Raw genomic sequence first — 89,580 nt, forward strand, 5'->3', positions numbered from 1 at the left:
GCAGGTTTGGCTCCACCAGACAATTGTTCAAGGATATCATAAGGGGATAATGTTTCATATTGCTGAATAAGACGTTCTTCATCTGTTTTTGGCTCTTTTGATGCCATTTCCCGATGTTGCAATGGCTGGGTTCGTTGACTAAGAGCAGGTAACGATTGACCTTGCTTAAATTGGTAGTCATCTCGTACCGCTTTTCTTAACAATTCAATGTCAATCTCACCTGTATGCAAAAAGGCTGATTGAATAATTCGACTCATATCAAGTGGATCTAATTTGTAAACAAAAGCGAGTTTCTCTACCGTATCAATAGCCTCTTTCGTAAAGGCTTCTTTTGAAATGATGACATCTGATAAATATTGAAACAAAAGATCAAAATCAAACGTTTCTCTAAGTGTTGGCACTTGCCCATCAGATCGTCCATCCCAAACACGATGTTCTGGTATTGTTTCAATATCAGTCGATTGATAATCTTTATGGCCTTTGAATTTTGATTCGAAAACATCATTAAATTTGGCTGTTACATCTTTATACGATTCATCAAGCGAGTTCTCATGGCTAAACATTTTTTTTAATCGTGCATAGTCTCGTCCACCAACACGATTGTATAAGTAAATATTTAATAATCCATCAGTAAAAAACACATGAGGAGAAAGTGGTGGTTGTAATTCATATATAAAAGATACGTTTTCCTCTGTTTTCTTGTGCGTTTTTAATAAACCTATGGCTTCTAGTTTTTTTCTTTCCTCTAGAATGGTGTCGAGAGGTAAATTTAACTCTGTCATGAGATGATGGTGGGTTAAGACATCTGTAGAAAACGATGCTTCATCAACTTCATGCCAGAGTGTCGTATATAAACAGCTTGCTCCTATTCCAATCAACGGTTGATAGAGCCGGGTGATAATTTTCTGATCATAGAAATGGAGTATACCATTAATTTGCACAGTATATTGATCTCCGGGAAGCACCTCTTTCCATGATTGCTGCTGCATTTTCTATCACCTCAAGTAAAAATTTCACTCGCCTTTTTTGGCATTCTTCAGTAATTCATTCAATTCATCCATAAAAACATTGATGTCTTTAAATTGACGATAGACAGAGGCAAAACGGACATAAGCCACATCATCGACTTTAGCTAACTCATTCATCACTAGCTCTCCAATGTCATGACTATGAATCTCTGAGATTCCTTGCCTGCGCAATTGTTTTTCAACGCGTTGAACAATGGATTCTAATTTTTCTAGTGAGACAGGCCTTTTTTCACAAGCTTTGATTAATCCTCGAAGCATTTTGTCACGATTAAATGTTTCACGATTGTCGCCTTTTTTGATAACAATCAATGGTATTTCTTCAATTGTTTCAAAAGTAGTGAAACGGTACTGACAAGTTTCACATTCACGTCTTCTTCTGATCGATCGTCCATCACTCACCGGTCTCGAGTCAAGGACTTTTGTTCCTATACCTTTACAATTTGGACATCGCATGTCATTCACCTCGCTAGCTCCATTTTATTTTAAGAGGTTGTCCAAAAAGGCACCTCCATCATGATGGTGGATCTTGGACTGCTAAGTATCTGCATCTATATCACAAGAAAGAATATAACACTTCAATAAGCTGATCGTATAGAAAGGTGGAACTAAATCTGAGATTTTATAAGCCATTCCAACCTATTCTATGATTTCTCTGAAATCCTCTCGGGCGGTATGACTGCCCGTTAATCGGGACCTCGGAAAATAGTACGAATCAATAGGTTCAACCAAGGACCATTTATAGTGTATATTATACTTTTTTATTGGTACAAAGAAAACAACCTCTATTAGTGCGTGTTCAAGAAGGTGACAAATTAAAAAAGAGAGGTACCAGGTGCCGGTACCTCTTAAGTTTTCTCTAAATTAATCTTTAATGGGAACCACTTCTTTATTTGTAAAGAGGACTGGACCATGTTCTCCAGTGAACTCTGTTTTTTCGGACACTTTTGCATTAAGGACTTCTGCAATATTTTCAGTCGATACTTTAGGATCAATCTGATCATTGCATGAATAAATATCAATGCTTGCATAGCCATGCTTAGGAATACTATGAATCGTCACATGTGATTCAGAAAAGATAACAACACCACTAATGCCTTCGGGGACAAACTTGTGAAAAACAATCTTACGAATTTCAGCTTCAGTATCTTTTACCGTATCAAGTATAAGCCCTTTAATAAGCTCTAGATCGTTCAATTTTTCTTCGTCGCAACCCCAAAGTTCTGATATAATATGACGTCCCGTTCTATCCATGATAAAATCCCTTTCAAACCTAAACTTAAGAATATGTTAAGGAAAAACACACTTAGTAAAATCAAACTCAACTCTTTTGTTAATTATAACAAACCACATTATACCATACCGTATGTTCTAAGTATCTAAAGAATCCTCCATAATTTCAACACATCATGGACTTGTTTTTGGGTTTCTTCTCTTGATCCTGAGTTATCAATAATGTAATCACTCATGGCTTTTTTTTGGAAGAGAGGAAGTTGAGACGTGATCCGACTTTTTGCTTCCTCTAAAGTTAAATGATTTCTTTCCATCAGACGTTTTGTTTGTAGATCATCATTAACGTACACGAGTAGAATTTTATCTACTAGATGTGTTAATTTACTTTCAAAAAGCAAAGGAATATCGAGTACAACTGATTTTTGATGAGACTCTTCATATTGTTTCACTTTTCTCATCATAGTTTCACCAATCTTTGGGTGAATCATCTGATTGAGTGTTTCACGTTTTTCTTTGTTGTTAAAAATCATATCCCCTAGTTTTTTTCGATTTAAATTACCATCTGGTAAAATTAAATCTTCACCAAATGTTTCAATAATTTGGCAGAATACAGGTTCACCAGGCTCTACAACCTGACGGGCAATTTTATCAGCATCGACAATAGGAATATGATAATTTGAAATCATCTTAGCCACGGTACTTTTTCCGCTTGCAATGCCCCCCGTTAATCCGATCTTTAACATATTCACCTATCTCCCTGACAGTTAGGGCAGAAGTGCGTTCCTCTTCCCCCTACTTTTATTTTTTGAATTAAAGTACCACAACACGGACAAGGTTGGTCACCTCGACCGTACACGGCCAGTCTGTCTTGAAAGGTTCCTTTTGTTCCTTGACTATTGACATAGGTTCGAATCGTGCTGCCACCTAGGGTTATTGCTTTCGTTAGTATATCAACGATTGATTGATGCAAGTCGTTAATTTTTTCACTTGATAGCTTTGAGGCAGCTATTGTAGGATGAATCTTCGCTTGAAAGAGCACCTCATCTACATAGATGTTCCCTAACCCAACGACAATACTTTGATCAAGTAACACTTGTTTTATCGTTCGATTCGTCCGCTGACATTTTTCAAAAAGAAATTGAGGGGTGAACTCTGGATCGAATGGTTCAAGTCCAAGTTGTGAAAGAGGCTTATTTCTTTCTTCTTCACCCTTTTTAAAAAGATGCATCGTCCCAAATTTCCGAACATCTAAGTAATGTAACGCCGTATTGTCGTTAAAAATAAAAATCACATGGGTATGTTTATTTAAAGGTTCATCCGCTTGATATAAACGATATTTACCTTCCATACGAAGGTGAGAGACAAGAACGATCTCATCGAGATGAAAAATGAGAAACTTGCCCCGCCTTTCGACTTGATGAATCGTTTGACCGCTTAAAAGACGCACGAATTCGGTTGTGTTTGTTGGCTTTTTAATTATGTTAGGCCACAAAACCTTCACATCTTGTATGGTTTTTCCTTTAATTAACTCATTAAGAGTTCTTTTAACATTCTCAACTTCTGGTAGTTCTGGCAAATTCATTTTCTTCCTTTCAGCATGTCTTACTTTGCATCGTACCAAGTAGGCCCATAAGCATACTCAACCTTCAATGGGACATCGAGTTTCACTGCATTCTCCATAACATCAGGAACGATACGTTTAAGTTTATCAATTTCATCTTCTGGAGCCTCAAAAATTAATTCATCATGAACTTGCAGCAACATGTTCGTTGTTAACTGTTCCTCAGCTAGTCGTTCGGACATTTGAACCATGGCTTGTTTTATAATATCTGCAGCCGTTCCTTGGATTGGCGTATTCATGGCTGTTCTTTCTGCAAAGCTGCGACGATTAAAGTTTCGACTTCTAATATCAGGCAAATAGCGTCGCCTTTGTAATAAGGTAGTCACAAAGCCATCTTCTTTTGCCTTCTTTACAACGTCTTCCATATATTTTTTTACACCTGGAAAACTATCTAAATACGCTTCAATGAATTGACCAGCTTCTTTTCTTGTTATACCAAGACTTTGTGATAAGCCGTAGTCACTGATACCATAGACAATTCCAAAATTAACAGCTTTTGCATGACGTCTCATTAGACTTGTCACATCTTCCTCTTTCACGCCGAAAACATCCATGGCTGTCTTCGTGTGAATATCCATCCCATTTTCAAAGGCTTTAATAAGCTGTTCATCCTGCGCAATATGAGCCAACACTCGTAATTCAATTTGAGAGTAATCTGCCGAGAAAATGACCCAGTCTTCTTTAGATGGAAGAAAAGCTTTTCGAATCTTCCGTCCTTCTTCTAATCGAATCGGTATATTTTGCAGATTGGGATCAATTGAACTCAGCCGCCCCGTTTGCGTCAATGTTTGATTAAATCTTGTATGAATCCGTCCTGTTTTCGGATGAATAACCTTAAGTAATCCCTCAATGTAGGTTGACTTCAATTTACCAAGTTGACGATAGTCTAATAATTTAGGAATCATTTCATGTTGTGGTGCTAATTTTTCTAAGACATCGGCTGACGTCGAATAGCCTGTTTTTGTTTTTTTAATAACAGGAAGTTGCAATTTTTCAAATAAGATTTCACCCAATTGTTTTGGTGAATTTAAATTAAAGGTTGTACCAGCCAGCTCATAGATATTGTGTTCAATCTCTGTTAACTTACGAGATAATTCTTCTCCCATTTGTTCAAGTGTATCTTGACTTGTTTTGACACCCATTCGTTCCATCTCAGCAAGAACTAAAGATAACGGTAATTCAAGTTCATTAAAGAGCGATGTTTGTTGATTTATATCTAATTTCTTTTGAAGAAGGGGAAGTAATTCTAAACAAGCTCTTGCTTTTCTTGCAAGATGCTCACCTAACTCTTCATCACCAGATATTCTATGTTTAGCTCCTTTTCCATAAAAGGCGTCGTCAGAATAAACATAAGACAGGTTATGTCTATTCGAGATAGCGGCTAAATCGTCATTGGTTTCAGAAGGGTCAATGAGGTAAGAAGCAAGTTGAATATCAAACATAATCCCCTTTAAATGAACTTCTCGCCAGCTTAAAGCAACAGTATCTTCCTTGCCGTCAAAAACAACTTTCTCTGTCTTCTCGTCTTCAAGCCAAGATCGAAACACTTCAGACGATAGAGCTGTTTTGATAGGAATAAAATAAGAACCCGTTTTATTTGATAATCCAATCCCATGAATATCACCGTAATGATAATTCGAATCTGTGACTTCAACAATTAAAGAACTCGGAGATTCAAGGTGATCTTCCGTTATTTCACTTAAAGTTTCAAATTCAAAGGCCTCATCTTGAGCGTTTTGATCGATTGTTTCTTCAGCTCCAATTCGATCCAACAACGAATGAAACTCCAATTCTTTAAATAGATGAATCAACTCACTCGTTACTTCGAATGTATACTGGCACTCTTCTAGAGAAAGGGTAACAGGAGCCTCGCGATCAATGGTCGCTAATTTCTTACTCATCAACGCTTGCTCATGATGATCAATTAACTTTTCTTTCAGTTTTTTACCAGAAACGTCATCAATTGATTCATAAACCCCTTCGATCGTACCAAACTGTTTTAATAATTTAATCGCTGTTTTCTCTCCGACTCCTGGGACGCCAGGGATATTATCAGATGAGTCCCCCATTAAACCTTTTAAGTCAATGATTCTTCCAGGATCTATACCATACCGTTCTTGCACATCAGAAGGTTTATAATTTTCGACGTCTGAGATGCCTTTCCGGATCAAAGCAATCTCAACTTGATCATTGGCTAGTTGAAGAAAATCTTTATCCCCTGTGACGACTTTAACATCCCACGTTGCTTGTCCAGCCTTTGCTGCTAAAGTACCAATGATGTCATCAGCTTCATAGTTTTCAACTTGATAATGTTTGATACCAAATTTGGTTAATAGTTCCAAAATAAGCGGAAATTGCTCTGATAATTCCGGAGGAGTTTTTTGACGTCCTCCTTTATATTCGGTATACGTCTCATGGCGAAACGTTTTCTTTCCTGCGTCAAAAGCGACAAGGACATGCGTTGGTTTCTCTGTTTCAAGAATCTTCATCAGCATAGTAGCAAAGCCATATATTGCGTTCGTATAGATTCCTTTATCTGTATTCAATAGTGGCAAGGCAAAAAAGGCACGAAAAGCCACATTATTTCCATCAATAAGTATTAATTTATTTTTCAACATCATCTCTCCTTTGTGAAATGTAAATCATCTACTCTCATCGTAAATGATCCATGATCTCTATCTAATGACCCAGAAACTTAAACTTATTTTATTCATCTATTTGCTCTCTTCTCATTTTAGACTATCTTGTCTCTTTAAGCCAACTTGTGAAATCATCACGAAAAAGACCTCACCCTATAAAAAGAGATGAGGTTCTATTTCACTATTCATCTTTTGCTTTTTTGAATGAGATGGTAAATGTGGTTCCTTGACCTAATTCACTATCTATTTCAATATGTCCTTCATGGACTTCGACAAGATGCTTAACAATAGCTAGTCCAAGACCTGTTCCCCCAAGGTCACGGCTACGTGCCTTATCAACCCGATAAAAGCGTTCAAATATCCTTGGAAAATGTTTCTTGTCAATGCCAATACCTGTATCTGAAATGATTAATTTCACATGACGTTCATCATTTTTCAAAGAAACCGTAACTTTTCCTTTTGCTGGGGTGTAAGCAATGGCGTTTGTGATTAAATTGATCATAATTTGACGTATACGATAAGGATCACCCAATGCAAAACAAGGTTCTGATGTATGGCTGGTTAAAACGATATTTTTTTGAAAAGCTTTATCAGCGAGAATAAGCATAACATCCTCAACAATAAGATTTAAATTGACCTTTTGCCAATTAATCACAAAATGATCTTTTTCAATTTTTGATAGATCAAGAAGATCACTGATCAAACTTTGTAGTCTTTTACTTTCTTTTAAAATAATGTGCAAAAATTGTTCTTCTAACGTTTTATTTTCTTTTGCTCCATCAAGCAAGGTTTCGGTAAAACCAATAACTGACGTAATGGGTGTTTTTAATTCATGAGAGACGTTAGCGACAAAGTCTTTACGCATATTTTCAAGTTTCTTTAATTCTGTTATGTCATGAAATACGACGACGATACCGCTTGGGTTGCCATTATCTAAAATGGGCGCACATGAAACATCAAAATGCTTTCTTTCAATATGGATAGGGATCATCATTTGTTTAGATTGCCGTTTCCCATATTTAAAAACAGATTGAATCAATTCATTCACTTCTTCATATGGAATGACCTTATCGTAATTTGACCGTTTCCAATGGGTTGTATTCAATTTGAATGTTTGTTTGAACGTTCGATTAATATGACTTATTTTTTGGTTTCCATCAATAAAAAGCAGCCCGCTTCCAATGTTCTCAATCAACGTCGACATCCGACCTTTTTGATACATATAGGATTTAGACATAATGTCCATCTCATTGATAAGCATATTGGTGACATGATTTAATTTTGAGATGTCTTCCATCTTCGCATCACTAGATAGTCGTTCGTTAAAACGACCCTGCAGCATGTTCTCAATTAGACGAGTAACTTGTCTAATCGGATGAATGTACTGTTTACGTGTTCGATGTAAAAGAATAAAAAAACCGATCCCAATGGAAAAAATAAGGAGATATAAAACTTCAACCCCTTTCATCTTAATTAATGGGGCCGTTAAAACAATCGTCCCTATCCGCTCGCCGTTTTCTTTTAATGGTTTGAGATAAATCATTCGTTGGTCTCTAATAACCGTTCTAGTCGACTCTGGGAGCTTTTCAATGGGTTGCTGTTGAGTTGTATTTGTATAAATAACCCGGTGGTTAACGTCGTACAACGTTAAATCGTTATCCAATTGTTTTAATATGCTTTGAAGTCGATCGACATGTTGAATCGTAAGTTGCGCATCTTTTTTCTCAATCAAAGTCTGAATAAAATCGATTTTCTCGTTCAATTGCACACGTTCTTTTGCTCGGTTCGACGCTTGGATGACTTCATTTAATATGTATATAAGAAACATAAGACTCAACACAGTACATATATAGCCTATAACAAGGGCTATTTTATTTTTTCGGTTCATCAAGTTTATATCCTAATCCTCTCACCGTTTTTATATAAATGGGTTTTCGTGGTGATATTTCAATCTTTTCTCTCAAATGACTGACATGTACATCCACAATTCGCGTATCACCAGCAAATTCATAGTTCCAAACAGCATTTAGTAATTGTTCACGTGTTAAAACACGTCCTTTATTTTGTACTAAATAGAGAAGTAATTCAAACTCCTTAGGTGTTAAAATCATCTCTTCACCTTTAAATAAGGCCTCATAGTTATTTGGATAAACGGTAATGTCCCCAACTGTAATGACCTCTTGCAGCGTTTGGTCTGCTTGAATTGATCGACGTAATATGGCTTTTACTCTAGCGATGACTTCTCGTGGACTAAATGGTTTCGTCATGTAATCATCAGCTCCAAGTTCTAAGCCAAGAATGGTATCTAATTCATCGTCTCTCGCTGTTAACATTAATATTGGCACCATGATTTGCTGTTGTCTTAATTGTTTACAAACGTCCATTCCATCCATTTCAGGTAGCATTAAATCTAAAATCACGAGATCTAATTTTTCTGAAGTGACCTTTTCAATAGCATCAAGGCCATTATTGGCACTAATTACTTCATAACCTGCTTTTTCCAAGTTAAATGTTAGAAGTGTTACGATTGAAGGTTCGTCGTCAACAACAAGAATTTTCTTACCCATTATGTCTTCCCCCTTAACTGATAGCATCTTATTATATCCTTCTCTTATTTTATCAAAGAATGATCTTAACAAATGAGAAGTTTTTAATTCATAATAATCTATTACCTACTCAACCATAGTGACACACTTCTCTAAAAAGTGCGTGTTCAAAAAGGTGACAAACGAAAAGGGTTACTGGCTAAGACCGGAATGTAGATTTTTACTACATGAGGACCGGAAAAACGAGTGGGCGCCGAGATTCGCAGCTAATCATTTGGTGACTTTTTGAACAACCTCTAAAAGAAAACTTGCCTATTGGCAAGTTTTAAGATAAGCATTTGTATTTTTATGATTAATGAGCCAAAATCTGCCTTGACGACATATATGCTTACCCAAATCGCCCTGAGATATAATCTTCCGTTCTTTTTTCGGCAGGATGAGAAAACATTTGGCTTGTATCGCCGTATTCAACCAGTTCACCTTGGTAGAAGAAGGCCGTTTTATCTGCAATACGCGCCGCTTGCTGCATATTATGTGTCACAATAACAATGGTATATTCTTCTTTTAGCTTTAGCAATAATTCTTCAATTTTACTACTTGATACAGGATCTAATGCACTGGATGGTTCATCTAATAAAAGGACTTTTGGTTTTAATGCAAGAGCTCTTGCTATGCATAAACGTTGTTGTTGACCGCCTGATAACGACAGTGCTGATTTATCTAATCGATCTTTTACTTCATCCCATAATGCCGCTTTACGAAGACAATCCTCCGCTATGTCTTTCAATTTCTTTTTATCACGGATTCCAGAGAACTTTAATGAAAGGACAAGATTTTCATAAATCGATTTTGGGAAGGGATTTGGTCTTTGAAAGACCATACCAATTTCCTTTCTCAATTGAACAACATCCACTTTCGACGTAAGAAGGTTGATTCCACCATAAAGAATTTCGCCTTCACTTCGTGCCCCATGAATCAAGTCATTCATTCGATTGATAGTTCTTAGAAAAGTGGACTTACCACATCCAGAAGGGCCAATAAGGGCTGTAATGGATTTTTCTTCAATAGGCATATTGATATGTTTAACCGCATGATGATCACCATAGTAAATATTGAGGTCTTTTACTTCAAGAACAGGAGATGCTTTTTTCATATTTTGATGAGACTCCTCTACATTTTGCTTAATATATACTTGATTCATCGTGATTCCTCCTTATGCTTTCCCTGTTAATTTTCGATCAATGAATTTACCAACAATTCGTGCGAATAAATTAAATCCTAGTACACAGAGAACGAGTACGGCTGATGATCCATTGGCAATAGTTTGAATATCGGGCGTAATTCCCGCAGTGTTGACTTGCCAAATATGAACGGATAAGGTTTCCGCTGATCGAAATGGATTTAAAGGCGACGTCATACTCATTGGATTCCAGTTAGAAAAGTCGAGGTTTGGCGTTGATAATCCTGCCGTAAACAAAAGGGCTGCGGATTCACCAAAAACACGTCCAGCAGATAAAATAATACCTGTTAATATACCAGGAAAAGCAGCTGGTACGACAATTGTTTTTATCGTATGCCACTGAGTGACTCCTAAGGCGAGACCACCTTCTCTAAGTTCTCTTGGAACGGATTGCAGAGCATCTTCCGTCACTCTTACGATCACTGGTAAGTTAAATACGGTTAGCGCCAGCGCACCCGACAAAATCGAATATTGCCAGCCAAAATAATTAACAAAGATAAGAAGGCCAAACATCCCAACGACAATAGAAGGTAAAGAAGCGAGAACTTCAACACAAGAACGAATAAAATGCGTCAATTTATTTGGTTTTGCATATTCTGAAAGATATATTCCCCCGCACAACCCTAATGGGACTGTAAAGAGCATGGTCGCAAAAAGAATATAGAATGAGTTCCAAAGTTGATTTTTAATTCCGCCTCCAGCTTGAAAAGAGCTAGAGTCTTTTGTTAAAAAGGATAACGATATGGCTGATAAACCGTGGTATAAAATGTAGCCTAATAATGCTGCTAGTGTTGCAGTCATCACGAGAGCACATAAGACAATGACTGACAGTGCTATTCGATTTGTAATTTTGCTCGTCATGAGACCTGCCCCCTTCTAGAAATAAAACGTATGAGTAAGATAAATCCATAGGAAATAATAAGCAAGATCAAACCTAACGACCAAAGGACGTCATTTAGTACGCTACCTGCCGTTGAATGGCCCATACTAAGGGTGATGATCGTTGTTAATGTAGCTGATGGATCTGATATCGCATTAGGTAAATTACGCGCATTTCCGATGACCATTTGGACTGCTAATGCTTCGCCAAAAGCCCTTGCCATACCTAGAACGATGGCTGTAATTAATGTTGACTTAGCCGCAGGAAGTACAACACGATAAATCGTTTGCCATTTTGTTGCTCCCAGTGCGTAGGAAGCGCTGCGTAGGTCATTACTTACAGCTCGCACAGCATCGGCTGAAATACTTGTAATTGTAGGCAAGATCATGACCCCAACAACAAGTGCCCCGGAAAGTAAACTAAAGCCGCTTCCACCAACGTGATCACGCATAAAAGGAACGATAACAGATAATCCAATAAATCCATATACAACCGATGGGATACCAACCAGAATTTCGATAACCGGCTGTAAGACTTTTTGACCCCATTTTGGTGCTAGCTCGGTCATGAATAACGCACTTCCGATAGCGAAAGGAGCTGCGAGCATCGCTGCTAAAATAGTAACCATTAATGAACCAAAAATAAACGGCAATGCACCATAAGAAGGATTTTCTGCCCGGTCAGGATACCATTCTGTCCCCGTTATAAAGTCAATCACATTAATATGATCGACCACAAATGAACGTAAACCTTGAACCGTTAAGAACAATGTGATGGCGATGACACTTAAGATCACAAAAATAGCACTACCATAGATCCATATCTTCCCACGCCATTCACTATTTCTATTAAAAATTGAAGTCCATTTCTTATTATTTTGTATTAAAGATCGTCCTTCATTATTTGGACTAGACGGCATCTGAACAACAACTGATTTATTTTCCATTTTCACACCCCTTTTACCCTAAATATTTCATATATCACAGAGACGAAACATTTTAAATCATGGACACTAACATTCCCTCAAGTTGGCAACCTATCAGTCAATCACGATACAGACAGTTTCCCCCACCATGACTTTTTATATTTTTAAGTACCTTAGTGAGGGGGTTATGTCCATTCTCGGTAAAAAGACCAATCCCCTATGCGGGGAACTTTGGCCTTTTCGACTAAGACATATGCCGATTATTTATTTGTTAGTTTACCTTCAGCATTGCGTTCAACCTGCATTTTAGTGACGCTGAGGTATCCTTGTGCAGGAACGATATTCGATTGTACTGGATCTGCCATCATATAATCGATGAAGGCTTTAACCAATGGCTTTGGATCACCTTTTGTATACATATGTTCATAGGCCCAAACAGGGAACTTGCCGCTGGCTACGTTATCTTCAGTCGCATCCGTTCCATCAATGGCTAATTTAACGATAGAATCATCATTGAAATAAGATAGTGCAAGATAACCGATAGCGCCTGGTGTTTCATTTACAATCTTCTTAACTGTGTTGGAAGAGTCTTGTGTAATTCCTTCTGCAGGTGTTTGTTTATCTAATGCAAATTCGTCAAAAGTAGCTCTCGTACCTGATCCATCAGGACGATTTACAAGCGTAATTTTCACGTTTTTCCCACCGACTTCAGACCAATTCTTTACTTTTCCTGTAAACACTTTGATCAAATCTTCTTTTGATAATTTCTTAATTCCTGCCTCTTTATTTACAGCAGCAGTCATACCAACTACAGCTACTTTATAATCTTTTAATTGACTTGCATCAATATTACTTTTACTTTCAGCAAAAACATCCGACATACCGATGTCAAAGTTTCCATTAGATACTTCACTTAGTCCTGCGCCACTTCCTCCGCCTTGAACTTCAATTTGTACTTTAGGATGTTCCTTCATAAACTCCGCGGCAGCTGCTGCAGCTAATGGTTGCAGGGCTGTTGATCCACCAATCACGATTTTACCAGATAACTCTTCTTTATTATTACCATTGCTAGACTGACCTGATGACGACGTATCCTTCGATCCACAAGCACTTAAGATTAAAGATAATACTAGAATTGCTGTTAATGCGATCCACTTTTTCTGTTTCATCAAGAATGTCCCCATTTCTCTGTGTGTTATTTGTTGTTTTATTTTCCTTATACTCTTACTATAAAGGGGAATCGTTAATGGCGTTTAAATGGTATGTAAATGTTTTGTAAAGATCTTAGTTCCTATGAGTAAAGCATGATTTTATGTAAAAGTGCGTGTTCAAAAAGGTGACAAACGAAAAGGGTTACTGGCTAAGTACGCTGAACATCCTGCAAGAAACGCCAGTACTAGCCCGTCCTGGGCGTCGGAAGGCTAAGAGCGGCGCAGTTTCCCGAGGACCGGCATTCCTCGCGTTGTGGTAGCTTCAGGCGCCCGCCACAGGACGTGAGCGATTTTAGCCAGCGATCCTCTTGTATTCACTACATGAGGACCGGAAAAACAAACGGGCGCCGAGATTCGTAGCTTATCATTTGGTGATTTTTTGAACAACCTCTAAAAAAGGATATTGATATAAAGACTTAAGCCTTTAATCAATATCCTTTTCTATCAATTATTTTATCTTTATGATGACAAGTTTTTTTACAGATGTTCAATTAACCTATCTGCAAAGGCTGAACAGCTGACTTCCTTTGCATCATCCATAATTTGCGCAAAGTCAATGGTAACGACTTTTGATAAAATCGTTTTCTCGATCGCCTTAGTTATTTTTTCTGCAGCCTCATACCATTTCAGCTGTTCTAACATCATGACTCCTGAAAGTAATAATGAAGAAGGATTTGCTTTATTTTGGCCTGCTAGATTAGGAGCCGTACCATGTGTCGCTTCAAAAATAGCATGTCCCGTTTCAAAGTTCATATTTGCACCAGGAGATATTCCGATTCCGCCAACTTGAGCAGCAAGTGCATCTGAAATATAATCCCCGTTTAAGTTCAATGTCGCGACAACATCATAAGCTTCCGGCTGTATCAGGATTTGTTGTAAGAAATTATCCGCAATAACATCTTTAACAATTAATTTACCTTGTGATTCGGCTGCTCGTAAAGCCTGATTTGCTTTATCTGTACCTGCATCTTTTACAATGGTTTCATACTGCCTCATTGTAAAAACTCTGTCACCAAATAGATTTTCAGCAACTTCATATCCCCACGTTTTAAAGGCACCTTCAGTAAACTTCATAATATTACCTTTATGTACTAGGGTCACACTCTTTCTATTTTCTAAAAGAGCATATTCAATCGCTGCTCGAACAAGTCTAGACGTTCCTTCTTCAGAAACAGGTTTAACGCCAATCCCCGATGAACCTGGAAAACGTATTTTAGACGTTTGCAAGTCATTTTGCAAAAATGAAATCAATCGTTTTGCTTCTTCGGAGTCTTTTGGAAATTCAATCCCTGCATAAATATCTTCCGTATTTTCTCTAAAAATCACCATGTCAACTTTCTCAGGTGCTTTAACCGGTGATGGTACGCCTTTAAAGTAACGTACAGGGCGAAGGCAAGTAAATAAATCGAGTTCTTGACGAAGCGCAACATTTAATGAACGAATTCCACCGCCAATAGGCGTCGCAAGAGGGCCTTTGATCGCCACTAAGTATTCTCGAACAGCTTCTAACGTTTCCTTTGGCAACCATTCACCCGTTTTATCATAAGCCTTTTGACCAGCGTAGACTTCTTTCCAGATGATTTTCTTTTCACCATGATAAACTTTTTCAATGGCTGCATCTATCACACGTGATGCCGCAGCCCAAACATCTGACCCTACTCCATCTCCTTCAATAAAAGGAATAATAGGAAATTTGGGAACCTGAAGTTCCCCATTTTTAAACTGAATATGTTCACCATTTGTCACCTTTATCAATCTCCTTTCGAGGATAGCCTGATTAATGCTATTGATCTAAATGATATCTGCTCTTTTTCTCTCATCTAGAGGAATGTAAGTCACTTGTTCTGCACCAACGTATTGTGCACGTGGTCTGATCAAGCGGTTATTATGATATTGTTCAAAAATATGAGCAATCCATCCAGCCGTTCGACTCACTGCAAAGATGGGCGTAAACAAATCATTTTCTATGCCTAAACAATGATACACACTTGCCGAGTAAAAATCGACATTGGGAAGAAGTCCTTTCTTCTCACGTAAACTATCTGCTAGTTTAATAGAAATATCATACCACTTGGGTTCATTTTTTAATCGAGTTAGCTGATAGGACATATCTTTCAAATGTTTCGCTCGCGGATCTCCATTTTTATAAACACGATGACCGAAGCCCATTATTTTTTGTTTTTCTTTCAATGCTCGATCGACATAAGCTTCAACACGATCCACCGAGCCGATTTCTTCTAACATTTTCATGACACGCCCATTTGCACCGCCATGTAATGAACCTTTTAATGCCCCGATGGCTGCGGTAATTCCCGAATAAACATCGGATAAAGTTGCCACGCACACTCTGGCAGTAAATGTAGAGGCATTTAATTCATGGTCAGCATGAAGAACTAAAGCTCGGTTAAATGCATTCTCTTCAATTTCAGACGGTAATTTACCGTTTAGCATATATAAGAAGTTAGCTGCAAAACTTAAATCGTGACGAGGGGCAATAGGTTCCCTGCCTTGTCTTACTCTCCCTAAACCAGCGACAATGGTTGATATTTTAGCCTGCAATCTCAGGGCCTTAGCCATATTTGCTTCTTCATCCATTTCATCCTCGTGAGCATCAAATATACCAAGTGTCGATACTGCGCTACGTATAATAGACATAGGATGGGCATCTATTGGATAAGCTTTCAATTGACGGAACATTTCAGAAGGGACATCCACGTGATCATTTAATTCCTGTTTCAAAGCCATTAATTCATCTTTTAATGGTAGTCGACCATACCAAAGCAAATAAATAATTTCTTCAAATGAAGAATTTTCCGCCAATTCATCAATATTATAACCTCTATACCTTAATGTATCATTAGTAATTGAGCAAATACTTGATTTGGTGGCTACAACACCTTCTAATCCTCTTGTTTTCATCATCATCTTCAACTCCCCCATGCTTTTCATTCTTTTTAGTACGATTGCTTAACGAAAATAGCCGTTTTTAATAAAAAGCTAAGATAAAGGATGTGTTGGTAACCTTCATTGTTTGATTCATTCGTGTTTATATGTTTTCACAAACCTTTAAAACGTTTAAATTAGAGATAAAATTTAACAATCATGTTAATCCCAATCAGTGAGGTTCATCTTCATCTACCACTGATTGTTAGTAATTGGGATAAATAGTAATAAACTACGATCTATTACATAGAGTGCTCAATTCCATTACATGGAGTATATTAATTAATTATAAACGTTAAAGTTCGATTTGTGAAATTTTTTTGAAAACATTTTATTGATAAATAAAATCAGGTTTTATAGAAAACATCTATTTTACAATTAAATAGGCATATTTTATTTTTTTTAAACTACATTTTAGATAAAGCAGTACCTATAAGAATGAGTCCAATTATTCCAATTTTCATTTTGGTTTGGCTTGAAGGAGGGCAAGCATGCATTCAAACAAAATAAATCCATTGATCAAATTTGCAGCTATCGGAATGCGAGCCCTTTTTATTTTGATTATTTTTATATGTATTGGTTTACTTTTCTTAGTCTTTACTAAATTTGCCTATCCATTTATTATTGCTTTTGTTTTATCATTTTTGTTGAATCCAATGGTGTCTTTTTTTGAGAGGAAGGTGAGATGTCCTAGAGGATTAGCTACATTAATGGTTCTTATTTTAATGTTCGGAGTCATGACTTGCCTTATCATATTGTTTACCTTTCAAGTGATGAGTGGCCTAACGTATTTAAATCATATGCTGCCCACACATATAAAACTATTAATTCAATCGATTCAAGATCTCTTCTTTTTACATATTTTACCCATTTGGGAAAGAACAACACATTATTATCAAGCCCTTTCTCAATCACAGCAATTGGCAATTGAACATAATATTCAACTTATTAGTCAAAAAAGTGCCTTAACCATCGCTGATATAGGGACTAAGTTAATCAACGGTTTAGGGCACTTCATCATTTCATTGCCTAGTATATTAGCAACTGCGATGATTATCTTTCTTGCTACTTTTTTCATATCAAAAGACTGGCATCGTTTTGCACGTTATGTTCATCTCATTTCGACACCTAAAATTGATCATCATATAATTAAAATATATGCGGAGCTTAAAGACGCTCTAATCGGTTTTATACGAGCCCAATGCATCCTTATATCAATTACAGCTGTCATTGTCTTTATTGGTCTTTTTGCTCTTCATGTCGAACATGCCTTTTCAATCTCCTTAATGATTGGGATCATCGATCTTATCCCATATTTGGGGACTAGTTTTATTTTCATACCTTGGATTTTCTATTGTTTCTTAACCGGAGACTATTCATTAAGTATCGGACTTTGTCTCTTATTTGCCATTGTGATTATTCAAAGACAGGTAATGGAACCAAAAGTGATATCGGATGCGATTGGAATAGATCCACTTGCAACCTTAATCTCACTTTTTATTGGTTTTCAGCTTTTTGGCTTTCTTGGGCTTATTCTTGGTCCGGTAACGGTGGTTATTGTTAAATCACTTATTACGACGCATGTGATAAGAGATATTTGGAATTATATTATTGGATATGAAAATGATCCTTATAAATAACTTCGCCCTCTAATATCGTCGATAAAAGCTAAAACGTTCACGAAGCCACCTAGCTAATTTTCGCTTGATGACCGTTCGCGATGTAGGAAATAACATAAAGAACGCAAGCAGATCGGATAAAAATCCCGGCATAATTAACAAAAGACCCCCGAGAATCATAAATAGACCATCGAATAAAGAATCACTTGGAACATGCCGTTCATGAATTTGTTGCTGAAAGGAGCGAAAAACTTGTATTCCTTTACGTTTAATGAGCCAAATTCCGAACAGAAAAGAAGCAACGAGTAAAAGTAAAGTATATAAAAAGCCAATGGCATGGCTAATGTATATAACCAGAATGATATCACAAATAGGCAATAGAAAAAGAAGCAGAAGCCATCTTTTTAGCGTCATCATCTTAATCCTTCATCGTTTGAAGTAGTTTTTCATGCAATTCAGGTGATCTTTTTTTTATCATAATAGGTTTAAGATTCTTGTCAGTCCAACAATGCGAGGTTGAACCGTGTACAAGAATGGTTTCATCTTCCTTTCGATAAGCAACATATTCAAAAGTCATTCGAACACCATTGTACTCTTTGATCTTCGTTTCCACGATCACTCGGTCGTCATATTTTGCTGGAGAGCGGTATTGACAATCGACGTGTAACACGGGAAGCATAAAACCCATGTCTTCGAGACCTTTATATGTTTGTCCAATAATGTAGATGAAATCTGTTCTTGCAACTTCAAAATAATTAATGTAATTGCTGTGGTGAACAATACCCATTTGATCAGTTTCACTATATCTAACCGTAATTTCCGTTTTTGATGAGGACACGGCAAACACCATCCAATAAAAAATTTAAGGGAAGATGCAAAAAGCATCCTCCCTTAACTATAGCATGAGTACCCACAAATGTTAAAGATCTGGGATCATACGTTTTTGATTTTATAAATTAGTTGTTGCTTCCAACTACGTGAACTTGCATTAAGTTCGTTGTACCTGGTTTTGATACTGGTACACCAGCAGAAATGACGATAACGTCTCCTTCTTTAACTAAACCAGATTCAAGAGCTTTTTTCTCAGCAATTTGAAGCATATCATCTGTTGTTTCAGTTGGTTCAGACAATACTGGTAACACACCGAAAGCAAGAGAAAGCTTTTTAGCAACATGTTCATCGCTAGTTACGGCAATAATTGGTGCCGCGGGACGATATCTTGAAACAACACGAGCTGTATGTCCACTAACAGTAGATGTGACAATAGCTGCTACATTAAGTTTTAGAGCAGTATGTGCGACAGCTTGACCAATGGCATCCGTAACGGTTGTTTCACTTTCTTTACTTAATCGATTAAGCATCGCAGCGTAGTCTAGGCCAGTTTCTGTTTTTTCAGCAATATTTTTCATTGTTGTAACAGCTTCTACAGGCCAGTCACCGGCAGCTGTTTCACCAGAGAGCATAATAGCATCTGTTCCATCAAAGATCGCGTTAGCTACGTCACTTGCTTCGGCACGAGTTGGACGAGGGTTGCGTTGCATTGAATCTAACATTTGAGTTGCTGTAATAACTGGTTTTCCTAAAGCATTACATTTTTTGATCATATCTTTTTGAACCAATGGTACATCTTCTGGTGGAATCTCAACACCAAGGTCACCACGAGCAACCATTAAGCCATCAGATACTTCAAGAATCGCGTCGAGGTTATCCACACCTTCTTGGTTTTCAATTTTAGGTAAGATATGGATGTGTTCAGCATTTTGCTCTTTAAGGAGGTTACGAATGTCTAGAACATCAGAAGGACGACGTACAAAAGAAGCGGCAATAAATTCAATACCTTCGCCGATACCGAAAATAATGTCATTTGCATCTTTTTCAGTAATACCTGGAAGGTTTACGCTAACGTTAGGTACGTTAACCCCTTTTTTACTTTTGAGGACTCCTGTGTTTAATACAGTTGTATAGATTTCAGAGTCACTCTTACCTGTAACTTCAAGTTCAACAAGACCATCATCTAAAAGAATTTTTGATCCTACATTTACATCATTAACAAGGTCTGTGTATGTAACAGAGAATTTTTCTTTCGTTCCTAACACAGGTTCCATTGATACAGTTACGTTAGTTCCTTTTTCAAGAAGAACTTCTTTTGTAGCCATGTCACCGGTGCGGATTTCTGGACCTTTTGTATCAAGTAGTAAAGCAACGTCTTTACCAGTGATTTTAATTGCTTCACGGATATTTTCAATTCTTGCACGGTGTTCGTCATGGTCACCATGGGAGAAATTTAAACGTGCTACGTTCATTCCTGCATTAATTAATTCAACAAGTTTATCTACGCTTTCACTAGCTGGTCCAATCGTACAAACTATTTTTGTTTTTTTCATGTTATAAAAACCTCCGTTAATTAAATAGATAATTCTTTTGCTAGAGAGATCATATCTTTGCAGATCTCATGCTTTTTGGTAAGTACATCAAGTATATCATGGTGTACAATTTTATTGTCTTGAATACCAACCATACGTCCTTGTTGGCCTTCAATCAATAATTCCACTGCTTTTGCGCCTAATCGGCTTGCAAGCACTCGATCAAATGCTGAAGGTGTACCACCACGTTGAATATGACCAAGTACCGTCACACGTGTATCAATGTCTGTCTTTTCTTTGATTGCAGCGGCAACTTCACTAGCTGAACCTACACCTTCTGCAACAATGATGATACTGTGTTCTTTACCACGGTTTTTGCCTTGCCTGATGCGGTTGACAACATCATCAATGGTACTTGTGTCTTCTGGAATGAGGATGCTTTCGGCACCGTCAGCAACACCTGACCATAATGCAATATCTCCAGCATTTCTTCCCATAACTTCGATAATAAATTGACGGTCATGTGATGTAGCTGTATCACGAATTTTATCAATAGCATCAATAACCGTATTAAGCGCTGTATCAAAACCGATTGTCCAATCTGTTCCTGGAATATCGTTATCAATCGTTCCTGGAATACCGATAGTAGGGAAACCAAGTTCTGTTAATTTAACTGCGCCATGGAAAGAACCATCCCCTCCAATGACCACGAGACCTTCTATTCCATACTTTTCAAGTTGTTTGATCGCTTTAGCGCGTCCTTCTTCAGTTTTAAATTCTTCACAACGAGCCGTATAAAGAATTGTACCTCCGCGGTGAATGATATCTCCAACTGAACCAACTTCAAGTTTCTCGATATGGCCATCAATAAGGCCTCTATACCCTTGGTAAATACCGTATACTTCTAGACCATGAAAAATAGCTTTTCTTACAACCGCTCGAACAGCTGCGTTCATTCCAGGTGAATCGCCGCCACTCGTTAAAACACCAATTTTTTTCATTTTTATCACCCCAGGAGTTATTATAATCAGACAGAATACCCCATGTTTTTACTTACTCATTCTATCATTCCCAAAAAAAAGCTAAACAATCTAGATCTACCCTAAATTGGCTTTTATTAATTACTCGCTTAAGATGTCATCCTTAACAAGAGAATAATCACCAATGGCACGATACTTCTCTAGTCTCCGATGAACCAATTCGTCACCCTTCAGTTGAATAAGTGATGATAGTGCATCTTTAAGGTATTCATCAATAATATTGGCTTGAGTTTTGGGATCATGATGTGCACCACCTAAAACTTCTGGAATCACTTTATCTACAATACCAAACTCTTTTAAGTCTGGCGCTGTAATTTTCATCGTTTGTGCAGCTCGTTCTGCTTGACTTGCATCTTTCCATAAAAGTGCAGCTGCACTTTCAGGAGAAATAACAGAGTACCATGAGTTCTCTAGCATTAGAATTTGATCGCCAACACCAATCGCAAGTGCTCCACCACTTGCGCCCTCACCAATCACGATACAGACGATGGGAACTTTAAGTCCAGCCATTTCAAGTAAGTTTCTTGCAATAGCTTCGCCTTGTCCACGTTCTTCAGCCGTTTTCCCAGGAAACGCACCTTTTGTATCAATGAATGTAACGATAGGACGATTGAATTTCTCGGCTTGTTTCATCAAACGTAAGGCTTTTCGGTAACCTTCTGGCTGTGGCATACCAAAGTTTCTTTTTAGATTCTCTTTAGTATCACGACCACGCTGCTCACCGATGATCGTCACAGGAAGTCCTCGATATCTAGCAATGCCACCAACAATAGCCGTATCATCGCCATATAATCGATCACCATGACATTCGATAAAGTCTGTAAAAAGAAAAGAAATATAATCAAGTGTAGTTGGACGTTCCATGTGTCTCGCGATTTGTACACGATCCCAAGGTGTCATACGACTATACGTGTCTTTTTCTACCTCGTCGAGACGTTTCTTTAAATGATTTAATTCATCAGTCAGGTCAATCCCTTTTTCATCCATAAATTGATTAAGTTCTTTTATTTTTGCCTTTAATTCATTGATTGGCTTTTCAAATTCTAATCCCGGTGCCACTGTTCATCACCTCCTTTAGTGTGAATCGATAGAACAGTTGCTAAGGTTTCTTTCATTTTGCTTCGTGGAATGACCTTATCTAGTTGCCCATGCTCTAAAAGAAACTCTGCTTTCTGAAAATCATCCGGTAACTCTTCACGAATCGTTTGTTCAATAATTCTTCTACCAGCAAATCCAATTAAAGCACCAGGTTCAGCAAAGTTATAATCACCCAATGAGGCAAAACTAGCTGTGACACCACCTGTTGTCGGGTGTGTCATATAAGAAATGAATAATCCACCAGCATTGCTAAATTGTTTGAGAACAGCGCTCGTTTTAGCCATTTGCATGAGACTAAGGATGCCTTCCTGCATACGTGCTCCTCCGGATGCGGAGAAAATAATGATTGGGAGACCGTGATCCTTTGCGTATTCAATCGCTCTTGTAATTTTCTCTCCGACAACTGACCCCATACTCCCCATCCTGAAGTTTGAGTCCATAATAGCAATAGCCGTGTCATATCCCTCTATTTTCCCTTTTCCCGTTACCACCGCTTCATTAAGCCCCGATTTTTTCTTATCTTTCTCTAATTTTTCTAGATAATTTGGAAAATCGAGTGGGTTCTTTGAGATTAAGTCTTGATCGAAAGGAATGAATGATTCTGGATCAAGAAGCATCTCAATTCTTTCAAAAGCACTCACGGGATAATGATAACCACATGATTGACAAACATATAAATATTTTTGAAGCTCTTTGGCATACATAATTTTTTTACAACTTGGGCATTTCTTCATAATGCCTTCAGGTACGCCGATTTTTGATTTAGTGGAGGGAACGGTTGCGTACTTTTTCTTTTTTATAAAAAAGTCCTTTAACAAATAGATACACCCTCTAATCTTTTAAAATAATCGTTTTTTTGCCTCATAACAAACATTTCTATCTCTATTTTGCAAGACTTTGTCATGAGATCATCCAATTCACTTGTCCTGTGAAATCAGAACAAAGCTTGAAGACATGGCCCTGTTAAAGTGTCTGCCTTTTTCTTTTTGATTATCTATATGTAAAGGAGGTGTACATACGAATAAAAAAGAGACAACAATGAAATAGGCATAACATGACCATAACATAAATAGAAAGGAAATAATCTATAAATATGAAAACAACCCTTACTAAACTACACTATTATATCAGAAGATAAAATTTAAATAAAAGGCTTATATGGATTTAATAATTACATTTTTATGACCAATGATATTTTTTAACTTGTTTAGGGTTGACTTTTCGATATTTAGACGATATTGATCGGGTAGTTGAACTGTTTTTCCTGATCGACCATAGTGAATAATAACAGGATGAGCGCCAGGATGCAATTGTAATACGTCATGTAAGTGCTTTAATATTGAATTTTTTTCGTGTTCCTTATCAATCCGAATAAAAACACGAGCCACACGTGATTGCATATATTGTTCTAGATCCATCATTTGCTTCACAATGAGCTTTTTTTCATGTTGACCGATTTCTAGTGTGCCTTTTACAAATAGAAGTTGGCCATTTTGGATGAAGCGGGTATTTTCTTCGTGAACGTTTGGAAAACAAATCGCTTCCAACTGACCCGTTTCATCGCTTAATGTTAAAAAAGACATCATTTGTCCTTTTTTTGTTCGTATGCACTTGTTTTTTTCGATTACTGCACCTAAAACTACCGATGTTCCATTGGTCTGACTTTTGACCCAATCAATGGTTTTCATTTGTTTCGATAATTGCCATCGAAAAGGCTCGATCGGATGAGCTGAGACAAATATCCCTAAGGCTTCTTTTTCATATTCAATTTTTTCACGTTCAGAAAGTGGAGGAACTTGTATATACTCTGGTTCCACTTCATCCATTTCAAATGATACTTGATCCACATTTGTATGGGTGTATTTTTCCGAATAGTGCATGGCATTCTCAAGTGTAGCTAATAGAATGGCTCGATCAATACCAAATTCATCCATTGCTCCAGCAAATATGAGAGATTCAATGGCTTTTCGATTCACTCTTGTTAATGAGACGCGCCTGCAAAAGTCAAATAAACTTTTGAAAGGTCCTTTTTTTCTACTCATGAGAATATCTTGAACCACCTTGTTACCCACGCCTTTGACAAGTCCTAAACCAAAGCGAATCCCTTTTTCTGTCCAAGTAAAGTAAGCTCCACTATGATTAATAGAAGGTGGAAAGAAAACCATTCCCTTTCGTTTTGCTTCATTTATCGCATTATGACATTTATCCTGATCATGATGCACGCTAGATAAGTGGGCCGTTATAAACGCTTTGGGATAATGGACTTTTAAATAAGCCATTCGATAGGCAATCAGACTATAAGCAACTGCATGACTGCGGTTAAATCCATAGTCAGCAAATCGTACAATCAGGTCATAAACAGACTCTGAAAGCTGTTTTGTATAACCATTCTTTTGACAGCCCAAGATAAAGGATTGTTTTTGTTCATCTAGAATGTGTCTCTTCTTCTTTGAAACGGCTCTTCTCAAAATATCGGCTTGTCCTAATGAATACCCAGCCATAACATTCGCAATGCTCATAATTTGCTCTTGATAAACAATCACGCCGTAGGTCATTTTTAAAATAGGTGCCAAATCAGGATGAGGATATTGGACCGCTTTCTTTCCATGCTTACAATCAATGTAAACTTGTGTACTATTCATTGGTCCTGGTCGATATAAGGCATTAACAGCGACAATATCTTCGAAAGTATTAGGAAGAAGACGTTTTAACACCGCTCGCATACCATCCGATTCAAGTTGAAATACTCCTGTTGTATCTCCTTCTGAAAGCATTTTAAACGTATCACTATCGTCCATTGGGATTGTTGAAAGATCAATCTTTTGACCTGTATGATCTTGAATTAAAGCTAAAACGTCTTGTATCAACGTTAAATTCCTTAGCCCTAAAAAATCGATTTTTAACAAACCAAGTTCTTCAAGATTCTCCATTGGAAATTGGGTAATCATCACATCATCATGCCCTGGCTGAGTCGGCACCAATGTTTTTAATGGTTTTTCGCTTATAACCACTCCAGCGGCATGAATAGATGAATGTCTTGGAACCCCTTCAACCTTTTGGGATAAAGTCAAAAGATACTCTATCTCTTTGGATTGTTTAATAAGTTGCCTGAGCTCTGCGGATTCCTCAATGGCTCTTTGAAGCGTTATGCCAGGTCTTGATGGAATACTTTTAGCTACTTTATTCATGGTCATGCCATCAATATCCAGGACTTTACCAACATCACGTATGGCTGCTTTAGCAGCCAGAGTACCGAATGTAATAATTTGTGCAACATGGTCCGAGCCATATTTTTGACTAACATAAGAGATCATCTTATCCCGTTCTCGATCTGGAAAATCGATATCAATATCCGGCATCGTGACACGTTCAGGATTCAGAAATCGTTCAAAAAGAAGTTGATATTTAATTGGATCAACATCTGTAATATGCAACAAATAGGCGACTAAGGATCCTGCAGCAGATCCTCTACCAGGTCCTGGCTCTATTTCATTTTTTCTGGCATAAGCAAGTAAGTCCCAAACAATTAAAAAGTAATCATCAAAGCCCATATCATGAATAATAGCGAGTTCTTTTTCCAAACGTGATTGAATTTCATCCGTTAAACGGCTATATCTTTTCGCAAGTCCACGCATACATAGTTTTCTTAATAAGGAGCTCGCATCATCTGCACCTTCGATTTTATATTTAGGAAGCTGAAGAGCATCAAAGTCAAACTTGACTTGACATTGGAAAGCAATCTCCTCTGTTCGATCTATGGCCTCTGGGTAACTTGTGAAAATCTGTTTCATTTCGTTTGGAGATTTGAAATAATACTCCGTTGATTTATGTTTTTTGACGAAATTTTGAATTTTACTCCCTGTTCGTATACACGTCAAACAGTCATAAGCCTTTGCATCCGCTTTATCAAGATAATGAACGTCATTTGTCGCGACAAGCGAAATATGAAATGACTTACTGTAATTGAGATACTCAAGCATCATCTCTCTTTCAAAAGCTTCACCATGATTTTGAACTTCAAGATAAAAATCTTTTTGAAAGGTTCGATGAAGCCACGTTACGGCTTCCATAGCCTCTTCTTTTCTTCCCTGAATCAAATATGAACCAATTAGGCCACTTGTTCCAGAAGACAACACAATTAATCCATCAGAATAAGTCTCTAATTCAGTACGCTTTAGGCGTTTAACTGATTTTTGTTGAATAATTGAACTTATTTCAACTAAGTTTCGATAGCCTTGTTGATTTTTAGCCAACAGCACGATGGAATAGTCTTCTGGCCAATCTTCTCTTCTTTTTGGCACGTCATGTTCAACTTCCATATAGACTTCTATTCCAATAACAGGATGAATGTCATTTTCAAGGCATGCTTTATAGAACGGAATGGTCCCATAGAGGGTTTGTTTATCCGTTAAAGCAAGGGCCTTATAACCCATTGTTTTTGCTCGTTCAACCAACGATCTCATACGGCATGTACTATCTAACAAACTATATTCACTGTGAACATGCAGATGTACAAAAGTCATTTTATTTCCTCCTTTCCTTGTTTATAATACGTGTTCAAAAAGGTGGCAAATGAAAAGGGTTACTGGCTAAGTACGCTGGCATCCTGCAAGAAACGCCAGTACTAGCCCGTCCTGGGCGTCGGAGGCTAAGAGCGTCCGCAGTTCCTTAGGACCGGCTTTCCATAGGATGTGGTAGCTTCAGGCGCCCGCCACAGGACGTGAGCGATTTTAGCCAGCGACCCTCTTAAATCCACGACATGAGGACCGGAAAAACGAGCAGGCGCCGAGATTCGTAGCTTATCATTTGGGTGACTTTTTGAACAACCTCTTATAAAGACACCGATTCCTCGTTGTAAATCCGTCATACCTAAGAGGTCTCGTCCATATGATGTAAATAGGACATTCTGTCTCTAAAACGCCATATTTAAGGAGTGATAGGTATGGACTTTCGGATGTTTGCAACGACAGCCATTATGAATTTCTTTATTGCTTTTGGTGTTATTATTGGCGGCTGTATTGTTGGAGGAATTGGTGCTTTTTTTGTAAGTAGTCCCGCTTTCTCTGAAATGAACCGACTGGCAGCTAACATGAAAATTTGGGCTGTCGTCACAGCCATCGGTGGCACTTTTGATACAATCGAGAATCTTGAGAAAGGTTTCTTAGATGGCTCTCCTATTGAAGTTGTTAAACATTTGTTATTAATCGCTTCAGCCATGACCGGTGCCCATACGGCAAGCATTATCATTCATTGGATGACACAGGAATAACTTCATGAGACTACCACCATACTATCGCATGCCCAGTTGGCAAAGATTTTTAGCGGGAATTATCGTAGGAACGATGATTGGTTTTTCTTTCTTTATTCTCCTTTTTGGAATGGCGCAAGAGAGGCAAATACAAAAGATCTACGAACAAGAGACAAAGATAAAAACACTTCAAGCCCATAAAAAAACACTCTTAGAAGAACAAGACCAAAAGAATGATCTACTTGAAAAGAAAGTTACCATTCAAGATATTAAAGTCACCATAGAGAATTCAAAAATCGAAAAAATTTTACGTTACGATTTAGAAGAGCAAATGACGAGGGACTTACGTTCATTAATCAATAATGATATTGAGTCCGTTGCTATAAATAAAGAACTTATCTATAACACCATTGAAAAAAGAACATATACAACCGATCGGATGGATTATCAATTTAAAATCCAAACTCTCGTCATTTTCTCAACTCTTGAAGTCAATGTAAGAATAGTTCACATTGATGAAAAAGCACGTTAATTTATAGTGAGTGTTCAAAAAGGTGGCAAATTAGAAGCAAGAAGATCAAGGCGGCGCTGTTTTGAGGACCGGAATGTAGGTTTTTACTACATGAGGACCGGAAAAACAAGCCAACGCCGAGATTCGCAGCTTATCATTTGGTGACTTTTTGAACAACCTCTTATAGTAATTTGTTTAAATCTTGCATTAAAGAATCGGCCTCTTTCCAAGAATAAACCGTTGCACCGGATGCCAAAGGATGGCCTCCACCGTGGTATTTTTCTGCAATAGTATTAATTTTGGGTCCTTTTGAACGGAGGCGTGCTCGGATTTGATCATCTTCTTGAACGAACACAACCCAAACCTTCAGATTTTCAACATCGGAGAAGGCACTCACTAACTGTGAGGCTTCTTGTGAGTTTACTTGAAATGAATCTAGTACTTCACGTGTTAATCGAATGGATCCGAGTCCTGAGTCATTTAGATCAAAATGTTGGAGTACATAACCTTTTAGATGCATAAGAGCTAAGCTCGATTTATATAACGATTCATAGAGATTTTGCCGACTAAAAGGTTTCGCAACTAATTGAGATACAATGTGAAACGTTTCTGGCGTCGCATTTGGAAAAAGAAAGCGTCCAGTATCACCAATGATTCCAGCATATAAAAGTCTAGCCGCTTCCACAGACAATGTGAGTTCAGGTTTTTTCAAATAGATACTTGCAATCATTTCACTAACTGAACTTGCCGTTGTATCCACCCATTGAATATCTCCATATTGATCAACGACAGGATGGTGATCTATTTTAATTAACTTCTGCCCGAGGTGATATCGGTTATCACTTACTCGGTCTTGATTGGCTGTATCACAAACAATGACGAGCGCATTTTGATAAATGCTGTCATCAATGATGTCCATACGGTTTAAAAACATTAATGATGGAACTTCCTCCCCTACAACAAAAACCTTCTTCTCAGGAAAGTTATCTTTAATGAATAACTGAAGTCCACCTTGTGAGCCAAGTGCATCCGGGTCAGGTCTGATATGCCGGTGAATAATAATGGTTTCATACTCTTTTATACAAGCTAAAATGTCTTCGATCATGTGTTCTCTCCTCATCTAATAGCTAGAATTAAGTTGCTTACGTTCCCCATCGACCGTTACGCTCATGATTAGGCTATTTAATGCCCATCTGTTTTTCATGAATGCATTTGTTAATGTGGGATAAATTGGACACTGAGCATCGCTTTACCACAAAGTGTATCATGCACATAAACGCCTATATCGATTTTACTGTTTCGTCGTGTTAGATCTAATATGTTCGGTTTAATATGTATCTTTTGATCAATTTGAATCGGTTTAAATAAATAAAGAGAGACATTTTCAATCGCAAGATCTCCCTTTCGGTGACGCGACATTTCTCTTCGTCCTACTGTAGTGACAATCGATGTTAGAATGCCATAGGATAGAGTACCTAATAGATCCGTCATTTGAGGTGTCACAACACATTCATAGAAAGATTGGTGTGAATCACTTTCGATAATTCGTGATGCAATATGATCATCTATTGTTTCACCGACTTGTGGTTGACGTTGGGCGGTTTGTATAGCCTTTAGAACATCTTGCTGAGTGATAATACCGAGAAGATGTTTGTTAGCATCAACAATAGGTAAACATTTGATATCTTCCCATATCATCATATGTGCCGCGGAAGTCACAGTCATCGATGGGCTAGCTGTAATTGGTTGTTTGATCATGACATCTTTGATCAGGCTGCTTTCATCATGATCTAATCCATCATTAGTCGTTATAATACCCACTACTTTTAGATCCTGATTGACGACAGGATAACGTTGGTGTGATGTTTTATGATTTAAGATGATCCAGTCTTTAACTTTATCCGTTTCATAAAGATAGGAAGTATGGGATAAAGGAGTTAATATATCTTCAACATGCATGATTTCTTTTTTTATGAGTCGATCATCTATCGCCCGATTAATCATCGTTGCTACCGTAAAAGTATCATAAGATGTTGATATAACCGGCAAGTTCAATTCATTGGCCATTTTTTTAATTTCTGATGACGTATCGAACCCCCCTGTAATAAGCATGGAGGCACCGCTATTTAATGCATATTGATGAACATTTTCTCGATTTCCGATGATTAAAAGATCACCTGCTTCAACGTATCTAAGCATCGCGTCCAACTGCATGGCACCTATGATAAAGCGATTAAGTGTCTTTGATAAGCCTCCCTCGCCGCCTAAAACAGTGCCGTCCACAATATTGACAACTTCTGAATAGGTTAGCACGTCGAATTTACGGTTTTCTTTATTTTCTATTCTAACCGTACCAACACGTTCAATCGTACTTACATATCCTTGGTGCTCTGCTTCTTTAATGGCTCGATAAGCAGTGCCCTCACTAACATGCAATTGGGCTGCAATTTGACGGACGGAAATTTTTTCTCCACTTTTTAAATTAATAATATACTGAATAATTTGTTCTTGTTTTGTCGGCATTGTTTCACCACCATTCTCTATACAATGGTTATTTTTAGATTAGTTGAGGAATAAGACTTTCTTATCAAACACGATGTACTGTAAGATGATGCCATGAGTTATCATTCATGATGATTTTAACAGGGTCGCGATACCATTTATCAATACCTATTTTATTATCCTAAGTATATTATAACAAGTCAAACTAGCTTTCCGTACACATCATATTTCATCTATGTTAAAGTTAATCTATGTTCAACTATAATTTAACCTTTAAGTGCGTGTTCAAAAAGGTGGCAAATTAGAAGCAAGAAGATCAAGGCGGCGCAGTTTTGAGGACCGGAATGTAGGTTTTTACTACATGAGAACCGGAAAAACAAGCCAACGCCGAGATTCGTAGCTTATCATTTGGTGACTTTTTGAACAACCTCTTTAAGAGAATAGAAAGAAAGTGTTACTGCCCTTTTATATCGATTACATACTGATAATCATGATTTTGATTAAGACCTTAATTTCTTTTGAATCAACCGATGTAAAACCGTTAAAAACTTTTTTCCCATTAAAACGTCATTAGGAGTGATACCATGAATACACGTTTGGTAAAAATTCAAGAATGGCTTAAAGCCAATCATGCTACATTTACGTTTATCTCCGATCCTACAAATGTGTTCTATTTAACGAAATTCAAATGTGATCCACATGAACGATTTCTTGGTTTATTTGTATTTCCAGATGACACGCCATTTCTCGTCTGCCCTGAACTCGAGGTTATAAGAGCGTCTGAATCAGGTTTTGAATATGAAATCATTGGTTACCAAGATCATGAAGACCCGTGGATTTTTGTGAAAAAACAGTTGGAAAATAAGCATAAGACAAGTGAGACTGTTGCTATCGAAACATCCACTCTACCGTATCAAAAAGCATTAAAACTAAAAGAGTATCATGGTTCCTATACATTTACATCCATTGAACCTATCATTAATGCCTTAAGAAATAGGAAAGATGAAGAAGAATTAGAAGCCATGAAAAAAGCTGGAGAGATGGCTGACTATGCTGTAAAAGTTGGTATTGATGCTATCAAAAAAGGGAGAACTGAGCAAGCAATTGTAGCAGAAATTGAATACGAACTGACCAAAAGAGGATATTCGGAGATGGCGTTTGACACAATGGTTTTAACCGGAGAAAAAACAGCCCTTCCACATGGCACCCCGGGAACACGCCAAATTAAAGAAGGTGATTTTATCCTTTTTGACTTAGGTGTCATTGTCGATGGCTATTGTTCAGATATCACACGAACAGTTGCTTATAAACATGCCTCAGATGCACAGATTGATATTTACAATACCGTTCTTAAGGCAGAGAAAGCAGCTATTGATGCTTGTCAAATCGATTTCCGTATTGGAGATCTTGATAAAATCGCCCGGCAAATTATCTCAGATAAAGGTTATGGTAACTATTTCACTCATCGTCTGGGACACGGATTAGGCTTAGGTGCACACGAAGCTCCTTCGATGAGTATGAATAACGATAATAAATTAACAAAGGGTATGGTCTTTACCATTGAACCAGGCATTTATATTCCCAATATCGGCGGTGTTCGTATTGAAGATGACATTTATATTAGCGAAGACGGTCCTTTATCGTTAACAAGCTTTCCAAAAGAGTTAATCATTGTCCCTTAATATTTAACCAAAAGGTTAACCCCTAAATCAGAAAAGATTTAGGGGTTAGTTTTTAATTCATATTTCATACGATTGAGTACTTACAACATCATGAAATATACAAATTATAAAAAAGTCTATGACCTCTATTTTGAACTTTCACAACTGAAGTCACGAGTGTTCCCGGCTGGTCGAAAAAATAAGGACATGTTGATTATTTAAACTCATTTTGATACATGCTAAAAACGAGCCAAAAATGGTGAATATTATATTATTTGATGTTTTACCGTACCATTAGATAGCATGACTAGGGCTTGATTCTAAAAGTTCTTTTGCATCTTTATAATCTAAACCATGTGCTTCAGCAACAGCTTTAAATGTGACATACCCATCTAGTGTGTTAATCCCTTTCAACAACGCTTCATCTTCTAAGCACGCTTTTGCATAGCCTTTATTGGCAATTTGAATGGCATATGGCACCGTACAATTTGTTAAACCAAGAGTAGACGTCCTTGGAACCGCACCTGGCATGTTAGCAACAGCATAATGAACAACACCATGTTTGACATAAGTTGGATCATCATGAGTCGTAATTTTATCCGTTGTTTCAAAAATCCCGCCTTGGTCAATAGCAACATCAATTATGACTGAACCATCTTTCATTGATTTAATCATATCTTCTGTAACAAGCTTAGGAGCTTTAGCACCTGGAATGAGTACAGCACCTACAACAAGATCAGCTTCAGAAACCGCTTCTGCTAGATTATAAGGGTTAGAGATAAGCGTATTAATATTATGACCAAAAATATCATCCAATTGACGTAAGCGTTCTGGATTCAAATCTAAAATGGTCACATCAGCACCTAGACCAATGGCAACTTTTGCTGCATTCGTTCCCACGTGGCCACCACCAACAATAACCACTTTCCCTCTACTTACACCAGGTATGCCACCAAGTAAAATACCTTTTCCACCATGTGGTTGCTCAAGGAATTGCGCACCAATTTGAGTGGCCATTCTACCAGCTACTTCACTCATTGGCACTAATAATGGAAGGACTCCATTTGATAATTGAACGGTTTCGTAAGCAATACCAACGACCTTGTTGTCGGTCAAGGCTTTAGTTAATGCAGGTTCTGGTGCCAAATGTAAATAAGTGAACAAAATAAGACCTTCATGGAAATATCCATATTCTTCAGGAAGTGGTTCTTTTACTTTCATCACCATATCTACAGACCAAGCTTCTTCTGTTGTAACAACTTTTGCACCAGCCACAGTATATTGATCATCCGAAAAACCAGATCCTACTCCCGCTGATTTTTCAACAAAAACTTGATGTCCCGCATGGACTAAGTTTGCGACACCCGCTGGTGTGATAGCAACACGGTTTTCGTTGTTTTTAATCTCCTTTGGAATACCTACTAGCATAACTAAATTCCTCCCTAAAAATGATTATTAGTCGTTCAAAAAGGCATAGAACTAATGCAGCAGTGAAGAGTCCATTGAATAGATGAATGAGTTTACGATGCATTCTGCCTATGGCGGACCTTTGATTTTCTGTAACATAGCGAAGGCACTTTTCGAACCCGTACATATAATAATAGTATCTTATGAAAACGTTAATAGATTGTGCGGTAACATTCTTATCATTTTATGTTACTTATTCTCACACGAATCTATATGTCTATTATATAGTATTAAAATCATCTGAAAAGATCAAATATTGATGTAAGCGTTTGTCATTTTGGCTTTTTTCAAATTTGTCATATTTGAAAAAAAGAAAAAACCTTCATCGGGAATTTTACGTTATTCTATGTAAATGGAAAGTGTTGATGAAATCGTCTTTGACTCATTCGTTTTAAGCGATATTATGCGAATTAACCTGTAAATTAATATAATTTTTATAAATAAAAACAAAGGGAGTTAAATCCCTTTGTTTTTTAAACTTATCCTATTTTTTCTTGTTCTAATCGAGCTTTTACCTTACTATGGTGAACACCATATGTGTAGTACACCACTAAACCAATCGCTAACCAAATAATAAAACGAATCCATGTACCAAGAGGCAATTCAATCATCAAGAGTAAGCATGACACCATACCAACAATAGGGATAAAAGGTACAAGAGGTGTTTTAAATTTACGTGGTAAATTGGGTTGTTGAACTCGCAGCACAATAATGGACGCACAAATTAAGAAAAAGGCTGACAACGTTCCAATGTTAACCATTTCAGATATGACACCTAGCGGAAATAGTCCTGCTAACGTACCCGATACAAGACCTACTATTAACGTTGTTCGGTGTGGAGTTTTATATTTTGCATGTAATTTTGAAAAATAAGCTGGTAGTAAACCGTCACGACTCATTGAAAACCAAATACGTGATGCACCAAGTAAAAACGAAAAGATAACAGACGTAATACCAACTACCGCACTAATGGCGATGATAAAACCAATCCAAGGCAAGTTAGCAACTTTAAAGGCATCCGCTACAGGCGCTGCTGACCCTAAGACACTTAAAGGAACCATCCCTGTAATGACTAATGTTACACAAACATACAAAATGAGCGCAATGACTAACGAAATCATCACAGCAAGTGGCAGATCTCGTCTAGGATTTTTTGCTTCTTCAGCTGCAGTCGTTAACGTGTCATAACCAAATACGGCAAAGAAGACAATCGAAGCACCGGTCATAACACCACCAAATCCATGAGGCATAAATGGATGCCAGTTCGCTTTGTTAATAAAAAAGGAACCTGCAATAATAATAAGCAAAATAGCTGCAATTTTAATAATAACAAGCCAAGTATTGAATTTCGCAGCCATCTTCATACCACCGGATAATAGAATCGCCATACCCATGCTTACAATAAACGCAAGTACATTGAAAACATGACCATCTCCTGTCCCCATGGCTCCTTGTGCCCAAACAGGTAAATGAATCCCAAATACATCTAATATTGATCCAAAGTAGCCTGCCCAACCTATGGCAACAACAGAAACAACAAGGGTATACTCGAGCAAAATGTCCCATCCTATAAACCAAGCAAAAAATTCACCTAATACCGCATAACTATATGTATAGGCACTTCCTGCTACAGGAATTAATCCTGAAAATTCTGCATAGCAAAGTGCTGCTGCTGCACTACAAAGACCAGCAATAATAAATGACAACGCAACTCCCGGTCCGGCATAATCATGGGCCACTTGTCCTGTTAGCACAAAGACACCAACACCAATGATCCCTCCTAAACCGATGGCCACTAACTGCCACAAACTAAGAGTTTTTTTCATTTGATTTGTCTTTACATTAGCTTGCATTCTTTTTATTGATTTTTTTCTTTTAAACATGTCATCCCCCAATATAAAAAATAATAAAAGTACGACCAGACATAATTTAACCGTTTTAGATTCTTCTTAATTAGAAAATTCTAGCTAATAAATCACATCCCTTGCTACTTCAATAAGTGATAAAAAGGATTTCGATATTGGCTTAGCAATATAGTAAAAAGTATACTTTTCGATTGGTGGTATTTTTTCACACTTAATGGTAAATTAAATTAAACGAACTTTTAGTGGTCGTCATCTTTAATTTAGGCTTCTTTGATTTTACTGACTGTTCATTAGGAGAAAATAACCATACCTTGTCCTCAATACACGAAATAAAGTAGCGTGTTTATTATTCACTCTTTATAGACGAAGTTGAATTGCAAAAACTCTCGGGTAAGCCCATAATATGTATAAATTGAATAGAAATTTAATGGCGTTTCATGTGGATAAATGATTCCTTTTGTCATGCGGAGAAAAAAAGAGGCAATACTTTCTTTCAAAAAAACCACTTTGTCAGATAACTACTTTGCCCTATGACGTTTTTGGCATTTTGAATACACGTTATAATTAAGGCAAAAGCATTTTATACATAGCTACGAAGCAATTCTTAAAATAATGGCTAATTTAACTTATTAACAATTTCACCTAACCTCTTCCCGATTAAAATAAATGGATAAAGACGGTTTATACCTCCCATTAGAATTAAGGTATTAAGCCACTACACTTCTATGCTTGCACCAATAAAAACTAGAGTGAATGGTTCTTCTTTGTACTAGGTTACAGGATAGGAGCAATTTATGCAAACCATACCCGTATTTTTCTATACCCCATTGCAACAAATTTAAAACATAACTTATAGAAATTTTACGTGTTTTTTTGCTAATAAAAATTTTGTATTAGAGAGGTTGTTCAAAAAGACACAAATGATAAGCAACGAATCTCGGCGACCGCTTGTTTTTCCGGTCCTCATGTAGCGGATACAAGAGGATCTCTAGCTAAAACCGCTCACATCCTGTGGCTGGCGCCTAAAGCTACCACAACGCGAGGAATGCCGGTCCTAAGAAACTGCGCCACTCTTAGCCTTCCGACAACACCCAGGACGGGCAAGTAACTGGCGTTTCTTGCAGGATGCCAGCGTACTTAGCCAGTAACCCTTTTCATTTGTCACCTTTTTGAACACGCACTTTAGATAAAAAAAATGATCCAACACAAATGTTTGGATCATTTCTTATTAACTATCGACTCTTTCTGAAATTCGTATCGTATCTCTGGCAATCATGACTTCCTCATTCGTTGGGATGACCAAAACCTTCACTTTTGACTCTGGTGTACTGATGATTGTTTCTCCAGAAACCTTTCGATTGCGTTCATTGTCTAAAGCAACACCCATCCATTTAAGACCGTCAGTCACATTTTCCCTAATATGGTAACTATTTTCACCGATACCTGCCGTAAAAATAATAGCATCTACACCTTGCATTTTTGCAACATATGATCCAATATATTTTTGAATTCTCTCAACAAATATGGATAGTGCAAGTTTAGCACGTTCATGTCCTTTGACCATCTCGGATTCAATATCTCTTAAATCACTCGAAAATCCCGATAATCCAAGTAATCCACTTTTCTTATTTAAAACATTAACAACTTCACTCGCATTTTGTCCTGTTTTTTCCATTATATAGGGAATTAATGCAGGATCAATATCGCCAGATCGTGTACCCATAGTCAATCCCGCAAGCGGCGTGAATCCCATTGAAGTGTCATACGATTTACCACCTTTAATAGCCGTGATACTTGCACCATTTCCAAGATGACAAGAAATAAGTTTCAAGTCTTCAATAGGTTGATTTAATATCTCAGCCGCTTTAATTGACACATATTGATGCGAAGTTCCATGAAACCCGTATTTTCGAATACTATAATTTTCGTAGTATTCATAAGGAAGACTATAGAGATACGATTCTTTAGGCATCGATTGATGAAAGGCTGTATCGAACACAACGACAGAAGGGACATGTGGTAAAATTTGTTGAAAGGCCCGAATACCAACCAAGTTTGCTGGATTATGTAATGGCGCGAGTTCTGACAAGTCTTCAATTTTCTTTAGAACATCTTCAGTCACTAAAGCAGAGTCATTAAAAGCCTCTCCCCCATGAACAACACGATGCCCAATACCACCTATTTCCGTTAATGATTGCACCACTCCTCGATCTATCAGATAATCTAAGAGTATACGTACCGCATCACTATGATCGAAAATAGACGTTGTTTCTTCCCATTTTTCTCCTTTATAAGTCATAGAAAAAGTGGATTGAGGAAGACCTATTCGTTCAAAAGATCCCTTTGCAATGACCTGTTCTTTAGGCATATCAAGAAGTTGAAATTTTAATGATGAGCTTCCAGCATTAATGGCAATAATTTTAGCCATGCTCTAACACCCCTTCACTTATCACCTGTTTAGTTATGGAATAAGAATCCATAAACCCTTCTCTTATTTTATAGCGGCAATAATATAAAGACAATTTTTATTTATAGTGTGTGTTCAAAAAGATGACAAATTAGAAGCAAGAAGATCAAGGCGGCGCCGTTTTGAGGACCGGAAAAACAAGCGGGCACCGAGAATTCGCAGCTTATCATTTGGTGACTTTTTGAACAACCTCTTATAAATTTACATCAGATACGTCCCAGTAAACGTACTCACACGTATACCTTCCTTAAGTAACTGTTAAATAGACTTGATATCTTGAATAGAGCAATAAGACCCCCACCTTTGGCTTAAAAAATTTAATTAAGTGAAGGTGGGGGATGCTATCGAAAAAGTTAAATTATCATGAACACGATCAATAGGGATGAAGTAGCCCAATCAATGAGATTTCACTTTATTTTAACATAGCTTCAGATCAAGATAAATGCTCATCAAACCAATGATTAATTTTTGCTATCATACCAGCCATTTGTTCTTTCTTTGAAAATGAAGGTAACTGAACGAGCAGCATCTCCTTAGGCGGCTCGATCGAATCATCTAATTTCTGCATAATTAAAATGCTTTTTTCATGCTTTGGATCACTAAATAATTCACTTGGTAATTGCAACAAACCTAAAATAACAGCATTTTTTTTAATAAATTGATGAAATACATGGTCTTTGTCTTGCTTGAATAAGTCATTTGGAACCATGTAAACAAGGTAACCCGCTGGTTTAGTATAGTTTAGGCCTTGCTCAATAAACATGTAATGACTGAATGACTTTTCATTTATATTTCCTAATTCGAATGTTTGACTCACCAACTCATCAGGATATACTCCAACAGGCACATCACAAATTGTCACATCAACAGGGTCAATATATAGCGGTTTTAGTGCATCTTGATGATAGAATTGAATGTCTTTTTGTTGAAGATTCGCATTTGTATAGGCTAACTTAACTAATAGATCATCAATTTCTATACCGCTAGCTTTTAAGCTGTCTAAATGAAGTTGGTTCATGACACCCGTTAATAGATTTCCTGTTCCTACAGCGGGATCTAAGAGGGAAACAGAAGAAGTTGAAATTAATTTAGATACCAAATAACCTAGAAAAAGCACTAAACTATCAGGTGTCATTTGATGTGTAGTCTGTGTTCCTGATTTCATTCCTTTTAAAGTGGCAAGCTGATAAGCTCTTCGGCTATCTTCTGCAGTCATTCCTTCTTGAAAATACGCCTCATATAATGGCAAAAGTTTGTCCTTTAGCTGTTTTTGTTTCACTGTATCTTCAAGTATATTTTCTCCAGTTAGACAAAGAGCCTCAAGAAACGTCACATTTTCGCTTTCTTCAATAAGTAATGATGATTCATTTAATATCGTAAATAAATGATTAACAATCGACTTTTGCAAAAAAAATATCCTCCGATCAGACATTCCAATGGCTTTTAACTCATGGTGATTAGATAAGGTTCAGGTTCCTCATAGGGACTTTCCCCACATAAAAAATTTACTCTTATTTCGCCTCTTTTGCAGCTTGAAGTGCAGCATCGTAGTTTGGATGATTTGTGACTTCACTAACATATTCAGCATAGACAATCTGATTCGAACTATCAACCACAAATACGGCGCGAGCTAATAAACGAAGTTCTTTTATCACTAATCCATAAGCTTGGCCAAATGATAGATCCCGATGATCAGATAATGTAATGGCATGTTCAAGTCCAGCTGCACCGCACCAACGTTTTTGGGCAAATGGTAAGTCTACACTAATGGTTAGAACGCTGGCACCATTTATTTTCCCAACTTCTTCATTAAATCGTCGTGTTTGAGCATCACATACCCCGGTATCCAAAGAAGGGACACTACTAATAATCCGAACGCCTGAATAGTCTTCTAGTTTTTTTTCATTAAGATCATTGTCTAAAACAGTAAAAGAAGGAGCTTTATCTCCAACAACTCGTTCATGACCTTCTAAAGTAACAGGATTTCCACCAAACGTTATTTTTGTCATTTAAAAACACTCCTTATTTATTAAGTTTTAATGAATAGCAATACATTCGGCCCTACGCTTTATTTTTTCTATAGTGACCAAGTAAAATAAATACATAGCTCTGTCCGTATACGATACCTATGTATTAAAAAGTTTAAACTAAAAAAGCTACCTTACGTCTATCATAGCTTTCTTAGTATTAGATGGCAAATCAATTGATTCTTAGCTGAGTCCCAATTTCTTTAATTAACGTAAAACAGTTAACCGAGTTGGTTAACTGTAATAATCATTTTGATCTGAATCCATTTTCTTAGGTTTCATGTTAGGGCGTGCTTGCGGCATTTGTTTCCCAGATGATTTGTTTTTGCTACTCTCTAGAATTTTTTGGATTTTATCAACCGTTTGGGGTGCCAATTCCAGTATTTTTTCGTAAAGATGCGTATTATTATCTAAATGAATGGTTTTAACCCCTTGCATACCGACAATCAGGAAAGCAATCGGTGTAATGGATACACCGCCGCCACTTCCACCGCCAAAAGGCAAGCCAGATTTTTGTTGCTCTTCATATGATGATGAACTGGCGTTATTTGATTCTTGACCGAAATCACTACCACCAGCCGCAAAACCAAATCCAACCTTTGATACGGTTAAAATGATGCTTCCATCGGGAGTTTGAATTGGATCACCGATAATCGTATTGACGTCAATCATTTCTTTTAAATTTTCCATGGCTGTTTTCATTAATCCTTGAATAGGGTGTTCTGTCACGACGAAATCCGCCTCCCTTTCCTATACTTGGACAACTTATAGGCTGTCACAATAGCTTTTCCTAGCTTAAATGAAAATATGCAAATCACTTCGCTTGAAAATATGTTTTTGGTATAGTCTGGGGAAATATGCAACGATGGCGGATAATTGAGCAACTGCTTGGCATAATGACTTATTATCCCTTTTATTGTCCATGCTAAACCACAGTATGTAGCTGTAACCGCCGCATCTCCAAATCCTAGAATTGTATTCCAGTTTAACTTATTGATATGTATGGTTTTTTCTAATAACTTGTATTGAGGTGATTTTTTAATTTGCGGTATAGACAGTTCCTGCTTTGACAGAAAATCCTCTAAATGGGATAGATTAAATGACGGTTCTTGACTCGTCACAAAAGGATCAAGGAGGTCTTCAATATTTGAAATATGTCGTTCAAAGTGAAACAATTTTTTATGTAATATGGTGATATGAAAATGAACGCCTATTCCTTTTGGGCTTAAATAGGCTTTTAATTCAGCTTTAACAGACCAAAAAAGAAGCAACAATATAAAAAGAACGAAGATTCCTAATAAACATAGGCCCAGATAAAGGAAGTACACCACCATCACATCAACCGCCTTCACCTCAACAGTATAACCTGTAAAGTTTAAAAATAAACGGAGAAATCATGTGTGATTTCCCCGCTTACTCACAATTATTTTTCTTTGCGCCTAGCGAATTGACTTTTTTCATGATGACGTTTCTCAAGGACTTGTAAGATACGATCAAGTCCGACACCTTGCTCTCTAAGCATCACGAATACATGGTAAAATAAATCTGCTGTTTCCCATTCGAGTTCGCTAATATCTCGGTTTTTTGCAGCTATAATGACTTCAGACGCTTCTTCCCCAACTTTTTTTAGAATTTTATCTATCCCTTTTTCAAAAAGATAGGTCGTATAGGCACCTTCTGGACGTTCTACTTCCCTTATCGCAATGACACGTTCGAGTTCTTCTAAAACGGCAAATCGGTTATGAGATGCTTCCTCAGTTTCATTTTTCACACCAGAGAAACAGCTATATTCACCCGTGTGACAGGCCGGTCCACTTGGATTTACTCTGACTAGTAATGCGTCCTTATCGCAATCAAACGTTATGTCCACAATATCTTGTGTATTGCCACTTGTTTCTCCCTTATGCCAAAGTTCTTGACGTGATCGACTAAAAAACCAAGTCTGTTTTGTCTCTATACTTTTTTGCAGTGAGGTTTTATTCATATAAGCAAGAGTTAATACTTCTTTACTTTGAGCATCTTGTATAATAGCAGGAATTAATCCGTTTTCGTCATATTTAAGCTTTTCTATATCCATCTGACATGAACCCCTTTTTGTTTGCAGTAAGCTTTAACCTTCCCTACTGTTGTTTCTTTATAGTGGAACATTGATGCAGCTAAAGCGGCATCAGCCTGTGCTTGAGTAAAGACTTGATAAAAATCATCTAATGATCCAGCTCCTCCTGAAGCGATGACTGGAACTGACACTGCCTGACTTACTTTTTGTGTTAAATCGAGCCGAAAACCTTTTTTCTCGCCATCTGAATCCATACTTGTTAATAAAATTTCCCCGGCACCTAATCGAACAACCTCTTTTGCCCATTCAATCGCATCAAGAGATGTTTTTTCATGACCACCGTGAGTATAGACAATATAACGATTTGTTTCAGGATCATATTTTGCGTCGATCGCACATACGATGCACTGACTTCCAAAAAAGTCTGCTCCTTCTTTAATGAGCTGAGGATTGAGTACCGCGGATGTATTTAAAGAAATTTTATCGGCGCCTGCCCGTAAAATACGTTTTATATCTTCAAGAGATTTGATCCCTCCGCCAACCGTAAAAGGGATATGTAATGTAGAGGCCACTTTTTTGACAATGTCAACCATCGTATCTCTACCTTCACGTGAGGCAGAAATATCTAGAAATACGAGCTCGTCCGCACCTTCATCATTATAATGCTTTGCGAGTTCGACTGGATCTCCAGCATCTACTAAATTTAGAAACTGAACCCCCTTTACAACTCGTCCCTCTTTGACGTCCAAGCAAGGAATAATTCGTTTAGTTAGCAACGTGCTCCACCACCTTTAGCGCCTCAGATAAATCAATCGCATTCGTGTATAATGCTTTACCAATAATCGCCCCGGAGATGCCTTGTGATGATTTGGCCGCCAATGTTTCTACATCTTGAAGTGAAGACACTCCACCAGATGCTACGACTTGGCACCCGCTCTCCTTTGCGAGTGTTTCAATTTCATCTACGTTAGGACCTTTCATGGCTCCATCACGTGAAATATCCGTATAAATAATTCTCTTTGCACCCGATTTGACTAATTCTTTCGCCAAATCCACAGCTTTAATATTCGAAACTTCAAGCCATCCCTCAACAGCCACTCTACCCTGTTTGGCATCTATTCCGATCGTAATATTTTCCGGATATTTTTTCAGCGCTTCTTTAACAAAATTAGGGTCAGAAATCGCGCTGCTACCCAAAATCACTTGTTTAACGCCATGTGAAAGATACGCTTCTACTGTTTGTAGATCCCGGATACCCCCGCCTACTTCGACGGATAGAGGGACTTCTTTTGTGATAGCATAAATCCAGTCATGATTGACAGGCTTTCCGGTCTTTGCACCATCAAGGTCTACGAGATGAATCCAAGAAGCTCCCGCTTTATAGAACGATTTGGCCATTGCAACGGGCGAATCAGAATAAACGGTTTCTTGATTAAAATCGCCTTGAAAGAGACGAACACATTTTCCATTTTTTAAATCAATCGCAGGTAGAATAGTAAAAACCATGATATATCCTCTCTTCTAAGCGTTTGTTTGTTTTCGCAGGGCAGCGTATTCTATAAATTTTTTTAAAATACTTAAACCGCATTCACTGCTTTTTTCGGGATGAAATTGCGTTCCAAAAACATTTTGTCCATCTCCCACGACGGCGGGGACATCTACATCATAATCTGCCGTTGCTATTACAACTTCAGGTCTGTTTGTATCAACATAATATGAGTGCACAAAATAAGCATAATGATGACTTAATCCTTTAACTAAACAGGATTCTGGTTGTTTAATCGAAAGTGTATTCCATCCCATATGTGGAACTTTATAGGATTTTCCAGTCTTTGGTGAGAAGCCGCTGAATTTAATCACACGACCAGGAAGAAGCGAAAGCCCTTTTGTTAGACCATGTTCTTCACTCTCTTCAAACAAAAGCTGCATTCCTAAGCAAATGCCAAGTAACGGTTTTTTCTTCGCATAATCTCGGATAAACTCAACGTGTTTTTGATCCTCTAGGCATGTCATGGCATCTTTAAACGCGCCAACACCAGGTAAAATCATGGCATCCGTTTCATTGAGTTTAGCCTGATTATCCGAAATGATAAAAGGGACTCCTAATCCCTCTAAGGCCGAGCTGACGCTGAACAAGTTTCCCATTCCATAATCTAGTATACCTATCATCCTAATGTTCCTTTCGTCGATAATACGCCCGTAATTCTTGAATCTTGAATCGTTGCGGTATCTAACGCACGTCCTAGTGCTTTAAATACTGCTTCAATAATGTGGTGAGTATTTTGACCATAATGAACAATAACATGAAGATTCATCCGTGCCTCGATCGCCAATTTTTCCAAAAACTCAGGTAAAAGCTCGGTATCGAACGTGCCTACTTTTTGACTTGGAATATCCCCTTTAAAGATAAAGTGAGGGCGGTCACTTAAGTCAATGACGACTTCAGCAAGCGCATCATCCATAGGAACAACGGCATGGCCATAACGTTTAATCCCCGATTTATCTCCTACAGCTGATTTAATTGCTTGCCCTAGACAAATGCCTACATCTTCTGTTGTATGGTGATCGTCGACATCCGTATCACCTGTTGCTTCAACAGTAAAATCAAACAACCCATGTTTTGAAAACAAAGTTAACATATGATCTAGAAAAGGCACCCCAGTTGATATTTGAGACGTTCCTTGACCGTCTAAATCAATAGAAAGGGCAATTTGCGTTTCATATGTGTTTCGTTGTACTTTTCCTTGCCTTTGCATTAGCGTGTACCTTCCTTTATTCTATTTTCAACCGCTCGAGCATGTCCTTCAAAACCTTCATAACGAGCAAATGAAGCAATTTGTTGACTGTTATTTAAAATTGCCTCTCTTGAATACTGTATAATGCTTGATTGTTTTACAAAGCTTTCAACACTGAGAGGGCTGGAATAGGTTGAAGATCCATTAGTAGGAATGATATGGTTCGGTCCTGCAAAGTAATCTCCAACTGGGACAGGACTATATGGACCAATAAAGATAGCACCAGCATGTTTAATTTGTTTCACTTTCTTCTCTGCGTTCTTAATGACCACTTCTAAATGTTCAGGTGCAATTTGATTAATGACATCAATTCCTTCGTCATTATCCTTAACTAAAATAATCTTACCAAACCGTTCAATCGATTGGCGTGCAATATTTTGACGTGGCAAGTCGTTTAACTGTTTTTCTAACGCTTCTTCAACAGCTTGACCAAATTCTTTAGAAGGTGTAATAAGTGCTGCCATCGCAAGGGGATCATGTTCTGCTTGAGAAAGCAAATCTGAAGCCATCCACTCTGGATTTGCTGTATCATCGGCTAAAATAACAATTTCACTAGGACCTGCAAGACTATCGATTGCAACATCTCCAAAAACTTCTTTCTTTGCTATGGTCACAAAAATATTACCAGGTCCTACAATTTTATCAACAGGCTTTATTGTTTCTGTTCCATAGGCTAAAGCGGCAATGGCATGAGCACCGCCAACTTGATATATTTCATCAACGCCAATTTCATTTGCAGCAACGAGAACACCATCTGATACCACCCCTGTTTTTTGAGGTGGAGAAACTAATACAATTCGTTTGACACCGGCAACTAGTGCTGGAATGGCCCCCATTAATACAGATGATGGATAAGCCGCTGTTCCGCCTGGTACATACACGCCCGCTGCATCCAGTGGCGTTATTTGCTGACCTAAAACCGTTCCTTCATCATTGGTATAGACCCAAGATTCTGGTTTTTGCTTTTCAAAAAAAGCCCGAATATTGTTTGCTGCTTTTCTTATGACATCGACTACCTCATCAGATACTCGAGAATAGGCTTCTTTTATTTGTGCTTTCGTTATTTTTAAATGAGTAAGCTTAACGCCGTCAAAACGCTCGGTATAATCAAACAGTGCTTGATCGCCACGTTGTTTGACTTCATTAATTATTCCTTTAACCGCTTTTTGTTTCTCTTCATCCACACCAATTTTTCTGGCCTCTAGATAACTTAAGTCCCCATTTTTAATCCATTCCAACACCAGTCACCTCTACTATCGGTTTTAACTTTTCTATAATGTAGTCAATACTTTTTTTCTTTAATCGATAACTGACCGGGTTAACAATTAATCTTGATGTAATCTCCATTATTTTCGTTAGCTCAACCAATCCATTTTCTCTTAAGGTTTGACCTGTTGAAACGATATCAACAATATAATCAGATAAACCAATGAGAGGGGCAAGCTCAATCGAACCATTTAATGAAATAATGTCGACTTGTTTACCTTGTTTTTTAAAGTACTCTGTCGCGATTTTTGGATATTTTGTGGCTACTTTAGTTACAGAAGATTGTTGTTTCCTACTTGGTAGACCAGCCACAGCCATACGGCAAGCACTGATCCCTAAATCTAGCATTTCATAAACATTTCGTTGGCTTTCTAAAATAACGTCTTTTCCTGCAATACCGATATCTGCTACACCATACTCTACATAAGTCGCCACATCAACAGGTTTAGCCAATATAAAACGAAAGTTTGAGTTTTCAATTGTTAAGATAAGTTTCCGTGTTGTTTCAAATTCGTTTGGAAGGTCAAAGCCAGCTTCTCTTAATAAATGACAAGCATCATAGAAGATACGGCCTTTTGGCATCGCTATCGTGATGTAATCTGTCATATCGATAATCCTCCTGTTTTTATAAAGGATTTAACTGTTTTAAATTGTTCTTGAAAGGCCCGTTCGTTTTGTATGCTTTTGGCATTTTGGAGAACGACTCGTATGCCTTCTTTCCTTTTTTGATTGGCATATTCTAAAGCCTCCTGAATCGTATCTAACTCATATACGACAGCAACTTTCTCTGGTTCATCTGGGAAAGCTTCCATTGGGAGTGATTCAATTAATCGATCTAATCGAATACCAAATCCAGTTGCTGGAGCAGGACGGTTAAATTGTTTCAATAGATCATTATATCTTCCGCCACTGGCTAATGAAAAGCCGATTTTACCACCATATCCTTCAAATACAAATCCTGTATAGTAATCAAGATGTGGAACTAACGTAAGGTCAAGATCGATTTTTTCAAGTAGACCATAAGCTTTCAGTAAATGCATGAAGTTATTGACTTCTTGATAGTAGTCACTGCATGGATGATGTTCCATAAATTGAAGGGTTTTATCAATATCCAAGCTCCGAGTGTCTATGAATTGGTTTAAATCCGTTTTATTTTGTTGAGGAATATCTAATTGAGCCACAAGTTCACGAAATCCGACATCGTTCTTCATATATAATAGTTCACGTAAGGTATGAACATCCTCTTCGTCAAAAACCAAATCACGGATAAAGGCGTCGACGAAACCAACATGTCCAATCACGATGCGAATAGGATCTAAACCAACAATTTCAAATAATTTGACCATTAATGAAATAATTTCAGCATCGGCTTCGGGTGTGGCATCGCCAATTAATTCTGCCCCAACCTGTTCAAACTCACTTGGGTGTCCACCCTCACTTTTTTGAGCACGATACAGTGCAGATGTATAAGCTAAGCGAAGAGGCAATACGGCCTCTTTAAGCTCGGATCCAACGACTCTTGCAATTGGCGTCGTCATGTCCGGTCTTAAAACAACTGGTATACCTTGTCTGTCTATGAATTTAAATAATTGGTGATCATCAATTGCAGAAGCTTTCCCCACTGTTTCGGCGAATTCTAATGCGGGTGTCTTAATAAAATCATATCCCCATTGATTCATTTCTTTATAAAAAAGATCTTTCAACTCATAAGAGATACGATGAGCTTGAGGTAATGTATCTCTAAGTCCAAGCGGTTTTTCAAACATATAAGGCTTTGTCATAAAAGTTACTCCTTACTACAACTATTCCAGATACTTTAGTTCGCTAATGTATTAAAATACTATCGTTTAACTGGAAGTTTACATCACAGCTAGAGAATAGTCAATATATATGTCTAATGTTCAAACTTTCAGACAACAATATCTGCTTTAACACATGTCTGTTTTCGTAAACATGCTTTTTTGGTATTATCATAACATAAGACGTGGGACAATTGATTTGTCCGAAAAAGCGGCATACGTTCTGAAAAATGTCACGTTAGTATGACAAGCCACAAACGATTAGAAAAGATCCAAAAAATATGTTTAAGGATATGGATGAACAACTTAAACCAATCAAAAGAAGGGTGACGAGACGTCACCCTTCTAGCCATATCCTATTTAATTAGAATGATTTACCACTTAATTGTTGTTGAGCAGTAGCGACAAGACGTTTAGTGATCTCACCACCAACTGATCCATTCGCTCTAGAAGTTGTATCAGCGCCAAGTTGTACACCAAATTCTTGAGCGATTTCATTTTTCATTTGATCAAGAGCTTTTTCTACTCCAGGTACAAGAATTTGATTGCTATTATTATCAGCCATTTGGTATCACCTCCTTGTAACTTTATAATGTGTTAAATGATGATAAACCATTCATGAAACCCGTTGGAAATTATTTCATTGATAATATATTTTAAGAAATCAACTGGTTTAACCTAATTGTGAAAATCACTGTAAAAAAAGCATCCAAGTCAGCCTTGGACACTTTTTAATGATTTCCTTTTTCGATTATAATAAATCATCAATATCATCTGGTACCTGAGATTTATTCAATAGATCAATGGTTTGGACGCCTTCTAATGCCTCGTTAATCAGTTCATCAATAGGGAGATATTGCTCAAATTTATTAGCATGTTCACGTTTTGGTTTTGTTTTAGGTGCTGTAGGAAGAAAAATGGTACAACAATCCTCATATGGCCGAATCGAAATGTCATACGTATCAATTTTTTGGGCAATTGCCATAATATCAATCTTATCCATTGAAACCAGCGGACGGAGAACTGGATAATTCGTGACTTCATTGATCGTATGCATACTTTCAAGTGTTTGACTTGCTACTTGTCCAAGACTTTCACCGGTTGCGATGGCAAGGGCACCATTTTTTTTAGCTAATTTTTCAGCAATACGAAGCATCATACGCCTCATGATCGTCATACGATAATTATCTGGCATACTGTCTTTAATTGCCACTTGAGCATTCGTAAAAGGGACGATATGGAGTTTGATGTGCCCACCAAAGTTTTGTAACTTTTCGGCTAGGTCAATGACTTTTTGTTTCGCACGGTCATTTGTATAGGGAGGACTGTGAAAATGAATCGCTTCAATTTCTGCCCCTCTCTTTTGGAGTAAATAACCCGCAACAGGGCTATCAATTCCACCGGATAACATGAGCATGACCTTACCGCTTGTTCCAACGGGTAGACCGCCGGCTCCCGGGTACTCTCTTCCGTATAGACGGGTGTCACGCTCTCCAACCTCAACGCGAATATTCAAATCAGGGTGATGAACATCCACTTTTAACGCTTCCATATTTCTTAAGATATGGCCACCTAATTCTTGATTTAAGACGTTGGCTGGATACTCGAAATTTTTATTTTTTCTTCTTGCCGATATTTTAAATGTTTGAGCCTTAACTTCGCTTTGAGCAATTTGCAAGGCACCTTGTTTTATGTTCTCAAGGTTATTCTCGACTTTAATGGCTGCACGGATCGAATGAATGCCAAAAATAGATTGAAGTTGCTCGGCAACCGCATCGACATCTTCACCGTGTAGTGTAATTTCAATGTCATCGTAATGCCGTTTGACGAAGAGATTGGGAAAACGTTTTAACCTTTCTCGTATTGTCGTCTCTAACTTTACAATAAACTTCTTTTTGTTTTTACCTTTAAGTGATATTTCACCAAATCTAAGTACTAAAAATTCATATATCATGGTTTAACTCCTCATGACTTGCCGCAAGTCTGCTACTTGTGTTTTTAATATTTTTAGAAATTGATCAACTTCTTCAGCCGTCGTTTGATAGGACAAACTTAACCGAATAGCTTGTTTAGCATCTGAATCTGATACACCCATAGCAAGTAAAATCCGACTTGCTTGTTGATCTTTTGAAGAACAGGCCGACTTTGTTGAAACATAAACCTCTTTTTCTTCAAGAGCATGAACAAGTACTTCTGCTTTGAGTCCTTTTATACTGATATTGATAATATGAGGGGCAGATCCGTTCTTAGGTGTATGAATGGTTATTCCTTCAATTGTAGAAAGTCCTTGGATTAGTTTTTCTTTATGACGCTTAAGCTCACTAAAATGTGTCTTTTTAAATTCTAACGTCATTCTGAGAGCTTTAACCATTGCTGTAATACCAGGTAAATTTTCTGTTCCTGCACGTCTGCCTTGTTCCTGGCTCCCTCCTGCGAATAACGGGGATAAATTCACACCATGTCTAATGTAAAGAAGGCCAGTTCCCTTTGGACCATGAAATTTATGGCCTGAAATGGTGCAAAGATCGATTTTCCCTTGAGAGAGATCTAAAGGAACTTTCCCTACTCCTTGGACATGATCAACATGAAGAAGGGTCGTCGGTTTATCTTTTAATAAGTCTGCAACTTCAGAAATCGGTTGTATTGATCCTACCTCATTATTCACGTGAATCAACGTTACTAGGATGGTGTCTTTTCTTAAAGATTGTTTCAGCTGTTCGAATGAAATTTTACCTTCGCTATCAACAGGTAGATAAGTGACTTCATACCCTTCTTTTTCCAGCTGTTTACAAGCCAGATAACTGGATGCATGCTCTATCTCGGTTGTAATAATATGTTTGCCACGATCTTTAAAATAGTTAGCTATCCCTTTTATAGCTAAATTATTCCCTTCTGATCCACCAGAGGTAAATATGATTTCTTTATCGGAGACTTGAAGCAGATTCGCCGCTTGTTGTCTTGAACGCTTCAATAGCTCCTCGCTTTGGCTACCAAGTCTATGAATGGATGATGGATTGGCATAATAATTTTGTGCAACTTTTAAAAAAGTATCTAACGCCTCAGGATATGGTTTCGTTGTTGCGCTGTTATCGAAATAAATCACTCTTATCGATCCCTTTCAAGTATTTACAGCTCAGAAGAAAAACCCCTGTAAGTGCGTGTTCAAAAAGGCGATAAATTAGAAGCAAGAAGATCAAGGCGGCGCTGTTTTGAGGACCAGAATGTAGGTTTTTACTACATGAGGACCGGAAAAACGAGCGGGCGTCGAGATTTCGCAGCTTATCATTTGGTGACTTTTTGAACAACCTCTGTTAAGGAGTTTTTTCTTTTTACTATTCTAAATTAGTTTCCCTTTGAATACAATTCCATACGCTTTAATATTTTAGGCTCTTTTTTCTCGATCGCTTTTACAGCGACCTCAACGGCTTCTTGGTAATTATAACTTCTGAATAAAGTTTCAGCGTGATTTAGTTCTTCATTAATTTCGCGAGAATCACTACGATAACGATTACCGTATTGAATAAGTTCTTCTGAAAGGGCTGCGTTATCCATCATTTCTTGAGTCTTCTTATAGAACTCATTAACCTTTTCTACAGCATCATCTAAACTGCGTTGGACAGATACCATATTTAAAGGGGATTGATCAAGTTCATGATTAACATCTGCAAGAGCTTCTTCTGAATCATCAAGTAAAGTAATGTAATACTCTGGAACTCCTGGTAAATTGCTTTTTTGAACCTTTCGCCTGCAATCAAATATGGTTCTTTTCAGCTTTTGCATCGTTTCTTTCGCAATTAATTCATCTTTTCGAAGCGTTTTTATTTTGTCTTTAAACTCTTTTGCAGATCCTTGAACAACTTCAATATCAGAACGCATGGATACTAATTTTTCTAACAAAACACTAAAAGCTTCTTTTTGTTCCTGTAGGTCTTTAAAGACTTCTTGGTATTCCTTATCTAATTTATTGAAAATATCATCAATCTCATGTTGCATTCTGAGATCTTCTTCATCAATATGATAACTCGATTGAATCGTTTCCGTTTCCGCAGCGAGCGATTTTACATTTTCTCCAACTAATGTGAGATCTCGTTCTATGGTTGGAGCCACTTCCAATAGCTTCTTTCTGCTTATCACTTCTGTTTCCATCTGCTCAAATAAGTGATCCACTTGTTCATGCATGATATTAATACTTTCTTCCACTGGTTTTAATTCCATCTTACCAACGGCTTGATCAAGAATATTAAGCTGATGCTTAATTTCTTCTAATTGTACATTTATTTGTAAATGACGTAAAACATAGCCTTGGCTCGTCATTTCTTCAAAACCCATCCGCAAGTCTTGCATAAGATCAGGTATTGTATGGTGAATCTCGTTGTATAAGGACGGAATTTTTTCGAATTGTTTATTTAATTCTTCCATACTTGCTTTAGCCGATAGTAATATATCTCTTGCTTTTATGTAATTACCGTTATTTGTCTCGTCCTCATAATGCTGTAATTCTTTCTCAACTACTTTTAACTTTTCTTCTAATAAATTGACAGCTCCACGATATTGGCTTCTTTTCGTAATTAAATCTTTCTTTCCTTTTAAAAACATATCTTTGACAATGAGAATATCTTTTCGATTGGCATGCTCACTTTCAACCACTTTGTTCAGATCAGAAAGCATATTTCGTATACGAGCTTCAATCTTATTTAAATGGTCTTCTAAAGAGTCAAGCGTTTTTTCTGCTTTTTTAAAACGATAATGATCCACATAGCCTTCTGCATCAAATAATGATTCTTCAATCAACGGCAATTCCGTTGTTACGATCTCATCCCAATCTGCACGCCATTTTTCAAATTTCTTTTCAGCTTCGCCAATCATTTTTAATTCTTTTACTTTTGATATTTCTTCCGTTACAGGTCGATTCATAATATCCATTTTCCACGCTTCATATCGATCAATTTTATTGTACGTTTTTTTCCTCATCCACGTACTAAAAATGATGACAAACGCAACAACAATAATGAAACTTAATATGACATAATAGAACATTGGAAGTTCCCCCATTCTCCCATTAAAACCGGTATCTTTCCGAATCTATTCCCGTTCTCACATTAGGGAAAATATGTAAAATTTCTAATTAAGTATCGTTAATTCAACGAAATACCTTAACACCCTAAACTTACAAAAATAAGCTTTTATAAACTTCCCTTTGAACGTACTCAGGTATTGTCAAAAATACGACATAATTAATCAAATTCTTATCTTTAATAATACCATGAATACAGAGATTTGACTAAGATATATTTAAATTATCACATGATTTAATTGGTCTCTTAAACTTTTCCTGAACGATAGGGAATAGCCATTTTTTAAAGATACGTTTGGAAGAAAAAATGTTACAATACAATTGGTTTAAGTGAAGGAGGCTTGATAATGGAAGATTTACATACCTTAACTCTTATTTTTCTTATTTTTGCAGGATTTCTATCGGGTTTTATCGATGCTGTCGTTGGTGGCGGGGGACTTATTTCAACGCCTGCATTATTGTTTACCGGATTGCCTCCGAATATCGCATTAGGAACTAACAAACTAGCTGGTACAATGGGGGCTTTAACAAGCACATTAACTTTTATTCGATCAAAGAAAGTGGATTTTCATTTAATTAGTCGCCTTTTTCCTCTTACTCTTATTGGTTCTTTTATCGGTGTGATGATTGTACATATTATCTCCCCGGAAATATTAAAACCGCTAATCCTCATTTTATTAGCTTTAGTGACGATCTACACGATTTTCAAAAAGGATTGGGGAACCGTTTCAAATTATAAAGGCTTTACCCTATCTCGAGCCATTCTTTTCGGCCTGATCATTTTTACGCTTGGTTTTTATGATGGGTTCCTAGGTGGTGGTACAGGTTCATTTCTGCTCTTTTCTTTTTTAACAGTTGGATTTGATTTTCTGCATGCCGCAGGTAATGCAAAAATCTTGAATTTTTGTAGTAACATCATGGCCTTGATTACGTTTATATGTTTAGGTTCAGTCAATTTTCAGTATGGCATACCCATGGCTATCAGCATGATTGTTGGATCATGGATCGGCGCCAATGTAGCCATTCGAAAAGGATCATCCTATGTCAAAATACTCTTTATTGTGGTTACCGTCTTATTAATAGGAAAGAACTTATTCAGCTATTTATCAATTCATTAATTAAAATTTTATAAAAGAGCGTTAAAAGAGTAAACGTATGAGTTTGACCGTTAACGAATCCAAAAAATAGGTTATCAAAAGAGACTTCATTTTTTGATAACCCTTTTTTATGAAATTTGGGCAAAGAGCTGATCAGCCCAATATTTTATATATTGTAAATAATATTTCCGAAAATAATCCTCATGTGGCTGTAAATCATGGATGCGTCTGATATATTGTGGGTGCAAAAATGGCATGATGATCATGTCACGATATTGCATAACAAGGATATCGGTTGGAATGGCAACGTGATTTGACTTTTCTTGTTTAAATACCATTTCTAACAGATACTTTTCTTTCATTAAATAACTGGCCATAAATTCACGAATCAGATTTGTATCAAGTGTCATTTCTCGATGTACACAACGCGATAAATAAAAGTAGCGTTGTTGATAACGGATCATACGATCTGCAATTTGAATTAATCGCGTACATAATAAGGGTTCTAAATGTGTTGTTTGTTCAATAGCTGATTCCATCTCATCTAAATAACCCTCAAAGAATGAAGACATTAAATATTCAAGTAAACCTTTTTTCCCTCCAAAGTAATAAGAAATGAGGGCAATATTAACTCCCGCATCATTGGCAATGGCCCGAACCGACGTACCTGTATAACCACTCATATTAAAAAGTCGGATGGCTGAACGAATGACTTCATTTTTTTTATTGATATCCTTCACCTTTTCAATCGTTTGCAATATGATCACCTCGTCATTTACACTCTATATAACATCTTCTCTAAACTTTAGCATCCTCCTTCATAAATCGCTCGACACTTAGATGAGGTATTCTACAAAATTTGATAAAATAACAATATGTTTGATTAAAAGGAGAGAAATAAGAATGTTTTCTGTCAATAATTATTCTGGTGATCTGGAATCACAATATCAACTGGTCATAAAACAGCTCACGTCCCTCATTGAAGATGAGGAAAATTTAATCGCTAATCTTTCTAACGCTTCAGCACTTCTCAATCAATTCTTGAAAGATATTAATTGGGTTGGATTTTATCTTTTAGACCAAAAAGAGCTCGTTTTGGGACCGTTTCAAGGACTACCTGCTTGCGTACGAATCCCAATTGGAAAAGGCGTTTGTGGAACAGCCGTTCAAGAGAGGAAAACATTACGCGTCAGTGATGTTCAGCAATTCTCTGGTCACATTGCTTGTGATACGGCCTCTAGATCCGAGATCGTAGTTCCGATCATCGTTGATTCTCAAGTGATCGGTGTTCTCGATATCGATAGTCCAACGATTAATCGTTTCACAGAAGAAGACCAACGCTTCCTAGAACAATTTGTTGAAGTATTAAGCAAGCATATAAATCCAAACTCTTAATCTAAATAATAGTTGACAAGTCTGTGTTTAATTAACTATAATAGAGTTTGTGTAAAATGAGGCAGTGGTCAATGGATAAGATGAAGATCCTCTTATTTTGTTCCTCATGATCTTTAAATTAATTAGAGTTTAAAAAGGAGGACAAAAAGAGCCGAGAAGTTCAAGGAAGCGAAGCTTAGAGCACCGGAGCGTATGATTGTGTATACGTGAGGAGCGGAGAAGCAAGCTGACGCAGAAATTCGAAGGCTATTTTTCCCGGACTTTTTAACTTCAAATTAGAGGTGTACCCCGTAACTCTTCACTGCCGAGCGAAGGTACAAGATAACAAAATAACTTCATTCTTTAAATCCTTGAAGATGCTGTCATTTTATGCCTAATTTAAAATGACAAGGAGGAGTCAAATATGGCTCGCTATACTGGTCCTGCATGGAAAAAATCTCGTCGCTATGGTATTTCACTAAGCGGTACGGGTAAAGAACTTGAAAGACGTCCTTATATTCCTGGACAACATGGTCCTACACAACGTAAAAAATTATCTGAATATGGTTTGCAACAAAATGAAAAACAAAAATTACGTTTTATGTATGGACTTAACGAACGTCAATTCCGTCGTCTCTTCGACGAAGCTGGCAAAATGAAAGGTGTACACGGTGAAAACTTCATGATTCTACTTGAATCACGTCTCGATAACCTCGTTTATCGTTTAGGTTTAGCTCGTACACGTCGTCAATCTCGCCAACTTGTTAACCATGGTCATATTACTGTCAATGGTAAACGTGTCGATATTCCTTCTTACCGTGTTTCTGTCGGTGATGTTATTGGTGTAAGAGAAAAATCTCAAAACCTTGATATCGTTAAAGAAGCGATCGAAGTTAACTCATTTGTTCCTGAATATTTAACTTTCAATGAAGATAAATTAGAAGGTACTTTCAATAGACTTCCTGAACGTTCTGAATTACCAGCTGAGATTACTGAAGCTCTTATCGTTGAGTTCTACTCACGTTAATTAATATGCTTTGTAAATAGCATATTCATAAACCCTAGAACCTTGATATATCAATGGTTCTAGGGTTTTTTGTTTATTTTCAGCTTTGTATAACAATGTATTCTCCCCCAACAATTTGGGGGAGGTTTTGAGGAGCTTTAAATAATTAATGTGGACAGGCATAAAATTATTAAATCTATACATTAAACACTCAGGATGATCCGATTACCTGAAGGATCAGAAGTAACGTAAGACCCATTTTCTTCAGTAACAGATGCCCCAATACTCTTTAATTGGGCAATCATGTTATTTCTCTTTTCTTCATTTGGCAACACTAGCGTAAATGATTCAAGTCCAACGCTATTAGGAGAAGAAGTAGGTGCACCTACTCCATTCCAAGTATTCAAGCCAATATGGTGATGGTATTTGCCATCAGAAATAAAAAGTGCCTGAGTACCGTATCGGTTTACAACTTCAAATCCAAGTCCCTTGATATAAAACTCTTCTGTCTTTTTCAATTCCGATACATGTAAATGGATATGCCCCATAACTGTACCAGCAGGGAGACTCTTCCATGATTGCTTTTTTCCACCAGAGAGCAAGTCTGAGAAATTCAACGGATCAACCGCCATGTCAACTTGACCATGTTCCCAATTCCATTCTGAAGGATCACGGTCTATATAAATTTCAATTCCATTTCCATCTGGATCAGATAAATAAAGTGCTTCACTTACAAGATGATCCGAAGAACCGAACTGTAATCCAATCTCCAAAAAATGCTGAACTATTTTAGCTAAATCAGAACGTTTAGGTAGAAGAAGTGCATAGTGGTATAATCCTGTTGTTCTTCCTTGCTTAGGAACAACGTTATTTGGTAGTTCGATTGATAATAAAACGGTTTTCCCATCCGCTGTAAGGGTTGCGAAACATTCAGTTTGTTCCAATACCTTAAAACCAATCACTTCTTTATAAAAAGCTAACGAACGATGTAAATTTTGTACCTTCAAGTTGACTTTTCCTACAAATGTTATAGGTTCACGATGAAAATTCATTTTAGTTTCCCTCTTTATCATTAAGCTTTCTCTGGCCGAAACAGTACGTTATCTAAAGCTAAATAAGATTTGTTTATGGTAGCAAGGTGTATTGAAATGACGAATAAAGCTAAGTCAAGTTCATACCCTGCCATTTGACCATTTCCAAGGAATCCGACAGTAAGCTTTACTTTAACAATAGCACCAGCTAAAACAATGGCAAATAGAATGGCAATTATTCTTGTACCTACACCCAAAACAATAGCGATACCGCCAATTAATTCGATTAGAGCAACCATATAGGCTGTAAACCCTGGAAGACCTAAACTCTTAAAAAAACCTACGGTGTTCTCAATGCCACCTTGGAATTTTGATAATCCATGGATAAAGAAGGTTGCACCTAAAAATACCCTTAAAATCGTTGTTACAACTTCATTTTTTCTTAACATTTCCATAACACTCCTTCACTATTTATTTTGTTTTTACTAACAATAACTTACTTTATGTAAGTAAGTATATTTATGTAATTTTATAAAGTCAAGTAAGTGCTTTATAAAAAATAATTTAATTGTTTAGAAATAAGTTTATAATATTAAGTAAGGAGTTGAGTTAATTGGATAAGTCGATTTGTCCTAGATTTGAAAAAGCGATGGGGTTATTAAGTCAAAGATGGACTGGGTTGATTCTATATCAGCTTTTGTCTGGTCCTCAGCGTTTTTGTACTATTGAATCTTCAGTAGGTGTCAGTGGTAGAGTGCTTTCAGAAAGGTTAAAGGATTTGGAGAACGAAGCAATTGTAAAACGGGAAGTATATCCAGAAACTCCAGTTCGTATTGAGTATTCACTAACCGATAAAGGTTTAGCATTAGAGCCGCTAATGAAAGAGATAGAAAAATGGTCTCAAAACTGGCTGGAAGCATAATGGTGATTTAAGAGTTTATGAAATAGCCGAGAACACTCGTGACTTTAGTCATGAGAGGTTCAGATAAAGAGGTACAAAGGGTTTTTCATTACCACCTATAACCAAACTTTGATAGTACTGGGTTTTTTAAAAACTATTGAGTACTACTCTCGTTAATAGCAGTACTTCTTTAATGAAAAAAAACAAAAACCTCAGAATTCTTGATATATCAAGAGTTCTGAGGTTTTTGTCTTACATTATAACTGAATACTCGACTAGTAAAAGACGCAGTATACTTTCCATTCTGATAAATAACGACCTTTTTTAGTAAAATAACTTGCAAGATATTCAATTTAAGATAAGATAAAAATTAGATTTATTATATTAATATGGGTGAAATGTTGTCTTTTACATGACAACCTAACAAATTCAGTCATGATCACAAACTATGTACTGAATCGTAATAACTACTTTTTTTCATAAGTATATGCTTTAAGTGCGTGTTCAAAAAGGTGACAAATTAAAAGGGTTACTGGCTAAGTACGCTGGCATCCCTGCCAGAACGCCAGTACTAGCCCGTCCTGGGCGTCGGAAGATCAAGGCGGCGCTGTTTTGAGGACCGGAATGTAGGTTTTTACTACATGAGGACCGTAAAAACAAACGGGCGCCGAGATTCGTAGCTTATCATTTGGTGACTTTTTGAACAACCTCTTTAAAGTTTATTATGGGAAAAGTATTAAGGAGGAATGTTATGACTTCTAATACTAAGACGTCATTTAGCGAATGGTTCGATCGCTGGAAAAACAGTGGACTCATTCGAGCACTTATCTTTACATACAAAGTAGCATGGAATTCATTCTTAGTCATTATCTCAGTCATTTTTATTGGCTGTTTCTTTGCATTTGGTATTACTACTGGTTATTTTGCTGCTTTGGTACATGACCAGCCGGTTTTGAATTATAAGACGTTGAAAGGGGATTTGGTCAATTACTCACAAAGTAGTGAAATTTATTTTGCCGATAACATCCCTCTCGGAAAGGTTAATAGTGATCTTATTCGGACAACAGTGACATTAGATCAAGTTTCCTCTTATTTTACGGATGCTTTGTTATCAACGGAGGATGAGCTTTTCTATGAACATCACGGTGTGGTTCCAAAAGCTGTATTCCGTGCAACCTATCAAGATATTACAAACCAGCCATTACAAACCGGCGGCAGTACGATCACACAACAAGTCGTAAAGAATCAAATTCTAAGTAATGTTGTGACGAAAGAGCGTAAGGCAAGGGAAATCTTATTGGCTATGAGATTGGAACATTTTTTTAGTAAAAATGAGATCTTGCAATCTTATATTAACGTCAGTCCCTTTGGACGGAATGCATCAGGCCAAAATATAGCAGGCGTTCAAACAGCTGCACAAGGCATTTTTGGTGTAGATGCTAAAAAGCTTAATATTCCACAGGCTGCGTTCATTGCTGGTTTACCCCAAAATCCATTTGTCTATTCACCTTTTGATAATAGTGGTCAAATAAAGAAAGATATCTCACCTGGCGTCAACCGAGCTCATGCTGTCCTTAAAAATATGTACAATGGTGGCTATATTTCACAAAAAGAATATCAGGACGCTCTTAGATATGACTATAAAAAGCATTTTAAAGATACGACAAAAATGATAAAAAATCGTTATCACTATGTCACAAATGAAGTTATCAAAGATGCAAGCATCATCTTGGCTAAACAAGACGCTCAAAAACAAGGATATAATGGTGAAAAATTATATCAAGACTATACGACTTACCTCAATTATTCGAAAGTGTCTAAATCTCAAGGTTCAAGCATTGAATCAGTAGCAAAAGCAAATAAAGCCAATTATGCAACGATTAAAAAACATTTTGACACGTTTCAGAATTTGATTGATAATGCAACATTAGATTTACAGAATGGTGGGTATAAAATTCATACGACCATCAATAAAGATATCTATGATGATCAACAAGCTTTTGCAAGTAATTATAACGGATATGAAAGTGACCGGATCACGTATCGAACAAATTCAAAAACAGGAAAAGAAGAAGCTATTCACCATCCGATGGAAGTAGGTTCTGTACTTATTAAAAATGATACTGGCGCCATCATTAGTTTCGTTGGCGGGCGAGGTTTTGATTTATCCCAATATAACTTTGCGACGCAAGTCAATAGACAAAATGGTTCGACAATGAAACCACTTCTTGTCTATGCACCTGCGATGGAAGCTGGGCTGACCCAGCCAGGCAATATAATGGCTGACTTACCATATAAAAGAGTCATGGGTTCTGGACAAATCTATTCACCAGTCAACTATACACCACTCTATCATGGATTTGAATCTGCAAGAAAGGCTCTATACGATTCTGATAACATGCCGGCCGTCCGGCTGTTTACTCGGCTTAGTGCAACAATAAGTCATCCTCCAAGTTATCTAAAGAAAATGGGATTCACGTCACTCGTTGGTTCAGATGGGTATAACGTTTCTGCTGCGTTAGGTGGTATCACTCTCGGACCTACCGTTGAAGAAAATACGAATGCTTATGCGACATTTGGAAACGGCGGTAAGTTTGTTGATGCCTATATTATTGATAAGATCACAGATACATCTAGCCGTACGGTTTATCAACATAAAGTAAAAGAAACGACGGTCTTTTCTCCACAAACAAATTATTTAATGCTTGATATGATGCGAGACGTATTAAGTCCCTTAGGTACAGCGCGCAATGTACCAAGGCAACTTGATTTTCATGCCGATTGGGCAGGTAAAACAGGTACATCTCAAGATTGGCGAGACGGATGGTTTGTTGCGACCAATCCAAATGTCACTCTTGGTGTTTGGACAGGCTTTGACAATAACGCTAAAATGAATCATCAATTTTACTCAACAAGAACACAGCAGCTTTGGGCTGGATTTGCCAATGCGGCCTATCGAATTGATCCTGAACTTATGAGTCCAAGCAAGAAATTTACTGAACCAAAAGGAATCATAAGAACAACATACTGTGGTTTAACTGGGCAAAAAGTGACATCACTCTGCAAGGAAGCTGGATTTGTCACAACGGATTTAATGAATATTAAATATGCTCCTAGAACAACCGAAGAAGCCTTAGTCAGAACGAGTCATGGTGTAAAAATTAAGCAAAGTTTTGTCAGTCAAAATTATCCGTTCCTTGATCTTTCTAAAACGAATGAAAAATTCCTTAAACTAATCCAATTACCAGGTGATCAATTAGTTACTGATGCGGAATTTGCTGCAAATAGGGCTAAAGAGAATGAGGATAAAAAGCAAGAGCCAGAGAATAAAAAAGCGACGGAAAAACAAAACAATAAAGAGGAACAGATAACACCAACGACTAATGATAAAAAGCAAAATAAACCTAATCCAAAAGTAGAACGCGATGAAAAAAAGCAAACATCAGATAAGCAAACAACAGATCAACAAAATAAGACAACATCACAATCAAATAGCACAGAGAACAACAACTCAATGAAAAACGACAATTCAAACAACCAATAGAAGCAAAAGAGCCGATGATGGCTCTTTTGCTTCATTTTTGTTAAAAAAATAGACTATGTCCAAATAAAAGTCATATGGACAAGTCTATTATAAAAAGCCTATTTAGTTGACGATCGATATTCGATTCGATAAGGCAATGTTACTGTGATTTCATCTACCTCTTCTTTATTCATAAATTTGGTTAATAGTCGCATGGCAACAGCCCCGATGTCATACATTGGTTGAACAACACATGATAACGTTGGACGAACCATTTGAGCTAATCGTGTATTATCATTACTTATGACTTCAATATCATTAGGCACTGATAATCCACTATCTTGTATTTGATGGATAACACCAATACCCATTTCATCTGAACCAGCAAAGATCGCCGTTGGTTTATAATCGAGCCCTAAAAACTGTTCTGTCGCTTCTTTACCTGATTCATAGCTGTCATCACCAATAGCCACCAGATCTTCTAAATAAGGTATTTCTGCGCTCTCCAAGGCACGTTTATATCCTTTGAGTTTATGTTCTCCATTGATCGGTACCTCAGTTGGTCCAGATATGAAGCCTATTCGTTTGTGACCTTGATTAATAAAATATGTAATGGCATCAAAAACAGCTTGTTCATAATCAATATTTACCGATGGAACTTGGTTTTGTTCATCAAGCGTAGCAGCTAGAACGATTGGTACTGGAGACTTTTTAAATTCTTCGATAAGATCTTGATTAATTTCCCCACCCATAAAAACAATTCCGTCGACTTGTTTACCAAGTAAGGTTTGAATAAGGTGCATCTCTTTATTCTTATTCTGATCAGAATTACAAAGAATAATATTATATTTATACATGGTTGCTATGTCTTCAATCCCTCTGGCAAGCTCGGAAAAAAACACATTTGAAATATCAGGAATAATGACTCCAACAGTTGTTGTTTTCTTACTAGCTAAACCCCGAGCTACAGCATTGGGTCTATATCCCAATCTTTCAATGGCTTCTAACACTTTTTTTCTTGTCGTTGGTTTAACATTTGGATTTCCGTTAACAACCCTAGAAACAGTCGCCATTGAAACGCTTGCTTCTCGAGCTACATCATATATTGTTGCACTCATACACGATTGTCCCCCTCAACTTATTCATCTTACATGTAATACTATTATAACCATTAATATTAGAGGTTGTTCAAAAAGTCACCAAATGATAAGCTACGAATCTCGGCGCCCTCTTGTTTTTCCGGTCCTCATGTAGTAAAAACCTACATTCCGGTCCTCAAAACAGCGCCGCCTTGATCTTCTTGCTTCTAATTTGCCACCTTTTTGAACACGCACTATTAGTATTTTATTTTTACTATAGCATAACTTACTCTTTTATCTATCTTTTTCGACAAAAAATATCATATAATTATACAAAAATAGAAATATTACATCCGTTTTGATGAAGAAAACGGGTTGAACCTCATGTTCAACCCGTTTTTGTTTGATTCAATATGAATTAAATGTAATCTTTTGGTGCCGTCAATTTGACATCTTTACTCGGCTTAAGATTGACATTCTGACGATTCTTTCGGCCTGGTATGGATTTTTTTACGTACTGAATCATCTGTTTATCTGAGACTGATTTGGCTAGACTTGAGGATCTTTCCTTTGCCAATTGGATAAAATCGACGCTTTTCCGACGAATAGAGTGTGTTCCACGATCAACCTGAGTACGCATGTCTTTACCTGTCTTAGGTGTCAATAGTAATGCGGCACTTGCTCCTAGTAAGCTTCCAAGCATCATACCGGCAAAGAACAATGAACCTCTTTTACCTTGATTCTTTTCTGTTTTGCTCAAACTATTCATCTCCTTCCCCATATTTTTCCCAATTAAAAAATTGAGACCCACCTTAAGTATGGTGGGAATCTCTAAGTTGGAAGATAAGACCTCTACTTTATCCCCAAGTTCTCATTTAAGTGTTTATTGATTAGTAGAAGAAGTTTGCGTATTTTTGTTCTTCCATTTACTCCACAAATTAATAGCGGCTTGTCCATACTGAATGGCTTTGGCAACTTGATCCGAATGTTGTTCACCTTTAAGTGTCACCTTATTTGCCACTCTTTGTACAGATTGATTGACATTTTTAATGGAGTCTCCAACGCCTTCAATGCCCTCAAAGAAACGATTAAGATGAGCAGACTTATGCTGAACATCTTCAGATAACTGATTAGTCTTATGTAATAGCTCAGCTGTCTCCATTGTTATACCCTGCATTTGTTGTTCAACATGATCTAAAGTATTGACCATGCTATTCATTGTTCTTTGAACTGAACGAAGTGTTTCTGCAAGAAAATAAACGAGTGCTGCAAATGCAATCGCAATCACTGCAACGCTTAAATATAAGATTATAACCACAACGATTACCTCCCTTTTTGACTATCTTCCCATCCTAGTTTGTTTCTAAACAACAATTCTATACATTCAATATATCAATGATTAATAACAAAGTGAAATTATTCCACGGCATTAACCAATGACACCACTCCAGTTTCAAAATACTCATCGTACTAACTTAAGGTGTTGCAACAGAGTCCCCTAATCGATAACTTGAATTATCGATTAGAGTCTTCATAAGCTTTTTGGTATTTTTGAATATCCCCAGCCCCCATAAATAGTAACACACTATTTTCATACTGCTTAAGATCATTAATATTTTGTAGGCTTAAAATGATGGAACCAGGGATTTTATTTTGTAAATCATGAATGGTTAATTTCCCATTGGACTCGCGAGCAGAACCAAAAATTTCGCATAGATAAACTTGATCTGCGAGTTTTAAACTGCTAACAAAATCATCTAAAAACGTAAGGGTACGAGAATACGTATGAGGTTGAAATATCGCGACAACATGCTTATCAGGGTATTTTTTCCTTGCTGCTTCGATCGTTACTTTAATTTCTGTCGGGTGGTGAGCATAATCATCAATCAAAATTTGATTACCTATTTTTTTCTCTGCAAAGCGACGCTTCACACCTTTAAAAGATGCTAATCTCTCTTTTACTAACTCAACAGGTACATTTTGGTAATGACAAAAAGCTATGATTGCCAGACTGTTCAAAATGTTATGATTTCCGAACCCAGGAATTTTAAAATGCCCATATAAGTCATTTCTAACGAACACGTCAAAATGCGTACCATCAGAGGTTGTTTCGATATTTCTCGCCTGAAAATCATTCTCCTCATTTAATCCATAATAAATGATGGGAACATTAGATTTTATACTTTGCAATTTCTCATCATCACCACAAGCAAATATCCCTTTTTTCACGACTAAAGCCATCTCTTGAAAAGCGTCAAAAACATCATCAATATCTTTGTAGTAATCTGAGTGATCAAACTCTATGTTCGTAATAATACAATAATCAGGTTTATAAGCTAAAAAATGCCGTTTGTATTCACATGACTCAAAAATGAAATAGTCGCTATCTTCAACACCGACACCCGTACCATCACCTATTAGATAAGAAGTAGAGGCAAATTCACTAAATACATGGGCAAGTAATCCAGTCGTTGACGTTTTTCCATGGGTTCCTGTAATGGCTACACTTGTATGTGTATCAGCTAGATGACTCAAAAAATCAAAATAACGATAAGTTGGTACACCCATTTCTCTTGCTTTTTTAATTTCTTCATGATCATCTGGAAACGCATTTCCTGCGATAACAATTTCATCCATGTTAATATTGTTTTTATCAAAAGGTAAAAGAGGAATATTTTTTTCTTCTAGAGCCTGTTGAGTAAAAAAACGTTTATCATAGTCGGAGCCCTGTACCTGATGCTTCATGTCATATAGAATTTGTGCAAGTGCACTCATTCCAGTTCCTTTTATTCCTACGAAATGATATTTCGCCATTAAAATGACCTCCAAAATCCCTTCCATTTATCCATATTCAATCAATCTATTTATAGATACTATATGCAAATATATTCTCATTGTTTGGTTTTCTTTTTTCAAAGATAAATTTTCCAATTGAAAATCTGTTAAGCGTTAACAAAAGCTTTGTTTAAATAGGTTGTCAGACACGCTTCGCATATGAGATATCTCGATTCTCATATGTTTAGATATAGCTTATCAACTTCTTTAATCTTAGTATACATCTTTTTTATGATAATAATAATGAATCCATGCTCGTTTATCCCACCTTAATGGGCTAGTCAAGATCCTCACCTCAAGATTCTGAGTATTCAAAGAAGCTAGGTGGAGGATCAACTCCCGTAAAGGTCCGATTGGTTCAGGCTTTCGATCAGTGGCGGATGACGCAGGCTAAAAACCAGGTGTCCTGTCGCAACGCCTGCACTAGCACATCCTGTGCGTCGAAAAACCCCACTGATGAAAGTTTCACTTTCTCTTAGTCGACTTTTTCTAATCTTGGATTTAGATTATATTTTCTTCCCGCTTTGGCTTGATGTTTTCCGTTTAACATCACGTTGTCTCCTGTAAAACCTATACCTATTTTTAATAGGCTGCTTCCTATACCGTACATATCCACCGGAACTTGTCGCTTTTCAAATTCTAATATCCTTTCTTTTGTAAAACCACCACTCACTACGATCTTAACATGATTAAATCCTTCTTTGTCCAGAGCCTCTCTTAGACCAAAAACAAGTTCAGGGTTAACACTTCTTGGATCAAATCGACCAAGCAATTCAGGATGATCAATAAAATATTTATCAACCATATTTTTTGCCGTATCGAGCCTTACACCTTTCAGTGTTTCTCCAAAAGCATGAGCAAGTTTTAAACTATCACCAATGACATCATTATTATAGTCGACTAATGACACGAGATCATCCTCTGGATAATACTCATGATAAGCCCGTGTGGCTGCAACAACATCACCTTCAAACATTTGGATCAATGCGTGAGGCATTGTCCCCATTCCATGCTTACCCCACCACTCATTCATCGCATGTGTCGCTTGAGCTGTAGAACCACCTATGTATGCAGAGTATCCATCTCCTGCTTGTTGTGTATAATGATCATCCCTGTCACCCATGAAAATCACGGGTTTTTGAACGCCAGATGCCCTAGCTGCTTTTACAACATTATAAACATTCGTTGCAACTGACGTTCTTCTGGCTAAAATCCCGTCAATAATGCCTTCTAAAAAACCAAAGTTTTGATAAGGACCTGAAATGGTTAAAACCGTTTCATACGGTTCAATCTTGTCACCGTCCTTTAAGGAATGTATTTCTAATTGATCCGGATCTTTTGCAAAAGTTTTGACTAAAGCAATCGCCTCATCTGTACCACATAAAACAGCATGCTCTTTTTGAAAAAATTGAGTTGTTACAATATTATTAGGTTTCTCTTTTTTAACGATTTCACACGATTTAAGAAAGTAAACGGCCGAAAACCACCCTTCTCCAATTCGTTCATCAAATTTAAAGGTTTTATTCGTCAGCCTTTTAATCTTTCCTTGAACTTTTAATTCAATTTCTTTCATGTGTTGTCTGCTCCTTATACTAACGCGATTGACGCAAGATACATTACTCGCCATTTATTTTAACCTTAAATAGCTCTATTGTAAAAAAAATATACTTCAATTATCTTGGAAACTTTCAGGTCTAATAGACCTACTCGCTTTGACCATTAAAATCCTGCCTTTTTAAGAGGTTGCTTTAAAAAGTCACCAAATGATAACTTGCGAATATCGGCGCCCGCTTGTTTATTCCGGTCCTCATGTAGTGGATACAAGAGGATCGCTGGCTAAAATCACTCACGTCCTGTGGCGGGCGCCTGAAGCTACCACATCATGTGGAATGCTGGTCCTCGGGAACTGTGCCGCTCTTAGCTTCCGACGCCCAGGACGGGCTAGTACTGGCGTTTCTTGCAGGATGGCCATCGTACTTAGCCAGTAACCCTTTTCATTTATTGAACCCGCACTTTAAGATAACAGGGAGTTGATTTTTCTCACTCCATTTAATCCTGTGGCCAACATGCATTCCTGATTTAATACACTTTGTCCTGGTTTATTATTTGATCTTCAAATTCTTCTTTAGAAACTAAAATTTGACGTGGCTTACTTCCATTAGATTCTGAAACAACCCCCATCGCTTGTAAATCATCAATTAGACGAGCGGCCCTATTATAGCCTATACGAAAACGCCGCTGAAGACTTGAAACAGAAGCCTGTCCTTGATCAATCACAAAGTATCCCGCTTCATCAAATAGTTCATCATCCATGTCAGCATTGTCTTGCAATACACCTTTAAAATCTTCCTTGTCAAATAAGTAAGGTGGAGATTCCATTTGATCAAACTGTGCCGAGATGCGGCTGATTTCTTCATCAGACACGTAGCAACCTTGCAAGCGTTTAATATCTCTAGCCCCGTTTTCAACAAACAGCATGTCGCCTTGCCCTAGTAACCTTTCTGCACCAGATGAATCCAAAATGGTACGGGAATCCACTTGAGAAGAAACGCTAAATGCTATTCGTGTTGGAATATTTGATTTTATAAGTCCCGTTATTACGTCCACCGATGGTCGTTGAGTAGCTAAGAGGAGATGAATACCCGCTGCTCTTGCTTTTTGTGCGATACGACATATCGCCTCTTCAACATCTTGGGGTGACACCATCATTAAATCCGCTAATTCATCAATAATAATGACGATATAGGGCATAATTTCCCCTTCATGTTGCCCATTATCAATACATTCATTATAACGCTTGATATCTCGGACACCCATTTTTGCAAAATATTGATACCTATTTTCCATTTCTTCTACGGCCCATTTTAAAGAGAGTGAAGCTTCTTTTGGTTCCGTAATAACGGGCGTTGCGAGATGAGGTAGTTCCCTATACGCTGCAAGTTCAACGACTTTTGGATCAATTAAAATTAATCTCAGACGTTCTGGCGATGTTTTATATATCAAGCTTAAGATTAAAGAGTGGATGCAAACACTTTTACCAGAACCCGTTGCTCCAGCAATGAGACCATGTGGCATTTTGGCTAGATCTGTTATGACCTGTTGTCCTGAAATATCTTGTCCCAAGATAGCTGGTAGAGCGGATGAGTGATCTTTGAATGTTTCGGAATGAAGTAAGTCTTTTAAATAAACAGGTTTGCGTTCATCATTTGGTACCTCAATCCCAACCGTGTTTTTCCCAGTTACAGGAGCGATACGTATCTGCTCTGCTGCCATACTTAATTTTATATCTTCTGTTAAATTCAAGATCTTATTTACTTTTACACCAGGATGAAGATGAATCTCAAACCTTGTAACAGCAGGCCCTTGTGTATAATCCACAATATCTGCGTTGACATGGAAATTATCGAGTGTTTCTTTTAAAATTGATCGCTTCTCTTCTATCCACTTGGAATCACTTTCCTTTGATTCAGGAGGATCATCGAGCACATCTAAGGAGATCTGATAGTCTTTCTGTTCTAGTCTGTTGTTCTTTTTAGGTTGTTCATCATGGGTTTCATGGGTTTTATGATTTCTTTTATCCGTACGAAACATCAAAACGTTAAAAGGGACTTTTGAACCATTCCGACCTTGCCGATGTGGTGAGACTTTAAATTTCGGTTTCACCGGTGTCTCATCTTTTTCCATTGTATTTTCCTGATTCTGTACATCGGCATCAGACTTTTTTATATTATCGTCCTTTGATTCATATTGATCAGCGTGCGAGTCAGCCTTAATTTTTTTAGGCCTACTCTCAGGAAAATCATCCAAGCCTTCTTTTGTATCAGAAATCATAAAATCATCATTTTTCTCTTCATTTATATCTTCTTTTTGAGAATGCTTAAATGGTAAAGAATGGACATCTTTTTGAAGATTTGTCTTTGGTTCCACGTCAGTTATTAATTTATTTTCTTTTCGTTGATAGGTTGGTTGATCTAATTGTTTTTCATTTATTCGTTGCTTATCTTTTGAGTTTAGAGAGCTAGCAGTCAAATTGTTCGCTTTTTGAGTCACTTTTTGATCACTTTTAGGTATTCTGTTTATATTTCCCATTTGACGATAAAAATGCTCTGGTGGTTTTTTATATCCATAGACAGGTGAGATAATTTCAGTCGGTTTAAACCGACTTTTCTTAGATGATTGAGATGTCTCTTGAGATTCTTGATTTTTTGCCCATTTGTCATCAGACTTATGAGAAGCCTTTCTATTGTGAGCAGGGTGCTTTCTTACTGACTCATAGCGATCATGATTAGGAATGGGAGTGTCCTTAAATGATTGTCTAGAATTAGGTGTGACATCTCTACCATTTGAATTTGGATATTGATGTAACATTCTTACATGAATTTGTCGATTTGTATCTTCAAAGCGGCCAACGATCGGGTTATGTAATGACTGATAGGCGTCATCATCATGATTTTGTTTTTGATGAAGAAAATCCTCTTCATCATCTTGATGAAATAAACGTTTCCACCAATTAGATCCCATTCCTCTCACTCCCTTCATTTATTAATTGAACTATTTTTCACATACAAAGGTCTATATCCCTTGTCATAAACCAAACATCTCATTTTTTCGTGTGTGTATTAAAAATCACTAGTTATTTAACTAGTGATTTTATTTACATACATCGGCTTATTTACCAAAAAAATCTTCTCCAACGGTTTTGGAATCATCTAAAACAAGAATCCCCTTTTTTTGCGGTGCATGAGGTAAATCTAACTCCCTAGCAGAACAAATCATACCAGAGGAGGCCACACCTCTTAGCTGCGCATCCTTAATAATCATACCACTTGGCATGACTGCCCCAACACGTGCAACAACCACATGTTGATCTTCTTCTACATTCGGTGCCCCACAAACAATTTGCAAGGTTTCACTTCCAATATCTACTTGACAGACACTTAATTTATCAGCATTAGGATGCTTTTCTTTAGAAATAACCTTTCCAACAACAAAGGAAGGTCGATCATCAAAGGTTAATATATCAGAAAACCCTGCATTTTTAATGACTTTATTAACCTTGTCAACGAGGTCTTTGCTTAGATCAACTTGTCCATTAACATCTATATTGAACCATTCAGATATTTGAAAGAGATTAAAGCCAAGTGTTTTACCCGTATCAGGGTTTAAAAGTTTGACCACGTTTTTCTTTTTTTCAACCTGAATGGGCTCTTCGTCTCCTATAACTGCTTGTACTAATAAGACATCTCCTATGCCTTCTTTATTGTAAAATATGTTCATTTTTGTTCCTTCCAACCTTTCAATCAATTCAACATTTATCAGTCTTCTTCATCCACTGGACGATTTTTGGCTAAAATGAAAATTGGATTTAATTTCCCGTTTTCATAGATAAAAGGTAACGCCGTAATTGGAATATTACCATTGGTAAAAAATTGCATCGTCATCTGAGCTAAGACATCATATCCCCTTTTATTCACAATGTCAGCAAAAATTAAAACATCTTGATGAGGGATACTAACCGCCAGATCTCCTTTTGATTTAGCTGCCATGTCATCTAATAATGTTTTATTTAATATTCGACTGGCATCATAGCCATCATTATGATTTATAAAAGTAAATACGTTATCCGCAACATGGTCTTCCTTCATTTCTATCGGTAAGGAACGCAGATTAAATTCAGCCATCTCAAATAGAGAGTCTTCCAAAACACCTTCATTTTTCATAAATTCACGATCAATAAGGCGATAAGAATGACCTAAATCTAAAGCATAATAGATACGTGTTTCAGCTGTATGCTCCTTATAAAGCAAGGTTTTCCCATCTGATGTTTCCGTTGGAAACGAAGTAGATCGCATGACAGGAAAAATATGTTTTTCCATTCCTACGAGTCGTTGAGATGAATTCATCACTCGGAGGGCATGGTCAACGTAATAGACGATTTGATCTATGAGCTTATCTTTTTCTGCTTCATAACGACTGGAAAGTCCAGAAAGTTCAAGTGTAATCCCTTTCTTAGACTGACTATTTTCAATTCGCAATGTCTCTTTTTCACGATCATAAACCATTGTTCTGTCTGGTGCCTGAAGTCGATTTTCCAGCAGACGTTTAAGTTCTTTGCTTTCCATTTTAACACTTCCTCCGCATCTGCATGAGATCATTTTACCATGTTCTTGGAATTTTTATAAGGGAAATCACTAAAGAATCTCGTTGATTAGACGATATAAATAGCGTTAAGGGGACTTTAAGATACATCATTACATAAAGATATACGTTATAGAATTGTATATAGGAGGGTTTTCATGGATTGGTCAATAAAAAAGAAAATAAAGTCGATGCTTTTTATGGGTATTATTGGCATCATTCTCTTAGCATTATTTACTTGCCTCACATTTGTTAATAGCAAATGGACAAATGGTAAAGTCAATGCGATTCATCAGAATGCTAACTTAGCAGAAAGTATTCATACAAAAATAGAAAAAGCTCGAACCTTAGAACAAATGTATTTAGCTAAACCGAAAAAAGAATATGTGGTTCAACTAAATAACCTTCTTAAAGAGATTAAGCAAGACACAAAATCATTTTCCAATCAATCAGATGTCGTTAAAAAATCAACTAAAGATATAAATAACCAAGTCAAAGTCTATCAAGAAAGCCTTAACCAGGTCGTTTCCATTACGGAGTTGATCGGTTACACTGAAAATGAAGGCCTACATAAGCGATTCCTCGAGACAGAAAAAAAATTAGACTCCATGATTAATAATACTAACAATCATGAACTAGTTAAAAAGTATTTGCAGCTTAAATTACAAGAGAAAACGTATTTCGATAATCCTACATCAAAAGGTTTTAATGAGATCTCAAATGAGATCAATGATTTTAACCTTTATGCTTCTTCTGTTGTTTCAGACAATAATCAAAATGAATTTAGTTCAACATTACTAAAGTATAAAAGTATTAATGACTCAATTAATTCATCCTATAATTTATCCGATTCACTTAGAGAACAGTTTGCTTCTGCAAGCAGCCATATTGAAAAAAGTGTGGACAAAGTCGTGAACTCTTTAAATCAGCAAAACCAAGATATTGATCACCATCAAACGACGATTGGTCTTACTTTCTTTATTATTGCCCTTCTTTTAAGTATTGCCATAGCTGTGGTCCTTTACTGGTTTGGAAGACGATTATCAACAAGTATCTCTGATTCCCTTCATGAACTGACAAAAGGTGCTACTAAAATTGGAGAAGGACATCTAAATTACCGTGTTCCTATAACGACACAAGATGAACTAGGTCAATTTGCAGAATCATTTAATAAAATGACAGCCTACATGGAAAAAACGATTCAGAAAGTCTTCCATTCAACAAAGACATTAACTCAATCATCAGAGAACTTGGCTGCTGCCTCTGAAGAAAATGTGGCTCAAGTGACCGAAGTCAATGAAGCCATTCAGCAAGTAGCTGCAGGTGCTCAAAATCAAGCTGATCATTTGGATCAAAGTATGAATTTATTATCTAATGTTACTCAGGCTATTGACGAAAGTAAGGTTTTCAGTCAGCAAGTCCTTCAGAAGACCAAAGAAACAGAAAAAACAAGTCAAGAAGGTCTCATCACTGTTTCACATCTTGAAACGAGCGCTAATGAATATTTAAAAGTTATTTCATCCCTCATTCATGAAATAAAAGATGTTGCTACGCAATCCGAGAATATCAAACAAATTCTGAAAACAATTAAAAGCATATCGGATAACACGAATCTACTCGCACTAAATGCGGCCATTGAATCTGCACGTGCTGGAGAAGCAGGAAAAGGATTTGCTGTAGTCTCAAAAGAAATCCGCAATTTAGCTGAGAGATCTAAGAAGGAAACAAATCAAATTAACGAAGATATATCGAATATTATTGGACGATTAAGTCATTTAACAACAATGGCAGAAACCCTCAATCAGTTTTCTGAAAAACAGAGAGATAATGTGGCTATGACCAAAGTCTCATTTGACCATATTACGGATAAAATCTCATCTATAAACAATATGATGGATAATATTAACGGTAAAGTGACTCATGTGAAGGATGCTAATCAAAATCTAGTGATTAAATTAGAAGAAATTAGTGCTATCTCAGAAGAAACAGCAGCCAGTACAGAAGAAGTTTCAGCTGCGAGTGAAAATCAAAAATTTGCGATTGGAACCGTTACACAAGCTGCGACTGATTTACAAGCCATTGCTATTGATCTAGAAAATGAAGTCCTAAAATTCACTTTTGATACTCAAGACTCGGAAATGGACTTTGATTCAAATACCCATGTAGCGTCGATTAATGAAAGTGCTCAAACACCTACTGACAATAGGCCAAAGAAAGAAATAGAACAATCTTCTCAGCAAGTTAATTAAACTAATCTTTTTAAAATGCCTTCATCAGAATATAAACCTGATGAAGGCATTTTTTACTCTATTTAAGTGCGTGTTCAAAAAGGTGACAAATTAGAAGCAAGAAGGCTAAGAGCGGCGCTGTTTTGAGGACCGGCATTCCACATGATGTGGTAGCTTCAGGCGCCCGCCACAGGACGTGAGCGATTTTAGTTGAAGATCCTCTTTAATTTACTACATGAGGACCGAAAAAACAAACGGGCGCCGAGATTCGCAGCTTATCATTTGGTGACTTTTTGAACAACCTCTTTAATATTATAGTAAAAACAATATTGTCCATACAGTAACAAAAGAACATGAAAAAACATGTCACTTCGGTTCATTCGACCATTCGTCAAGATACCAATAGTTCCCTCGCCTTTTCTTACATTGTGTTTCTTTGAAAATTCATCAATCAAATTTCCAAGTTCCGCGCCTTGCTTAATACCATCAGATAAAGTGGATGGCAACACTATTTTTGCGCCACTTGCAGTGAAAAGATGTCCCTTTCCATCAATTAATGCACCCCAATTACATAAGTACATCTCACCGTCATGTTCAGATACTCCCCCTTCGAGTCCAATGGAAATATCGGAACTTGACATTTCAAGCGCAGACTTAGCTCGTTGAATTGCGCCTTGCCGAGTTTCCTCGTCGGATAAAGGCTGTGCTCTTACACCCGAATTCGTTTCAATACTTTGACAGACTGCTTCTAATTTTTCAAATTGAATAAGGGATTCTACGGCCTTTAATTTGGCAGGATTGGTTGTTCCTACACTAATCAGCATTCGAGTTAACCCTCCATTTAAACATTTTCATGAATAGTGTCTAGCGTCGTTTGGTCAGTTGTTTTTACAAGTTCAATAAGTAATGCTTTAGCTGCTGCATAGTCATCGACATGTATGATTGATGACGATGTATGGACATAACGAGAGCAGATACCAATGACAGCAGATGGAATCCCATTCTGATTCATATGTACGCGGCCGGCATCCGTTCCCCCTGGAGACACAAAATATTGATATGGAATTTTGTGTGTTTCAGCTGTATCTAATATAAATTCCCTCATCCCTCGATGCATGACCATCGTCCGATCTAATATCCGTAGCAAGACACCTTTTCCCAATTGACCAAAAGCAGATTTATCTCCACTTGTGTCATTGGCAGGAGAGGCATCAAGTGCATAAAAAATATCCGGAGATATCATTGTTGAGGCCGTTTGTGCCCCTCTTAATCCTACTTCTTCTTGAACCGTTGCTCCTGAGTATAATTGATTAGGAAGAGTATATCCCTCTGTGTGAATCTCCTTTAATAATTCAATTGCAAGCCCACACCCGTAGCGATTATCCCATGCCTTAGCTAATATCTTTTTCTTGTTTGCCATTGGAGTGAATGGGCAGATTGGAAGTATCGCTTGTCCAGGCTTTACACCTAAACGTTTAACATCCTCTTGATCATCTGCACCAATGTCAATAAGCATATTTTTTATAGCCATCGGTTTTTTACGTGTTTCGTCATCCAATAGGTGGGGAGGAATAGACGCAATGACACCTACGATAGGACCATTGTCTGACATGATATGTACACGTTGAGCAAGTAAAACCTGTTCCCACCATCCTCCAAGTGGTTGGAATCTTAACATCCCATTTTCAGTGATTTGAGTCACCATAAATCCGACCTCATCCATATGACCGGCTACCATGACTTTAGGTCCATTGTTAGTTCCTTTTTTTACACCAAAAATACTTCCAAGACCATCTTGAACAATGCTATCCGCATATTTTGTTAATTGTTCTTTCATAAATTTTCTCACTTCATATTCAAAACCGGAAGCTCCATTTAATTCTGTTAATATCTTGAACAATTCTAAAGTATCATTTTCCATTGTTATGACACAGGCATCAATACTGATGACGTGAGTCTCCACTTCCTTCCATTATAATCTTCTCCCTTATCTTACCGAATAATGTGAAACCAATCCAATTTTTAGATGAAGTTCTTGGATTTAGATAGCTAAATAAAGGCATAATAATAAAAGATGATGTATGAATATCGATTATTCGAAAATTATTGATATACTATATCTTAGAGGATGTTCAAAAAGTCACCAAATGATAAGCTGCGAATCTCGGCGCCCGCTTGTTTTTTCCGGTCCTCATGTAGCGGATACAAGAGGACTCTGGCTAAAATCGCTTAAACTGTGGCTAGTGCCTAAAGCTACCACATCATGTGAAATGCCGGTCCAAAGAAAACTGCTCTGCTCTTTTCCTTCCGACGCCCAGGACGGGCTAGTACTGGCGTTTCTTGCAGGATGCCAGCGTACTTAGCCAGTAACCCTTTTCATTTGTCGCCTTTTTGAGCACGCACTATTAGGATATTTTTAGGAGGGATAAATAATGAAATGGAAACCCCTCATTTTAGGTTTCGTGGTGGGATTAACAAGTCAACTTGTGTATCAAAAACGGAAAGAAAAACAATTACTTTCGCCTGAAAAAGCACTTCAATCTGTTAAAAGATCGGTTAAATCCGATCTAGATGTAAATAATGGATGGATTTATCTCACACCAACAGACATGAAACGTCATGGCATTTCTTACAATGTCTATCAAGGCGGAGTAACAGCAAATCAAGGTAACGAAAAAAAACATTATGACTTTATTGTTGATGCTCAAACAGGAACATTACTCGAACTTCAATCACAGTGATGGATGCAAATTAAAAAGGCTAAGAAACGTCTCCTTAAGAGGAGTATTTCTTAGCCTTGTGTCATTTTTATTCACTAAAATGGGCTTCGCAGCGATATATTCGATGTCCTTTACTTGAAAATTTTTCTTCATACTCGGTCATGACATTTTCTTCTTTAAAATGGGAATGATGCAGGTCGAGACTAATGTTTTGTAGATATAGGCCATACTTTGAAAAACTTTCAAGGGAATATTCAAATAAACCTTGATTATCCGTTTTTAAACAGATGTGACCTTTGCTGTTTAAAATATATTCATATTGAGCCAAAAACGAGCGATAGGTCAGGCGTCTTTTTTCGTGTCGATTCTTAGGCCATGGATCTGAAAAATTTAAGTAAATCGCGGCAACTTCATTTTCAGAGAAAAAATCTGTTAACTCATTCGCATCACCATTAATTAAACGAACATTTTTCAATTGACTGTCTATACATTTATCCAGTGCTGAGACAATGATACTTTCTTGTATTTCTATCCCAATAAAATTAATATCAGGATTCTGTTTAGCCATGTTTGTAATAAATTGGCCTTTCCCTGCTCCAATCTCAACATGGATTGGGCATGCACTACTGAATACGGATTGCCATTCTCCAATATGAGATTTTGGATCCGTAATGACAAACTCTGGGTGACTTAATAATTTGTCTTTTGCCCAAGGCTTATGACGCACTCTCATTGACTACTTACCCCTTTACATCCTAATTATGACGTTGTATATACGATTTTAGACTATCGAAAAGAAAAAAGAAATAGTTTTATCATTTACCAATTTATCACTATTTTTCTTTTAATAAAAAACCCCCATCCGGATATCCTATTAAGGAAAGGATGTGGGCAATCATGGTTTTATCACATAATGATCAAAAAAATCTTATCGGTGACATTTTAAAGGCGCATCAACAAGATGGCGCTGCACGTTCATCAGAATATGAACAATTGTATCGTAGTGCTGCATCATTATTATCTCCCGAGGCTCAAACAGGTCTTGATGTAAGTACCATACAAGCCATTCAATCATATGGTGAAAAAGGAATGCAACTCGATAATTATGATGGTCACCTTGGTGATAATAAAGAAAATTTCCAAACGTGGATTGATTCACTCAGCTAAAATGAACAATAGAGTAATCATTCAATCGCCTTAAATCCTTTTCATAAAGGAGAGCTTCTTTCGTTTGGTGGTGATCTTGATGCCAAAACATAAATTGGATTGTCTGCGCAATCATATACCAATGCATACGCAGCCTAAGATGATGATCGAGTGACCATCCATAAAAGGAAAGCCATTCACTCCACTCGTTCTCATCAATATACCAATAAAGTAATAAGGCAACGTCAAGAGCTGGATCAGCAATGACAGCCTGATCCCAATCCACCAGATAAAGTTGCTCTCCTTTTTCATCAATTAACCAATTATTATGATTAATATCTGAATGGCAAACACTTTTTTGTTCAAAATTAACGTCATTTACATGTTGATTCAAAAAAATTAAAGCCGTATCAACACTATTATTAGTATGACGTTGATCGTTTTTATCTTTTAAATCATTTAATATATTTTTTGGTGATATAGGTTTTTTACCAAGTTTTGAAAAAGTAAGTAAAAGGTGATCCGAAGAATGAATTTTTTTTAGTAACGTAGCAACTTTCTTTGATGACATTTCACTTGCATTAAGTTCACGCCCATTTAACCATTGTTGAGCTGTTAGAACATCGCCATTTGTAAGCCGTCTTGTCCACAAAAGTTTCGGAACAATGTGTTCAGCTGACAGTGAAGCCAAAAATGGAGATGAATTACGTTTTATGAATAATTTATCTCGTGCTGATTCAGCCATATATGCTTCTCCTGTCATCCCACCAGCTGATGAAATGACCCAATTATCATTATCAAAAAATTGCATCAAAATAGTCACCCTTCAAACGAATAATCATACATATTTCATAACATAAACATAAGCATACCATGATTTTAGACTAAAGAAAAATACTTTTTATAAATTGAGTCTATAAATTTTTTGTTTTTATACAAACACTTTAGTCACGTTCAAAGGCCGATGTGGCCATCTGAGATAATAAACGATTCGTTATGATGATTTGTTGGGATTTCAATGTAGATGAATGATGACAGATCTTTTTGGATATTTGATTTTTATCACGCCGATCGCAAATTTCTGTATTAGCATCATGATGTACAAATTCGACATAACTATTTGGAGCAAAAATTAAAAATTTTATCGGCATCGATAAGTTTTGAGTTTGTAAAAATGTTCGTAATGCCGTCTTCGTCCTTTTTAGTGATATAAATGGATTGATAAATTGAGGAGATTCCTCTCTTTTCATTTCTTTCCATAATCGATTATTTATTTCTTGAAAGACACTGCCATCTTCACCTATTAATGGTTTCACGCACCATAGCGTGTCATTCGTTATGATAAGCGAATCTAGTTGCAACATCGTTTGTTTCATTAATAGAACTGGTTTGTAAAGTATAAATGTCACATCATTTAATTCCGAAAGACAGATCTTAAGCCATGTCACATGACTTAAGTCCTCCTGATTATCAGAATAAAAACCAGCTGTAGATGTCGCCCAAATGATTTGTTGCTCAAATAACCATTTATAGTAGACAGACTTTAATTGGTCTATAGTCGAAATAGAACTAAATCGTTTAGCTAGATTTACTGGACGATCGTCCCGCGGTCTTTCAAATTGATCCCTCCACTGTAACCATCTTTTCTGTTTCAATGTAATAAATCGATTGGCGTAGTGTTGTAAATCACATTCATATCTTGAAATACATTCATTTACCTTAATAAGTTGAGCCATGTTATTCTCTTCCCCCACACACTTTGACTGTTCTCATAATCGTCCGTTCCCTTAATTTCTAATATTAGTGCATTTAACCGCTGAATTTATCCAAATGGCCATATTTCAATTGGATTGTACTTCGGAGCCTTATTTAACTCAATTCGAAATAACATGAACTCGTTACAAATCCAAGAAACAGGTTTAGGTTCAGTCCATTGTAAAATCTCATTTAAAGATCCACTATTTGGCCCAATCCATCTTTTCGTGATTGTAATATGAGGATGGTACGGTCGCGACTCGACTTTAAAGCCACAAGAACGTACACTATTATCGATCTTTCTTTTTAATGCAGACAGTGGTTCATTTTTTGCGATGTCACCATATACAACACGTGGATGCTCAGGATGCCCAAAGCCCCCTATACCTTCTAGATTTATTATGAAAGGGTTAATGTCTATCTTTTCCTTATTTATTGTATCAATAAGCGTATGAATGGTCTTCTCATCACTTGCACCTAAAAAGGCAAGGGTAATATGAAAATCATCTGTATGAGTCCATTGTTTATAATCAACATGTTGTTTTAATATTTCGGCCCGTCTTGAAAGTTCTATATTTACGTTCTCCGGAAGTTTTATACCTATAAAATAATGAGAATCCATTAAAGCACCCCTATTTACGTTGAAATCATTTTAAATACATGTTCAAAAAGGTGACAAATGAAAGGGTTACTGGCTAAGTACGCTGGCATCCTGCCAGAACGCCAGTACTAGCCCATCCTGAGCGCCGGAGGCTAAGAACGGTGCTGTCTGTTCCTTAGGGCCGGAAAAACGGGCGGGCGCCGAGATTCGTAGCTTATCATTTGGTGACTTTTTGAACAACCTCTTTAAGGCATATGATTAGTTTAGCACGATTAGAGTCAATTATTCCGTTTAAAATAGATGTTTCGTATCAACAAAAAAAGCAAAAACTTAGTTTTTATTCTTTTTTCCTGTTATCCCTATTATATTTCTTGGTATAATAAACAGAGTGAAGAGCAATCTATCGTTATTGTGTATAAGAAGGAAGTGTTGATTTTGAATAAAGTTGTCGATCGGATTGATCAATTAATTGGAAATACGCCTCTTGTTAAGTTAAATCGCTTACCAGATAAAAAGGGTGCCCAAATATATGCTAAATTAGAGTTTTTTAATCCTAGTAAAAGTTTGAAAGATAGGGCTGCGTTTAACATGATTCAGGTCGCTGAAAAAACCGGTCTTTTAAAAAAAGGTGCAACGATTATTGAACCAACGTCAGGTAATACCGGGATCGGTCTAGCCATGAATGCAACTGCACGAGGATACCGTGCGATAATTGTTATGCCTGATACGATGACCCAAGAGCGTATTAGTCTATTGAAAGCTTATGGAGCTGAAGTTATTTTAACTCCTGGCGACCAAAAAATGCCTGGGGCTATTAGGAAGGCTAAGGAACTCGCTGAAACGATTCCTAACAGTTTCTTACCGATGCAATTTGAAAACGCGGCTAATCCAGATGCTCACCGTAGGTCCACCGCACTGGAGATCATAGAAGATATTAAGACATTAAACAAACCATTTAAAGCCTTTGTTTCGACAGCAGGTTCGGGTGGTACAATCACAGGGACAAGTGAAACATTAAAAGAACATTTCCCAGATCTATCTATTTTTTGCTGTGAACCAGCCGGATCTCCTGTTCTGTCTGGAGGAAAGCCAGGACGGCATAAATTAGTTGGAACAAGTCCAGGTTTCATTCCATCAATTCTAAATTTATCGATTATCGATGAGATTATTAAAATAACCGATGAAGAAGCTTATGAAACATCCAGACGATTGGCTCATGAAGAAGGAATACTTGTTGGCCCTTCCTCAGGTGCTTCCGTTTACACAGCGATGCAAATAGCCAAACGATATACCCCAGATGATATCGTCATATGTATGACTAACGACACAGGTGAACGTTATTTATCAGGTGACATATTTGAAAAGTAAAGACGTCTGAAATTGTAGACAACCTATTTTCATAAAAGAATTCATGATTATGATGAGACAAACAAGAAACGATATGAATTATCTGTCTCTTGTTTGTCAACATTCATTTCAATAGAAAAAGGGATTCACCTGTTTTATACATACAAAAAAAGAGCATGCAGCAATGGCTACAGCTCATGAAACTTTCACTTTTTTATTTGTTATCGTCCATCTTCCTCGACTGGGACTTTTCACTAAATTATTATACATTAGTATATTTAGATCCCTTTGAATCGTCCTTTGCGTGATGTCAAACTCTTCAACTAATTCCTGCGTTGTGACAGTACCTTTGTTTCGAATGAATAAATAAACAGCTTTTACACGGTTTAACATTCGATCAGTTGAAGGATTCAAATAACCACTCCCTAACGTTTTTTTAAAGGATAACTTACATTAAAAGAATATTCAAAATGCAATAAACTATTCTAATTCCTTTTTATGAAGTAATAACGTTATGGTTGCTGTATAGTAAAAGTCAGAGATGTAGTATAAAGGAACTCTGTTATCCTTCTATACCCCTATACTATACATTAATACGATAAAAAGTCAAATATATTCTGCAAATTTTCAAATAAATAAGGAAAGATAAACCAATGATGATTAGAGTTTTAAATTTATTAAGCTTTCAATAATAAGAAGACCCTTCAAGGAATAAACATTTTTTTATATTTTTACGCATCATTTGTCCCATTTTACAAAATGAAAGGTACAATAGTAGGAAAGAGGTGGATCAAATGAAAAAGAAAGTTGCACTAATGGCGACTGCAAGAAAAAAGAGCAAAGAAACGGCACCCGTGATTGAATTTTATCAAAGTCCGTTATTCAAGAAATCGGTACAATATGCCTTAGAAAATTACGATACTTTGTATTTTTATAATGCAAAAGATGGACTTTTACTCCCGGATACCGTGATGGCACCCTATGATGTATCGATCCGTACATTTTCAAATCAACAAAGAAGAAAATGGGGAGAAAAGGTTGTTAAAGCTTTTTGTCAATATGAAAAACCCGATCAAATTCAGCTTTATCTCCATGGAGGTAACATCTATCGCAAGTATCTTGAACCGGTGCTACATGAGAGAGGTTTTACTTTTGAAATTCCACTAAAAGGATTAGGAATCGGGCAACAATTAAAATGGTACGATAAAAAGTTAAAGGGCCTCAAAGAATAAAAAAAGAAAAACTTTGAAACATATCCATTCGCCTATACATAGACTATTACGAAAAGCTATTCTATAGGGGGTTAATTCATGGTTTATCGAAATCAACATCAACAACAACCGCAGTGGCCTAAGCCTTCAAATATATTTAATGGATACGAAAAACTAAATGGAGGACAAGAAAGACCTACTGAATATGATTCTTACACCATTGGTACTAGTCATTATAGTTTACCTTTCCAGCCAGCAACAAACCATCAGCCGATTTCACCACCTGCCTCTGTTCCTTATACGATGTTACCTTGGTCTGAAACAAATCCAAATTCATTTACTTATCAACAAACTCACGCTCTTAATGGATTCCCACCTGAATCCTACTACCAAACAGCTCCTATACCAGACGATACACTAACAAAGAGAATAGATGATATTGACAATAACTACAAGCAATTAGCGGAAAGTATTTCGAGCCTTCACGCACGGCTTCGTGTCATTGAACAAAGATTAGGCATTCCTGTTCCTCCTTCAAGCTACCCATCTTAATTTAACGAATAAAGAAAACTTGCCGATTGCGGGGCCTGTAAGGCACAGAAAGAGGCCTAGAATGTGTCACTATTGCTTCGCCTTCACGGCAACTCGATGCTTAATCGAAAGAAGATTATGCTAGTTGTACTTAAATTTTTATGCTTTCTTAAAGTACAAAAAAGCCCTCGTAACGAGAGGGCTCTTATGCATGTTTTTTCACAAGCTTTGATAGTATGGGAACGCGTACTTTTCCGATAACTTGCCTTAAAAGACCTGTTTTCATGGAAACGAGTAAGTAAAAACAACCACCCACACCAATACTAATGACGGAAATGACAATAGCTTTTCCTCTTGTATTCGGAATGTGACCGCCTGTTAACATAAAAATTAGTTTAATCAGAATGAGCATCGCGAATGTAAATATAGAAATGAGCAACGTTCTTTTTGCAATAAAGGTATAATTATACCCTGTTTGCCGCTTAATAGCATATAAATTAATTAGAATTGAAGCACAGTACCCTATATTAGTCGCAATAATAGGACCAACCATACCGAAGAGTATCATGCAGATTGGATTTAATATCAGTTTGAAAAGAACACCAACAAGTAAGCTGTATAATGTCACCCTCTGCCGATTAATCCCTTGCAATATAGAAGCAGTGACTGAAAACAAAGCAAAAAACAAAGCTGTTGGAGCATACCAACGCAAAACATGACCGCCAATCATAAGGTCTCTCGGATCCACCGTATAAAACAATCCATGAATCATATAACCAAGGATGGATAATCCTGCTGCAGCCGGCAGTGTTAAAAAGAGAACAAATTGCAGGGCTTGTGTGATCTTTTTATGCAGCGAGCGCTGATCTCCTTCGGCATAGGACGTAATCATTGACGGTACAACACTTACCGCAAGAGCCGTTGCAAGTGAAACAGGGATCATAATAATTTTCTGATCATTCATCGATAAGGCTGCGTAATAAGTGGTCATGGTTCTAGTACTATAATGGAGAAATCTAAATATTGTGTATTGATCAATCAATTGATACACTTGCATCGCGATGCCTACAGCGACAAATGAAATCGCATAGCTTAATAATTCCTTATACATTTTGCTTAAAGAAAGACTCATATTTGGTGAACTTAGCGAATGATCATCCATTTCATTAAAACGATGACGACGTTTCATCCAATATAACAGCATAACGTATAAACCTGCCACGGCACCTACGAAGGCCGCAAACGTCGCCATTGCACTCGCTGTCCGAACTGACCCATGAAAAACTTTAATAACAAGGAAGGAACCTAATAAAATAAAGGCAATCCGAACAATTTGTTCAATGACTTGAGATACCGCTGTAGGTCCCATTGACTGATAGCCTTGAAAATAACCTCGGATTAAACTCATGGATGGAACGATTAAGATTGAAATACTCACCACTCGAATGACAAGAACCATGTCATTCAGATTGTGACCTTCTGCATCTATTAACCCAGTAATTTTCGGGGCAAAAATAAACAAAAATAAAAAACCAATAAGGCCTGATAAACTCATCATGAGTAAACCAGATTTAAATAATCGTTTGCCTGTATGATAATCCCCCATCGCATTATATTTGGCAACGAATTTGGACACAGCTAGTGGTAGCCCTAATGTGGAAATACTTAATATAATTGAGTAAGGGATATAAGCTATTGAATATAAAAATACTCCATCATTTCCAACCAAAGCGGTAAATGGAATAACAAACACAATACCTAACATTTTTGATAGAAATGTAGCAACGGTAAGGATCAAAGTTCCTCTGATCATGCAAGATCCTCCTATATGTGAAACTTCAGGTAACCAAATGGTATTTAGAAGTTAATCAATCATTTATGATAACAACATCCAAGCCTAGTTAATGATCTGAATATTATCCTATTTAAAATACTGCTTTTGGTAAAGTAGATTTCATTTATAAAAAGATAAAGCATAATCCATTTTATAAAGAAAGTCATAACTCTAATATTGTACCATAAACAAATACAGGTTAACGATAAAGTTGTTACAATTAAAGAAATTTGTCTAAATTTGGCGAAGTCGTTCCAACTATTATATCCATAAAAGTTAAATCATATATAATTCAAAGCGCACAAAACCCCTCTAAATAACTGTTTAGAGGGGTTTTTGCTATTTTTACGTGTGTGACTTGGCTGTGTTACTCAACCTCACCGTGCCATTTTAACATACCACCAACCATGTTTTTTGCTTTAAAACCATGTTCTTGCAAAAATTCGGTCGCCATCTCACTTCTTCTTCCCGATCTGCAAACCACAACATGTTGTTTTGAACGATCCAATTCTTCATATCGTTCCGGGATTTCCGCTAAACGAATATGAATGGAGGTAGGGATTTTGCCCATTTCGACTTCTTCATTCTCCCTTACATCAATAACAGACACGTCTTCATGATTTTTTAGCATGTCATCAAGCTGTTCAGGTTGTATGATCTGAACGTTCTCAGCCAATGCTTCCACCTCGTTTTAAATTTTTACTTGCCTTATTATTGTCATGTCCTAACCTAAAAAAGTCAAGACTTTTTTAAGCAAGAATTTTTAACCAATAGCCAAGAATACCAACGGCAAAGATACCAAAGATTAACCAAAGTGGATTTACTTTCTTTTTAAGCAGACTGGCCACGAAGAATGTGAGTAGCAATGGAAGTAATCCTGGTAGTAACGAATCAAGAACACTTTGAACTGTTGTTACCGTTTTATGTCCTGTTTGGTCTGTCAAATGAGCTAAAACAACTGGAATATTAATACTGGTCCACTTACAAACCAGCGCCCCCATGACAAACAGTCCTAATATCGAAGCTCCTTCGGTCAATTTTTGAAGTCGATTTCCTTCAAGATCTGAAATTACCGATAGTCCCTTTTTATATCCATATTGAATGCCATAATATTTTGTTGCTAATCGAAGAATATTAAAGAAAACTAAGAAGACTAGTGGGCCAATGATATTCCCTGTAATAGCAAGTGATGCACCTAAAGCACCAATGACAGGACGTAACGTACCCCAGAAAATTGGATCACCTACACCGGCAAGTGGACCCATTAAGCCAACTTTTACACCACTGATTGTTGAATCATCTATGGGTGCACCATTTGCTTTTTGTTCTTCCATAGCAGCACTAACACCGACAATTGGAGCAGCCAAGAACGGTTGGGTATTAAAGAATTCCAAGTGTCTTTTTAATGCTTTCTTCCGTTCATCACCCTTATACAAGCGCTTGATAGCTGGAATCATTGAGAAACAAAAACCGACCGATTGCATCCGTTCAAAGTTAAAACTTCCTAAAAGAAAATTGTTACGAATAAACATTGAAAACAAATCTTTTTTCGTTAACTTTTTCTCACCATTTGTTGATACGTCTTGTACTTTTACTTGTTCGCTCATTATTTTCTCCCCCTGTCAAATTTAGTCGTCTAAATCATCATCTAAATCATTGCCAGATACCGTTCCGCCATTGGTTGCAGCTGCGCGATTTTGGCCAGCTGACGCATGATATTTTGGATTTAATTGGATATAGATAATTGCAGCGACCAAACCGAGAATACCTAAAGCCACCAAGTTAAAGTTTGTAAATGCAGCTATAACAAAACCTAAGAATAAGAATGGCATGAGATATTTAACTGCCATCATATTAATAACCATCGCATAACCTACAACAACGACCATACCACCACCGACTTGAAGTCCTTTCGTAATAACTTCTGGAATTGAATTGAGGAGGTTCTGAACAGTCGTTACACTAATTAATGCTACAATTAATGTCGGGATCAAAACACGCAATGCTTGTAATGATAAACCTATGATATGCATCATATCGATGCCCCGAATATTCCCTTCCTCTGCGTATTTATCTGCACGGTGTTGTAAACCTATCGTAAGCGTTCTTACAAAGATGGTTAAAACCTGCCCGGCTGCTGCAACCGCAACGGCGACCGCAATACCTTTTCCTATACTTTGATCTGCCGTGATAACAAGTAAAGTTGAAATGACTGAAGCCAAAGCCGTATCAGGTGCCATTGCAGCCCCAATATTCATCCAGCCTAGAGCCATCATTTCTAGCGTACCTCCAAGAATAACGCCTGTTTTCAAATCTCCAAGTACTAAACCAATAAGTGTACATACAATCAACGGGCGGTGAAGTTGACCTTCATCCAATACACTGGCCATACCTGCAATGGCTGCGATAAGACAAACCAAAATAATTTGAATCAATGACATGATGTGTCACCCCTTTAATTTTTATAAGAATTCATTATGGCTATTTCCTTTGTCATTTTGTATAAATACTGAAGACCATCATTCTTTTGAAAACGCTTTTATTTTATCCATCAAATTAATCCTAGGATCATTAGCCGTATGACGAAGTTCAAGTTCAATTCCTTTTTCATTTAATTTATTAAATGCTTCGATATCTTCATCAACAACACTCACAGCGTGTGCAATGGCTGTACGTCCTTCTTTAAAACTCATTTGCCCTATGTTTACGCTTTCAATTTTTACTCCACCATCCACAACTCTTACCACATCACTTGGATTCGTAAAAAGGAGTAAAGCTCTTGATTTTTCATATTTTGGATTGTTGTAGGCACGGATCATTTTGTCAATAGGAATAACACTTGCTTTAATGCCTGGAGGCGTAACAGATAACAATAGCGTTTTTCTAAAGGTATCTTTCGCCACCTCATCAGATACAACGATAATACGATCACATTTAGCTTCTTTGGACCAAGACGTCGCTACTTGGCCATGAATAAGACGATCATCAATTCGAACGAGTGCAATAATCATTATAAGTCCCCCTCTTCTTCGTTTAAGCTCAAACTCCCACTTAAGGTTTTTACTCCTTCAATGGCCGTTTGACTGATAGCTGGAACAAGTGTTTTTAAGTCACCTGAACTTCTCCTTGCAAAACATTCTACTAACATGGGCATATTTGTTCCTGTAATAACTTCCATTTCCTCGTGATCTAAAGCCACGGAAGCTGCAACATTAAATGGACTTCCACCAAATAAGTCTGTCATGAACAAAACACCTTTAGATATATCTAAATGCTTCATAGCAAGAAGATATTTTTCTTTAAGTTCTTCAATACCTTCTCCAGGTAAAAATGTAATCGTTTCTAAATTATCTTGCTTACCAAAAATCATCTCTGCGGATTTCACGATTTCACGTGAAAATTCGCCGTGAGTTGCAACAATTAATGCAATCATATTCTGACCCCCTTACCTTCACTTTGCCTTACACTTGTATATAAGCAAGTTCTGTGCCAAATACAGTATTAAGCGCTTTCAAAAAGGTAAAATGCCTTATTTTATCAAGCAAAAATAGCTTTTAATTTTATAATCTTTATTTCACAAGTAACCAATCAATCTGTTAAACTTCTTTTATTGATACACTTTTCATAAATAAAAAGAAACCATCATGTCGATTGGTTTCTTTTTGATACACAACTTCCTTTTGTTTTCTGTTTGATACACTAAGCCTTATCTGAACCTCTCATGACTAAAGTCACGAGGTTCTAAGGTACTTTCATTCAGCCTTCGTCTGAATAACCGAAAACGAGTTGTCGGCTGACATCAGCCACTCAGCTATTTCCCTTAGACTTTCATGGACAAGGCAACGATTGCTGCCATTATCGCCCTGTGGGCTCAGTTCAAAACCCTTTTGTATCGAAGCTTTACAATCCAATACTACTTAATTGTTTCTTGTTCAACTGTTTTATTCGGTCTATTTCCTGTTGGTGCTTATCAAAGAAGTGGTTCCAAGTTTTATTTGCCCGTTCAACATCTATTTCACACAGATTATCTTTTGTATTCATAATGAGGAAGGCACTATACAAATCACGTTGAACATCACCTTGTTCGAAGTGGTTCCAACGT

Annotated in this window: 80 protein-coding genes and 2 pseudogenes (1 of these 82 cut by a window edge); 15 read left to right on the forward strand and 67 right to left on the reverse strand. The window is 37.0% G+C overall.

From position 1 onward, the window contains the following. The 14 genes from FG390_RS06035 to citZ all read right to left on the reverse strand — a co-directional run. Window positions 1–989 carry the 5' portion of a replication initiation and membrane attachment family protein gene (locus FG390_RS06035; RefSeq protein WP_141190132.1) on the reverse strand. 388 nt of this gene lie to the left of the window's left edge, so 989 of the gene's 1,377 nt are visible here — the first part of the coding sequence; the start codon lies at window positions 987–989; its stop codon lies off the left edge, out of view. 24 nt (window positions 990–1,013) lie between these two features. After that, window positions 1,014–1,481: a transcriptional regulator NrdR gene (gene nrdR, locus FG390_RS06040; protein ID WP_141190222.1), complete on the reverse strand. Its 468-nt coding sequence runs from the start codon at window positions 1,479–1,481 to the stop codon at window positions 1,014–1,016. 408 nt (window positions 1,482–1,889) lie between these two features. After that, window positions 1,890–2,279 carry an adenosylmethionine decarboxylase gene (gene speD / locus FG390_RS06045; RefSeq protein ID WP_141190133.1) on the reverse strand — a complete coding sequence of 130 codons (390 nt, stop codon included), beginning with the start codon at window positions 2,277–2,279 and terminating at the stop codon, window positions 1,890–1,892. 125 nt (window positions 2,280–2,404) lie between these two features. After that, window positions 2,405–3,001: a dephospho-CoA kinase gene (coaE, locus tag FG390_RS06050; protein WP_141190134.1), complete on the reverse strand. Its 597-nt coding sequence runs from the start codon at window positions 2,999–3,001 to the stop codon at window positions 2,405–2,407. 2 nt (window positions 3,002–3,003) lie between these two features. After that, complete coding sequence (gene mutM / locus FG390_RS06055) at window positions 3,004–3,834, reverse strand: DNA-formamidopyrimidine glycosylase (RefSeq protein WP_141190135.1); 831 nt, start codon at window positions 3,832–3,834, stop codon at window positions 3,004–3,006. A 26-nt stretch (window positions 3,835–3,860) separates the two neighbouring features. Continuing rightward, window positions 3,861–6,497: a DNA polymerase I gene (gene polA / locus FG390_RS06060; RefSeq protein WP_141190223.1), complete on the reverse strand. Its 2,637-nt coding sequence runs from the start codon at window positions 6,495–6,497 to the stop codon at window positions 3,861–3,863. 202 nt (window positions 6,498–6,699) lie between these two features. After that, a complete protein-coding gene (gene pnpS / locus FG390_RS06065; RefSeq protein WP_141190136.1) occupies window positions 6,700–8,406 on the reverse strand; it encodes a two-component system histidine kinase PnpS in 1,707 nt (568 codons plus the stop codon). Continuing rightward, window positions 8,390–9,085, reverse strand: coding sequence for a response regulator transcription factor (locus tag FG390_RS06070; protein WP_141190137.1), 696 nt, complete (start codon window positions 9,083–9,085; stop codon window positions 8,390–8,392). Before FG390_RS06070 ends, pnpS begins: the two co-directional genes overlap by 17 nt. Window positions 9,086–9,452: 367 nt before the next feature. After that, window positions 9,453–10,265 carry a phosphate ABC transporter ATP-binding protein PstB gene (pstB, locus tag FG390_RS06075; protein ID WP_141190138.1) on the reverse strand — a complete coding sequence of 271 codons (813 nt, stop codon included), beginning with the start codon at window positions 10,263–10,265 and terminating at the stop codon, window positions 9,453–9,455. Window positions 10,266–10,277: 12 nt separating this feature from the next. Continuing rightward, window positions 10,278–11,165: a phosphate ABC transporter permease PstA gene (gene pstA / locus FG390_RS06080; protein ID WP_141190139.1), complete on the reverse strand. Its 888-nt coding sequence runs from the start codon at window positions 11,163–11,165 to the stop codon at window positions 10,278–10,280. Continuing rightward, window positions 11,162–12,130: a phosphate ABC transporter permease subunit PstC gene (gene pstC, locus FG390_RS06085; RefSeq protein WP_258311589.1), complete on the reverse strand. Its 969-nt coding sequence runs from the start codon at window positions 12,128–12,130 to the stop codon at window positions 11,162–11,164. The genes pstA and pstC overlap by 4 nt, the downstream gene beginning before the upstream one ends. Before the next feature lie 239 nt (window positions 12,131–12,369). Beyond that, window positions 12,370–13,278, reverse strand: a complete 909-nt coding sequence (locus tag FG390_RS06090) for a phosphate ABC transporter substrate-binding protein (protein ID WP_141190140.1) — start codon at window positions 13,276–13,278, stop codon at window positions 12,370–12,372. Window positions 13,279–13,797: 519 nt separating this feature from the next. Further along, complete coding sequence (gene icd / locus FG390_RS06095) at window positions 13,798–15,072, reverse strand: NADP-dependent isocitrate dehydrogenase (RefSeq protein WP_258311603.1); 1,275 nt, start codon at window positions 15,070–15,072, stop codon at window positions 13,798–13,800. 39 nt (window positions 15,073–15,111) lie between these two features. Further along, window positions 15,112–16,242 carry a citrate synthase gene (gene citZ, locus FG390_RS06100; RefSeq protein ID WP_141190225.1) on the reverse strand — a complete coding sequence of 377 codons (1,131 nt, stop codon included), beginning with the start codon at window positions 16,240–16,242 and terminating at the stop codon, window positions 15,112–15,114. Window positions 16,243–16,754: 512 nt separating this feature from the next. Between citZ and ytvI the strand changes: the two genes are divergently transcribed. Further along, a complete protein-coding gene (gene ytvI / locus FG390_RS06105; RefSeq protein ID WP_141190142.1) occupies window positions 16,755–17,903 on the forward strand; it encodes a sporulation integral membrane protein YtvI in 1,149 nt (382 codons plus the stop codon). A gap of 9 nt (window positions 17,904–17,912) precedes the next feature. Here the strand turns inward: ytvI and FG390_RS06110 are convergent, their stop codons facing one another. From FG390_RS06110 to FG390_RS06140, 7 genes and pseudogenes are all read right to left on the reverse strand, one after another. Continuing rightward, window positions 17,913–18,299: an FxsA family protein gene (locus FG390_RS06110; protein WP_141190143.1), complete on the reverse strand. Its 387-nt coding sequence runs from the start codon at window positions 18,297–18,299 to the stop codon at window positions 17,913–17,915. A gap of 1 nt (window position 18,300) precedes the next feature. Beyond that, window positions 18,301–18,720: an acyl-CoA thioesterase gene (locus tag FG390_RS06115; RefSeq protein WP_141190144.1), complete on the reverse strand. Its 420-nt coding sequence runs from the start codon at window positions 18,718–18,720 to the stop codon at window positions 18,301–18,303. Between the two features lie 130 nt (window positions 18,721–18,850). Next, window positions 18,851–20,266 (reverse strand): annotated as a pseudogene (pyk, locus tag FG390_RS06120) (pyruvate kinase); the annotation flags it as partial. A gap of 20 nt (window positions 20,267–20,286) precedes the next feature. Next, entirely contained in the window at window positions 20,287–21,246 is a 960-nt protein-coding gene (gene pfkA / locus FG390_RS06125; RefSeq protein WP_141190146.1) for a 6-phosphofructokinase, read from the reverse strand. Between the two features lie 120 nt (window positions 21,247–21,366). Continuing rightward, a complete protein-coding gene (gene accA / locus FG390_RS06130; RefSeq protein ID WP_141190147.1) occupies window positions 21,367–22,344 on the reverse strand; it encodes an acetyl-CoA carboxylase carboxyl transferase subunit alpha in 978 nt (325 codons plus the stop codon). Further along, window positions 22,329–23,201 (reverse strand): acetyl-CoA carboxylase, carboxyltransferase subunit beta, encoded by an 873-nt coding sequence (gene accD / locus FG390_RS06135; protein WP_141190148.1) that lies wholly within the window; start codon window positions 23,199–23,201, stop codon window positions 22,329–22,331. The genes accA and accD overlap by 16 nt, the downstream gene beginning before the upstream one ends. Before the next feature lie 336 nt (window positions 23,202–23,537). Beyond that, a complete protein-coding gene (locus FG390_RS06140; protein ID WP_141190149.1) occupies window positions 23,538–26,906 on the reverse strand; it encodes a DNA polymerase III subunit alpha in 3,369 nt (1,122 codons plus the stop codon). Between the two features lie 419 nt (window positions 26,907–27,325). On the opposite strand from FG390_RS06140, the gene FG390_RS06145 reads away from it, so the two are divergent. Both FG390_RS06145 and ytrI read left to right on the forward strand, forming a co-directional pair. Then, window positions 27,326–27,652 carry a YtrH family sporulation protein gene (locus tag FG390_RS06145; RefSeq protein ID WP_141190150.1) on the forward strand — a complete coding sequence of 109 codons (327 nt, stop codon included), beginning with the start codon at window positions 27,326–27,328 and terminating at the stop codon, window positions 27,650–27,652. Window positions 27,653–27,656: 4 nt separating this feature from the next. Further along, window positions 27,657–28,163, forward strand: coding sequence for a sporulation membrane protein YtrI (gene ytrI / locus FG390_RS06150; protein ID WP_141190151.1), 507 nt, complete (start codon window positions 27,657–27,659; stop codon window positions 28,161–28,163). 160 nt (window positions 28,164–28,323) lie between these two features. On the opposite strand, the gene FG390_RS06155 is transcribed toward ytrI, so the two are convergent. Both FG390_RS06155 and FG390_RS06160 read right to left on the reverse strand, forming a co-directional pair. Beyond that, on the reverse strand, window positions 28,324–29,247 hold the full coding sequence (locus FG390_RS06155) for a DHH family phosphoesterase (protein ID WP_141190152.1): 924 nt from the start codon (window positions 29,245–29,247) through the stop codon (window positions 28,324–28,326). Window positions 29,248–29,357: 110 nt separating this feature from the next. Then, entirely contained in the window at window positions 29,358–30,665 is a 1,308-nt protein-coding gene (locus tag FG390_RS06160; RefSeq protein WP_141190153.1) for a DRTGG domain-containing protein, read from the reverse strand. A 563-nt stretch (window positions 30,666–31,228) separates the two neighbouring features. Between FG390_RS06160 and FG390_RS06165 the strand changes: the two genes are divergently transcribed. Then, window positions 31,229–32,326, forward strand: coding sequence for a M24 family metallopeptidase (locus tag FG390_RS06165; protein WP_141190154.1), 1,098 nt, complete (start codon window positions 31,229–31,231; stop codon window positions 32,324–32,326). Between the two features lie 273 nt (window positions 32,327–32,599). On the opposite strand, the gene ald is transcribed toward FG390_RS06165, so the two are convergent. The 19 genes from ald to ezrA form a co-directional block, all read right to left on the reverse strand. Then, window positions 32,600–33,733 carry an alanine dehydrogenase gene (ald, locus tag FG390_RS06170; protein WP_141190155.1) on the reverse strand — a complete coding sequence of 378 codons (1,134 nt, stop codon included), beginning with the start codon at window positions 33,731–33,733 and terminating at the stop codon, window positions 32,600–32,602. A 518-nt stretch (window positions 33,734–34,251) separates the two neighbouring features. Continuing rightward, window positions 34,252–35,655: an amino acid permease gene (locus FG390_RS06175; protein WP_141190156.1), complete on the reverse strand. Its 1,404-nt coding sequence runs from the start codon at window positions 35,653–35,655 to the stop codon at window positions 34,252–34,254. 1,210 nt (window positions 35,656–36,865) lie between these two features. Next, the gene (locus FG390_RS06180) at window positions 36,866–38,065 is read right to left on the reverse strand and encodes an acetate/propionate family kinase (RefSeq protein WP_141190157.1); all 1,200 of its coding nucleotides are present in this window, start codon (window positions 38,063–38,065) and stop codon (window positions 36,866–36,868) included. Between the two features lie 472 nt (window positions 38,066–38,537). Continuing rightward, a complete protein-coding gene (locus tag FG390_RS06185; protein WP_181406397.1) occupies window positions 38,538–39,512 on the reverse strand; it encodes a class I SAM-dependent methyltransferase in 975 nt (324 codons plus the stop codon). Between the two features lie 103 nt (window positions 39,513–39,615). Next, window positions 39,616–40,113, reverse strand: coding sequence for a thiol peroxidase (tpx, locus tag FG390_RS06190; RefSeq protein ID WP_141190159.1), 498 nt, complete (start codon window positions 40,111–40,113; stop codon window positions 39,616–39,618). A 252-nt stretch (window positions 40,114–40,365) separates the two neighbouring features. Continuing rightward, window positions 40,366–40,860 carry a GerW family sporulation protein gene (gene ytfJ, locus FG390_RS06195; protein WP_141190160.1) on the reverse strand — a complete coding sequence of 165 codons (495 nt, stop codon included), beginning with the start codon at window positions 40,858–40,860 and terminating at the stop codon, window positions 40,366–40,368. Then, window positions 40,857–41,465, reverse strand: a complete 609-nt coding sequence (locus FG390_RS06200) for a DUF2953 domain-containing protein (protein ID WP_141190161.1) — start codon at window positions 41,463–41,465, stop codon at window positions 40,857–40,859. The genes ytfJ and FG390_RS06200 overlap by 4 nt, the downstream gene beginning before the upstream one ends. Window positions 41,466–41,554: 89 nt before the next feature. Then, entirely contained in the window at window positions 41,555–42,208 is a 654-nt protein-coding gene (hisIE, locus tag FG390_RS06205) for a bifunctional phosphoribosyl-AMP cyclohydrolase/phosphoribosyl-ATP diphosphatase HisIE (protein ID WP_141190162.1), read from the reverse strand. Next, on the reverse strand, window positions 42,199–42,963 hold the full coding sequence (gene hisF / locus FG390_RS06210) for an imidazole glycerol phosphate synthase subunit HisF (RefSeq protein WP_141190163.1): 765 nt from the start codon (window positions 42,961–42,963) through the stop codon (window positions 42,199–42,201). The genes hisIE and hisF overlap by 10 nt, the downstream gene beginning before the upstream one ends. Continuing rightward, window positions 42,953–43,693 (reverse strand): 1-(5-phosphoribosyl)-5-[(5-phosphoribosylamino)methylideneamino]imidazole-4-carboxamide isomerase, encoded by a 741-nt coding sequence (gene hisA / locus FG390_RS06215; RefSeq protein ID WP_373681537.1) that lies wholly within the window; start codon window positions 43,691–43,693, stop codon window positions 42,953–42,955. Before hisA ends, hisF begins: the two co-directional genes overlap by 11 nt. Before the next feature lie 15 nt (window positions 43,694–43,708). After that, on the reverse strand, window positions 43,709–44,356 hold the full coding sequence (gene hisH, locus FG390_RS06220; protein WP_141190165.1) for an imidazole glycerol phosphate synthase subunit HisH: 648 nt from the start codon (window positions 44,354–44,356) through the stop codon (window positions 43,709–43,711). Then, window positions 44,353–44,943 (reverse strand): imidazoleglycerol-phosphate dehydratase HisB, encoded by a 591-nt coding sequence (gene hisB / locus FG390_RS06225; protein ID WP_141190166.1) that lies wholly within the window; start codon window positions 44,941–44,943, stop codon window positions 44,353–44,355. Before hisB ends, hisH begins: the two co-directional genes overlap by 4 nt. Then, on the reverse strand, window positions 44,943–46,220 hold the full coding sequence (gene hisD, locus FG390_RS06230) for a histidinol dehydrogenase (protein ID WP_141190167.1): 1,278 nt from the start codon (window positions 46,218–46,220) through the stop codon (window positions 44,943–44,945). Before hisD ends, hisB begins: the two co-directional genes overlap by 1 nt. Beyond that, window positions 46,207–46,854: an ATP phosphoribosyltransferase gene (gene hisG, locus FG390_RS06235; RefSeq protein WP_141190168.1), complete on the reverse strand. Its 648-nt coding sequence runs from the start codon at window positions 46,852–46,854 to the stop codon at window positions 46,207–46,209. The genes hisD and hisG overlap by 14 nt, the downstream gene beginning before the upstream one ends. Next, window positions 46,851–48,029, reverse strand: a complete 1,179-nt coding sequence (locus FG390_RS06240) for an ATP phosphoribosyltransferase regulatory subunit (RefSeq protein WP_141190169.1) — start codon at window positions 48,027–48,029, stop codon at window positions 46,851–46,853. Before FG390_RS06240 ends, hisG begins: the two co-directional genes overlap by 4 nt. A gap of 382 nt (window positions 48,030–48,411) precedes the next feature. After that, complete coding sequence (locus FG390_RS06245; RefSeq protein WP_141190170.1) at window positions 48,412–48,612, reverse strand: alpha/beta-type small acid-soluble spore protein; 201 nt, start codon at window positions 48,610–48,612, stop codon at window positions 48,412–48,414. Window positions 48,613–48,798: 186 nt separating this feature from the next. Continuing rightward, window positions 48,799–50,001 carry a tRNA uracil 4-sulfurtransferase ThiI gene (gene thiI / locus FG390_RS06250; protein WP_141190171.1) on the reverse strand — a complete coding sequence of 401 codons (1,203 nt, stop codon included), beginning with the start codon at window positions 49,999–50,001 and terminating at the stop codon, window positions 48,799–48,801. A gap of 3 nt (window positions 50,002–50,004) precedes the next feature. Further along, window positions 50,005–51,150: a cysteine desulfurase family protein gene (locus FG390_RS06255; RefSeq protein ID WP_141190172.1), complete on the reverse strand. Its 1,146-nt coding sequence runs from the start codon at window positions 51,148–51,150 to the stop codon at window positions 50,005–50,007. Between the two features lie 239 nt (window positions 51,151–51,389). Then, window positions 51,390–53,084 carry a septation ring formation regulator EzrA gene (ezrA, locus tag FG390_RS06260; protein ID WP_181406398.1) on the reverse strand — a complete coding sequence of 565 codons (1,695 nt, stop codon included), beginning with the start codon at window positions 53,082–53,084 and terminating at the stop codon, window positions 51,390–51,392. 384 nt (window positions 53,085–53,468) lie between these two features. Here ezrA and FG390_RS06265 point away from each other — a divergent pair, with 384 nt between their 5' ends. Continuing rightward, window positions 53,469–54,239, forward strand: a complete 771-nt coding sequence (locus FG390_RS06265) for a sulfite exporter TauE/SafE family protein (RefSeq protein ID WP_141190174.1) — start codon at window positions 53,469–53,471, stop codon at window positions 54,237–54,239. Between the two features lie 107 nt (window positions 54,240–54,346). Here FG390_RS06265 and refZ read toward each other — a convergent pair whose 3' ends face one another. Then, complete coding sequence (gene refZ, locus FG390_RS06270; protein WP_258311593.1) at window positions 54,347–54,976, reverse strand: forespore capture DNA-binding protein RefZ; 630 nt, start codon at window positions 54,974–54,976, stop codon at window positions 54,347–54,349. A gap of 145 nt (window positions 54,977–55,121) precedes the next feature. On the opposite strand from refZ, the gene msrC reads away from it, so the two are divergent. Together msrC and rpsD are read left to right on the forward strand one after the other, a co-directional pair. Beyond that, the gene (msrC, locus tag FG390_RS06275; protein ID WP_141190175.1) at window positions 55,122–55,613 is read left to right on the forward strand and encodes a free L-methionine (R)-S-oxide reductase MsrC; all 492 of its coding nucleotides are present in this window, start codon (window positions 55,122–55,124) and stop codon (window positions 55,611–55,613) included. A 403-nt stretch (window positions 55,614–56,016) separates the two neighbouring features. Further along, entirely contained in the window at window positions 56,017–56,619 is a 603-nt protein-coding gene (rpsD, locus tag FG390_RS06280; RefSeq protein ID WP_141190176.1) for a 30S ribosomal protein S4, read from the forward strand. 182 nt (window positions 56,620–56,801) lie between these two features. On the opposite strand, the gene FG390_RS06285 is transcribed toward rpsD, so the two are convergent. Both FG390_RS06285 and FG390_RS06290 read right to left on the reverse strand, forming a co-directional pair. Beyond that, window positions 56,802–57,650 carry a VOC family protein gene (locus tag FG390_RS06285; protein ID WP_141190177.1) on the reverse strand — a complete coding sequence of 283 codons (849 nt, stop codon included), beginning with the start codon at window positions 57,648–57,650 and terminating at the stop codon, window positions 56,802–56,804. A 20-nt stretch (window positions 57,651–57,670) separates the two neighbouring features. Then, on the reverse strand, window positions 57,671–58,078 hold the full coding sequence (locus tag FG390_RS06290) for a DoxX family protein (protein WP_141190178.1): 408 nt from the start codon (window positions 58,076–58,078) through the stop codon (window positions 57,671–57,673). A 164-nt stretch (window positions 58,079–58,242) separates the two neighbouring features. Between FG390_RS06290 and FG390_RS06295 the strand changes: the two genes are divergently transcribed. After that, entirely contained in the window at window positions 58,243–58,551 is a 309-nt protein-coding gene (locus FG390_RS06295; protein WP_141190179.1) for a winged helix-turn-helix transcriptional regulator, read from the forward strand. Between the two features lie 730 nt (window positions 58,552–59,281). Next, window positions 59,282–62,074 (forward strand): transglycosylase domain-containing protein, encoded by a 2,793-nt coding sequence (locus FG390_RS06300; protein WP_219995047.1) that lies wholly within the window; start codon window positions 59,282–59,284, stop codon window positions 62,072–62,074. 98 nt (window positions 62,075–62,172) lie between these two features. On the opposite strand, the gene ccpA is transcribed toward FG390_RS06300, so the two are convergent. The 8 genes from ccpA to FG390_RS06345 all read right to left on the reverse strand — a co-directional run bounded on the left by ccpA (window position 62,173) and on the right by FG390_RS06345 (window position 72,089). Then, entirely contained in the window at window positions 62,173–63,171 is a 999-nt protein-coding gene (ccpA, locus tag FG390_RS06310; protein WP_141190180.1) for a catabolite control protein A, read from the reverse strand. A 379-nt stretch (window positions 63,172–63,550) separates the two neighbouring features. After that, complete coding sequence (locus FG390_RS06315) at window positions 63,551–63,892, reverse strand: YtxH domain-containing protein (RefSeq protein ID WP_181406399.1); 342 nt, start codon at window positions 63,890–63,892, stop codon at window positions 63,551–63,553. Window positions 63,893–64,015: 123 nt separating this feature from the next. Further along, window positions 64,016–64,450: a DUF948 domain-containing protein gene (locus tag FG390_RS06320; protein ID WP_141190182.1), complete on the reverse strand. Its 435-nt coding sequence runs from the start codon at window positions 64,448–64,450 to the stop codon at window positions 64,016–64,018. A 197-nt stretch (window positions 64,451–64,647) separates the two neighbouring features. Beyond that, entirely contained in the window at window positions 64,648–65,946 is a 1,299-nt protein-coding gene (murC, locus tag FG390_RS06325; RefSeq protein WP_141190183.1) for a UDP-N-acetylmuramate--L-alanine ligase, read from the reverse strand. A 496-nt stretch (window positions 65,947–66,442) separates the two neighbouring features. Next, a complete protein-coding gene (locus tag FG390_RS06330; protein WP_141190184.1) occupies window positions 66,443–67,540 on the reverse strand; it encodes a nicotinate phosphoribosyltransferase in 1,098 nt (365 codons plus the stop codon). Between the two features lie 506 nt (window positions 67,541–68,046). Then, a complete protein-coding gene (locus FG390_RS16155; RefSeq protein ID WP_309147177.1) occupies window positions 68,047–70,488 on the reverse strand; it encodes a DNA translocase FtsK in 2,442 nt (813 codons plus the stop codon). A gap of 147 nt (window positions 70,489–70,635) precedes the next feature. Beyond that, complete coding sequence (gene ytpR / locus FG390_RS06340) at window positions 70,636–71,244, reverse strand: YtpR family tRNA-binding protein (protein WP_141190186.1); 609 nt, start codon at window positions 71,242–71,244, stop codon at window positions 70,636–70,638. 38 nt (window positions 71,245–71,282) lie between these two features. Next, entirely contained in the window at window positions 71,283–72,089 is an 807-nt protein-coding gene (locus tag FG390_RS06345; RefSeq protein WP_141190187.1) for a DUF1444 domain-containing protein, read from the reverse strand. Between the two features lie 174 nt (window positions 72,090–72,263). Here FG390_RS06345 and FG390_RS06350 point away from each other — a divergent pair, with 174 nt between their 5' ends. After that, window positions 72,264–74,354, forward strand: a complete 2,091-nt coding sequence (locus tag FG390_RS06350; protein WP_141190188.1) for a methyl-accepting chemotaxis protein — start codon at window positions 72,264–72,266, stop codon at window positions 74,352–74,354. 257 nt (window positions 74,355–74,611) lie between these two features. Here FG390_RS06350 and FG390_RS06355 read toward each other — a convergent pair whose 3' ends face one another. Together FG390_RS06355 and FG390_RS06360 are read right to left on the reverse strand one after the other, a co-directional pair. Continuing rightward, window positions 74,612–75,157, reverse strand: coding sequence for a DUF84 family protein (locus FG390_RS06355; protein ID WP_141190189.1), 546 nt, complete (start codon window positions 75,155–75,157; stop codon window positions 74,612–74,614). Between the two features lie 17 nt (window positions 75,158–75,174). Continuing rightward, window positions 75,175–76,254, reverse strand: a complete 1,080-nt coding sequence (locus tag FG390_RS06360) for a M42 family metallopeptidase (protein WP_141190228.1) — start codon at window positions 76,252–76,254, stop codon at window positions 75,175–75,177. A gap of 511 nt (window positions 76,255–76,765) precedes the next feature. Here FG390_RS06360 and FG390_RS06365 point away from each other — a divergent pair. Next, window positions 76,766–77,074, forward strand: coding sequence for a PepSY domain-containing protein (locus FG390_RS06365; RefSeq protein ID WP_141190190.1), 309 nt, complete (start codon window positions 76,766–76,768; stop codon window positions 77,072–77,074). A 67-nt stretch (window positions 77,075–77,141) separates the two neighbouring features. Here the strand turns inward: FG390_RS06365 and trmB are convergent, their stop codons facing one another. Beyond that, window positions 77,142–77,786, reverse strand: a complete 645-nt coding sequence (trmB, locus tag FG390_RS06370; RefSeq protein WP_141190191.1) for a tRNA (guanosine(46)-N7)-methyltransferase TrmB — start codon at window positions 77,784–77,786, stop codon at window positions 77,142–77,144. Window positions 77,787–77,950: 164 nt separating this feature from the next. Here trmB and FG390_RS06375 point away from each other — a divergent pair, with 164 nt between their 5' ends. Further along, the gene (locus FG390_RS06375) at window positions 77,951–78,220 is read left to right on the forward strand and encodes a YtzH-like family protein (protein WP_181406400.1); all 270 of its coding nucleotides are present in this window, start codon (window positions 77,951–77,953) and stop codon (window positions 78,218–78,220) included. Here FG390_RS06375 and FG390_RS06380 read toward each other — a convergent pair. From FG390_RS06380 to thpR, 3 genes are all read right to left on the reverse strand, one after another. Next, window positions 78,213–79,010: a phosphotransferase family protein gene (locus FG390_RS06380; RefSeq protein ID WP_141190193.1), complete on the reverse strand. Its 798-nt coding sequence runs from the start codon at window positions 79,008–79,010 to the stop codon at window positions 78,213–78,215. The two genes, FG390_RS06375 and FG390_RS06380, sit on opposite strands and share 8 nt — an antisense overlap. Window positions 79,011–79,143: 133 nt before the next feature. Continuing rightward, window positions 79,144–79,935 (reverse strand): hypothetical protein, encoded by a 792-nt coding sequence (locus FG390_RS06385; protein WP_141190194.1) that lies wholly within the window; start codon window positions 79,933–79,935, stop codon window positions 79,144–79,146. Between the two features lie 86 nt (window positions 79,936–80,021). Further along, a complete protein-coding gene (gene thpR / locus FG390_RS06390) occupies window positions 80,022–80,576 on the reverse strand; it encodes an RNA 2',3'-cyclic phosphodiesterase (RefSeq protein WP_141190195.1) in 555 nt (184 codons plus the stop codon). Window positions 80,577–80,990: 414 nt separating this feature from the next. Here thpR and cysK point away from each other — a divergent pair, with 414 nt between their 5' ends. Beyond that, window positions 80,991–81,923: a cysteine synthase A gene (gene cysK, locus FG390_RS06395; RefSeq protein WP_246092719.1), complete on the forward strand. Its 933-nt coding sequence runs from the start codon at window positions 80,991–80,993 to the stop codon at window positions 81,921–81,923. 174 nt (window positions 81,924–82,097) lie between these two features. Here the strand turns inward: cysK and FG390_RS06400 are convergent, their stop codons facing one another. Continuing rightward, window positions 82,098–82,316 carry a DeoR family transcriptional regulator gene (locus FG390_RS06400; RefSeq protein WP_141190197.1) on the reverse strand — a complete coding sequence of 73 codons (219 nt, stop codon included), beginning with the start codon at window positions 82,314–82,316 and terminating at the stop codon, window positions 82,098–82,100. Window positions 82,317–82,696: 380 nt separating this feature from the next. Between FG390_RS06400 and FG390_RS06405 the strand changes: the two genes are divergently transcribed. Further along, a complete protein-coding gene (locus tag FG390_RS06405; RefSeq protein WP_141190198.1) occupies window positions 82,697–83,134 on the forward strand; it encodes a DUF6884 domain-containing protein in 438 nt (145 codons plus the stop codon). Between the two features lie 78 nt (window positions 83,135–83,212). Then, window positions 83,213–83,665: a hypothetical protein gene (locus tag FG390_RS06410; protein WP_141190199.1), complete on the forward strand. Its 453-nt coding sequence runs from the start codon at window positions 83,213–83,215 to the stop codon at window positions 83,663–83,665. A gap of 184 nt (window positions 83,666–83,849) precedes the next feature. On the opposite strand, the gene FG390_RS06415 is transcribed toward FG390_RS06410, so the two are convergent. The 7 genes and pseudogenes from FG390_RS06415 to FG390_RS06445 form a co-directional block, all read right to left on the reverse strand. Beyond that, window positions 83,850–85,457: a putative polysaccharide biosynthesis protein gene (locus tag FG390_RS06415; RefSeq protein WP_246092720.1), complete on the reverse strand. Its 1,608-nt coding sequence runs from the start codon at window positions 85,455–85,457 to the stop codon at window positions 83,850–83,852. Between the two features lie 388 nt (window positions 85,458–85,845). Next, a complete protein-coding gene (locus tag FG390_RS06420; RefSeq protein WP_246092721.1) occupies window positions 85,846–86,154 on the reverse strand; it encodes a rhodanese-like domain-containing protein in 309 nt (102 codons plus the stop codon). A 73-nt stretch (window positions 86,155–86,227) separates the two neighbouring features. Further along, a complete protein-coding gene (gene manZ, locus FG390_RS06425) occupies window positions 86,228–87,085 on the reverse strand; it encodes a PTS mannose transporter subunit IID (protein ID WP_141190201.1) in 858 nt (285 codons plus the stop codon). A gap of 21 nt (window positions 87,086–87,106) precedes the next feature. Continuing rightward, the gene (locus FG390_RS06430; RefSeq protein ID WP_141190202.1) at window positions 87,107–87,919 is read right to left on the reverse strand and encodes a PTS mannose/fructose/sorbose transporter subunit IIC; all 813 of its coding nucleotides are present in this window, start codon (window positions 87,917–87,919) and stop codon (window positions 87,107–87,109) included. Between the two features lie 78 nt (window positions 87,920–87,997). After that, the gene (locus FG390_RS06435) at window positions 87,998–88,489 is read right to left on the reverse strand and encodes a mannose/fructose/sorbose PTS transporter subunit IIB (protein WP_141190203.1); all 492 of its coding nucleotides are present in this window, start codon (window positions 88,487–88,489) and stop codon (window positions 87,998–88,000) included. Then, entirely contained in the window at window positions 88,489–88,911 is a 423-nt protein-coding gene (locus FG390_RS06440; protein ID WP_141190204.1) for a PTS sugar transporter subunit IIA, read from the reverse strand. Before FG390_RS06440 ends, FG390_RS06435 begins: the two co-directional genes overlap by 1 nt. A 467-nt stretch (window positions 88,912–89,378) precedes the next feature. Continuing rightward, a pseudogene (locus FG390_RS06445) lies at window positions 89,379–89,580 on the reverse strand (RNA-guided endonuclease TnpB family protein); the annotation flags it as partial.

Origin of the sequence: Terrilactibacillus laevilacticus (assembly GCF_006517395.1) — a bacterium.
GTDB classification, from domain to species: domain Bacteria; phylum Bacillota; class Bacilli; order Bacillales; family Sporolactobacillaceae; genus Terrilactibacillus; species Terrilactibacillus laevilacticus.

Excerpts from the sequence above, each read along its gene's own strand:
- pstB (WP_141190138.1), bottom strand. The coding sequence starts at position 10,265 with ATGAATCAAGTATATATTAAGCAAAATGTAGAGGAGTCTCATCAAAAT.
- FG390_RS06265 (WP_141190174.1), top strand. The coding sequence starts at position 53,469 with ATGGAAGATTTACATACCTTAACTCTTATTTTTCTTATTTTTGCAGGA.
- ccpA (WP_141190180.1), bottom strand. The coding sequence starts at position 63,171 with ATGAGTGCAACAATATATGATGTAGCTCGAGAAGCAAGCGTTTCAATG.
- FG390_RS06290 (WP_141190178.1), bottom strand. The coding sequence starts at position 58,078 with ATGTTAAGAAAAAATGAAGTTGTAACAACGATTTTAAGGGTATTTTTA.
- speD (WP_141190133.1), bottom strand. The coding sequence starts at position 2,279 with ATGGATAGAACGGGACGTCATATTATATCAGAACTTTGGGGTTGCGAC.
- FG390_RS06410 (WP_141190199.1), top strand. The coding sequence starts at position 83,213 with ATGGTTTATCGAAATCAACATCAACAACAACCGCAGTGGCCTAAGCCT.
- ald (WP_141190155.1), bottom strand. The coding sequence starts at position 33,733 with ATGCTAGTAGGTATTCCAAAGGAGATTAAAAACAACGAAAACCGTGTT.
- pnpS (WP_141190136.1), bottom strand. The coding sequence starts at position 8,406 with ATGAACCGAAAAAATAAAATAGCCCTTGTTATAGGCTATATATGTACT.
- FG390_RS06385 (WP_141190194.1), bottom strand. The coding sequence starts at position 79,935 with ATGGCTCAACTTATTAAGGTAAATGAATGTATTTCAAGATATGAATGT.
- FG390_RS06285 (WP_141190177.1), bottom strand. The coding sequence starts at position 57,650 with ATGAATTTTCATCGTGAACCTATAACATTTGTAGGAAAAGTCAACTTG.
- FG390_RS06380 (WP_141190193.1), bottom strand. The coding sequence starts at position 79,010 with ATGCAATTTTTTGATAATGATAATTGGGTCATTTCATCAGCTGGTGGG.
- ezrA (WP_181406398.1), bottom strand. The coding sequence starts at position 53,084 with ATGTTCTATTATGTCATATTAAGTTTCATTATTGTTGTTGCGTTTGTC.
- FG390_RS06155 (WP_141190152.1), bottom strand. The coding sequence starts at position 29,247 with ATGATCGAAGACATTTTAGCTTGTATAAAAGAGTATGAAACCATTATT.
- FG390_RS06350 (WP_141190188.1), top strand. The coding sequence starts at position 72,264 with ATGGATTGGTCAATAAAAAAGAAAATAAAGTCGATGCTTTTTATGGGT.
- hisIE (WP_141190162.1), bottom strand. The coding sequence starts at position 42,208 with ATGGATATAGAAAAGCTTAAATATGACGAAAACGGATTAATTCCTGCT.
- pstA (WP_141190139.1), bottom strand. The coding sequence starts at position 11,165 with ATGACGAGCAAAATTACAAATCGAATAGCACTGTCAGTCATTGTCTTA.
- ytvI (WP_141190142.1), top strand. The coding sequence starts at position 16,755 with ATGCATTCAAACAAAATAAATCCATTGATCAAATTTGCAGCTATCGGA.
- thiI (WP_141190171.1), bottom strand. The coding sequence starts at position 50,001 with ATGATATATGAATTTTTAGTACTTAGATTTGGTGAAATATCACTTAAA.
- hisG (WP_141190168.1), bottom strand. The coding sequence starts at position 46,854 with ATGACAGATTACATCACGATAGCGATGCCAAAAGGCCGTATCTTCTAT.
- thpR (WP_141190195.1), bottom strand. The coding sequence starts at position 80,576 with ATGGATTCTCATTATTTTATAGGTATAAAACTTCCGGAGAACGTAAAT.
- FG390_RS06180 (WP_141190157.1), bottom strand. The coding sequence starts at position 38,065 with ATGGCTAAAATTATTGCCATTAATGCTGGAAGCTCATCATTAAAATTT.
- FG390_RS06240 (WP_141190169.1), bottom strand. The coding sequence starts at position 48,029 with ATGACAAAGCCTTATATGTTTGAAAAACCGCTTGGACTTAGAGATACA.
- FG390_RS06090 (WP_141190140.1), bottom strand. The coding sequence starts at position 13,278 with ATGAAACAGAAAAAGTGGATCGCATTAACAGCAATTCTAGTATTATCT.
- FG390_RS06435 (WP_141190203.1), bottom strand. The coding sequence starts at position 88,489 with ATGATTATTGCACTCGTTCGAATTGATGATCGTCTTATTCATGGCCAA.
- FG390_RS16155 (WP_309147177.1), bottom strand. The coding sequence starts at position 70,488 with ATGGGATCTAATTGGTGGAAACGTTTATTTCATCAAGATGATGAAGAG.
- pfkA (WP_141190146.1), bottom strand. The coding sequence starts at position 21,246 with ATGAAAAAAATTGGTGTTTTAACGAGTGGCGGCGATTCACCTGGAATG.
- pstC (WP_258311589.1), bottom strand. The coding sequence starts at position 12,130 with ATGGAAAATAAATCAGTTGTTGTTCAGATGCCGTCTAGTCCAAATAAT.
- FG390_RS06355 (WP_141190189.1), bottom strand. The coding sequence starts at position 75,157 with ATGCTGATTAGTGTAGGAACAACCAATCCTGCCAAATTAAAGGCCGTA.
- tpx (WP_141190159.1), bottom strand. The coding sequence starts at position 40,113 with ATGACAAAAATAACGTTTGGTGGAAATCCTGTTACTTTAGAAGGTCAT.
- FG390_RS06110 (WP_141190143.1), bottom strand. The coding sequence starts at position 18,299 with ATGATGACGCTAAAAAGATGGCTTCTGCTTCTTTTTCTATTGCCTATT.
- rpsD (WP_141190176.1), top strand. The coding sequence starts at position 56,017 with ATGGCTCGCTATACTGGTCCTGCATGGAAAAAATCTCGTCGCTATGGT.
- FG390_RS06430 (WP_141190202.1), bottom strand. The coding sequence starts at position 87,919 with ATGTCATTGATTCAAATTATTTTGGTTTGTCTTATCGCAGCCATTGCA.
- polA (WP_141190223.1), bottom strand. The coding sequence starts at position 6,497 with ATGTTGAAAAATAAATTAATACTTATTGATGGAAATAATGTGGCTTTT.
- FG390_RS06300 (WP_219995047.1), top strand. The coding sequence starts at position 59,282 with ATGACTTCTAATACTAAGACGTCATTTAGCGAATGGTTCGATCGCTGG.
- hisA (WP_373681537.1), bottom strand. The coding sequence starts at position 43,693 with ATGGTTTTTACTATTCTACCTGCGATTGATTTAAAAAATGGAAAATGT.
- FG390_RS06345 (WP_141190187.1), bottom strand. The coding sequence starts at position 72,089 with ATGGAAAGCAAAGAACTTAAACGTCTGCTGGAAAATCGACTTCAGGCA.
- FG390_RS06365 (WP_141190190.1), top strand. The coding sequence starts at position 76,766 with ATGAAATGGAAACCCCTCATTTTAGGTTTCGTGGTGGGATTAACAAGT.
- trmB (WP_141190191.1), bottom strand. The coding sequence starts at position 77,786 with ATGAGAGTGCGTCATAAGCCTTGGGCAAAAGACAAATTATTAAGTCAC.
- manZ (WP_141190201.1), bottom strand. The coding sequence starts at position 87,085 with ATGAGCGAACAAGTAAAAGTACAAGACGTATCAACAAATGGTGAGAAA.
- FG390_RS06140 (WP_141190149.1), bottom strand. The coding sequence starts at position 26,906 with ATGACTTTTGTACATCTGCATGTTCACAGTGAATATAGTTTGTTAGAT.
- murC (WP_141190183.1), bottom strand. The coding sequence starts at position 65,946 with ATGGCGAAATATCATTTCGTAGGAATAAAAGGAACTGGAATGAGTGCA.
- FG390_RS06375 (WP_181406400.1), top strand. The coding sequence starts at position 77,951 with ATGGTTTTATCACATAATGATCAAAAAAATCTTATCGGTGACATTTTA.
- FG390_RS06160 (WP_141190153.1), bottom strand. The coding sequence starts at position 30,665 with ATGCCGACAAAACAAGAACAAATTATTCAGTATATTATTAATTTAAAA.
- msrC (WP_141190175.1), top strand. The coding sequence starts at position 55,122 with ATGTTTTCTGTCAATAATTATTCTGGTGATCTGGAATCACAATATCAA.
- FG390_RS06405 (WP_141190198.1), top strand. The coding sequence starts at position 82,697 with ATGAAAAAGAAAGTTGCACTAATGGCGACTGCAAGAAAAAAGAGCAAA.
- ytrI (WP_141190151.1), top strand. The coding sequence starts at position 27,657 with ATGAGACTACCACCATACTATCGCATGCCCAGTTGGCAAAGATTTTTA.
- FG390_RS06145 (WP_141190150.1), top strand. The coding sequence starts at position 27,326 with ATGGACTTTCGGATGTTTGCAACGACAGCCATTATGAATTTCTTTATT.
- FG390_RS06245 (WP_141190170.1), bottom strand. The coding sequence starts at position 48,612 with ATGGCTGATAATAATAGCAATCAAATTCTTGTACCTGGAGTAGAAAAA.
- FG390_RS06165 (WP_141190154.1), top strand. The coding sequence starts at position 31,229 with ATGAATACACGTTTGGTAAAAATTCAAGAATGGCTTAAAGCCAATCAT.
- FG390_RS06330 (WP_141190184.1), bottom strand. The coding sequence starts at position 67,540 with ATGAAAGAAATTGAATTAAAAGTTCAAGGAAAGATTAAAAGGCTGACG.
- FG390_RS06440 (WP_141190204.1), bottom strand. The coding sequence starts at position 88,911 with ATGATTGCATTAATTGTTGCAACTCACGGCGAATTTTCACGTGAAATC.
- citZ (WP_141190225.1), bottom strand. The coding sequence starts at position 16,242 with ATGATGAAAACAAGAGGATTAGAAGGTGTTGTAGCCACCAAATCAAGT.
- hisB (WP_141190166.1), bottom strand. The coding sequence starts at position 44,943 with ATGCAAAGGCAAGGAAAAGTACAACGAAACACATATGAAACGCAAATT.
- FG390_RS06360 (WP_141190228.1), bottom strand. The coding sequence starts at position 76,254 with ATGGAAAATGATACTTTAGAATTGTTCAAGATATTAACAGAATTAAAT.
- coaE (WP_141190134.1), bottom strand. The coding sequence starts at position 3,001 with ATGTTAAAGATCGGATTAACGGGGGGCATTGCAAGCGGAAAAAGTACC.
- ytpR (WP_141190186.1), bottom strand. The coding sequence starts at position 71,244 with ATGAACATATTTTACAATAAAGAAGGCATAGGAGATGTCTTATTAGTA.
- hisH (WP_141190165.1), bottom strand. The coding sequence starts at position 44,356 with ATGATAGGTATACTAGATTATGGAATGGGAAACTTGTTCAGCGTCAGC.
- FG390_RS06415 (WP_246092720.1), bottom strand. The coding sequence starts at position 85,457 with ATGATCAGAGGAACTTTGATCCTTACCGTTGCTACATTTCTATCAAAA.
- FG390_RS06200 (WP_141190161.1), bottom strand. The coding sequence starts at position 41,465 with ATGGTGGTGTACTTCCTTTATCTGGGCCTATGTTTATTAGGAATCTTC.
- FG390_RS06070 (WP_141190137.1), bottom strand. The coding sequence starts at position 9,085 with ATGGGTAAGAAAATTCTTGTTGTTGACGACGAACCTTCAATCGTAACA.
- nrdR (WP_141190222.1), bottom strand. The coding sequence starts at position 1,481 with ATGCGATGTCCAAATTGTAAAGGTATAGGAACAAAAGTCCTTGACTCG.
- FG390_RS06175 (WP_141190156.1), bottom strand. The coding sequence starts at position 35,655 with ATGTTTAAAAGAAAAAAATCAATAAAAAGAATGCAAGCTAATGTAAAG.